Annotated in this window: 104 protein-coding genes, 1 tRNA gene and 2 pseudogenes; 47 read left to right on the forward strand and 60 right to left on the reverse strand. The window is 42.9% G+C overall.

Annotated elements, in window-relative coordinates; genetic code table 11:
• Nucleotides 1–29: 29 nt before the first annotated feature.
• The 4 genes from RHM67_RS06125 to RHM67_RS06140 form a co-directional block, all read right to left on the reverse strand.
• Nucleotides 30–728 (reverse strand): head GIN domain-containing protein, encoded by a 699-nt coding sequence (locus tag RHM67_RS06125; protein ID WP_322231216.1) that lies wholly within the window; start codon nt 726–728, stop codon nt 30–32.
• Nucleotides 729–999: 271 nt separating this feature from the next.
• Entirely contained in the window at nt 1000–2664 is a 1665-nt protein-coding gene (locus tag RHM67_RS06130) for a M1 family metallopeptidase (RefSeq protein ID WP_322231217.1), read from the reverse strand.
• 8 nt (nt 2665–2672) lie between these two features.
• On the reverse strand, nt 2673–3305 hold the full coding sequence (locus RHM67_RS06135; protein WP_322231218.1) for a M949_RS01915 family surface polysaccharide biosynthesis protein: 633 nt from the start codon (nt 3303–3305) through the stop codon (nt 2673–2675).
• A gap of 133 nt (nt 3306–3438) precedes the next feature.
• Nucleotides 3439–5304 carry a CocE/NonD family hydrolase gene (locus tag RHM67_RS06140; protein WP_322231219.1) on the reverse strand — a complete coding sequence of 622 codons (1866 nt, stop codon included), beginning with the start codon at nt 5302–5304 and terminating at the stop codon, nt 3439–3441.
• 235 nt (nt 5305–5539) lie between these two features.
• On the opposite strand from RHM67_RS06140, the gene lpdA reads away from it, so the two are divergent.
• The 3 genes from lpdA (at nt 5540) to RHM67_RS06155 (ending at nt 8098) form a co-directional block, all read left to right on the forward strand.
• Nucleotides 5540–6943 (forward strand): dihydrolipoyl dehydrogenase, encoded by a 1404-nt coding sequence (gene lpdA, locus RHM67_RS06145; RefSeq protein WP_322231220.1) that lies wholly within the window; start codon nt 5540–5542, stop codon nt 6941–6943.
• A 77-nt stretch (nt 6944–7020) separates the two neighbouring features.
• A complete protein-coding gene (locus RHM67_RS06150) occupies nt 7021–7659 on the forward strand; it encodes a TlpA family protein disulfide reductase (protein ID WP_322231221.1) in 639 nt (212 codons plus the stop codon).
• A gap of 1 nt (nt 7660) precedes the next feature.
• Nucleotides 7661–8098, forward strand: coding sequence for a sterol desaturase family protein (locus RHM67_RS06155; protein WP_322231222.1), 438 nt, complete (start codon nt 7661–7663; stop codon nt 8096–8098).
• Here the strand turns inward: RHM67_RS06155 and RHM67_RS06160 are convergent, their stop codons facing one another.
• On the reverse strand, nt 8099–8995 hold the full coding sequence (locus RHM67_RS06160) for a hypothetical protein (RefSeq protein WP_322231223.1): 897 nt from the start codon (nt 8993–8995) through the stop codon (nt 8099–8101). It abuts the gene before it with no gap.
• A gap of 99 nt (nt 8996–9094) precedes the next feature.
• Here RHM67_RS06160 and murB point away from each other — a divergent pair, with 99 nt between their 5' ends.
• Nucleotides 9095–10114, forward strand: coding sequence for a UDP-N-acetylmuramate dehydrogenase (murB, locus tag RHM67_RS06165; RefSeq protein ID WP_322231224.1), 1020 nt, complete (start codon nt 9095–9097; stop codon nt 10112–10114).
• A gap of 271 nt (nt 10115–10385) precedes the next feature.
• Nucleotides 10386–10922 carry an RNA polymerase sigma factor gene (locus RHM67_RS06170; RefSeq protein WP_322231225.1) on the forward strand — a complete coding sequence of 179 codons (537 nt, stop codon included), beginning with the start codon at nt 10386–10388 and terminating at the stop codon, nt 10920–10922.
• 183 nt (nt 10923–11105) lie between these two features.
• On the opposite strand, the gene RHM67_RS06175 is transcribed toward RHM67_RS06170, so the two are convergent.
• From RHM67_RS06175 to RHM67_RS06190, 4 genes are read right to left on the reverse strand one after another with little or no spacing between them, the layout of a single operon-like run.
• Complete coding sequence (locus RHM67_RS06175; protein ID WP_322231226.1) at nt 11106–11342, reverse strand: cytochrome b5 domain-containing protein; 237 nt, start codon at nt 11340–11342, stop codon at nt 11106–11108.
• Nucleotides 11342–12025 (reverse strand): lycopene cyclase domain-containing protein, encoded by a 684-nt coding sequence (locus RHM67_RS06180; RefSeq protein ID WP_322231227.1) that lies wholly within the window; start codon nt 12023–12025, stop codon nt 11342–11344. Before RHM67_RS06180 ends, RHM67_RS06175 begins: the two co-directional genes overlap by 1 nt.
• Complete coding sequence (locus RHM67_RS06185; RefSeq protein WP_322231228.1) at nt 12026–12595, reverse strand: hypothetical protein; 570 nt, start codon at nt 12593–12595, stop codon at nt 12026–12028. It abuts the gene before it with no gap.
• A gap of 27 nt (nt 12596–12622) precedes the next feature.
• Nucleotides 12623–13456 (reverse strand): phytoene/squalene synthase family protein, encoded by an 834-nt coding sequence (locus RHM67_RS06190; protein ID WP_322231229.1) that lies wholly within the window; start codon nt 13454–13456, stop codon nt 12623–12625.
• A 187-nt stretch (nt 13457–13643) separates the two neighbouring features.
• Between RHM67_RS06190 and RHM67_RS06195 the strand changes: the two genes are divergently transcribed.
• Nucleotides 13644–15128, forward strand: a complete 1485-nt coding sequence (locus RHM67_RS06195) for a phytoene desaturase family protein (RefSeq protein ID WP_322231230.1) — start codon at nt 13644–13646, stop codon at nt 15126–15128.
• A gap of 176 nt (nt 15129–15304) precedes the next feature.
• On the opposite strand, the gene ilvA is transcribed toward RHM67_RS06195, so the two are convergent.
• From ilvA to ilvD, 11 genes are all read right to left on the reverse strand, one after another.
• Nucleotides 15305–16555, reverse strand: a complete 1251-nt coding sequence (gene ilvA, locus RHM67_RS06200) for a threonine ammonia-lyase IlvA (protein WP_322231231.1) — start codon at nt 16553–16555, stop codon at nt 15305–15307.
• A 3-nt stretch (nt 16556–16558) separates the two neighbouring features.
• The gene (locus tag RHM67_RS06205; protein WP_322231232.1) at nt 16559–17725 is read right to left on the reverse strand and encodes a 2-isopropylmalate synthase; all 1167 of its coding nucleotides are present in this window, start codon (nt 17723–17725) and stop codon (nt 16559–16561) included.
• A gap of 126 nt (nt 17726–17851) precedes the next feature.
• Complete coding sequence (locus RHM67_RS06210) at nt 17852–18610, reverse strand: methyltransferase domain-containing protein (RefSeq protein WP_322231233.1); 759 nt, start codon at nt 18608–18610, stop codon at nt 17852–17854.
• 93 nt (nt 18611–18703) lie between these two features.
• Entirely contained in the window at nt 18704–19780 is a 1077-nt protein-coding gene (gene leuB, locus RHM67_RS06215; protein ID WP_322231234.1) for a 3-isopropylmalate dehydrogenase, read from the reverse strand.
• A 6-nt stretch (nt 19781–19786) separates the two neighbouring features.
• Entirely contained in the window at nt 19787–20575 is a 789-nt protein-coding gene (locus RHM67_RS06220; RefSeq protein ID WP_322231235.1) for a class I SAM-dependent methyltransferase, read from the reverse strand.
• 66 nt (nt 20576–20641) lie between these two features.
• On the reverse strand, nt 20642–21232 hold the full coding sequence (gene leuD, locus RHM67_RS06225) for a 3-isopropylmalate dehydratase small subunit (RefSeq protein ID WP_322231236.1): 591 nt from the start codon (nt 21230–21232) through the stop codon (nt 20642–20644).
• Between the two features lie 105 nt (nt 21233–21337).
• Nucleotides 21338–22753, reverse strand: coding sequence for a 3-isopropylmalate dehydratase large subunit (gene leuC, locus RHM67_RS06230; protein WP_322231237.1), 1416 nt, complete (start codon nt 22751–22753; stop codon nt 21338–21340).
• A gap of 86 nt (nt 22754–22839) precedes the next feature.
• Complete coding sequence (ilvC, locus tag RHM67_RS06235) at nt 22840–23898, reverse strand: ketol-acid reductoisomerase (RefSeq protein ID WP_322231238.1); 1059 nt, start codon at nt 23896–23898, stop codon at nt 22840–22842.
• 122 nt (nt 23899–24020) lie between these two features.
• Nucleotides 24021–24626 (reverse strand): acetolactate synthase small subunit, encoded by a 606-nt coding sequence (ilvN, locus tag RHM67_RS06240; RefSeq protein WP_322231239.1) that lies wholly within the window; start codon nt 24624–24626, stop codon nt 24021–24023.
• 21 nt (nt 24627–24647) lie between these two features.
• Nucleotides 24648–26402: a biosynthetic-type acetolactate synthase large subunit gene (gene ilvB / locus RHM67_RS06245; protein ID WP_322231240.1), complete on the reverse strand. Its 1755-nt coding sequence runs from the start codon at nt 26400–26402 to the stop codon at nt 24648–24650.
• A gap of 85 nt (nt 26403–26487) precedes the next feature.
• Nucleotides 26488–28200, reverse strand: coding sequence for a dihydroxy-acid dehydratase (ilvD, locus tag RHM67_RS06250; RefSeq protein ID WP_322231241.1), 1713 nt, complete (start codon nt 28198–28200; stop codon nt 26488–26490).
• A gap of 388 nt (nt 28201–28588) precedes the next feature.
• On the opposite strand from ilvD, the gene RHM67_RS06255 reads away from it, so the two are divergent.
• Entirely contained in the window at nt 28589–29380 is a 792-nt protein-coding gene (locus RHM67_RS06255) for a Fic family protein (protein WP_322231242.1), read from the forward strand.
• Between the two features lie 84 nt (nt 29381–29464).
• Here the strand turns inward: RHM67_RS06255 and atpC are convergent, their stop codons facing one another.
• Entirely contained in the window at nt 29465–29719 is a 255-nt protein-coding gene (gene atpC / locus RHM67_RS06260) for an ATP synthase F1 subunit epsilon (protein WP_322231244.1), read from the reverse strand.
• 95 nt (nt 29720–29814) lie between these two features.
• A complete protein-coding gene (gene atpD / locus RHM67_RS06265) occupies nt 29815–31320 on the reverse strand; it encodes a F0F1 ATP synthase subunit beta (protein ID WP_322231246.1) in 1506 nt (501 codons plus the stop codon).
• A 203-nt stretch (nt 31321–31523) separates the two neighbouring features.
• On the opposite strand from atpD, the gene RHM67_RS06270 reads away from it, so the two are divergent.
• Complete coding sequence (locus tag RHM67_RS06270) at nt 31524–32747, forward strand: OmpP1/FadL family transporter (RefSeq protein WP_322231248.1); 1224 nt, start codon at nt 31524–31526, stop codon at nt 32745–32747.
• 12 nt (nt 32748–32759) lie between these two features.
• A complete protein-coding gene (locus RHM67_RS06275) occupies nt 32760–34094 on the forward strand; it encodes a G-D-S-L family lipolytic protein (protein ID WP_322231250.1) in 1335 nt (444 codons plus the stop codon).
• A 48-nt stretch (nt 34095–34142) separates the two neighbouring features.
• On the opposite strand, the gene RHM67_RS06280 is transcribed toward RHM67_RS06275, so the two are convergent.
• On the reverse strand, nt 34143–35135 hold the full coding sequence (locus RHM67_RS06280; protein WP_322231252.1) for an NAD(P)H-quinone oxidoreductase: 993 nt from the start codon (nt 35133–35135) through the stop codon (nt 34143–34145).
• 43 nt (nt 35136–35178) lie between these two features.
• Nucleotides 35179–37596 carry an ABC transporter permease gene (locus tag RHM67_RS06285; RefSeq protein WP_322231253.1) on the reverse strand — a complete coding sequence of 806 codons (2418 nt, stop codon included), beginning with the start codon at nt 37594–37596 and terminating at the stop codon, nt 35179–35181.
• A gap of 216 nt (nt 37597–37812) precedes the next feature.
• Here RHM67_RS06285 and RHM67_RS06290 point away from each other — a divergent pair, with 216 nt between their 5' ends.
• The 4 genes from RHM67_RS06290 (at nt 37813) to obgE (ending at nt 40213) form a co-directional block, all read left to right on the forward strand.
• A complete protein-coding gene (locus tag RHM67_RS06290) occupies nt 37813–38274 on the forward strand; it encodes a redoxin domain-containing protein (protein ID WP_322231254.1) in 462 nt (153 codons plus the stop codon).
• A 100-nt stretch (nt 38275–38374) separates the two neighbouring features.
• A tRNA-Arg gene (locus tag RHM67_RS06295) sits at nt 38375–38448 on the forward strand.
• A 62-nt stretch (nt 38449–38510) separates the two neighbouring features.
• Nucleotides 38511–39083 carry an adenylate kinase gene (locus RHM67_RS06300; protein WP_322231255.1) on the forward strand — a complete coding sequence of 191 codons (573 nt, stop codon included), beginning with the start codon at nt 38511–38513 and terminating at the stop codon, nt 39081–39083.
• A 113-nt stretch (nt 39084–39196) separates the two neighbouring features.
• Nucleotides 39197–40213, forward strand: a complete 1017-nt coding sequence (gene obgE, locus RHM67_RS06305; RefSeq protein WP_322231256.1) for a GTPase ObgE — start codon at nt 39197–39199, stop codon at nt 40211–40213.
• Here obgE and RHM67_RS06310 read toward each other — a convergent pair.
• The 32 genes and pseudogenes from RHM67_RS06310 to RHM67_RS06465 form a co-directional block, all read right to left on the reverse strand.
• Nucleotides 40197–41777, reverse strand: coding sequence for a hypothetical protein (locus tag RHM67_RS06310; RefSeq protein ID WP_322231257.1), 1581 nt, complete (start codon nt 41775–41777; stop codon nt 40197–40199). The two genes, obgE and RHM67_RS06310, sit on opposite strands and share 17 nt — an antisense overlap.
• Nucleotides 41778–41785: 8 nt before the next feature.
• Entirely contained in the window at nt 41786–42337 is a 552-nt protein-coding gene (locus RHM67_RS06315) for a WcaF family extracellular polysaccharide biosynthesis acetyltransferase (RefSeq protein ID WP_322231259.1), read from the reverse strand.
• Nucleotides 42324–42890: an exosortase Y gene (gene xrtY, locus RHM67_RS06320; protein WP_322231260.1), complete on the reverse strand. Its 567-nt coding sequence runs from the start codon at nt 42888–42890 to the stop codon at nt 42324–42326. Before xrtY ends, RHM67_RS06315 begins: the two co-directional genes overlap by 14 nt.
• Complete coding sequence (locus tag RHM67_RS06325) at nt 42880–43746, reverse strand: glycosyltransferase family 2 protein (RefSeq protein ID WP_322231261.1); 867 nt, start codon at nt 43744–43746, stop codon at nt 42880–42882. Before RHM67_RS06325 ends, xrtY begins: the two co-directional genes overlap by 11 nt.
• Nucleotides 43743–44363 carry a class I SAM-dependent methyltransferase gene (locus RHM67_RS06330; RefSeq protein WP_322231262.1) on the reverse strand — a complete coding sequence of 207 codons (621 nt, stop codon included), beginning with the start codon at nt 44361–44363 and terminating at the stop codon, nt 43743–43745. Before RHM67_RS06330 ends, RHM67_RS06325 begins: the two co-directional genes overlap by 4 nt.
• A complete protein-coding gene (locus tag RHM67_RS06335; RefSeq protein WP_322231263.1) occupies nt 44350–45495 on the reverse strand; it encodes an XrtY-associated glycosyltransferase XYAG1 in 1146 nt (381 codons plus the stop codon). Before RHM67_RS06335 ends, RHM67_RS06330 begins: the two co-directional genes overlap by 14 nt.
• A complete protein-coding gene (locus RHM67_RS06340) occupies nt 45492–46892 on the reverse strand; it encodes an exosortase Y-associated Wzy-like protein (protein ID WP_322231264.1) in 1401 nt (466 codons plus the stop codon). Before RHM67_RS06340 ends, RHM67_RS06335 begins: the two co-directional genes overlap by 4 nt.
• The gene (locus RHM67_RS06345) at nt 46892–47740 is read right to left on the reverse strand and encodes an FkbM family methyltransferase (RefSeq protein WP_322231265.1); all 849 of its coding nucleotides are present in this window, start codon (nt 47738–47740) and stop codon (nt 46892–46894) included. The genes RHM67_RS06340 and RHM67_RS06345 overlap by 1 nt, the downstream gene beginning before the upstream one ends.
• On the reverse strand, nt 47727–48878 hold the full coding sequence (locus RHM67_RS06350; RefSeq protein WP_322231266.1) for a glycosyltransferase family 4 protein: 1152 nt from the start codon (nt 48876–48878) through the stop codon (nt 47727–47729). The genes RHM67_RS06345 and RHM67_RS06350 overlap by 14 nt, the downstream gene beginning before the upstream one ends.
• Nucleotides 48875–50146, reverse strand: a complete 1272-nt coding sequence (locus RHM67_RS06355; RefSeq protein ID WP_322231267.1) for a hypothetical protein — start codon at nt 50144–50146, stop codon at nt 48875–48877. Before RHM67_RS06355 ends, RHM67_RS06350 begins: the two co-directional genes overlap by 4 nt.
• Nucleotides 50143–51360, reverse strand: coding sequence for a glycosyltransferase (locus RHM67_RS06360; protein ID WP_322231268.1), 1218 nt, complete (start codon nt 51358–51360; stop codon nt 50143–50145). Before RHM67_RS06360 ends, RHM67_RS06355 begins: the two co-directional genes overlap by 4 nt.
• A gap of 1 nt (nt 51361) precedes the next feature.
• Nucleotides 51362–52081 (reverse strand): class I SAM-dependent methyltransferase, encoded by a 720-nt coding sequence (locus RHM67_RS06365; protein WP_322231269.1) that lies wholly within the window; start codon nt 52079–52081, stop codon nt 51362–51364.
• A 5-nt stretch (nt 52082–52086) separates the two neighbouring features.
• Entirely contained in the window at nt 52087–53109 is a 1023-nt protein-coding gene (locus RHM67_RS06370; protein ID WP_322231270.1) for a glycosyltransferase family 4 protein, read from the reverse strand.
• Nucleotides 53106–54089 carry a glycosyltransferase family 1 protein gene (locus RHM67_RS06375; protein WP_322231271.1) on the reverse strand — a complete coding sequence of 328 codons (984 nt, stop codon included), beginning with the start codon at nt 54087–54089 and terminating at the stop codon, nt 53106–53108. The genes RHM67_RS06370 and RHM67_RS06375 overlap by 4 nt, the downstream gene beginning before the upstream one ends.
• Nucleotides 54089–55315: an acyltransferase gene (locus RHM67_RS06380; protein ID WP_322231272.1), complete on the reverse strand. Its 1227-nt coding sequence runs from the start codon at nt 55313–55315 to the stop codon at nt 54089–54091. The genes RHM67_RS06375 and RHM67_RS06380 overlap by 1 nt, the downstream gene beginning before the upstream one ends.
• Nucleotides 55297–56445, reverse strand: coding sequence for a glycosyltransferase (locus RHM67_RS06385; RefSeq protein WP_322231273.1), 1149 nt, complete (start codon nt 56443–56445; stop codon nt 55297–55299). Before RHM67_RS06385 ends, RHM67_RS06380 begins: the two co-directional genes overlap by 19 nt.
• Entirely contained in the window at nt 56442–57143 is a 702-nt protein-coding gene (locus RHM67_RS06390) for a hypothetical protein (protein WP_322231274.1), read from the reverse strand. The genes RHM67_RS06385 and RHM67_RS06390 overlap by 4 nt, the downstream gene beginning before the upstream one ends.
• Before the next feature lie 13 nt (nt 57144–57156).
• Complete coding sequence (locus RHM67_RS06395; RefSeq protein ID WP_322231275.1) at nt 57157–58143, reverse strand: glycosyltransferase family 2 protein; 987 nt, start codon at nt 58141–58143, stop codon at nt 57157–57159.
• Nucleotides 58144–58150: 7 nt separating this feature from the next.
• On the reverse strand, nt 58151–59161 hold the full coding sequence (locus RHM67_RS06400; protein ID WP_322231276.1) for a glycosyltransferase family 10 domain-containing protein: 1011 nt from the start codon (nt 59159–59161) through the stop codon (nt 58151–58153).
• Nucleotides 59162–60058, reverse strand: coding sequence for a glycosyltransferase (locus RHM67_RS06405; RefSeq protein ID WP_322231277.1), 897 nt, complete (start codon nt 60056–60058; stop codon nt 59162–59164).
• A gap of 8 nt (nt 60059–60066) precedes the next feature.
• Nucleotides 60067–60216: pseudogene (locus RHM67_RS20590) on the reverse strand (DapH/DapD/GlmU-related protein); the annotation flags it as partial.
• 284 nt (nt 60217–60500) lie between these two features.
• Nucleotides 60501–61442: a hypothetical protein gene (locus RHM67_RS06415; RefSeq protein WP_322231279.1), complete on the reverse strand. Its 942-nt coding sequence runs from the start codon at nt 61440–61442 to the stop codon at nt 60501–60503.
• A 19-nt stretch (nt 61443–61461) separates the two neighbouring features.
• A complete protein-coding gene (locus tag RHM67_RS06420) occupies nt 61462–62169 on the reverse strand; it encodes a hypothetical protein (RefSeq protein ID WP_322231280.1) in 708 nt (235 codons plus the stop codon).
• Nucleotides 62166–62909, reverse strand: a complete 744-nt coding sequence (locus RHM67_RS06425; RefSeq protein ID WP_322231281.1) for a hypothetical protein — start codon at nt 62907–62909, stop codon at nt 62166–62168. Before RHM67_RS06425 ends, RHM67_RS06420 begins: the two co-directional genes overlap by 4 nt.
• Complete coding sequence (locus RHM67_RS06430; RefSeq protein ID WP_322231282.1) at nt 62909–63568, reverse strand: class I SAM-dependent methyltransferase; 660 nt, start codon at nt 63566–63568, stop codon at nt 62909–62911. The genes RHM67_RS06425 and RHM67_RS06430 overlap by 1 nt, the downstream gene beginning before the upstream one ends.
• A gap of 5 nt (nt 63569–63573) precedes the next feature.
• Complete coding sequence (locus RHM67_RS06435) at nt 63574–64821, reverse strand: ABC transporter ATP-binding protein (RefSeq protein ID WP_322231283.1); 1248 nt, start codon at nt 64819–64821, stop codon at nt 63574–63576.
• Nucleotides 64821–65681 (reverse strand): ABC transporter permease, encoded by an 861-nt coding sequence (locus RHM67_RS06440; protein ID WP_322231284.1) that lies wholly within the window; start codon nt 65679–65681, stop codon nt 64821–64823. Before RHM67_RS06440 ends, RHM67_RS06435 begins: the two co-directional genes overlap by 1 nt.
• A complete protein-coding gene (locus RHM67_RS06445) occupies nt 65674–66795 on the reverse strand; it encodes a glycosyltransferase family 4 protein (protein WP_322231285.1) in 1122 nt (373 codons plus the stop codon). The genes RHM67_RS06440 and RHM67_RS06445 overlap by 8 nt, the downstream gene beginning before the upstream one ends.
• On the reverse strand, nt 66788–68569 hold the full coding sequence (gene asnB, locus RHM67_RS06450; RefSeq protein WP_322231286.1) for an asparagine synthase (glutamine-hydrolyzing): 1782 nt from the start codon (nt 68567–68569) through the stop codon (nt 66788–66790). Before asnB ends, RHM67_RS06445 begins: the two co-directional genes overlap by 8 nt.
• Before the next feature lie 128 nt (nt 68570–68697).
• Nucleotides 68698–69213 (reverse strand): UpxY family transcription antiterminator, encoded by a 516-nt coding sequence (locus RHM67_RS06455; RefSeq protein WP_322231287.1) that lies wholly within the window; start codon nt 69211–69213, stop codon nt 68698–68700.
• A gap of 15 nt (nt 69214–69228) precedes the next feature.
• Nucleotides 69229–71649: a GumC family protein gene (locus tag RHM67_RS06460; protein WP_322231288.1), complete on the reverse strand. Its 2421-nt coding sequence runs from the start codon at nt 71647–71649 to the stop codon at nt 69229–69231.
• Entirely contained in the window at nt 71649–72422 is a 774-nt protein-coding gene (locus tag RHM67_RS06465; protein ID WP_322231289.1) for a polysaccharide biosynthesis/export family protein, read from the reverse strand. The genes RHM67_RS06460 and RHM67_RS06465 overlap by 1 nt, the downstream gene beginning before the upstream one ends.
• Before the next feature lie 90 nt (nt 72423–72512).
• On the opposite strand from RHM67_RS06465, the gene RHM67_RS06470 reads away from it, so the two are divergent.
• The 5 genes from RHM67_RS06470 to RHM67_RS06490 all read left to right on the forward strand — a co-directional run bounded on the left by RHM67_RS06470 (nt 72513) and on the right by RHM67_RS06490 (nt 77196).
• A complete protein-coding gene (locus RHM67_RS06470; RefSeq protein ID WP_322231290.1) occupies nt 72513–73259 on the forward strand; it encodes a glycosyltransferase family 2 protein in 747 nt (248 codons plus the stop codon).
• Between the two features lie 56 nt (nt 73260–73315).
• Complete coding sequence (locus tag RHM67_RS06475) at nt 73316–74422, forward strand: MraY family glycosyltransferase (RefSeq protein WP_322231291.1); 1107 nt, start codon at nt 73316–73318, stop codon at nt 74420–74422.
• A gap of 54 nt (nt 74423–74476) precedes the next feature.
• Nucleotides 74477–75475 (forward strand): type I glyceraldehyde-3-phosphate dehydrogenase, encoded by a 999-nt coding sequence (gap, locus tag RHM67_RS06480; RefSeq protein WP_322231292.1) that lies wholly within the window; start codon nt 74477–74479, stop codon nt 75473–75475.
• On the forward strand, nt 75472–75906 hold the full coding sequence (locus tag RHM67_RS06485) for a GNAT family N-acetyltransferase (RefSeq protein WP_322231293.1): 435 nt from the start codon (nt 75472–75474) through the stop codon (nt 75904–75906). Before gap ends, RHM67_RS06485 begins: the two co-directional genes overlap by 4 nt.
• 96 nt (nt 75907–76002) lie before the next feature.
• Nucleotides 76003–77196: a phosphoglycerate kinase gene (locus RHM67_RS06490; protein WP_322231294.1), complete on the forward strand. Its 1194-nt coding sequence runs from the start codon at nt 76003–76005 to the stop codon at nt 77194–77196.
• 58 nt (nt 77197–77254) lie between these two features.
• On the opposite strand, the gene RHM67_RS06495 is transcribed toward RHM67_RS06490, so the two are convergent.
• Nucleotides 77255–78205, reverse strand: coding sequence for an endo-beta-N-acetylglucosaminidase H (locus RHM67_RS06495; protein ID WP_322231295.1), 951 nt, complete (start codon nt 78203–78205; stop codon nt 77255–77257).
• A gap of 229 nt (nt 78206–78434) precedes the next feature.
• On the opposite strand from RHM67_RS06495, the gene RHM67_RS06500 reads away from it, so the two are divergent.
• From RHM67_RS06500 to RHM67_RS06520, 5 genes are all read left to right on the forward strand, one after another.
• Nucleotides 78435–80291 (forward strand): CocE/NonD family hydrolase, encoded by a 1857-nt coding sequence (locus RHM67_RS06500; RefSeq protein ID WP_322231296.1) that lies wholly within the window; start codon nt 78435–78437, stop codon nt 80289–80291.
• 103 nt (nt 80292–80394) lie between these two features.
• The gene (locus RHM67_RS06505; RefSeq protein ID WP_322231297.1) at nt 80395–80811 is read left to right on the forward strand and encodes a VOC family protein; all 417 of its coding nucleotides are present in this window, start codon (nt 80395–80397) and stop codon (nt 80809–80811) included.
• A gap of 64 nt (nt 80812–80875) precedes the next feature.
• Nucleotides 80876–81298 carry a hypothetical protein gene (locus RHM67_RS06510; protein WP_322231298.1) on the forward strand — a complete coding sequence of 141 codons (423 nt, stop codon included), beginning with the start codon at nt 80876–80878 and terminating at the stop codon, nt 81296–81298.
• 99 nt (nt 81299–81397) lie between these two features.
• The gene (locus RHM67_RS06515) at nt 81398–82525 is read left to right on the forward strand and encodes a glycoside hydrolase family 32 protein (RefSeq protein WP_322231299.1); all 1128 of its coding nucleotides are present in this window, start codon (nt 81398–81400) and stop codon (nt 82523–82525) included.
• On the forward strand, nt 82513–82917 hold the full coding sequence (locus tag RHM67_RS06520; RefSeq protein WP_322231300.1) for a GH32 C-terminal domain-containing protein: 405 nt from the start codon (nt 82513–82515) through the stop codon (nt 82915–82917). Before RHM67_RS06515 ends, RHM67_RS06520 begins: the two co-directional genes overlap by 13 nt.
• Before the next feature lie 278 nt (nt 82918–83195).
• Here RHM67_RS06520 and purU read toward each other — a convergent pair whose 3' ends face one another.
• Nucleotides 83196–84020 carry a formyltetrahydrofolate deformylase gene (purU, locus tag RHM67_RS06525; RefSeq protein WP_322231301.1) on the reverse strand — a complete coding sequence of 275 codons (825 nt, stop codon included), beginning with the start codon at nt 84018–84020 and terminating at the stop codon, nt 83196–83198.
• A gap of 158 nt (nt 84021–84178) precedes the next feature.
• On the opposite strand from purU, the gene mraZ reads away from it, so the two are divergent.
• The 16 genes and pseudogenes from mraZ to RHM67_RS06605 all read left to right on the forward strand — a co-directional run bounded on the left by mraZ (nt 84179) and on the right by RHM67_RS06605 (nt 102469).
• Entirely contained in the window at nt 84179–84643 is a 465-nt protein-coding gene (gene mraZ / locus RHM67_RS06530) for a division/cell wall cluster transcriptional repressor MraZ (RefSeq protein WP_322231302.1), read from the forward strand.
• Complete coding sequence (gene rsmH / locus RHM67_RS06535) at nt 84636–85538, forward strand: 16S rRNA (cytosine(1402)-N(4))-methyltransferase RsmH (protein WP_322231303.1); 903 nt, start codon at nt 84636–84638, stop codon at nt 85536–85538. The genes mraZ and rsmH overlap by 8 nt, the downstream gene beginning before the upstream one ends.
• Complete coding sequence (locus RHM67_RS06540; protein WP_322231304.1) at nt 85535–85948, forward strand: FtsL-like putative cell division protein; 414 nt, start codon at nt 85535–85537, stop codon at nt 85946–85948. Before rsmH ends, RHM67_RS06540 begins: the two co-directional genes overlap by 4 nt.
• A complete protein-coding gene (locus RHM67_RS06545; protein WP_322231305.1) occupies nt 85945–88035 on the forward strand; it encodes a penicillin-binding protein in 2091 nt (696 codons plus the stop codon). The genes RHM67_RS06540 and RHM67_RS06545 overlap by 4 nt, the downstream gene beginning before the upstream one ends.
• The gene (locus tag RHM67_RS06550; protein ID WP_322231306.1) at nt 88032–89492 is read left to right on the forward strand and encodes a UDP-N-acetylmuramoyl-L-alanyl-D-glutamate--2,6-diaminopimelate ligase; all 1461 of its coding nucleotides are present in this window, start codon (nt 88032–88034) and stop codon (nt 89490–89492) included. Before RHM67_RS06545 ends, RHM67_RS06550 begins: the two co-directional genes overlap by 4 nt.
• A gap of 11 nt (nt 89493–89503) precedes the next feature.
• Nucleotides 89504–90745: a phospho-N-acetylmuramoyl-pentapeptide-transferase gene (gene mraY, locus RHM67_RS06555; protein WP_322231307.1), complete on the forward strand. Its 1242-nt coding sequence runs from the start codon at nt 89504–89506 to the stop codon at nt 90743–90745.
• 44 nt (nt 90746–90789) lie between these two features.
• The gene (murD, locus tag RHM67_RS06560) at nt 90790–92148 is read left to right on the forward strand and encodes a UDP-N-acetylmuramoyl-L-alanine--D-glutamate ligase (protein ID WP_322231308.1); all 1359 of its coding nucleotides are present in this window, start codon (nt 90790–90792) and stop codon (nt 92146–92148) included.
• A gap of 94 nt (nt 92149–92242) precedes the next feature.
• Nucleotides 92243–92539: pseudogene (locus RHM67_RS06565) on the forward strand (four helix bundle protein); the annotation flags it as partial.
• A 59-nt stretch (nt 92540–92598) separates the two neighbouring features.
• Nucleotides 92599–93744: an FtsW/RodA/SpoVE family cell cycle protein gene (locus tag RHM67_RS06570; protein ID WP_322231309.1), complete on the forward strand. Its 1146-nt coding sequence runs from the start codon at nt 92599–92601 to the stop codon at nt 93742–93744.
• An 82-nt stretch (nt 93745–93826) separates the two neighbouring features.
• Nucleotides 93827–94936, forward strand: coding sequence for an undecaprenyldiphospho-muramoylpentapeptide beta-N-acetylglucosaminyltransferase (murG, locus tag RHM67_RS06575; protein WP_322231310.1), 1110 nt, complete (start codon nt 93827–93829; stop codon nt 94934–94936).
• Nucleotides 94937–95135: 199 nt separating this feature from the next.
• The gene (gene murC, locus RHM67_RS06580; RefSeq protein WP_322231311.1) at nt 95136–96491 is read left to right on the forward strand and encodes a UDP-N-acetylmuramate--L-alanine ligase; all 1356 of its coding nucleotides are present in this window, start codon (nt 95136–95138) and stop codon (nt 96489–96491) included.
• The gene (locus RHM67_RS06585) at nt 96484–97407 is read left to right on the forward strand and encodes a cell division protein FtsQ (protein WP_322231312.1); all 924 of its coding nucleotides are present in this window, start codon (nt 96484–96486) and stop codon (nt 97405–97407) included. The genes murC and RHM67_RS06585 overlap by 8 nt, the downstream gene beginning before the upstream one ends.
• Before the next feature lie 4 nt (nt 97408–97411).
• Nucleotides 97412–98761: a cell division protein FtsA gene (ftsA, locus tag RHM67_RS06590; protein WP_322231313.1), complete on the forward strand. Its 1350-nt coding sequence runs from the start codon at nt 97412–97414 to the stop codon at nt 98759–98761.
• A 219-nt stretch (nt 98762–98980) separates the two neighbouring features.
• Nucleotides 98981–100582, forward strand: a complete 1602-nt coding sequence (gene ftsZ, locus RHM67_RS06595) for a cell division protein FtsZ (protein WP_322231314.1) — start codon at nt 98981–98983, stop codon at nt 100580–100582.
• 118 nt (nt 100583–100700) lie between these two features.
• Nucleotides 100701–101936 (forward strand): pyridoxal phosphate-dependent aminotransferase family protein, encoded by a 1236-nt coding sequence (locus tag RHM67_RS06600; protein WP_322231315.1) that lies wholly within the window; start codon nt 100701–100703, stop codon nt 101934–101936.
• 356 nt (nt 101937–102292) lie between these two features.
• Nucleotides 102293–102469, forward strand: a complete 177-nt coding sequence (locus RHM67_RS06605) for a histone H1 (RefSeq protein WP_067190612.1) — start codon at nt 102293–102295, stop codon at nt 102467–102469.
• Nucleotides 102470–102668: 199 nt separating this feature from the next.
• Here the strand turns inward: RHM67_RS06605 and dapA are convergent, their stop codons facing one another.
• On the reverse strand, nt 102669–103547 hold the full coding sequence (gene dapA / locus RHM67_RS06610; RefSeq protein WP_322231316.1) for a 4-hydroxy-tetrahydrodipicolinate synthase: 879 nt from the start codon (nt 103545–103547) through the stop codon (nt 102669–102671).
• 269 nt (nt 103548–103816) lie between these two features.
• Between dapA and RHM67_RS06615 the strand changes: the two genes are divergently transcribed.
• The 6 genes from RHM67_RS06615 (at nt 103817) to RHM67_RS06640 (ending at nt 109603) form a co-directional block, all read left to right on the forward strand.
• Nucleotides 103817–105460 (forward strand): DUF6377 domain-containing protein, encoded by a 1644-nt coding sequence (locus RHM67_RS06615; RefSeq protein ID WP_322231317.1) that lies wholly within the window; start codon nt 103817–103819, stop codon nt 105458–105460.
• A gap of 354 nt (nt 105461–105814) precedes the next feature.
• A complete protein-coding gene (locus tag RHM67_RS06620; RefSeq protein ID WP_322231318.1) occupies nt 105815–106696 on the forward strand; it encodes a sugar phosphate isomerase/epimerase in 882 nt (293 codons plus the stop codon).
• Nucleotides 106697–106894: 198 nt separating this feature from the next.
• Nucleotides 106895–107632, forward strand: coding sequence for a DUF1080 domain-containing protein (locus RHM67_RS06625; protein WP_322231319.1), 738 nt, complete (start codon nt 106895–106897; stop codon nt 107630–107632).
• Between the two features lie 17 nt (nt 107633–107649).
• The gene (locus RHM67_RS06630) at nt 107650–108174 is read left to right on the forward strand and encodes a plastocyanin/azurin family copper-binding protein (RefSeq protein WP_322231320.1); all 525 of its coding nucleotides are present in this window, start codon (nt 107650–107652) and stop codon (nt 108172–108174) included.
• Between the two features lie 86 nt (nt 108175–108260).
• Nucleotides 108261–108881, forward strand: a complete 621-nt coding sequence (locus RHM67_RS06635) for a PQQ-binding-like beta-propeller repeat protein (RefSeq protein WP_322231321.1) — start codon at nt 108261–108263, stop codon at nt 108879–108881.
• A complete protein-coding gene (locus tag RHM67_RS06640) occupies nt 108878–109603 on the forward strand; it encodes a PQQ-binding-like beta-propeller repeat protein (RefSeq protein WP_416182873.1) in 726 nt (241 codons plus the stop codon). The genes RHM67_RS06635 and RHM67_RS06640 overlap by 4 nt, the downstream gene beginning before the upstream one ends.
• A gap of 421 nt (nt 109604–110024) precedes the next feature.
• Here the strand turns inward: RHM67_RS06640 and RHM67_RS06645 are convergent, their stop codons facing one another.
• A complete protein-coding gene (locus RHM67_RS06645) occupies nt 110025–110879 on the reverse strand; it encodes an endo alpha-1,4 polygalactosaminidase (RefSeq protein WP_322231322.1) in 855 nt (284 codons plus the stop codon).
• A 596-nt stretch (nt 110880–111475) separates the two neighbouring features.
• Here RHM67_RS06645 and RHM67_RS06650 point away from each other — a divergent pair.
• Together RHM67_RS06650 and RHM67_RS06655 are read left to right on the forward strand one after the other, a co-directional pair.
• Nucleotides 111476–114103 (forward strand): amino acid adenylation domain-containing protein, encoded by a 2628-nt coding sequence (locus tag RHM67_RS06650; protein WP_322231323.1) that lies wholly within the window; start codon nt 111476–111478, stop codon nt 114101–114103.
• Between the two features lie 274 nt (nt 114104–114377).
• A complete protein-coding gene (locus RHM67_RS06655; protein WP_322231324.1) occupies nt 114378–115223 on the forward strand; it encodes an oxidoreductase in 846 nt (281 codons plus the stop codon).
• Nucleotides 115224–115343: the final 120 nt, after the last annotated feature.

The following is a 115343-nucleotide window of genomic DNA, read 5'->3' on the forward strand; positions in this document are numbered from 1 at the left end:
CTTTTTTCCGTCTCGTTTTCGCCGGAGGATTACATCCTGCTAACGCTGCCGCTACCTGCTTTAGAACTGGAGATATTTTTGGCAGAACCGGTGTAATGTACATCGCCCGAGCCCACAACCGAAGCATCAATTTTGTCGTTTGCGTTCACCCTTGCATCGCCGCTGCCGGCAACTTTTACCTGGGTGTTGGTGGTCACTAAATTTTGGCCGGTGAAATCACCAGAACCAACTACGCTAACGGTAGAGTTATCTGCACGGCCTGATAAAGTGATATCGCCCGAACCGCCAATGCTGCTTTCCAGGTTCTTCACATCAACCTTGCCGCTAATATCGCCAGAGCCGGTTAGTTTGATCTTTAATGATGATGCCCTTAAGCCATCTTTAAATACCACATCGCCGGAGCCTGCAAGGCTAACCGCGCTGATATCTTTAATAGATACATAAACGATCATCTTTTTGTTGCCGCTGTCCCAGTTCCAGTTGGTGCCTTCTTTGGTGTGGATAACCAACACACCGCCTTTTACTTCGGTGATGATCTTATCAATGATGTTCGCCGGGGCATCAACCTTTACAGATTCTGACGAACCCTGGGTGATGAATACATCGTACGAACCTGCTACAGCGACTGATGTAAAGCCGGTAAGGTGGCGGTCTTGTGTATCTGCTTTTGCTAAGCCTGCTGTTACTACCAATGCGGTAGCTACTAAAAGTGTTTTTAATGTTCTCATTTTTGGGGTGATTTAGTGTTTGTTTAACTATTAGACGCAACCTTGGTTGGGTTAGTTGCATGAAATAGAAAAAAAAATAATAACCACGCGTCATTGCTGTAAGCGTAGCGTGGCAATCTTCGATAGACCAGTCTGCGTCTCTGTAAGTAGGGGATTGCCACATCGCTATTGCTCGCAATAACGTGTTGTAAAATGACAAAGGCCTTTCCATTGGAAAGGCCTTTGTCAAGAATAGATGCTTCACTATCGTTCAGCATGACAAAAGGAAGAATTAATCCACCAACACCCCTATATAATAATTAAAGGTATCCACCTCGATATTATCTTTAGTTGCACCTTCAATATTAACTGGGGTAAACCTCATTTTTGGGGTGATGTACTGGTACTCACCGCCCTTGATCTTTACACGTACCGGCATGGCAAAGCCGGTTACATCGGCTATCCAGCGGCTGTATAGTTTACCGTTGATGGTAGCAAACTCCAGCGTTGGCAGATTCTTGTATTTTAGATACTGGTCAAATACCGGCGTTAGGTTTTTACCGCTTTGCTCGTTAATGTAGTTAACGATCTGATCGTTGGTAACGGTTTGGTGGTAAAAAGTTTTGTTTAACCCACGCAGGATGCCGCGCCATTTCTCATCATCATTAATTACCGTGCGGATCATATTAAGGAAGTTGGCACCTTTAGGGTACATATCGCCCGAGCCTTCTTTGTTCACATTGTAAGGGCCGATGATAGGGCCATCGTTTTGGATCCCTGTGCGTAAGCCATGAACATATTCCTGCGCGGCCTGTTTGCCCCAGTTTTCCTCCACAAAAAGCGATTCGCTATAGGTGGTAAAGCCTTCGTGGATCCACATATCGGCAAGGTCTTTTGAGGTAATGTTATTGGCGAACCATTCGTGCCCACTCTCGTGCACCACAATGTAATCCCATTTTAAGCCCCAGCCGGTGCCCGACATATCGCGGCCAAGGTAACCGTTGCGGAATTTGTTACCATAAGCCGTACCGCTCTGGTGCTCCATCCCCAGGTGATGGGTTTCTACCAGTTTGTAACCATCCTCGTAAAAAGGGTAGGGGCCAAACCAGTGTTCAAAAGCTTTTAACATTGGTTTAGCGTTTGCGCCCCAGTGTTTCTTAGCTTTTTCGAGGTCGTAACTTAGGGGCCAAAAATCCATGGTGAGTTTGCCTTTTTCGCCTATGTAGGTATCACTGTAATGCACATAATCGCCAATGTTGGCTTCTATGTTATAGTTGTTGATAGGGTTAGCCACAAACCAGTCGAAACGGGTATAACCATCCTTTAAGTCGGTAACCTTGCGCAGGCGGCCGTTGCTCACATCCTTTAATCCTTTGGGTACGCTGATGCTAATGAGCACGCTATCTACCTCATCAGCCTGGTGGTCTTTTGTAGGCCACCAAACGCTGGCACCCATACCCTGGCAGGCGGTAGATACCCACTTGTGCCCAAGCGAATCTACATTATATTCTACGCCACCATCCCATGGGGCATTTTTGGCAATGGTTGGGTTGCCCGAGTAGTAAACGGTAAATTGGTCCTTACTACCACTTTTTATTGTTTGCGGGAAAGTGACAAATACCGCGTTAAACTCGCGGGTGTAGGGTACTTCTTTGCCTTTGTAAACCACTTTCTCGATCTTCAGGTTAGCAAATAGGTCGAATTGTAGCTTGGTAAAATCCTGCGTAGCGGTGTATTTAAAAAGCACGTTACCGCTAATGGCTTTATTGTCGATATCAAACTTCACATCCAGGTGATAGTAGTTGATATCGTAACAGGTACGCAGCGGCGTAAGCATCCCGCGCAAAGTATCTGCACGGGTAAAAGTTTCTTTATGTGTGCCGAGCTGGGCGTGAGCAGTACCTGAAATTAAGCCAGATAAAATTAAGCCTGCATAAATTGCTTTTTTTATTTTCATTTTTAATGTTATTGATCCCAATTTTCTAACAGGTTTTTGTTCCATAAATTTTTTGCGTATAACTTGAATGCTGTAGGTGCAGTAATAAAAGCGGAATCAAAAGTATATTTCCCTCCTATGTAATCTTTTTCAGAAACCTTAACTTTGTTTTCACCGCGCATGGCATATTTCTTATTGCCCTCATGCATAATTATTTTCATATCACTTGGACCTACATCTCCATGGCATACTGTGCGATACATGAGCCAAACCTCTGCTTTGCCATTATTGTCAAGATCTGTAACAGCGAAGGTTTTACGAATAAAATTGGCTCGTATATCAACAGGACAGTCTTTTATAAAGTCATAAACCGACCACGTAAGTTTATAACTGCCCGTTTGCACTAAATAGTGATAGGCATATAGTGCTGCGTCTCTATAACCATCGCCATCGCTATCGCTATTTTTAGATGGTGTTTTACCTGTTTCTGTAGTGATAACCAAATGCTCGCCGTCCGCATCAGTATATTTTACAACATCAATAATATGTCCTTTATAAGTAATTGACTTAGGTATTTCTCCATTACCAAGCTTAATGACTTTTACTTGAGCATGCGCGGTAAAGCCCGTTAAGATCAAAAGTGCCAGAAGGCATAATTTCATTTTTATTTCTTTTTCAATTTTAAATATCTCATTGCGAGCGGTAGCGTGGCAACCTCATAGGACAAGAGGATATGCTGAGATTGCCACGTCACTACGTTCCTCGCAATGACATGGTGTAAAAACCTCTAATCTCTTACTTCAACACCTCCACATCAATAAAGCTGTCGTTAAATACGGTATGGGTTGCTTTCTGGTAATCGCTTGCTTCGGCTTTGTATGGGTTCTCTACAAATTTTTGCGGGTTACGCGCATACAGCGGGAACGATGTGCTTTGTACCTGTATCATAATGCGATGGCCTTTTTTAAAGGTGTGCAGCACATCATTCAGGTGGAAGTTTACATCTGTTTTTTGGTTGGCTACCATCGGTACAGCTTTCTCGAAACCATTGCGGAAACGTGCCGGCATAATTTGCGAACGCACCATTTGCTGGTAGTTGCTCAAAATAATGTTCTTGTTAGGCATGTATGGGTTGTTCGGCTCGTCGGCAGGGTAAACATCAACCAGTTTCACTATCCAGTCGGCATCGGTACCGGTGGTAGCTACTTTAAGGTTAGCCATCATCTCGCCACCCAGGGTAACGTCATCCGTTAAAACATCCGTCTGGAAAACCAATACATCTGTACGGCGGCCTGCAAAACGTTGATCCTCGCTCATGTAATTAAACGGGGTAAAGCCCATGGTGGTGGTGTTATCCTCAGTATATGGTACCGGTTTCATCGGGTCGCTAACAAAGGTGGTGCTACCAGTTGCACCCGGCGCTGCATCTGCCAGTTTACCATCGCTGTTCAGGTAAAACTTAACGTGGGTAGCCTCGGTAGCGGGCCATTTATCAAACTTGTGCCACTCGTTTTTACCGGTGTTGAACATATAAGCCTCCGGCAAGCCAGAGTTTTTGTCGCCCTTGCCTTTCAGGAAGTGGTTAAAGAATTTTTGCTCGATATTGGTTTGGTAGAACGTTGCAATGCTATCGCCAAAGTAAATGTTGCTGTGCATGGTGTGCCCCGTCTCTCGCGACCACCTGCCGTGCCCAAACGGACCCATTACAATGGTGTTATAAGCGCTCGGGTCTTTCTTCTCGATGGTTTTGTAAATAGCCAGCGGGCCTGTCAGATCCTCGGCATCAAACCAGCCGCCAACCAGCATTACCGCGGGTTTTACTTTGTTGAAGTGTTTCAGCAAACCACGTTTTTGCCAAAACTCGTCATAGCTTGGGTGGTTAACCGTTTCCTGCCAAAAAAAGTTGTCTTTGTAATATTTGTCGGCATTTTTAAGTGGGCCAAGGTCCAGCAAAAACTGGTAGCCATCTTTAGTACCGGGGTTAAACATGGTGTTTTGGTACCATGCTTTGGTAGTGGTATCTGTTTTTTGCACGCCAAATACCGGGAAAGTGAAAAAGTAGCTTTCGATGAACGCGCCGTTATGGTGGAAATCGTCAAAAAAGAAATCGGAGATTGGTGCCTGCGGCGATGATGCCTTTAGTGCCGGGTGGTTACTTAAAATACCTGCTGCGGTGTAAAAGCCCGGATAGCTAATACCCCATTGCCCAACTCTGCCGTTGTTGCCGACCGAGTTTTTGATCAGCCAGTCGATGGTATCGTAAGTGTCTGAGCCTTCGTCAACATCAGTTTTGCTTTTTTTATTGTCGATAACCGGGGTCATGTTGGTCCATGTGCCTTCGCTTTTGTAGCGGCCGCGCACATCCTGGTACACAAAAATGTAACCTTCCTGCATCATGTATTTTGAGGGGCCTACCTGTCCGGGATATTTTGTTTCGCCGTAAGGCGCGATGCTGTAACAGGTACGCTGCATCATAATGGGATATTTTTTATCCTTTGAGGCATCGTTTGGCGTATAAATGGAGGTGAAAAGTTTTACGCCATCGCGCATGGTGATGTAAACATCCTTTTTGGTAAAATTTTCTTTAACGTAGTTGCTTTGGGCAAACACGCCGCTGCAGGTTGCAGCAATAAACAAGATTAATGCGGAGAGTTTTTTCATGTTCGGGTCAGTATTAATTGATGAGCCTAATTTAGTAAGTAAATGGGTAATATACTAACGAATGATAAAGGTGTTACAAAGCCCCCTCTAAATCTCCCCCGTAAGGGGAGATTTCAAAGCCCTCCCTGCCGGGGAGGGTTGGGTGGGGCTTATGTCAATCCCCTCACATTTTAATCAATTACCTATTTATAAGCCTGCAAACATTCCTTAACTTCGGCCACCAAAATACACTACTATGCAATATGATGTAATCGTTATAGGTTCTGGTCCGGGTGGTTATGTGGCGGCAATACGCTGCGCCCAGCTTGGGATGAAAACCGCAATTATCGAAAAATATAACACCCTTGGCGGTACCTGCTTAAACGTAGGTTGTATCCCGTCTAAGGCCTTGCTTGATTCGTCCGAACATTACTATAACGCTGCCCACACTTTCACTGCACACGGTATTAAATTAGATAACCTGGGTATTGATTTTGGCCAGATGATAAAACGCAAACAGGAAGTTGTTGATGCCAACACCAGCGGTATCACTTACCTGATGAAGAAGAATAAAATTGAAGTGCACGTTGGTGTAGGTTCATTTAAAGATAAAAACACCATTATTGTTACCGCTGCCGATGGTAAAGCTACCGAACTAACCACTGAAAAAGTGATTATTGCTACCGGTTCTAAACCGGCAAGTCTGCCTTTTCTGAAGATAGATAAGAAACGCATTATTACCTCTACCGAGGCTTTAACTTTGACCGAAATACCTAAACACCTGATATTGATCGGTGGTGGGGTGATTGGTTTAGAGCTGGGTTCGGTTTACGCGCGTTTGGGTGCAAAGGTGTCTGTAATTGAATTTATGGATGGTATTATCCCAACCATGGATAAAGGCTTAGGCCGCGAGTTGCAGAAGGTGTTGAAGAAAATAGGCATGGAGTTTTACCTGGGCCACAAGGTTACAGGCGCTATTGCCAAAGGCAAAGAGGTTACCGTTACGTTTGATAACCCTAAAGGCGAGAAACAAGAACTTAAAGGCGATTACTGTATGGTAGCCGTTGGTCGCGTTGCTTATACCGATGGTTTAGGCCTGGATAAAATAGGCATTACCGTTGAAGAGCGTGGCCGCAAAATTACGGTTGACGAGCACCTGGAAACCAGCGTTAAGGGCGTTTACGCCATTGGCGATGTGGTTAAAGGCGCCATGCTTGCCCACAAGGCAGAGGATGAAGGCACCTTTGTTGCCGAACTGATAGCCGGACAAAAACCACACATTAATTATAACCTCATCCCGGGTGTTGTTTACACGTGGCCTGAGGTTGCCGCTGTTGGTTATACCGAAGAGCAATTGAAAGAAGCCGGTACAAAATACAAAGTAGGGTCGTTCCCGTTCAAAGCCAGCGGCCGTGCCCGTGCAAGCGGCGACCTGGATGGTTTTGTAAAGGTTTTGGCCGATGCTACTACCGATGAGATACTGGGTGTACACATGATAGGCCCCCGTGTTGCGGATATGATAGCCGAGGCAGTAATTGCCATGGAGTTTCGCGCCTCTGCAGAGGACGTAACCCGCGCCAGCCACGCCCACCCAACCTACACCGAAGCCATGCGCGAAGCATGCTTAGCGGCAACGGAGAACAGGGCAATACATATTTAAGTATTCAGAGATTTTAAGAAAAAAAGCGGCCCAATTCAGGCCGGTTTTTTGTTATCTTTAAATATAATGCAAGCTGTATGAAAAAGTCCCTTTCGTTGATCTTATTGTTTTTATTACTTGATTTTTTTGCAGTAAACGCTCAGGTTTCCGGGCCGAAGAAGTCACCTATAACTGCTATCCCGGATCTCGAATTACTGGATATTAACGGAAAGCTCGTAAAAATTAAAGAGTTGACCAAGGGTAAGGTTCTTTTTATTGATAATTGGTTCATCCCTTGTCCGCCATGTTTCATTGAAATGAAAATGCTGCATAACCTGCATGCCAAATATGCCGGTAACAAGCACTTTTGCTTTATCACCATCAGCCGTACGGATAGGGAGATCGTAAAGAAATTTATAGCAAAAGACCGCTCGTTAAAAAAGTACGTTGATCAATACCAATTTTTAAGTACACTTGATTCTTTTAAGCTGCCGGTATATTTTCTGCCGGGTTGCGACGCTAAGGTTGAGATAGCCGGCAAAATGGTTCATGGCTTACAACCCAGTAACCCTACCAAATGCGCCGACAATATTTTGGGGTTTGACGGCTATCCTGCTGTTTTTATTTTTGACAAACAGGGCAAACTTATATTTAACAAAGTTGGTTATGATGGTAAAGATGAAGCCAACATGGCCGAAATAGAAAACATAATAAAGCCTGCATTGGCAGCTAACTAAAATGATATTTGTACATATAGGTATAGTGATAGGAACAATAGCTACGATGGAGGCTGCATCCTGGGCTATGCATAAATTCCTGTTCCACGGGCCCCTGTGGTTTATTCATAAAACGCACCACCAGCAGCGCCACGGCTTGTTCGAACTGAATGATCTGTTCAGTATTGGGTTTGCTGCCCTGGCTTTATGGCTGATGTGGGTGGGGCATACCACTTTAGATTATCGCTTTTGGATCGGTACCGGTATTAGTACTTACGGCACCATCTACTTCATCTTCCACGATTGGTTTATCCATAACCGTTTCAAGGCTTTCAAAAGCAGCAACTGGTATCTTTCTGCCATTCGCAGGGCGCATAAAATTCACCATAAATCAACAGAGAAAAATCCTTCGGAAGAGTTTGGGTTATTGGTAGTGGGGAAGAAGTGGTTTAGGAGGTAATTATTTTTTTAATTCGGCTATCTTTTCTGTTGCCATTTTTTTATTTTCTTCGTCGCCATACTTAACTACAAGCAAATAGTATTTTATGGCGTTGGGTTTATCGCCAAGTAAACTATAAGAATAAGCGATATTATTTAATACGATGTAGTCCTGCGGTTTAATCGTTTCGGCTTTTAGCAATGGTATCAACGCGTTCTTAAAATCTTTATTAACGATGTAATATATCGATAGGTTTGACAAACTTTCCACATGGTCGGGATGGTATTTTAATACGGTTTGGGCAATGCTCTTTATATTGTCCATGTATTGGTTGCCTTCGTTAAACATTTGTACAACGTATTGCTGTACAGTAGCCAGCATAAACTCTTTTGGGTCTTCCAATGGTTTGCCGTCCGTCCATGCCCATTTTAAGTTGATGGTTTCACCATAATTTATGGCATCAATAATTTCACGCGTAAAAAGCTGGTAATTTTTAATCCTGCCGAGCACGTAAACTTTCCCGAACCGCATGTCAAGCCTGTTTGGATACTTGCTTATACCAGTGTCTATATAATTAAAGCCTTTTTTTATAAAAGTTTCATTGTAACTATCGGTACTCCCTAAATAGCCTACGGTTTTATTATTTTTATCTTTCAGTTCAAAGCTTTCATCACTTCCTTTCGACTTAGTAAGGCTCAATGCCGGTTTTAGGCCTTCCTGTGCATAAAAATTGTATGCATATACATAAAATTCGGGGTCATTAGGTGCGGCCTTGCGCCATTGCTTAAGTAAGTTAAGCGTGGAATCGGGGTTTCCTTTCGGGAATATTTCTTTAAATCTGGTTTTAAAATCCTGTGCCGACGCTGAGTTTATAAAGCAGGCAGATACAAAAGTTATAAGTAATAATTTAGGTTTCATTTGGTGTCTATTGCAGGTGAATATAGTGAATTGCTTTTGTAAAACTATCGCATGCCAATAAAAATTCCGAAATTCGCCACAATTCCAAAATCATTATTCATGCTGCAAATACAGGAGAACGTATCGCTTAAAAAATTCAACACTTTTGGTATTGATGCCAACGCCCGTTACTTTGCAGAGATAAGCCACGAAGATGAACTGGTTGAACTTTTTGCCGACCCGCAATGGGCACAGATAGACCGGCTGGTGCTTGGCGGCGGCAGCAATATGCTGCTGGTGAATAATTTTGAAGGCCTGGTTATTCGCCTTAACATCCGCGGGATAGAGCATCGCATCAGTCACGATGATGTATTTGTAGAGGCCGGTGCCGGCGAGGTGTGGAATGACCTGGTTAACTTCTGTGTAGACCGCAACTACGCAGGTATGGAAAACCTGAGCCTGATACCGGGCTCGGTTGGTGCATCGCCCATACAAAATATTGGTGCTTATGGGGTAGAACTGAAAGATGTATTTGAAAGTTGCCGCGCGTTCGAGATCGCTACCGGAACTTTTCGTGTTTTCACTAAAGAGGATTGTAAATTTGGCTACCGCGAGAGTGTTTTTAAAACAGAACTTGCCGGGCAGTATATTATAGTGGGGGTAAAGTTCCATTTATCGCTTAAGCCAAACATCAACTTAAAGTATGGGGTTATAGAGCAGGAACTGGCCAACCGCGGCATCAGTAACCCAACAATTGAAGACGTATCTAAAGTAGTATCTCACATCCGGGTATCCAAACTGCCCGATCCATCAACAATTGGTAACGCGGGGAGCTTCTTTAAAAACCCTGTGATCGCTGCAGCGCAATTTGAAACGCTAAACAAAAACTTCCCCGCGGTTGTTAATTACCCAACAACTGATGGACAAATAAAGATTGCCGCAGGTTGGCTTATAGAACAATGCGGCTGGAAGGGTAAAACCGTTGGCAATACAGGTACATGGAAGAACCAGGCGCTGGTTTTAGTGAACCACGGCGGCGCAACGGGTGAAGAAGTATACAGCCTATCGTCGCAAATCATAGACAGTGTGTACACTAAATTTGGCGTTACGCTACAACGCGAGGTTAATATTATCGATTAATTAAATTAATTAGAATTTAATTTCGCACTCCACTCATCTATAGCAAGTTAAAAAAATATTTGTTTTAACTATTTGCTAATAATAAGCTAATAAGACAATTCTGTGATAAAATGCTGTAAATATCTTGTTTATAGCTATTTATGTTAAAATATTCATTTTTTGAGCAAATTCCTTGCTGTTATTCTGCTAAAACAGGCACATCTGTAATTTCATACGCTTTTCATAAACTGGTATCATGTTTGCCTACTACTCAATACAAAACATTAACAGAATGACAAAGATTGAGTTTAACACCCTGGTATTACGTCAAGCAACTTCATTAAGGTCTTATGCCTTACATTTTACACATGATGCTGACGATGCAAACGACCTTGTTCAGGATACAATGTTGAAAGCTATAACTTATTATAACAAGTTTAAAGAAGGAACAAATTTAAAAGGCTGGTTATATACCATCATGAAAAATACCTTCATTAATAACTATCGCCGTTTTGTTAAAATGAGCACATTTGTTACAAAAAGCGACGAGATATCTTCTACGAACCTGGTATTCAGCTCAACAAAAAACCAAGGTGAGGCTAAATTTGTAATGGACGATATTAAACGCGCTTTAGACCGTTTACCATCAGATTACTACGTGCCATTCACTATGTATTTTGAAGGCCACAAATACCACGAAATAGCAGATCATTTAACAATCCCAATCGGTACTGTTAAAACCCGCATCCACGTAGCCCGGAAGCTGCTTAAAAAGAATTTGAAAGCATATGATAATAATGTTGCAAAACCGATCTATGCCGAAAACTAAAATATAATAAACTCAATATATATACAGAAACCTGCCCTTGGGCAGGTTTTTTTGTTGGGGTAAGTTTCTAACTTTCACCAGCGCGTAATTGCGTACGAAGCAATCTCTTTGCTATACAGAGCCGCTCTGCCTATGTAGAGATTGCTTCGTACCCTTACAGCAATGACGGATATTTAAAAGTTTTTAAGCCAACTTCCCAATAGCCGTAAACTTTTCAAAAACGGTTTCGGTATGCGGTGCGTCAGCGAGTTCTTCGGTGAGGTCCTGCCCGGCCCAGTGCTCGTAGTGTTTGCCGTTGCGCCATAGTCGGCTTTCGGTAACATCATAAATGATGCCTTTGTAAGCCACCCAAATCTGCGGCTTATCCTGCCCGTTACGCAGGGCGAGTTGTGATTTGGTATATAAAGGCAGGTCGGCCATTATGCAGCAAGCTTTTTACGGTTCTTAAAATACTCAAAAAAGCCAACGTTCATCAGCAGCAAGGCCATGCTGTAAAAATGATCTTCGAAAGGGATGGTCCCCACACGGAAGCCAAGGTTTTGGTTGTCGTTATAAAGCACCACAGGGATAGATGTCAGCAACCCATTCACTAAATAAAACGGAATAAGCGATACCAGGAAAGCCATGTAAAACCTACCCAGCCAATTGGCCTTAAAAACAAATAGCAAAAGCAATAGTATAATGGCAAGCAGGCTAAAGGTAACTGCGGTATACAGTTTGTTAAAATTATCCAACAGTATAAATGCCGACGCTAACGCCAATAAGCCGGAGATGCTGCGCGATACATCACTGCTCAGTTGCCATTTAACATAATGGTTTAAGCAAGCATAAATAAAGATACAGGCAAAGGGGACGGTTAAAAAGAACAGGATTTCCTCAAGTGGCAGGCCAAAGAATTTGATGCCTATTATGTATTTATCATTAAACGACCATACGCCGTGAATGGTAAACAGCACATCCCAAAACAAAAATAACAAACCTGTAATAGCCATTCCCGGCCAAATGAACTTCCAGCTTTTAGCAAAGGCCACGCGCTTATCAAACGATAATACAACCGGGAAAAAGATGGTGGCTATGTTGATAAGCAGGTAGGTGTATTTCACTTATAAGGCGGCTAAATGCTGTGAAAGGTTGCTGTTTTCTGCAGGAGTGCAGCGTTTAGAATCTATTAAAAAAGTAATGATGGTTTTTACCAAAGCCGCATCTGCCGATGAATAATGCTTGCGGTCTATCTGTTTGATGATCTCGGTACGGTCGGCAACCAGGTTTTTGGTATAGCCTAAAAAGCCCGGCACATTATGCTCAACCGAAAATCGCATAAAGCGGATCTCTATATTTGCCGGGTCGCGGATTACGGCGCCTTTAAATGACTTTTCGGCGTCGTTGAGGTACTTCACCTTGTAATAGGGGTTCCAGGTATGCTTAGCTTTTAAAGCTTCCAGTGTGCCCAAATAGCCGGTTATAAGGCCTGTACGATTTTTAATCGATCCGAGGTTGCGATATAACGAATCGGTTGTTTTACTGCTGTTGATGGCCGTTACTAATAGTTTACGTATAACATGGAGGTTGGGCTCAACAATATTATCGGGCATAGCGCTGGCATTGCCCCGGTTTAGTGGTACAAATAACAGCAACAAGGCCGGCAATAACAGGTATCTAAATCTTACAAGCATCAGAATTTTATAACGGTACGGGTTGTATTAAATTATATTGAGTTTTTGATGCAGCTTTGCCTTTAAGTACAGGCTTAGCTTTTGCGTATCAGAAACTCTGATCCTTTTTTGCATAATAGTTAGGGCCGTAGTAGCCTTTATTTTTTTAAACAGCTGCAGGTAGTAAATATAAGCCACGTAAACGCCCAGCCTGCTGCCGCTTGGTAATAACTTTATCCCTTCCAACGCATCATCAAAATCCTGCTTAATGTCGGTTTCAATGAGTTGTTTATCCGATTCGGTAAAGTTGGTGAAATCTATCTCGGGGAAATACGTGCGGCCACGGTCCTCATAGTCTGACTTGATATCCCTCAAAAAGTTTATTTTCTGAAATGCAGAACCCAGGCTACGTGCTTTTGGGACCAACTTATCGTAAAGCGCAGCATCGTGCTCGCAAAAGATGCGCAGGCACATTAGTCCAACTACTTCGGCAGAGCCATAGATGTAAGTTTTATAACCGTCATCATCATAAGCCGTTTTATCCAGGTCCATTTTCATGGAGGTAAGGAAAGCGTTGATCAGGTCTTTTTCGATACTATATTTATTAACCACCTGCTGAAAAGACTGCAGTACAGGATTGGTGCTGATGCCGCGGTCGATAGCCTTAAAAGTTTCTTCCTTAAACTCATCTATCAACTGGCGCTGATCGTGGTCGTAAAAGGTATCAACGATCTCATCCGCGTAGCGCACAAAGCCATAAATAGCATAAACAGGGTATCTAAAACGCTTGTCGAACGCATTGATACCGGTACTAAAAGAAGTACTGTATTTGGTGGTTATCAGCTTGCTGCATTCAAAGCATGTTTCGTCGAACAGGTTCATCACCCAAAAGTACAAAATGAAACCTGTATTGTTTCAAAGCCTCACCTAATTTGCGCAGCATTCATGAATACCATAATTATAATTAAATAATGCATAGTTCTGTACAAAGTAGAAGACTTTAAAAAATTTCACTCCCGCTACCTTGAAGAAGGGCAGGGTGAAGCTTTTTTGCTTAATTTGGCTGCTGATGGATAAGAATAAGCAAATTATCGTGATCGGGGCAGGTTTTGCCGGGCTGGCTTCGGCCTGTGTGCTGGCAAAAGAGGGTTACAAGGTCACCGTTTTAGAAAAGAATGACCAGCCTGGCGGCCGCGCGCGCGTTTGGGAGAAGGACGGTTTTAAGTTTGACATGGGCCCAAGCTGGTACTGGATGCCCGATGTATTCGAGAATTTCTTCTCCATCTTCGGTAAAAAGCCGTCAGATTTTTACGACCTGAAACGCCTTGACCCCGGCTACCGTGTTTATTATGGTAAAGATGATGTGCTGGATGTGCCTGCCAATATGGGCAAACTGGAAAATCTGTTCGATGAGATAGAACCCGGCAGTAGCGCAGGCCTGCGCAAGTTTTTAGAACAGGCTGCTTATAAATATAAAGTAGGCATGGGCGAGTATGTATTCCGTCCCTCGCATTCCATTACGGAGTTCATCGATTTTAACCTTATACGTAAAAGCTTTAGCATGCAGCTGCTCACTAATATGAGCAGCCACGTGCGCCAGTATTTTAAAAACCCCAAGCTGATAAAGCTGCTGGAGTTCCCGGTGCTATTTTTAGGAGCTACCCCGCAAGATACCCCCGCCATGTACAGCATGATGAACCATGCCGACCTTGCCCTTGGTACGTGGTACCCCATGGGTGGCATGAACGAAATTGTTAAAGCGATGGTAAGCGTTGCCGAAAGCTATGGAGTAGACATCAAACTAAATACCGAGGTAACCAAAATTGACGTTGCGGATGGACAGGCAAAAACCATCCAAACCAACAATGGAAGCTATACAGCAGACTTTGTAATTGCCGGTGCCGATTATGAACATATTGATCAGCATGTTTTAGAAGCTCCGGACAGAAACTATTCCGAAAAATATTGGGATAAGCGCACGATGTCGCCTTCGAGCCTGTTGTTCTACATCGGTACTAACAAAAAGGTACAGGGCATCCAACACCATAGCTTATTTTTTGATGAGGATTTTGAATTACATGCCAAAGAGATCTATAAAGACCCACAATGGCCAAGCAAACCGCTGTTTTATGTATGCTGTACATCCAAAACCGACCCGGATGCAGCCCCCGAAGGAGGGGAAAACCTATTTTTCCTTATGCCGATTGCCCCCGGACTGGACGACGACGACGCCACCCGTGAAAAATATTTTGATGTGATGATAGATCGTTTTGAAAACATTACCGGCCAAAGCATCCGCGATAGCATTGTATTGAAGCGCAGCTACGCACTTAAAGATTTTAAAGCCGACTATCATTCTTTTAAAGGCAATGCCTATGGCTTGGCTAATACGCTTGCCCAAACCGCGTTTTTTAAACCCAGCATGCGGGCCAGGCATATCAAAAATTTATTGTTTACTGGTCAGCTAACCGTGCCAGGTCCTGGCGTACCTCCTGCTTTGATATCAGGGCAAATAGCGGCGTTGGAGGCGATGAAGATTTTGGAAGGGAAGTAATTCTAAAAAACCATGTCATTGCGAGGAACGTAGTGACGTGGCAATCTCAGCATATCCTCTTGTCCTATGAGATTACCGCGCTATCGCTCGCAATGACATATTGGTAATGAAATAGGTCACTAAGAAACACTTAGTGACCTCTGTAAAATTCTCTGTGTCCTCTGTGGTTAAATCTCTTACACCAAATACTCAAACAAAGTTTTATCCCTGTTCAGTTCTATTACTTCAAAACGATGCTCGGCCATACGCTCTAAAAGGGCAGGGTAATCCTCTGCATTTTTTAGTTCGATACCTACCAGGGCAGGGCCGTTCTCTTTGGAGTTTTTCTTGATGAATTCGAAACGGGTAATATCGTCGCCGGGGGCAAGCACATTATTTACGAACAGCTTAAGTGCGCCCGGGCGTTGTGGGAAACGTACGATGAAGTAATGCTTCAAGCCCTCATATAGCAGCGATTTCTCTTTGATCTCCTGCATGCGGTCGATATCGTTATTACCACCGCTTATTACACAAACCACCGTTTTACCTTTGATCTTATCTTTTACAGCGTCCAGCGCAGTAACTGAAAGTGCGCCTGCCGGCTCAACCACAATGGCATCCTCGTTGTATAATTTAAGTATTGTAGTACAAACCTTTCCTTCCGGAACGGTAAGCATATCGTCCAATATCTCGCGGCAAATAGCGAAAGTTTTATCGCCAACACGTTTTACGGCGGCACCATCCACAAAACGGTCAATGTCCGTTAGTGCAGTGTTTTCGCCATTTGTTATCGACGTAAGCATCGATGGTGCGCCTTCCGGCTCAACACCAATAAGGATAATATTAGGAAGCTGTTGCCTTAGGTAAGTACCCATACCAGCTGCAAGTCCGCCGCCGCCAATTGGCATAATAGCAACATCGAATTGTGGCAGATCTTGTAAGATCTCAACACCCACAGTTCCCTGACCTTCAATTGTGCGGTAATCATCAAACGGGGGGATAAACTCCACGTCGTGCTCTTTGGTGTAGATCAAAGCTTCGCGCAGGCAATCGTCAAAGGTATCGCCCGTTAAAACCAGTTCCACATTACCATTGCCAAACATTTCCGTCTGTTTAACTTTTTGTTTCGGGGTGATCTCGGGCATATAAATAATGCCTTTAATGCCCTTCTTTTTGCAGGAGTATGCCACACCTTGCGCATGGTTACCCGCGCTGGCGCATACCACGCCTTTATCTATTTGTTCCTGGCTTAGTTGTGCTATCAGGTTGTAGGCCCCGCGTAATTTGTAGGAGCGTACTATCTGCAGGTCTTCGCGTTTTAAATATATTTTGCATTCGTATTTTGCCGACAGGCCCTCGTTATACTCCAATGGAGTATGTTTTACCACGCCTTTGAGGCGCTGGTAGGCCGCTTCAAAATCCAAATGTATTTCTGTTGCTGTATCCATCACTTAGTTCTTTACCAACTTGTAAGCCATAAGGCCTTGCAAGTCGTCATCATTTATATCCAGCTTAGCATCAGCAAGCGTTAAAAAAGTTTTGTAAACCTCGTACAGTTCATCTTTATCCAATTTGTGGCCCAATCTCTCCAAATGGAATTTAAGCGCATGGCGACCGCTACGGGCAGTCAGCACAATGCTTGCACTTGGGAAACCAACATCTTCCGGGCGAATAATTTCATAGTTCTCGCGGTTTTTCAGGAAACCATCCTGGTGGATGCCCGAGCTATGCGCAAATGCGTTGCTGCCTACAATAGCCTTGTTTGGTTGTACCGGCATACGCATCTGGCTGCTGATCATGCGGCTCATTTCAAAAAAGTTTCTGCTGTTTACGTTAGTATGCAAACCAAGAATTGCATGCGTTTTCAATATCATCACCACTTCTTCGATAGAGGTGTTACCCGCGCGTTCGCCGATACCGTTGATAGTGCCTTCTATTTGGCGGGCACCGTTCTGTAAGCCGGCGATAGAGTTGGCGGTAGCCAAGCCAAGGTCGTTATGGCAATGTACCGAGATAATGGCCTGGTCGATGTTTTTAACGTGCTCCTTTAGATATTTGATCTTGGCACCGTATTGGTCTGGCAAACAGTAGCCATTAGTATCCGGGATGTTCACCACAGTAGCACCGGCAGCAATAACGGCTTCAATCATCTGCGCTAAAAAAGCAGAATCGGCACGGCCGGCGTCTTCTGCGTAGAACTCGATATCCTCAACAGATTTTTTGGCGTATTTAACAGCTTCGACAGCACGCGCTAAAATCTCTTCGCGGGTGCTGTTAAATTTATGTTTTATATGCTGATCTGATGCGCCGATACCTGTATGGATCCTTGGGCGTTTAGCGTACTTTAATGATTCTACCGCTACGTCGATATCCGTTTTGTTAGCACGGGTAAGCGCGCAAACAACCGGCTCTTTAACGGCCTTGGAGATCTCGACAACGCTCATGAAATCGCCCGGACTTGAAACCGGGAAACCTGCTTCTATAACATCCACGCCCAGTACTTCCAGCTCGCGGGCTATATCGATCTTTTCAGTGGTTGTTAACTGGCAGCCCGGTACCTGCTCGCCATCGCGAAGTGTGGTATCAAAAACATAAACGCGGTTAGGGTCGTGTAACATATTCTTTAGATTTGAGATGTTAGATTTGAGATTTGAGACTCTTATCTGCCATCGGGTTATATTCTTTTATTTTTTTATTTTGATTTGGTCTGCTGATGTGAAATCTCATGTCTCACATCTCAATACTCATATCTCTTTTACAGCTGTAAAGCTTAATCTCTTATAATCCGAGAACCATTGCCCGTTATCGTTGTAATGGGGTTCAAGTTCGTCGGTAATTTCGCTTAGTATTTGTGGTAATTTGTCTTCAGGCACTTCTGCAAAAAATGATGAACCAAACATGGTTAGCCATTTTGCTACGCCTTGCTGCCCATCCTGTAGTTGTGTTTTACGGTCGAAGTGTGCCGTAAATGTTACCCTAAAGCCTGCTGCTTCCAGCTTTGTTGCATATTCTGCGGTTGACGGGAAATACCATGGGTTACCGTTTTGCGGCACCTGGTAACCGTGCTTGTTTAGTGCCAGAGTGGTTGCTGCAACCATTTGCTGTACGTTGCCTTTGCCACCCATTTCGGCAACAAAGCGGCCACCGGATTTTAGTGCATTGTAAACCGATTTGATAGCGCCATCCGCATCTTTTATCCAGTGCAGTGCGGCGTTAGAAAACACGGCGTCAAACTTATCATCGAAATAAAAGTCAGCACCATCGGCAACAAAAAAATCGGCGTTATGATAGGTGGCACGTGCTTTTGCTATCATTTCCGGCGAGGCATCTATGCCGGTTGCCACTGCACCCATTTTTTGAATTTCGCTGGTTAAATAGCCTGTGCCGCAACCCAAATCGAGGATACGTTCTCCCGGTTTTGCGTTAAGTAATTCCAGCACATTCTCGCCGTATTGAAATACGAAGGAGTGTTTATCGTCATATAATTCAGCGTTCCATTTCATTTTGTAGCCACCTCTAAACCTCCCCCGGTAGAGGAGGCTTTTTATTTTATTTTTTTATTAAGCCCTCCTACCGGGGAGGGTTTGGGTGGGACCCTACAAGTATTCCAACACCTTTTGCCCCATGGCCTTTGTGCCTAATATTTTGCTTTTGTGGGTGTTGGCATCAGCTATGTCGCCGGTGCGGTAACCGTCTTTCAAAGTTTTATCGATGGTATCTGTTATCTTTTTGGCTTCATCTTTCAGGCCGAAGCTGATCTCTAACATTAAGGCTACCGAAAGGATAGAAGCCAGCGGGTTGGCTTTGTCCTGCCCGGCAATATCATGTGCCGAACCGTGGATAGGCTCGAAGAAACCTGTACCATCACCAATCGAAGCTGATGCCAGCATCCCCATAGAACCTGCTATTTGCGAAGCCTCATCAGTTAGGATATCACCAAAAAGGTTGGCGGTTAATACCACATCAAACTTTTTAGGGTTTTTAACCAATTGCATGGCGGCATTATCAATGAACATATGCTCGGTTTCTACATCCGGGTATTGTTTAGCAATCTCCTGTACTACCTCGCGCCACAGGCGTGATGACTCCAACACGTTAGCCTTATCTACGGAGCATAACCTTTTGCCACGTACGCGGGCAGCTTCAAATGCTTTGGTAGCGATGCGCTCCACCTCGTAACGGTGGTAGATCATTAAATCTGAAGCTGTGTTACGGTCTTCACTGCGTTTCTTCTCACCGAAATAAACGTCACCTGTTAGCTCACGGAAGAACAGTATATCCGTTCCCTTCAGGATCTCGGGCTTTAAGCTTGATGCATCCAGCAGCTCATCAAAAAGCATGATGGGGCGAAGGTTGGCATACAAGCCAAGCTCCTTGCGGATCTTCAATAATCCCTGCTCAGGCCTAACTTTGGCCGATGGGTCATTATCATATTTGATGTGGCCGATTGCGCCAAATAAAATGGCGTCACTGGCTTTTGCTTTTGCAAGTGTTTCATCGGGCAATGGCTCGCCTGTTGCCTCGATACCGGCGTGGCCCATCAGGGCTTCGTCGAAGGTGAACTCGTGGCCAAAATCGGCACCAATTTTTTCTAATACGGCTTTACCCCAAGTGGTAACCTCAGGGCCGATACCATCACCAGGTATTACTAATATGTGTTTTTTAACTCCCATTGTTATTTATACGTTAGTCCCGCGCACTTCTTTTAGTTTCATCACCATCAGTTGCGCGTCGCTTTCAATCCATTTGTTGTAATCTTCGATGGCCTTCAAGCGGTCATCATCTGTTATGTAACCTTCCTCAACCATCTGGGTCGATTTTGCTACCGACGACCAGATCCCAATCTTCGACAGGAAATTTGGCTCGTCTTTTTTGTAATATTCATTCGCATCCAAAACCTCAACGCTGCTTAAACCGGCTTCGGTAAAGTAACCGGGCAGGTCTTCGGCAATGTGGTTATTCATACCCGCATCGCCGCGCCATCTTAAAAAGGTAGCGTAAAACTGGCGCATACTTGCGGGTGGTTCGGGCTGCCATTCTAAAGCTTCGTGGTTATAATCCAATACGGATAATATGCCACCAGGCTTTAACATGCTTTTTAATTTCGCCACAGCTTCCTGCGGATTGTTCAGCCATTGCAGTACCCTTGCGGCTACGATCAGGTCGAACTTTTCTTTTGGCTCAAACGTGAACAGGTCGGCATTTATTAACTCCAGGTTCTCTACATCAGCATAAGTTTCTTTACCGCTTTCGATAAAGTATGCCGTGTTATCAATCCCCGTTACATGCCCTGCAGAACCAACCATTTGAGCAATGCCCTTAGAGATAGCCCCGGTTCCGCAACCGATATCCAGCACGCGCCAGCCTTGCTTAAGCAGGGGCGGTAACGTGGCATAATCGGCTTCAAGACTGCGCTCGTCAAATAATTTCGCAGTGCCTTTGCCTTCTCGTTTTATCTCTTTGTTCATAGTTCACTGGTTCATTTGTTCAATAGTTATTGGTATTTGCAACCTTGACCTTTTGCCTTTGAGCTTTTACCCTCTTCCTTCAAACTCTACAACCAATTCCTTTTTGCTCAGAATGTAGTCGATATCATCATAGCCATTGGTCATGCAGGCTTTTTTGTAAGGGTTAACCTCAAAGCTTTCCTGCTCACCTGTTGCTACTATTTTAATGAACTGGTCTACCAGGTCAATTTCAATCACCGTATGCGGGTCAGCATCAACAACCTCAAAAATCCTCTTCAGGAAATCGTCGCTCACTTGTACCGGCAACAAGCCATTGTTTAGCGCGTTGCCTTTAAAAATATCAGCGAAGAAACTGCTTACCACGGCATCAAAACCATAATCGGCAATAGCCCAGGCGGCATGCTCACGGCTACTACCGCAACCAAAGTTTTTACCTGCTACCAGGATCTTGCCGCTGTATTTTGGCTCGTTTAATACGAAACCGTATTTCGGGTTGTCGTCGTTATCAAAACGCCAGTCGCGGAACAGGTTATTGCCAAAGCCCTCGCGGGTAGTGGCCTTTAAAAAACGAGCGGGAATGATCTGGTCCGTATCGATATTCTCGATTGGCAGAGGCACCACGCTGGTTTGGATATGTTTAAATATTTTGGTACTCATTGTATTTTCTTTTATGTTATTGCGAGCGATAGCGTGGCAATCTCAGAGGACAATCGGATATGCTGTTATTGCCGTGTCACTACGTTCCTGGCAATAACATGGTAATTAAACCAATTCCTCTTCTTTCAAAAACTCCCTAATATCTGTAATCACTCCCGTAATTGCACTTGCCGCCGCGGTAAGCGGGCTTGCCAGGAAGGTACGTGAGTTTGGCCCTTGCCTGCCCTCGAAGTTCCTGTTTGAAGTAGATACACAGTATTTGCCTGCCGGGATCTTATCCTCATTCATGCCTAAACAGGCGCTGCAACCCGGTTCGCGTAGCGGGAAACCTGCCGCGTCGAAGATCTTATCCAGTCCTTCGCGGATGGCTTGTTCCTGTACTTGTTTAGAACCGGGAACTACCCAAACAGTAACATTATCTGCCTTGTGCTTGCCTTTTACAAACTGTGCAACCTCGCGTAAGTCTTCAATACGGCTGTTGGTACAGCTGCCAATGAATACGTAATCGATAGGTTTGCCTAATAGTTGCTGATCGTCATGCAGGCCCATATAGTCAAGGGCTTTTTTGTATGAGCCTTGTTCCTTTTGCTCAAATGAAGCGGTTTCGGGAACGTGCTGTGTAACGCCAATGCCCATACCGGGGTTTGTCCCGTAGGTGATCATTGGCTCAATATCTTCGGCTTTAAAGCTTAGTACGCTGTCAAAATCTGCATCTTCATCAGAGTACAGGGTTTGCCAGTAAGCTACTGCCTTGTCCCACTCTTCGCCTTTGGGGGCAAATTCGCGGCCTTTAACGTAATTGATAGTAGTTTCGTCGGGCGCTATCAATCCGCAACGCGCACCCATTTCGATGCTCATGTTACAGATGGTCATGCGGCCTTCCATGCTTAAACTGCGGATAGTATCGCCTGCGTATTCGACAGCGTAACCTGTACCGCCGGCGGCAGAGATCTGCGCGATGATGTACAGGATGATATCCTTAGCGCCAACCCCTTTTTGCAGCTTGCCGCTTACTTCTATCTTCATCCTTTTTGGGCGAGATTGCAATAAACATTGCGTAGCCATTACCTGCTCTACCTGCGATGTACCTATGCCGAACGCTATGGCACCAAAGGCGCCATGTGTTGAAGTATGGCTATCGCCGCAAACATAAGTGCCACCCGGACGAGTGATGCCCAGCTCGGGGCCTATAACGTGCACGATGCCCTGGAATGGATGCCCCAAACCGTAAAGCTCGATGCCGAACTCCGCGCAGTTTTTGGTGAGCATATCAACCTGGTATCGGGAAAGTTCTTCTTTAATGGGTAAGTGCTGGTCCCAGGTTGGGACGTTGTGATCGGCCGTGGCAACGGTTTGTTGTGGCCTGAAAACTGGTAACCCTCTTACGCGCAAACCATCAAAAGCCTGCGGGCTGGTTACCTCGTGAATGAAGTGCGTATCGATGTATAAAATATCGGGAAAGCCCTCGTTGCTACTGACGACGTGTGCATCCCAAATCTTGTCGAATAATGTTTGTCCCATTGTAATATTCTATTAGTAAAAGTAGCAGTGGCCGTTGCCGTTGCAGTTTAAATACTGCCACTTAAACTGCCACTGCTACTATGATATTATGCTTCTACAGCCTGGTTCTCGGGGCGTAAACTGCGTACAGTTTTGCCTGCCTGCCATAATTCGCTATCACGTAATTCTTTCAATTCCGCGTCTAATTTTTCGCGGTAATCATCTTTACTATTGCTGTCGATTGATTTTTGTGATTCAACACCGGTTGCAACGCTTTTGTACAGATTTTCGAACACCGGTTTAGTGGCATCACGGAATTTCTTCCACCAGTCTAAAGCACCACGTTGTGCGGTGGTTGAACAATTCGCATACATCCAGTCCATGCCGTTTTCTGCAACTAATGGCATTAACGATTGGGTCAGCTCTTCAACAGTTTCGTTAAACGACTCTGAAGGTGAGTGGCCGTTAGCACGTAAAACTTCGTACTGCGCGGCAAAAATACCCTGGATACAACCCATTAGCGTACCACGTTCGCCGGTTAAATCGCTGTAAACTTCTTTACGGAAATCTGTTTCGAACAGGTAACCGCTACCTACCGCAATGCCTAAAGCAATAACACGCTCAAAAGCTTTGCCTGTAGCATCCTGGAAAATAGCGTAGCTTGAATTTAAGCCACGGCCCTGCAAAAACATACGGCGTAATGATGTACCTGAACCTTTAGGGGCAACCAAAAAAACATCCACATCAGCAGGAGGGATGATACCGGTTTGCTCGTTAAAAGTGATACCAAAACCGTGAGAGAAGTAAAGTGCTTTACCCGGGGTTAAGTGTTTTTTAACGGTTGGCCATAAAGCTATCTGTGCAGCATCGCTCAATAAATAGCAAATAATGGTTCCTCTTTTAAGGGCTTCTTCAATTTCAAAAAGGGTTTCGCCAGGTACAAAGCCGTCGTTCACAGCTTTATCCCATGTTTTTGTGCCTTTACGCTGGCCAACAATTACGTTAATGCCATTATCTTTTTGGTTGAGCGCCTGGCCCGGACCTTGAACGCCATAGCCAATTACTGCTACAACTTCATCTTTTAATACGTCCTGAGCTTTTGCTAAAGGGAACTCTTCGCGGGTTACTACATTTTCTTCACTACCGCCGAAATTTAGTTTTGCCATTGTTTTGGTTTTTTGATTTTTTGCGATTTCACCGATTTAGATGATTTCGCAGATTTGCTCTTTTATTGTGATTTATAATTTACTATTTATTCCAACTCCCCCTTCAGGGGGCTGGGGGGTATCTACATCGTAAACACTTTTTGCCCCTTGTTAAGATATTCGTTCTCGATAACATCTTCACCCGGTTCAAGCCTCTCAAATTCGCGGAGCTTGCTGTTAAAGCCTTCGCTGTTTTTGATGATGGCAACGCGTGCGCTGCGTACAAATTCAATTAACCCGTAAGGCTGAAGGATGCTGATCAGGTTGTCAGTCTCTTCGCGATGGCCGGTTGTTTCAAACACGGTGTAGTCCTTACGCAATACTACTACACGGGCACCATTCTCGCGCAGCAAACGCTCAACGCTTACCTTCTCGGCAATAACATCGGTAGATACCTTGTACAGGGCCAGTTCCTGCCAGATCACATCCGCATTTGTATGATAGTATACTTTAAGTACTTCTACCTGTTTTTCAATTTGGCGGGTTAGCTTGCGCACCACTTCCTCAGATTCGGTTATTACGATGTTAAAACGGTGGATGCTCTCGATCTCGGAAGGAGAGGTGTTTAAACTATCGATATTGATCTTACGACGCGTGAATATGATGGCAATACGGTTTAATAAACCTATCTGGTTTTCCGTATAAACCGTTATGTTAAATTCCTGCTTTTCGTTATCCTGATTTTCCATGTTGTTTCGTTGTTGGGGGTATTACTTTAACCTGATCTCGCTTACACTGCAACCTTGCGGTACCATCGGGAATACGTTGTTCTCTTTGGTAACCATTACTTCTAAAAGGAAAGAGCCAGGGTTGTTCAGCATTTCGTTTAGTGCTGACGGCAGGTCCTTGCGATCATCGATTACTTTGCCGGGGATGCGGTATGCTGCTGCCAACGCTACAAAATCCGGGCTTTGTATATCCACGAACGAGTAACGGCGCGAATTGAACAGTTCCTGCCACTGACGAACCATCCCCAGGAAACGATTGTTCAGGATAATGATCTTTACATCGATACCGCTTTGCATAATGGTACCCAATTCCTGGCAGGTCATCTGGAAACCGCCGTCGCCAATAATGGCAACTACGGTACGGTCTTGCGCGCCAAACTTAGCGCCAATGGCTGCAGGCAGGGCAAAGCCCATGGTGCCTAAGCCACCGCTGGTAACGTTACTACGAGTGTTATTAAACTGCGCATAACGGCAGGCTACCATTTGGTGCTGACCCACGTCGGTCACTATAATTGCCTCACCTTTGGTGATCTCATTTAATTGTTTGATCACCTCGCCCATGGTCATTTCGTCCGTAGTGGGGTTAAGTTCTTTATAAATCACCTGCTCAACTTCCTGGCGGGTGTAATCGTTAAATTTGGCAAGCCATTCCGTATGCTCTTTTTTCTCAACCAATGCGCTAAGCATCGGGATGGTTTCTTTACAATCGCCCCAAACAGGTACGGTAGATTTTACGTTCTTGTCGATCTCGGCAGGGTCTATATCCAAATGGATCACCTTTGCCTGCCTGGCATATTTGTCAAGGCGGCCGGTTACACGGTCATCAAAGCGCATGCCTATAGCGATCAATACATCGCACTCGTTAGTTAGAACATTTGGCCCGTAGTTGCCGTGCATACCCAGCATACCAACGTTTTGCGGATGGTCTGTAGGTATGGCCCCTGCACCAAGGATGGTCCATGCTGCCGGGATGCCACTCTTTTCTACAAAAGTTTTAAACTCCTGCTCGGCACTGCCTAATATTACGCCTTGTCCCCATAATATGAATGGTTTTTTAGCGGAGTTGATCAGCTCGGCTGCTTCCTGGATATACTGAGGGCGAACGATTGGTTTTGGCCTGTAGCTACGGATATGGTTACATTTAACATAGCCTTCGTAATCAAATTTCTGGATCTGCGCGTTTTTAGTTATATCAATCAAAACCGGGCCTGGGCGACCGCTTTTGGCTATGTAAAATGCCTTGGCAAGCACCTCGGGGATCTCGGTAGCATCGGTTACCTGGTAGTTCCATTTGGTAACCGGGGTAGTGATGTTTATTACATCCGTTTCCTGGAAGGCATCGGTACCCAAAAGGTGCGCGAAAACCTGGCCGGTGATACAAACCAATGGTGTGCTATCTATCTGCGCATCGGCTAAACCGGTAACTAGGTTGGTAGCACCGGGGCCGCTGGTTGCGAAAACAACGCCCACTTTGCCCGATGAACGCGCATAACCCTGGCCGGCATGTATGCCGCCCTGCTCGTGGCGCACCAGGATGTGGTTCAGCTTTTCGCTATAATCGTACAATGCATCATAAATAGGCATAATAGCACCGCCGGGGTAACCAAAAATGGTATCCACACCTTCCACGATCAGGGCTTCTAATAATGCTTCCGATCCTGATAGTTGTACTACTGGCGATTTCACCGATTGCTCTGCGATCCCTCCGATTTGTTGTGTGATTGTTTGTGTTTCCATTATTCTGTGATTACACCGATGATTTTTATTACACCGATTTTATTCTATTCTATCAACTCTTTAATTCTAAAAATGCCGGTTCAGACTATGGCATTTCATCTGTTACGCAACCTTCGGCAGCATTGCTTACGGTTTTGGCGTATCGGTATAAAAGCCCTCTGCTTACTTTTAAAGCCGGTTGTTTCCAGGCGGCTTTGCGGGCGGCAAATTCTTCGTCGCTTATCATTACATTAATGGTGCGGTTTATAGCATCAATAAAGATCCTGTCTTCATCTTTTACAAATGCTATACCACCACCGTCATAAGCTTCCGGCGTGATGTGGCCTACCACGAAACCGTGTGTGCCACCACTAAAACGGCCATCCGTAATTAACGCTACCGAACTTCCCAAACCTGCACCAAATATGGCTGAGGTTGGTTTAAGCATCTCGGGCATACCCGGCGCGCCTTTAGGGCCAACGTTACGGATAACCACCACATCGCCTTTTTTAACAAAGCCGCTTTGGATCCCGTGGATCAACTCAAACTCGCCATCGAACACGCGGGCGGGGCCTTCAAAGCTGGTACCTTCTTTACCGGTGATCTTGGCTACGCTGCCACCTTCAGCAAGGTTTCCGTATAAGATATGTAAGTGACCGGTTGCTTTAATAGGTGTTTCGGCCGGGAGTATAATTTTTTGTGTCTCGAAGTTTATTTCGGGAACGGTTTCTAAATTTTCTGCAATAGTTTTACCGGTTACGGTAAGGCAGCTGCCATCCAACCAACCTTGTGCAAGGCAATATTTCATTACCGCAGGTACACCGCCAATGTTGTGCAGGTCTTCCATCATATATTTACCGCTTGGCTTCATATCGGCCAGTACCGGGATGCGGTTACTTACGGTTTGGAAATCATCCTGCGTAACTCTTAAACCAACGCTTTTAGCCATTGCAATTAAGTGCAATACCGCGTTGGTAGAACCACCAAGAACCATGATGATCACTATCGCGTTCTCGAAAGCAGCGCGCGTCATGATATCTGATGGTTTGATATCTTTCTCTAATAAGATCTTTATGGCTTTACCCGCTGCTAAACACTCTGCTTTTTTATCATCGCTTAAAGCAGGGTTGCTTGAGGAGTAAGGCAAGCTCATACCCAAAGCCTCGATAGCGGCAGCCATCGTATTAGCGGTGTAGATACCACCACAGGCACCTGCACTCGGACAGGCGTTTTTAATCACACCTATAAAATCTTCAGGAGTAATTTGTCCTGCTATTTTTTTACCTAAAGCTTCAAAAGCTGATACAATATTAAGGTCTTCGCCTTTCCAATGGCCGGGTTTAATTGTACCACCATATACCATAATAGAGGGGCGGTTTAAACGGCCCATTGCCATGATAGAGCCCGGCATGTTTTTATCACAACCCGGCAGGGTTATTAAACCATCGTAATATTGCGCACCGGTTACTGCTTCAATCGAATCGGCGATAATATCGCGGCTCATTAAGGAGTAGCGCATACCTTCGGTACCGTTGCTCATGCCATCGCTTACGCCAATGGTGTGGAAGATCAGGCCTACCATGTCCTCGTCCCAAATGCCTTGTTTAACCAATTTGGCAAGATCATTAAGGTGCATGTTACAGGTATTACCATCATAACCCATGCTGGCAACGCCAACCTGTGCTTTTTGCATATCATCATCGGTAAGGCCAATACCATATAGCATGGCTTTTGCCGCAGGCTGGGTTTCATCCTGGGTAAAGGTTTTACTGTACTTATTTATCTCTACAGCGGTTGTAGTATTTGATGATGAACTCATTTTATAAGCGTTTTTATCTCTTGTGCCCGCCAAAGCCGGCGTTAGCGATTAATGTTGTATTGTGTATTCGTAAGTTAGATATAGCCTTATGGAATAGCAAGGCATTAAAAATTTATTTGAAATAAGTATTAAATATTGATTATTTTATATAATCAATATTTAATTTGTTTATTTTATTTAAATATAGAATTATATTTTTATTAATTTATACCAAAGTTTAAAACGGTATTTGGTATGTTTTTTATGCATGCATAGTAAGTTGCCGAAATTCGGCGTGAAATGGGGCGGGTGCATGAAAAACTTGCTTGCAAAGTCGTTACCGTTTAACTTATCAGAAAAGGCCTAATGAGAAATTTTATTTAACATTGTATCGCGCTTAATAAAAAGTATGGACGAGTTGAAATTTGAGATATTACCGTTTGCCTCATTGCAGGACTATATAGTGCAATTGGATGGCCGTATATCTGAAACTTTCGAAAAATTGAGCGAGAGCGAACTATCTGTTTCAACCTTTAGCTTTTACACATCAGTATCGGCTGTTTTTTCTTCTAAGATAGAAGGTGAAGATATCGACCTCGATTCGTATATAAAACACAAATTATCGGGCGCTAAATTCTTGCCGGATCATACTCAAAAGATAGATGACCTTTATGCTACCTACCAATTCGCGCAAACGCATGAATTAAATAAAAAGCACGTTAAGCAAGCGCATAAACTACTTACCGAACATATCTTACATAAAAGGCAACGCGGTAAAACAAGAACAGACAAAATGTTTGTGATCACCAACGATGGTAAAATAGAATACGTGGCTTGCGATTGGAGCCAGGTTAAGGCCGAAATGAAAAAGCTTTTTAACGATATTCAATTATTGATAGAAACTGAACTCAATATTAAAGAAGCTTTTTTCTTTGCTTCGCTTATCCATTTGGTATTTGTTAAGATTCACCCGTTTAATGATGGTAATGGCCGCACCGCCCGTTTGTTAGAAAAATGGCTCCTGGCACAAAAGCTTGGTGATAAGGCATGGTACCTGCAATCAGAAAAACACTATTATCAAAACCATAGCACTTACTATAATAATATAAGAGCGTTAGGATTGGAGTATGATACCCTCGATTATTCAAAGGCGCTCCCTTTCCTGAATATGCTGCCGCAATCTTTAATTGGTAATAATTAATAAAAGTTTCAAAGAACGGAAAAACTTGCAAAAAAAAAGTCCGGCCAATACTGACCGGACTTTCCATATATCAGTATACAAAGTCTATTTGTTAATAATACCCTCCGCTAATACAGTAACCTTATTGTTTAAGGCTTCTACCACACCACCCTGGATAAAAAACACTTCTTCTTTAGTACCTGCGGCACCGCGGATGGTTAATTTACCATCGTTTAAAGTAGAAATAATAGGGGCGTGGTTATTCAAGATCTCTAAAAACCCTAATGTACCGGGTAAGGTAACCGAGGTAGCCTCGCCTTCGTAGATCTTTTTATCAGGAGTAAGAATTTCTAATGTCATGAGCCCCTCTCTAACTCTCCCCGGAAGGGAGAGGATTTTAATTAAATTATTATTATGCCTTTTCCTCCTCCCCTGTGGGGAGGTCGGGTGGGGCTTTAGTTATTAGTTTCTGTTAATAATTTTTTACCTTTTTCAATAGCATCTTCAATACTGCCTACAAGGTTAAATGCTGCTTCAGGATACTCATCAACTTCACCATCCATGATCATGTTGAAACCTTTGATGGTGTCTTTAATATCAACCAATACACCTTTTAAACCGGTGAACTGCTCGGCAACAAAGAATGGTTGTGACAAGAAACGCTGAACACGGCGTGCGCGTGATACAACTAATTTATCTTCCTCAGAAAGTTCATCCATACCTAAGATGGCGATGATATCCTGAAGCTCTTTGTAACGTTGTAAAGTTTCTTTAACGCGTTGAGCGGTATTGTAATGCTCATCACCTAAGATAGCTGCGCTAAGGATACGTGAGGTAGAATCCAATGGATCCACCGCAGGGTAAATACCAAGCTCGGCAATTTTACGTGAAAGTACCGTTGTTGCATCTAAGTGGGCAAATGTTGTTGCCGGTGCAGGGTCAGTTAAATCATCTGCAGGTACATAAACGGCCTGTACAGATGTAATTGAACCACGTTTTGTTGAAGTGATACGCTCTTGCATGGTACCCATCTCGGTAGCCAGTGTTGGCTGGTAACCTACCGCCGATGGCATACGGCCTAATAGTGCCGATACCTCAGAACCTGCTTGTGTAAAGCGGAAGATGTTATCAATAAAGAATAGGATATCACGGCCTTTACCTTCTTCATCACCATCGCGGAAGTACTCTGCAAGGGTCAATCCAGAAAGTGCCACACGTGCACGTGCACCGGGAGGCTCGTTCATTTGTCCGAAAACGAATGTCGCTTTTGATTCTTTCAAAGCTTCAGGGTCTATCTTAGAAAGATCCCATCCGCCTTCTTCCATTGAATGCATAAATGCATCACCGTATTTTATAATACCCGATTCAAGCATCTCGCGCAATAAGTCGTTACCTTCACGGGTACGCTCACCTACACCTGCAAATACAGATAAACCTGCATAAGCTTTCGCGATGTTATTGATGAGTTCTTGTATTAATACTGTTTTACCAACACCGGCACCACCAAACAAACCAATTTTACCACCTTTTACATAAGGCTCTAAAAGGTCAATTACTTTAATACCTGTAAACAATGCCTCAGTTTCGGTAGATAGATCTTCGAAACGCGGAGGAGTTGCGTGGATTGGGCGGCCATTGGTTTTGTCAAGGTTAGGAATGCCATCAATTGCATCACCTACTACGTTAAATACACGGCCTTTGATTTGCTCACCAACCGGCATTTTAATAGCAGTAGCGGTATCTAAAACCTTCATGCCGCGCAGCAAACCGTCGGTCGAGTCCATGGCGATTGCGCGCACACGGTCTTCACCTAAATGTTGCTGAACTTCTAAAATAATTTTTTGTCCGTTGTCTTTTGTGATCTCAAGCGCATCATAGATCTTAGGAAGATGTGCATCATCAGCGAAACTTACGTCAACTACCGGACCGATGATCCTTGATATTTTTCCAATGTTTGGCATATATAACCTGGTGTTTTAAATAATTTATAATGAAACAGATGCCTTCTATACAAAACGGTACTATTTCAGAGGTGCAAAGTTAAGGTTTATTGCCAAATATTTAAATAGTTATGTGAAGAAATTTCTGTGAAATTTTTAAGCGACAATTTTGTAGTTTTGTTTACCAAATTTAAAACCGGCTTTACAGCCTCTTAACGTATTAAATGAAAAAAATTCTACTACTCTTAATGTGGTTATCGCCTGGTATTATCTATGCCCAGGGTTTTATGGTTAACCTAAACGGACAAAAGCAAATAGGCATGGGCCACACAGGTACCGGCTTGCTGCAGGATGGGGCTTCGGTTGTTTTTAACCCCGGTGCAATGGCCATGTTATCTGAAAACTACCTGCAGGCGGGTATAAGCCCGCTCTTTTTTAAGTCGGGTTTCCAGGGTGCGGATGCATCGGGTACAGCATTTACAAAAGAAAAAGTTGCTACCCCTTTTAATGCCTACGCTGTTTGGGGGCCTAAGGCGGCCCGATGGAAAGTAGGCCTTGGTGTTTACACACCGTTTGGCGGTTTAATCGACTGGGGCAGCAACTGGCAGGGTAAATACGTGCTGGAAAGCCTGGATCTAAAAGCGATATTCTTCCAGCCAACGGTTAGCTACAAACTAACTGATTACTTAAGTATTGGTGCAGGTTTTGTCTACAACCACGCTTCGGTTGACTTACAACGCGCTATCCCGGTGAGTGGCCCTGATGGCAATCCCGGCCAGGCGCGTTTAACAGGCGGCGGCCGCGGTTACGGGTGGAATGCCGGTATCTTTATTAAACCAAGCAGCAAATTTACTATCGGTTTAGATTACCGCTCGCAGGTTAACACTAATATTAAAAAGGGTGATGCCTTTTTTAGTGTGGCAAACTCGCTGCAGGCAAACTTCCCTCAGCCAAACACATTTATGGCAGGTATCCCCTTGCCGGCAAATGCTTCAATCGGTTTTGGTTATACCCCGGATGCGAAATGGACCGTTGCCTTCGACGCGAATTTTGTGGGATGGCATTCATACAAAGCCCTGGCGTTTGATTATGCATCAAACACATCCACTTTGCAGGATACCTATTCGCCACGAAACTATAAAGATGCATTCAGCTTAAGGGGTGGTGCGCAATACAAAACAAGCCATAAGGTTGCCGTACGCCTTGGTGGTGGTTACGCCAGCACTGCGGTAAAGGATGGTTATGTAACCCCGGAAGTGCCGGATGCTAACCGCTATTACTTAACAGCAGGATTGGGTTACAAGCTTACCCACAAGCTCGATCTGGATTTTTCTTTCGAGTACGAGCACTTGTTCTCCCGTTTCCAAACCAATATCGAATCTAACTTATCGGGTACATTCAAAAGCAATGTTTACATCCCGGGTGTTTCACTTTCTTACCACTGGTAATATCATCAAAAAATGAAAACGTTAAATAAATATATATACATTGCTGCAACGCTTGCACTATTTGCAGGTTGCAAACCATCTTTCGAGAGCCCCAAGAAAAGCGAAGGAACTGCCGATTTTACCCGCTACATCTCAGTAGGTAACTCGTTAACCGCAGGTTTTGCCGATAACGGGTTATACCTGGAAGGCCAGCAAAACTCCTACCCAAGCATCATTGCCAAACAAATGGCTTTAGTTGGTGGCGGTACATTTACCCAGCCATTGTTTACCGAAGCACAGGCAAATGGCTCCACCTATTTGAAACTGACCGGCTTTAATCCTAATGGCACGCCTATTACTACTACTGTTACTGAAAATAATGCGGTACGTGGTAAAGTAACCATCCCCGGTTTTGGTGATGTTATTCTATTAACCAAATACAGCGGAGACCTTAACAATTACGGTGTGCCGGGTATTAAATTACAACAGATAACTTACGCGCCTTATGGCAATTTAAACCCATATTTTGAGCGTTTGCTGCCGGGCAACCCACCAACAAATAATACTACTTACCTTGATTTTGTTACCGCTAAAGATTTCACCTTTTTTACCGACTGGTTGGGTAATAACGATGCCTTAGGTTATGCTACCAGTGGTGGCGCAGGCGATGTATTGACTGATAAAACGCAATTTGCGCAGCTGTATACTTTATCCATAACAAAACTAACCGAAAAGGGTGCTAAAGGTGCTGTTGCAACTATTCCGGACGTAACATCGGTACCATATTTTACTACGGTTACAGTTGGTGCTATTTTAGGCGCTGTGCAAAAGGCTAATCCACAGGCCCAGGCACTTTATGTAAATGCACGTGCTACTGCAGATATTACTAATACAACTTATGCGCCACGTGCCGCGACTGCCTCAGATCTAATCGTATTAACTTTCCCTACAGCAAAAATAGGCGCTATGGTTGCTTCACCTGTAGGTATGGTGCCTTACGGACTAACACCTTACGCGCCTATCGAAAATCAATATGTGTTGGATAATAACGAAGTGACCATAGTAAAAGATTACGTTACCGACTACAACAAAACTATTAAAGCAGTAGCCGCTACAAAAGGCTTAGCTGTATTTGATGCTTATTCTTACCTTAATGGTGTTAAAGTAAATGGTTTGTTAATTGATGGTGTGAGTGCAAACTCAAGCTATATTAGTGGTGGTATCTTCTCGCTGGATGGAGTTCACCTAACGCCACGCGGTTATGCTATTGTAGCTAACCAGTTCATTAAAGCGATCAACTCAAACTACGGCTCAACAATACCGGCCGTAAATATTTCAAACTACCGCGGGGTTAAGTTCCCGAATTGATATTAGTTGATGGTTCATAGTTCATGGTGCTTTGCTATGAACCATCAACTATAAGCTCTCTTCAAACCTCAAAACTATCTTCCCCATATGCTCGCTGCTTTCCATTAGCTCGTGGGCTTTGGCCGCTTCATCAGCAGTAAATGCTTTATAGACTACAGGTTTTATTTTTCCCGATGCCAACAACGGCCAGATGTATTCTTCAAGTTTTTGGGCTATGGCCGCTTTAAACCCCACATCGCGAGAGCGTAACATAGAACCTGTTATGTTGATGCGTTTGCGCATTACTTCGCTTAGGTCAACCTCTACTGTTTTACCCTTCATGGTATTGATGAGCACCAACCGGCCTTCTGTAGCAAGGCTTTTAATGTTGAGGGAAGTGTAAGCACCGCCTATCATATCCAGTATCACATCTACACCTTTGCCGTCGGTGAGACCTGCTATCGCATCACTGAAGTTCTCTTTATTATAGTTAATGGCCTTTGCCGCACCAACGTCTTCGCAAAACTTACACTTTTCATCGCTACCCGCGGTAACGTAAACTTTGCTGCCCAGGGCAGTTGCCATCTGGATGGCCGCTACACCAATGCCGCTGCTGCCGCCATGTACAAGCAAGCTTTCGCCCGGTTGCAATTTAGCCCTGTCGAACACATTGCTCCATACGGTAAAGAAGGTTTCCGGGAGGGCTGCCGCTTCGGCGAATGAAAGGTTATCGGGTATGGGAAGGCATTGGCCTTCAGGTGCATTACAATATTCGGCATAGCCTCCGCCAATTACCAAGGCGCAAACCTTATCACCAACCTTCCAGCGGGTAACGTCACTACCCACTTCGGCTACAACACCTGCTATTTCCAATCCGGGAATGTCAACAGGTGCACCCGCAGGCGGCGGATAGTTGCCTTTACGCTGCGCAACATCCGGCCGGTTAATGCCTGCTGCCATCACTTTGATGAGTGCCTCGGTTGAGGCATAGGCAGGAGTAGGCCTTTCTTCAATTTGCAAAACTTCGGGCCCGCCGGGTTGGGTTATTATGATGGCTTTCATATTAGCAATAATAGCTTATATGGCAGATATGTTTGATTGAATGCTACTCGCTTTTTAAACTCTCTGCCGGATTGGCTATTGCCGCCTTGAACGATTGAGTACTGATGGTTGCAAAGGCAATTATAATAGCCCCTGCGCCGGATATGGCGACTACCCACCATTGCATATTTTGGCGATAGGCAAAGCCCTCCAGCCATTTATGCATCACCAGCCAGGCAATTGGCGCGGCTATCAGAAAAGATATTACAACCAGCTTGATAAAATCTTTACTAAGCATCCTCACAATGGCCGATACACTTGCGCCCAGTACCTTGCGGATGCCTATTTCTTTATTACGCTGCTCCGCAGCGTAAGCGGCAAGGCTGAACAGGCCAAGGCTGGCAATAACAACTGCAAGGGTAGTAAATATCAGAAAGAGCGTGCCTGTACGCTGCTCGGTGCGGTAGGCGGCGTTAAAATCTTCGCCCATAAACGAGTATTCGAAATGCTGATTGGGCGATAACTGGTTCCACTTATGCTCTATTTTGGCGATATATGGTTTTACATCCGTACCCTCCAGTTTAATGCTTAGCGCACCATTATTGTTGGATAGCATCATTACAACCGGGGTAATATTATCCCGCAGGGATTTAAAGTTGAAATCTTTCACCACGCCAAGCACATGGTACTCCTTAATGCTGTGATCGGGCGCCCCGTCGGGGATGTAATAGATTTTTTTATCAAGCACACCTCCGGTAAAACCAAGCATCCGCGCGGCAGTTTCGTTAATGATAACGCCCAAAGAATCGGTTAGGTTACCTTTTTCAAAGTTGCGGCCATGGGATAGTTTCATGCCCATGGTGGCCAGGTAATCCTCATCAACAGGCCAGATTTCGGTAAACAGCGCGTTCGTTGAATTGGGCACCCTGCTCGTAAAAACAGAGTTTGGCTGGCGCAGGCTCCCGGTAGGCAAAAAACCGCTTAGTGATGCGCTGCTTACGCCCGCAATTTCTTTCACCTGCTCTTTTAAAGTTTGGGCATTAGCAAGCCCAACTGTATTTTTTACAACAAGCACGTGGCTGCGGTCAAACCCAAGATCTTTTTGCTGGATGTAGTTAAGCTGATTATAAATTACAATTGTGCCAATTATGAGGAATATAGAAACGGAGAACTGTAGCACTACCAAAAAGTTGCGAAAACCGCCGCCCTTAAACCCGGTAGAAAGCCTGCCTTTCAACACAGCTATAGGTTGGAAAGCAGACAAGTAAAACGCCGGGTATGCACCCGCTAAAACGCCAACTACCAAAATAATAGTAAGCAGCGCCGGGAAAAGCCAGCTAATGGTTTGCAGGGAAATACTCAGCTCTTTACCGGCAATTTGGTTAAACAATGGCAGCAGTGCCCATGCAGCAAGCACCGCAATTATGGTTGCAGCAAGCGTAACCAATATTGATTCGGCCAGGAACTGCACAATTAAATACTTACGCGGCGAGCCCAGCACTTTGCGCACACCAACCTCGCGCGCACGATTGGCCGAGCGAGCGGTAGAAAGGTTCATGAAATTGATACAGGCTATCAGTAATATAAATAAAGCAATGGCCGAGAAAATGTAGATATAAGTTACGCTACTGTTAGCCCCTAATTCATACTGGCGGTTAGATAGCAGGTGGATGTCTGTTAGCGGCGTTAAATTTACACGCACATAATTGCCATTTTTGGCAAACGCTGTAGCATTAAAGCCGGGTTGCTGCTCAAAATGTTTTTGAAACATGCCATCCAGTTTTTTGCTTAGCAAGGCTTCGTTTGTGCCGGGCTTTACTAAAAGATATGTGCTGTAAATAAAGCTATTCCACACGTTGCCGCGGCTGCCTTCTAACGTAGCCATCGACAGTAGGTAATCAAAATTAAAGTGTGATTGCTGCGGCATGTTTTCTATCACGCCCGTCACTTTGTAATTGACATTGCCATTTACCATGGTCAAAAATTTGCCTGCTACATCGGTACTATTAAAGTATTTTAGCGCAGCTTGGCGAGTTATTACTATCGAGTTTGGCTCTTTTAACGCCGTTTTAACATTGCCGCTAAGCATAGGGAGGGTAAACACATCAAACAGGGTCGAATCGGCATATGCCACTTTGGTTTCGCTGATGTGTTCTTCACCCTTTTTAAAGCGGATCTCTGTAGCTATTAACAGCCGGATAGCCTTTTCAACCTCGGGTATATTGTTAGCGGCTTCAATAGCAAGGGGAGGTGGGGCAATGGCATATGAACTGGCATTGCCACCAAATTTAATATCGGTATTAACCCGGTAAATACGACTAGCCTTGCTGTTGTACTTGTCATAACTCACCTCATCAACCACATAAAATATAATGAGCAGGCAGGTAGCCAGGCCAAGTGCCAGGCCAAAAATGTTTATCAGAGTAACATTGCGGTTTTTAAAGAGGCTTTTGGCTGCTATTTTAATGTGGCTTTTTAACATGACAAGTGGTTTAATAGATGATTTGATACAGACCTAGTTATCAGGCGTTTTATCTGCTGCTAAAGTACACAGATGAGTAACACCCAATTGTTAAATAAAGTTAAACTAAATATTTAGTTTTTTAAAATAGCAATAGCCAATTGTTTTAAATAACATAGCCGTGATAATAGGTACGTAGATTATTATTTTATTTGCAGCACAAAAACGCAAAACAATATGTCGATAATCGTAGGCCAGGCCGCACCGCAGTTCAAATTAACCTCGTCAGATCTTAAAGAAGTTTCATTAGCCGATTTTAAGGGCAAAAAAGTGGTGATCCATTTCTTCCCGTTGGCATTTACAGGTGTTTGCACCACGCAGCTTTGCACCATGCGCGATAGCTTTGGTTATTACGATGGTTTAAACGCCCAAATTTTAGGCATCTCTGTCGACTCGCCATTCACGCTGGCAAAGTTTAAAGAAGAAAATTCTTACCAATTCCCGCTACTTTCTGATTTTAACAAAGAAGTTTCTGCAGCATACGGCGCTTTGTATGCCGAGTTTGCATTTGGCATGAAAGGCGTAGCGCAACGTGCTGCTTTTGTGATAGATGAGGAGCAAAATGTGATCTATGCCGAGGTGTTAGAGAACGCCGGCGACCTGCCAAATTTTGAGGCGATTGCCGAAAAAGTAAAGTAATTGATAAAAAAGTTTGCAATGGATGTAGAAAATCCTATTTTTGCAGTCCGTAAAAAACGGGGCGGTTGCCGGTTTAGTCGGTAACAGTTTATATCTAAATGCATTTGTAGCTCAATTGGATAGAGCATCTCACTACGGATGAGAAGGTTTGGGGTTCGAATCCCTACAAGTGCACACTAAAATTAAGCCTTTCCGTTTTGAATAACTGAAAGGCTTTTAACTTTAATCACAAAGGGATGCTTAACTTAGTACTGTTTGGTCCGCCCGGAGCAGGGAAGGGTACCCAATCACAAAATCTTATCGAGAAATTTGGCTTAATTCACCTTTCAACCGGTGATTTGTTACGCGGCGAAATTTCGCAAGGTACCGAGCTTGGCCTTGAAGCAAAAAAACTGATGGACGAGGGCATGCTTGTTCCGGATAGTGTTGTGATTGGTATGATCAGCAATAAGCTTGATGCTAATAAAGATGCAAAAGGCTTTATTTTTGATGGTTTCCCCCGCACGGTTGCACAGGCCGAAGCTTTGGACAATTTACTTGAATCAAAAGATTCAGCAATCTCCGGCATGATAGCCCTGGAAGTTACCGACGGCGAATTGGAGCAACGTTTATTGAAACGTGGCGAAACCTCGGGCAGGCCGGATGATGCCAACCCCGAAGTGATCCGCAAGCGTATTAAAGAATATAATGACAAGACTGCACCGGTTGCAGGTTTCTATAAAAAACAGGATAAATATAAAAGCATCAATGGTATTGGCTCTATAGATGAGATATTCTCTTCTATAAATTCGGTTATCTACGCTTATTAATCATATAGTCCGAAAGTCGGCAAGGCAGTAAAGTCCGGAAGTTGGTAAAGCAGTTTGCTTACCGTCTTTCGGACTTTCCGTCTAAAAAACTTTCCGACTCAAAATATAAAACTATGTCTCAAGGCTCAAATTTTGTTGATTACGTAAAAATATGCTGCCGTTCGGGACATGGTGGCCCGGGTTCATCGCACTTACACCGCGATATTTTAACCTCAAAAGGTGGCCCAGATGGTGGCGATGGCGGCCGCGGCGGGCACGTTATTGTAAAAGGTAACGCCCAGTTATGGACGCTGCTTCACCTAAAATTCCGCAAGCACGTTATTGCCGGAGACGGCGATTCTGGTGGTAGCTCGTTACGATCTGGTAAAACCGGCCGCGATGAAATCTTAGAAGTTCCTTTAGGTACTATAGCCAAAAACGCCGAAACAGGTGAGGTGCTTTTTGAAATAAGCGCCGATGGCGAAACCAGGATTTTATCAAAAGGTGGCCGTGGTGGCCAGGGTAACTGGCACTTTAAAACGGCTACCCAGCAAACCCCACGCTACTCACAACCCGGCGAGGATGGCGAAGAAGACTGGAACATCCTTGAACTAAAATTATTGGCCGATGTTGGTTTAGTAGGTTTCCCAAACGCTGGTAAATCAACCTTGCTTTCGGTAGTATCTGCTGCTAAGCCAGAGATTGCCGATTACGCCTTTACAACACTAGTGCCTAATTTGGGTATAGTTGGCTACCGCGATAATAGATCGTTTGTTATGGCCGATATTCCGGGTATTATAGAGGGTGCATCACAGGGCAAAGGGCTTGGCATCCGTTTCCTGCGCCATATCGAGCGTAACTCGGTGTTGTTGTTTATGGTACCTGCCGATACCAACCGCACTATTAAAGAAGAATACGACATCCTGTTAAGAGAACTTAACGAATACAACCCCGAACTGATGCATAAGCCGAGGGTATTAGCCATAACCAAATCTGATATGCTTGACGCTGAATTACAGGAAGAGATGGAGAAGGAAGTGCCTAAAGATATCCCTTACGTATTCATATCCTCGGTTGCCCAACGGAATATTACTGAATTGAAGGATCTGCTTTGGAAAGAAATTAACAAAGACGCTATCGCGCCTCAGTAGCGAAGTAAAGTATATAGCTGTCACTCATTTCTTTAAGTGAAAAGCCTTTGTACCCCGGGAAAGATTTTAGGATAACAGATGCCCTTATACCCACATAGTATGAGGGCATTATGATATATAGCGGGCCTGCGTGGCCTTTGTGGATATACTGGTCAAAGTAGATATTGATATCGGAATTTAGTGCGCCAAGTGTAATTATCCTATTGTGCTGAATCTCCAGACCGAGATCGGGGCTAAAGAAAACAAAGGTAGCATCTGTATGCTTATCGTCTAAAAGTTTAACGTAATTAAGGCTTTCCTGATCTATAAATTGCTGGCCAACGCCCGATGTTCCGTACGCTGTATAGTGATGCAAACCATGCGATCCGGTGTAATAAAACGCGACCGAAAAACAGCAAATAACCGCCACAAAAACGCCTAAAAACGCCCTATAAACCATCTTGTACTGACTGAATAAGTACAGCACCCCAGGTGTGATCAATAAGCCTATAATTCTAAAGTGTCTTGCCTCGTAAGAAATATCTAACCGGCGCAAAAATGCTGAGCCAAAGAATAACAAGGACACACCATAAAATATAATGATGATGTGGCGATAGTTTTTATCGGGCACCTTGGTGATAATCTTACATACTAATACAATGCTCAATATGGCCAGCAGGATCAGCACGGCAGTAGCCCAGCCCGCAGATAGTACGGCTTCATCATTATGATAAATAAAACCGTTCACCAGGTCGTCGGCAGAAAAGCCTGCGAGGATTGGCGAGGCGATGGGGAAGGAAAATGCCTTCCAGCTGAGATCGATACCGTTTGACCCGGACGCGGGGTTTTGGCCTTTTGAAAGATATAGCCAGTAGATAACAACAACCGATATTAAGGCCGGGATACCTATCCAAAAACCTTTAAAGAGCCATGCTTTTGCGCTACGGTTCCCGGCAGATAGCTGGACCCACAGGAATAGTAACCCCGCGAAATAGATCCAGATGAATGATGATTTGCAGATAAAACCTATCCAGCCGGAGAACAGTACAAAAAGGATCAGCTTCCAATCGGGTTTATTGAATATGAGGGATCCGTACAGGAACCATCCCGCGAAAGCGAACAACAAAGTTTCGCCGCCGATGTAAAAGATGTATGGGGTTAAAAATGCCTGCTGGCAAACGATCACCAGTAAACTTAAGGCGCTGATGAAGCGGCTAAAACCTGCTTTCTTAAAGAATTTGTAGAACCCTATTAAGCCAATTAACTGGCAAAACATGGTGGTTAAAGCTGCAGCATGACCGGTATTTACCCCAAACAAAGTTTTAAAAAAGTACGGGACAAGATACTGCCCCGGCGACCACCAAGAGATAAACTCGCTGGTGTTTAAAGCGATATTTACCTGACTTGGTTTGGTAAGCACATTAAACGGCCCGCCCAACTCCATCGATCGTAAAACCTGGAAACCCCAGCTTGCATCGGGGAAGATTGCTGCCGGTGTAATGATAACCAATACGCCAAGTACAGCAACAATTATAAATACTGTTAGCAGGATAATACGATGTGCAGGTAGGTTTTTATAAGGCATAATAGGTTTTATTCGATAGAACGACTGCGCACTTTAATGGCAGGGTTACCCTGATAAATGGTGTAATTTTCAAGATCTTTTGTAGCTACAGAGCCACTCGTTAGTACAGCGTGGCTTGCTACGGTAATACCCTGGTTAACAATTGCCCCGCAACCTATCCAAACGCCATCGGCTAAAATAATAGGCTTAACTGTAAGATTAAACGTGTTTTTTTTATAGTTATGGCTGCCCGTTTGCAAAACAGCGCCCTGCGATATACAAACGTTGTTACCAATAATAACCGTGGTTAAGCTATCAATCCAAACGGCTTCGCCTACCCAGCTGTGGTTGCCAATTTTAAGGTGCCATGGATATTTGATATTTACGCAGGGCTTAATGATCACCCCCTTACCAACACTCGCGCCAAATAAGCGCAATAGAGCAACTTTAACGCCGCTTACAGGCAACCAGCCCGATCTGAAAAACAAATCGTTCACATAATACCACAATAGCCTTTTAAAGGAGCTACCGCCCGGGTGGTAAGGGTGGTTATTATATACCGATAAGTTAGTTTGCTGCATTTAAAGTAGTGGCTTTGTCTTGATAGCGGGTATAAAAATATAAGCTGATAGCGATGAGTATGTAAACAACGATGTTAAATATTGTATGATGGTCAGAAAGGTAAACGTTGGTATTGTGTTTCCAATACAGGCCAAGTAAAACAAACCGCGATATATTCAATAATTGTATGGTAACCAAGCCCATTGCACAAAAAGACAATTTAGATTTAAAACTGCCGGGATAAGAAACCACAAATGAGCTAAAAAAGCACATTACCCCAAAGCCAAGGCAATCAAACCCTATATGTAATATATTATGGCCAACTATAAGCAGTTGGTTAATGTTTGTGCGCGTTTGGTAACCAAGTATATTTAAGACCCTGGCGCTGCTTTCTATCAATATATACCTTAAGTCGCTTATAAAGTTAAGGTGTTTATCAAAAAAGGAGATGTACGTACCACCGGGAGTGGTGATGCTGAGATAAACTATGTAAAACCCGTAAAACAGGCCAAACAAGCATAAAAACTTTAATACAAAAACCAACACCGGGTTTAGTTTCGGTTTATTTCCCATCAGTGTTTTGTTGTTTTAAAAGTTCGTCAATTTTTATATCGACAACAAGCCGGAACCAAAAGGCCTGCATAAAATGAAAAATTAAGCCTGTGCGGCCGTCTAATATACCCAGTTTAAATATAACGCGATAAATGAAATACAGTATGGGCCTTACATAGCGTGGCAGTTTCCACCATTTGCGTTTAAGCCATGCGGTGCGTTCATCCGGCGAACCCCAAAACCTTGGCGTAACGGTTTGTAGCCTTAGGTTCAACATCCGCTCTGTTTCTTCGGTGGCAAGCAAATCGCTGTATGTGTTATGCTTGGCTATCCAAAAGCTTATTTTATTTTCTTTTAGGTTCTCTTCTAACAGGTGGCCATCCTTCCAGATCATGGTGTTACCGGGCACCACAAGGCGATGATCCATATTTTCACTGGTATCTGAAAAGCCTACACCAAACCTTATCATTTTTAGCAAATAGAACGGGTAATAACCACCATACTTTATCCACCGGCCTTTAAAAAAGTTTTTGCGGTTAAAGTAAATGCCGTTGATATTCTGGTAAGCCTCATTTTTAAAGTTTTGCAACAGCGTAAATAATTCGGGCGTTACAACCTGGTCGGCATCAAGGCAAATTACCCACGGGGTTTTTACGTCAAAGTTTTTTAAGGCGAAGTCCCACTGTTTTGGGTGGTTCTCAAACTTATTATGTAAAACGGTCGCATTTGCATCAGCTGCAATTTTAAGTGTACCATCTGTACTGCCCGAGTCTAAAATGTACGTTGCCGCGTTTAACCCCGCTACCGAGGCAAGCAACCTGGGCAAATGAATTTCCTCGTTATAGGTGAGTATTATAAAAGAAAACTGCGTGTTCAATTCAACCGGGCTTTAATCAACATAGATTTCCAAAGATAAGGGATCCTGCCGCAACCTTTAAAATTGGTTACTGTAAATCTGTTAGCTGTTAACACTTTGCTCAGCGTCGCCCTCGACCACATTTTTATATGGCCGCCAAGCCACAGCGGGCTAATATGGCTATCCCATTTATTAAAAACACTTAATACCAGGTTTTTTAAATAGCCGTGGTAGGGGGTAGAGAGTATAATCTCGCCATCTTTAGCCAATGCCTGCCTGCAAAATTCAATAAAGCCTTCCGGGTCGTATAGGTGTTCAATAACCTCGGTAGATATAATGGTATCAAAACTTAAGCCCTGTAATTGTATTGGCAGTTTCCCTGTCGATAAATCCTGAACAAAAAACCTGTCGGTATTTTTTTGTTTGGCTATCTCGATGCCTCTCTCTGAGGCATCGGTACCATAAGCGTTATAACCCAAGGTTATAAGGTGATTTACCAGGAACCCATTACCACAGCCCAGGTCTAAAATACACAGGTTTTTATTTATATTCAGCATATTTAGCAGCGGCTGCAAAACGTAATCAAAGTTGTAGGTTATGGCACTGCTGTGGTACCCATAATCTTTATAATCGCTCATGTGCTAAAATATCTTTATAAAAATTAATGTATTGCTGCTGTAACCGCGACCCCGAAAAGTCTGCCCTGATAATGGCCGGCGCTGTTTTTTGTATTTCAGTTATTTGTGTATTATAGTCGGTCATGTTATTAATAGCATCACTTACCGATGCCGCATCGGTATAGCAGGTCCAGCCCAGACTACGGTCTTTAACGTAATTGGCAAGGCCAACGTTATGGCTAATTAATACGGGGGTGCCTACGCTAAGGCTTTCTATCACTACATTGCCAAAGTTTTCATCGTGCGATGGTAATACTAACAAGTCGTGTTGGCTAAGTAATTCAAACTTATCATCGTTATAAAAGCCGGCCCAGGTTATTTTAGCGGTAATGGCCGGGTCTGTTACGGATGCTTTCAGTTTGTTGATATAAGTAATGTCACCATCGCCCGCAATGGTTAAGTGAAAAGGGATGGTTACGGTATTAAGTGCCTGTAATAAAATATCCAGTCCTTTTTTTTCTTCTATACGCGAAAAGAAAAGCAGTTTTATAGGCCCATCGGCTACTGCGGGTCTTTCAACAGGCGCAGGCGGCAACTTTACAAAGTTTGGTATGGTGGTAATACTTAAGGGTTTTACAACATCAAGTATAGATACGCTTTCTCTTGCGGCGGTTACATGGATATGGCATTTGGCCAATAATTTTTTACCTAACAGGGCATGGATAATCCTTTTTTTACCGGTGTTGTTGTTAGCGAACGAATAATTACTTAATGTGCCACGGGGCGATAAAATAACCGGTACCCCTTTAGCCAAAGCAATAGCGCAGGATAATATCGATACCAGGTTCCACCAGGCATGGATATGGATCACATCAAACTCTTTAGCCCTTTTCCACAATGCTTTTAGCAAGGCGGGCGAAAAATGGGTATGATCTTTAGTGATCCGTTTAAAATAGGTAACGGTTATGCCATCTACATTTACCGGTTTATTTACACTAACGGGCAGTTCTTCAACGCCATTTGCGGTGGTGGTAAACACCTCTGTGGGTAAACCGGCCCAGTTTAATTCCTCGCACAACATCGCTACAGACATTGTAGGGCCACCATAAATAACGGCCGGTTTGTAAGCGGCAATAATGTTTAGTGCCTTCAAACCCTTTTAAGAAAATTAGCGCCCAATAAAATTTTTTGTATGACTAGCATCGTTACATAGCTCCAAAAAACGGAGTTAATTAAAAACTCAAAACTTAAACCACGCCAAAAGATCTGGAAAAGTCCGCTAAATATTAATGCCGAGCCCAGGATATAGCCACCAAAAAGCTTTTCGGCTTTTATAGAGATAAGCTGAGCTATAGCACCATAAGCAAATAGCGTTATAAATATGCCAATAAGGCCGCCCGACAAGTAAGCATCTACCACAAACGCGGGCTTGGCAGATACGTTTGACAACCTGTTAGCTACACCGGCATCGTACACGCGCTGCATTACCAGGTCTTCTGTAACGGGTTTGCCGGGCCAAAATACGCGTGGTACAATTACAATTAAGGACTGCTCCAGTAACTTAACCCCATAGTAATCTACATTTTGCGGGGTAGATTGCGCGAAGGTGATAAACATATCTATTTCGCTTAAACGGTAAACAAAAAACGACCAGTTAGAGTCATCATTATCGTTATTCAACGTGGCATCCAGTGCTAACTGGGATGATTCTTCTGCATCAGAATCTCCCGACCATGCATTTTGGCGGAAATTGGTTACGTAGGTAGGTAACAGTATAAATGCAGCTAATAACAAGGGGATAAACGTTACCGTAATTATTTTTTTGTAGTTGGGGTATAAAAATACACCCAGTACCATTATGCTGATAATAACCGGTTCTTTAAAGCCCGAATGAAATGCCTGGTAAAGGTTAAACAGGTACAGCAACGTACAAATAATGGTATTTAACGATTTATTTAGCGGTATGGCAAAAGCCAAAGCCAGCGTACCCGCGATAAAACTAAGTGAGCTAAGTTGGAAGTAGAACTGGGTTAGCCCCGGTATACTAAGGAATGCTATAGATACCGGGAAGCTGATAATAGCTACCCTTAACAGTAAATTAGCAAGTACTTCTTTTTCTATGTAGTATTTTTTTTCCTGGGGATACTTCATGAAAACCAAGATCCCGGTAACAAATGATGCGTGTGCAAGGCTGTAATAGCGCTGGCATTGCGCTGTAAACATTAACCTTGTTTGGTCGGTTAAAATTAGGCTGGTTGCTTTTTTGAAATCGTTGTAGCCTAATACATCAAAAAAGTAAAATATTGATGTGCAGCACATAAAACCGGCAAATATTATTTGCATAATAAATAGCGGGCGCATTAATTGCTCGCTAAAGCTGCGGTCTGGGGGTAACGGTTTTACCCAACCCGATAAGGTTATGTAAAATATAAGGAATGACCCCAGCCAGGCTATAATGTAAGACAAAACGGCATCGGCCCTAAATATCGATGCTAAAAGCCAGGGTAAATAGAGAACCAGGTACCTTTCCAGCTTTTGTTTGTTAGCCATTATTTAAGCGGTATGCAAAACAGGTTTCCACTTTCAATTTTTTTAACATCAGTTATCAATTCGCAGCCAACAGATGTTATTTGGTATAGCGTATAGCCCATTGATAGTAAAAAGGCTGTACAGTCTGTTATACTTTGGCCAATTGTAGCCCAGTAATTGCTATCGTACTCAAAAATAATGCGGGGCTTATGTTGTTTTAAAGTATTTGCAAGGCCGCGTAAAACCTGGTATTCATACCCTTCAACATCTATTTTTATTAATGCCAGGTGGCTTAGGGCTTGTACCTCCGGAAGGTTATCGGCAATTTTTACATACACGGTTTGCTTATCGGTATGCACTTGTGAATCATTCAAACTAAAAGTGCCCTGGTTCCAGGCATTTTTGTTGATGCTAAATTCGGCCTCGGTTTCGGTATCCGATAAAGCAAACGGGAGCAGTGTTACATTAGCCGCCTTGTTAAGCGATACGTTTTTTTTGAATTTTTCCTGCAGGTGGTTAAGCGGCTCAAAGGCATAAACCTTACCGCCATTGCCAACACATTGCGACATGCGAATGCTTTGCAAACCAATATTGCCGCCAATATCTAAAGCGTTCTCGCCTGGTTTTAACGATATCCTGATCAGTTTATTTATCTCGTCTTCGTAAGTTCCGGTGCTTAAAATGGTCCATTCTATATAATTATCGGCAGTTGTATATATGGCAATATCCTCGGTATTTAACCATACAATCCCATCCTTAATTTGGGTTTTAAGTTGATTTGACGGACTAAAAAAATGAGCCAGCCGTTCTTTACCGGGCAAATTCCAATTACGGATAAAATTCAGCTTTATGCGGTCAGTTCGTTTCATTCAATAGTTTATTTTCAATTGCAATCGCAATTTGGGTAAAGTCCCAGTTTTTTATGATGATACCCGAGTGTTTACCAAGCTCGGTTAATCCGTTGGCAGATCCGGTTAGTTCGGTCAGGTTTTTAAGCAGGCTTTTTTCGTCGCCACTTTTAAATATCGCGCCATTATAACCGGGTTTAACCAGGTCAATAGCACAGCCAACCTTATCGGACACTAATATAGCCTTATTGCAAGCCATAGCCTCGTTAACAGCAAGCCCCCATGTTTCGCCGGGCCCGTTTGATGGCAGGCAAAATAAATTGCAGGCTTGGTAAACCACCGGCATATAAGTTTGGTTCTGAAAATCCATAAAATGGACGTTCTTGTTTTGGGCGGCTTTTAAAGGCCCTTCTAAGATACCATTCCCGGTAAATAATAAATGTACATTGGGTTTATTTAATAATAAAAAGGCTTTAAGCAGCAGCAGGGGCGCTTTTTTATTTTCAAACTTGCCTGCAAAAAGTATGAGCAGGTCATTTGTACCTATCCCCAGGTTTTGGCGGAGGTGTTTTGCTTCTAAGCTTCTATCAGCCGCAAACCGGATGTTATCAGTAGCATGGGGCGCAAAACTTAGCTGGGTTTCTTTTAAACCGAATTTTTTAAAGTATGCTTTATTGTTTGTACCCACATAAAAGGCATGGTTTACATGTTTGTAAACCCACTTAAGCAATACTGATTTTATAAGAGACCTTATTCCCCCTGTTTCATCCAATAAGGTAGAATCCCCGCGGAAAAGTACAGGTATGCGATTCTTAAAATGCCTGATAGCCTTTAGATGGCTTTGATATGCCCAGCCAAAAACTAATAGGGCATCGGGGTTGTAATTTTCGATAAGCGTTATAAGACCGGGGTTAACAATGCCTTTATAGTGATGCGATCCGGGCTGTTTGGCTGTGTTGGGTACCCAATGGTACGGGTAGCCTTCCAGCAGGGGAACATCCCATTTTATTTGTTTGCCAAAACCGGGGTCGTGCTTATCGAGGGATTGCTGCCCCCAAGTATAAAATACTTGTATATTGATGTTTCCACGTTGGCTAAGCAGCTTAAAAACGGGTGCGTAATATTGAATAGGGTGTGTGGTAATAATAGCTAATCTCATTTGCTTACCACCGCGTTAAAAAGTAGGCATTGCTGCCTTGCCATATTATTGGCCGAGTACCGTTCTACTGCGTCATTATTATAATCTTGCGCAATGGTAACTCCATTGGCAACTTCATTTATAAAGCCCGCTATCCCGTCAACATTATCAAATGTATAAACATGCTTAGCCCCATATTCGCCAAGCGTGGCAATTGCCGGGCTTTTAGGATTAAAGACTGCCAAAAGGGGCCTTTTGCTTAATAAATATGGGTAAATTTTAGATGCTGTATATGCCGGATCGTCAGATCCGGGGATAAATAGCGCATCAGCCTGTTGCAGGGTAAGCAGGGTATGATAATAACTAATGCGATCAGTAATTTCGATGACGTTACTTTCCATCCCATGCTGCTTTGCCAGCGGTAATATGGTTGGTATGCCTTGCCCTGCCGCGGCGTAACTTGTACCAATAAAGTAGAACCTTATTTTATAAGGCAAACCGGGGTTTGTATCCGCACATTGTTTAAACGCGGTAAACAAAGCGTTTACCGCTTTGTGCATATCGGTACCTCCGCGGCCAACATAAACTATATTTTTATGATTGGTGTCAAGCAGTGATGTAAAGTTTTGAGCGTTATCTGCCGCTATGGTAAGATCTGGTTGGTAAGCGCCAAAAGTAATGGTAGCCTGCGGGATGTTCTGTATTTGCGGGTACCGCTCCTTTAGCGTAGCTATATAACTTTCTGATACGCTTATTAAGCCATCCACCTGTTTCATGGCCAAAGGTTCCAGGTATTTATTTAGCCGGTACGAAAACCAGTATTTTGGTGGTTGCTGTTCTTTAGGCTTATCCCGGTAATAGTCAGAATGCCATGGGTCTTGCATATCTATCACATACTGGGTCCCGAAACGCTTTTTCCAGTAACTACCAAGGATACAAACCGGGAATTGCGTGGTGGAAAAATAAATAAGATCGAACTTTTGTTGGGCCAACAACTTGTTTACTGTTTTACGGTAATACCATAAAGAACGTAGTGCCAGGCTCCCCAAACCAAATTTAGCCGTAAAGTTTTTACTTAATGCGCTAACACGATGGACCTTAATAGTGCCGGGCACACTTTGCAGCAGTAATTGATCCGTCGCCATATCGGTGTATTGTTCATCAACACAAACTACTTCTGCATCCCAGCCAAAATTTGCAAAATAGGGCAGGCTCATCCTAACCCTTTGCATATCCGCAGCGTTTACCGGCGGGAAGTAAGGTGATATGATGAGTACTTTACGGTTCAAGATATTTGTAATGTTTTTTGCACGGTTTGTAAGAAGGGTATACTTTCCTGTTCCCAGTTAAACTTTTCCTGCGCTAATTTAAACGAGGCTTGCTTTGCATCTGCAAGGGCATTGTTAGTTTCGGAATAATGCCTTAGTGCAGCAGCCAAAGAATGGATATGATTGTTTTGGTACACCAGTCCTATTGCAGGATATTGGGTTAGTAACGCCTGTTGTGCGGTGGTATCGCTGGCTATTACAGCAAGCCCGGCCTGCATGTAGGTGAATATTTTGTTGGTTAGGCAAATATCCCTGTTATATGGTGTGTTGTTTTCGGCGGCTATACCTATATCAAACTGCATGGCAAATTCTATAAGCTTATTTGGGTTAACCGGTTGATGGAAATAAACAGGGAACCCGCCCGTATCAAAGCTTTCTTTAAAGGCATCGTCCGCCTGGCCTAATAAATGAAGTTCGAACGGGTTGTTTTCTAAAAGTTTTAAAGCGCGGATGATGTTGCATAAGCCCCGCCCGTTGCCTATGGTTTGAGAAAACCAAAAGAGTTTTATCAAACCATTTTTGTTTTGATGCAGATGATTAACCGTACTGCTTTTTGGAAATACATTTAATATGGTAACAGGGTTCGTATTTGGATAAAGCTTGCGGTACTCATCGGCAATAAGCGGACTGCTTGCCGTTAAATAATCTGTTAACGGCAGATATTTATCATCAATATATTTGGAGAGAACATACTCATATGAATTGGTATCATCGGTAACCTCGTGGCGGTGAAAATCTTCGATGTCGAAACCGCATTTTACATGACGTTTTTTTGCCGCTTTCACGGCTACAGGCAGGGCAGCTTGTATATGGGCGATATACAGATCAGCCTTTATAGCAATTGCTTTTTTCAGTAATTCCGGGTAAGTTCTGCCAAGGGCTATTTCTGCAATGCCAAATTTGAGTGTGATGTGTTTAGCTATAAACCGGGCTGCCTTTACCCTTAACCGGGTAAAAAAATAGGTTGATCTTGCTTCAAACGGCGAGCCACCTGCCAATATCGGAGTCCAGTTAGTTTCTTTGAACAGTTGTTTGTCTGTTTCCCAGGCCCATTGTGTCCAAAAAGTATAGATAACGTAAACCTCATACCCCGCATTTTGTAAAGCGTTAGCTTCTTTTACTAACCGGGGGTTGGTAGAGGGCTGGCCTACTGAAATAAGGACAACTTTTTTCAAGCTATTTTAGGCAATCCACGTATAGGGAATGGTTGCTGTGGTTAAACTGGTCTTCAATTAGCTGCTCGTCTAATGACTGCCTGTACTGTTGCCTGGTAATATTTTTGAACCCGTGCTTTTTTAACAGGAACTGCATGGCTTCCCAGTCGTAAGCATATTTATGTTCACCATCCTGCCTGAAAATGTGGTTTAGGATAGCAATTTTTGTATCAAAACCATTTGGAAGGTTATTGATGTCGTAACCAAGGGCTTTCCATGATTCTTCATCGTTATGGTAGTAGGCGTTAATAAATTTCTCGACATCGGGTACGGCTATTCTTAAAACTGCTCCGGGTTTCATTACTCTTTTACATTCCTCTAAAAAAAAGGGTGCTTCAAATGATTTATCTATGTGCTCAAAAAAATGTTCTACCCTTATCCTTTCAACAGAATCATCTTTAAATGGCAGATGCTTACGGCTATCATAAGTAAAAGAAACATTTTTCAGGGCCATCAGGTCTACATTTACCCATCCATCGTGCCCAAAAGGGCCACAGCCAACATTTAAGCTTATGTTGGAGGTATTGATGATCTTTTTTACTGCCGCTTTTTTAAAGGGGTTAAGGCGATAATTTAGCCTGTTCCTGAAAGCGCGAAATTCGCCCCTTAGTATTGAAAATACCTCCGGAGATACGGGGGCATTTTTAACGATAAGAGATCCGATCTTTTGTTTAAAAGTCATATATATTACGTTGTTTTTAGCGATAGGTATTGGCTTGCTATGATACTAACGTCAAACCGTTGTATCGCAGCCCGCCTGCAGGCAGATCGGTCAATAAGCTGTATGCCATCTATTTTTTTGATCATTTCATCAGCATTGTTAACCCTAAAGCCGTTAACCCCATCCTTAATAACCTCTGGCACCGATCCCCGGTTAAATGCGATCACAGGCGTGCCGCATGCCATGGCCTCTATCATCACAATGCCAAATGGTTCATCCCACTCAATCGGGAACAATAAGGCTTTTGCCTGCCCTAAATAATGGTTTTTTTCTTTGTCATTTAATGCCCCCAAATAAACTACGCGGTCGTTATCAATATGCGGCTCGATCTCGGTTTTAAAATACTGATAGTTATCTTCGGTATGTGAAATGTTACCGGCTATCAGTAGTTTATTACCGGTTGCATTTGCCGCTTTAATAGCGGTATGCACGCCCTTGATTTTATCAAGCCGGCCCAAAAACATTAACGGGGCATCTATGGCTACGTTTTTGTTTAGCTGGTATTGGTTAAAATCTATCGCATTATAAACGGTATGCCATTGGCCTGCCACATTACCTGTTGCCACACAGTAGTTACTGCAGGCTGTAAAAACCAGGTTTTTATTGGGTAAAGCATTTATGATGCGTATACCACGCCTGCTAACCGGCCGGCCATAGGTCATTAGTTTCTTTACGGGTTTGTTAAGTATAGGCAGGTAATATATAAGCCGCCCAAAGTTGTGTACGAGGTCAAAACCTTGATGGTTTTGGATAAGGTATTTCCAAACAAACAAAACCTCTTTGTATTGCTGCGTTTTTGACCTGTTAAGGTCATTTATACCGAACGTTACAACTTTGCCGCTGCAATTTGAATCGGGCCCGGCAAGCAGGGTTACTTCGTGGCCTAATTTATTGTATTCATCGGCGAAAAGATATACCAGGCGTTCGTGGCCCCCATATAATTTGGGAGGCACCGGGATACCGGGATCCATGATGAGCAGGATCTTCATGAATAAACGCTATTTATTATATCCAGCATTTTTTGCGCGCTTTTTTTTAATGTGAGATTTTCTAAAATATATTCGCGGGGTTTAAAGCCATTGGTGGTTAGCGTGTGCCAAAATTGATCGATGGATGCTTCAAAACCTTCCATGTTTTTAAATTCCATACCACATCTCGTATCAAAAAATGGAATGGATGATGCCGGCACCGGTTCTGTTTCGCCCCACGCGAAGCGATTGGGATCTAACCATTGGCCCTTGTTCCAGGCAAATACGGGTACATTGGTAGCCATTGCTTCGCAGCAGGCAAAGCCCTGGCTTTCGTGCTCGCAAAGGAATATCATGGCTTTGCTTTGTTGCAATAGATCAAAGTATTCCGCCTCTTTATAATCGCCGTAGGTTATTTCTGCGTATGATAACCCAAGTTTATTTAGTTTTTCTAAGATAGGTGCCTTTAATTGTTTGCGGGTTTCATCTTTATCCCACATGATCTTATCGTACACCAGTATATCATATTTTTTTGTTGTGTTTGCGCTGGGGGCCCATTTACCTGTATTGATACCGGCAGGCCATATTTCGCAATTAGCAGTTCCATAATAGGGTATATAAACGTTATTTGCCCATACGGAATGCTGCAAATATTTGGCTACAGGGTAATCGGTAAACAAGCCCGCCCATTCTGAGGGGTGGGTCATTAAACCGATACCCGCTATAACCGGATTAGGCTGATGGTAACCCTGCAGTGCATACCTACCATTTCCCAAAACCACAGCGGGCTCACCCGGCTGTATTTTTTTGAATGGCAGGTTTATGTCGTAATCAACGCTAAGCTCATCAAACCCTTTACAAAGGTTTATAAATACTTTTTCAATACCAGAGACCTTGTTCCCTTTGATCAATTTACGCAGCGCGGGTATTATATACCTGTCGCCGGGGAAAAAGCGGTCTGTAGCGGGTTGTGAACGGAAATAGAGGTGGATCCTGTTCATTATCGGGTCAAAGTTTTCCTGATGGCCGGTTGTAGGTATAGTTCTAAAAGTATCGACAATGAAAAAGTAATACTTATCCAAAGCAGGTATTTAACCACTATTTCGGCAGTTGGGTTACTTATGGAAATCAATTTTTTAATAAGCAAAGCTACCGGTACGTGCAGCAGGTATAAGGCATATGATATTTTCCCTACGCCGGTAAGTTTATCAGAAATAAAAGCCGATGCTTTTCTCTCAAAGTAAAATGCCAGGGATAAGATCCAATAAATTAAACACATCATCCAGCGTACATCTTCAAAAATGCGGTTGGTAGCTATTAAAAATATAAAAACAAATGTGGGCAGGGTGAAACATACTATCTTATTAAACCTTAAAAAGGCGTTATCGCGATTGGTTAAAATACTCATTACCATCAGACAAAAAGGGATATCAAACAACCAGTTCAATCCCGAATATGTGTACACACCAAGTGTATGTAATATCATTTGACCAATGCCCAAATGATGCTGGCATAAATGCAGGAATAACAAACTTAATATAGGTACGGGTTGTATAGGTATATCGTTATCGCCCTTTATAAGGTTCCAGCCAATAAACAGGCCTAATATCCAAAAGTAATAACCATTTACATAACCCGCTAAAAACGAAGGAGGCGCAATGGTAACAAGAAGAGTAAGAACCAGCATAAAAAGTAGCAGCCTCCAAACTTTTGGCTTCAGATAAATTATGAGGATGAATAACAGGTAATATAAAACCTCGCTGTTTAAAGTCCAGGTTACATAATTAATAAATATGGGGACTTTGAAACCAAAGTAAGGGGTATCGTTTTGAAGGAAGAAAATATTGCCAAATAATACATATACGGTAATCCCGCCTGCAATAATTACACATAGTGCTATTGATATCAGGTATATGGGGTAAAGCCTTACCATTCGGTTTTTGATGTAAGGCCAAATGCTAAAATTGGTATTACTGTTAGTGATACCAATTACATAGCCCGAAATACAGAAGAACATAATTACCGATAAAAAGCCTGCACCAAAATAGTTGAAATACAGCGGCCATGTAAAATTTTTAAATAGCATATCGGTATGCCCTGTACCATGCTCCATCATAACTAAAAGTGCGCATAGTCCGCGATATTGTTCAATGGCCGGATTGTATTTGTTTTTAAGCCCCGGAGATTTAACCGGTTGATTTAAGAAGCTTATAAATTTAGCGTACACAATATTTCTTTTAAAGAAGCGGGTATGCTATGGTTATTTAGAGCCCGTTTTTGCCCGTTTGTTTTTAGGTTTTTGCGTTTAATGACATCATTTTTCAATAATGCTGTTTTCTGCAGAAAATCCTCGGGCGTTGTATAGGTTTCTATTTCGTTATTAATATCGTACAGTTGTTCTATACCTTCTGTCCACTCAGTTAAATAACAAGCGCCAAGCATAGGGGCTTCAATATCACGCAGCCGCGAGTAGGTGTCGGGCTTAGCCAGGGGAAAAAGGTAAGAAGGATACCTGTTAACCCCAACGGTTATCATGCTGCCGGAGGTTAGCCGGTTATATTCTTCTGCAGGCGGTACACCATGTATTTTCGACTGTAGAGCAATGCTTATTTGCCCGGTATAACTTCGCCGTTTCAATTTTTCGGTATATCCGTTAATGCCGTATTGGTTTAATTGCTGAAATTGAAACCATATTTTTTTGTGAAGCCCATAAGGCTTTAACTCCTGTTGAATATCAGCAGACGGTGTCCACCCGCTGCCATAAATAGCTAAATCGACAATTGGGTCTTGTTTAACTACGCTTTCAAACATCAAATGACGCTGGATATCCTTTGAGCCTATAAAAGTTATTTGCGAATTTACCTCGGGTTGCAAAATACGGTATTGTGGCGCCACCCACATCGGCATGGGCAGGTTAATGTAAGGATAACCCGCTTTTTTATATTGTTGAATGGCCTTGTATTCGGGAACCCAGTTCAAATCAAAAGCGGCAAATTCTTTTGGAAGGGTAGTAAAATCGCGGATGTGATCGCAAAAGAAATTTATGCATGGTATGCCGGTTTTCCGGATCTGCTCAATTGCCGAAGTATCTATCTGGTCGGGATACAGGTAACTTAAAAAAAGGTCGGCAGGGTTAGCTTTTAAAAAATCAATGGTTTTTTGCCATGCATCCTGTTTCCAGTTGAGTTGCGCCTGTTTGGTTTTGGAAACCCTGCCCAGGGCCCAATCTACATCCGGGCATTCTATCCATTCATATCCGGCTTCTTCAATACCGTTTTTAATGTAATATTCCCAAAAGCTGTATGCGGGTATTGGATGTTTGGTTTTCGATTGGAAAAAGGACAGAAAGATTTTCATTCTGTTATCTTTTCTACATTCTCCGCCCCGGCAATTAATCCCTCAATGCCAATTTTATCTATAAATGTAACATCATAATCACCTTTTCTTAAAACGCGCTCGGCTGCAAACTCAATAGAGATACTAAAGTGCGGGGTGTTTTTATCTTTTTTACGAAATAGCACCCTAATCAAACTTCCTAACCCAACTATCCTTTCCGAATAAACAAAATGTTCATAAAGGCAGTCTGTTAAAAAACGGTGCAGCGTATCGGCATCTTTTACCCAATACCCCCTTGTAGATATGCTGTTATTATTGCGGGAGTGATGATATTTTTTTACGGCAAGATCCGCAAAATCTGGTTTTTTAAAGTCCTGAGTAGGGTAGTAGCGGCCGCTTATTTTGAAAACAGGTTGATTAGCCGGCAGGTACTCAATTAAATATAATAACAGTAATAACTCGTTTATGCCTTTGTTTTTAAACTGGTACTGTAATAAATGGTGTACCTCAACCTCCGGGAAACCGGTTAATAGTTTTTGAATCTGTTCCTTATCTAAAAGCGGCGAATTATCAATGAGGAATATTTTGGTAAAACCGCATTCGCGCAGGCGTAGCAAAGTAAATTTAGTTTGTTCAACCCTTTGCTCATAAGTATAAAAACTTTTTGATTGTTGTGGCCCGGTTAATGGTTTTATGGTTGATGAAACGATGGCTATCATTACAATTGAATTGTTAACTTAATATTTTGACGTAGTAGTATTGCAGGGTTTTTGAGAACCTCCAACCAAATACACCCGATAAAAAATTGATAACCCTGCCACCCAACACCGGCTTAAATTTATAAGCGGGGTAGTGTTTCAACTCCGATATTACCTGTTTATATAAAGCAGGTTGCTCTATATAAAATAATACGGCAAGTTGCATTAACTGCCTGTATATGGCTCTTTGGATAGCCGGGTTATTAATCCGGGCTTGTAAGTAATCTCTCTTTAGCAAAACTGCTTTAAGGGCGCTTTTAAATAGCTTCTCTTTATTTTGCCTGTAGGCAAATACCTTATCGGCATCGGTATATTTTCGGTAGTAGCAAAATTCGGGTGTTTTTATTATGCCCTTTGAATTTAATATCACCCTACAAAAGTATTCGCCATCATCATCTATGGTTAATTCTTCATTCCAGGGGCCTGCGCTATCTATAATTTCTTTTGAAATAAGCCAGGCATGTATGGCAATCATAGATCCTGTTTCGCGATAGCCGCCTAAAAGGTCGGTTATAAAATGAACCGGGTCATCATCATCATATAAAAAAGATTCTTCGTAAGGTGATGGTGCGTTAGCTTCAGTCAAATCATTATCCTTAAAATGTATGATACTGCAAACCGGAATGCGGCCCTCGTTATGCGCTAACGCCGCAAGCTGCACTGCTATTTTATCCGGGCTGAGCAGGTCATCTCCATCAAGGTACTGAATATAATTCCCTTTTGCTTCCTGTAAGCCTTTGTTACGCGCTGCGCCGGCGCCCTTGTTGGGCTGACTAAAGATCTTTACATTTTTAGATTCAAAACCTTTAGCAATGGCTAACGAGTTATCCGTTGAGCCGTCATCTACCACAATAATTTCCTTGTTGGCCCAGGTTTGGTTTAATGCAGATTGTATTGCATCTGCAAGGTATTTGGCCGAGTTATACGCCGGTATTATAATAGAAACTAAAGGTTGTTGCATTTAACGCTTAAATACGGCTATTAAATATTTTGATCCAATGGTTTTTAAGGGAAGCATTAACCGGAGGTTGGTTATTTATAAACCAGGGCTGTTGTAAGGTGCAAATGTACTTATCATCGTCGTTATCCAGCTCAATTATGCGGTCGATCAGTGGGGTAAAGTCCAATTTTTGAAACTGATAATGCATTTTCAATTCCCGGCCTATCGTTTTTAACTTCCGCCGAATGCGGTACTGTGGGCCTTTGTGGTAGGACGGAAGTATATCTTTAAAATTGGGCTGGCTTTTTTGCTGCAACCAGTTTACAAAGGCAGAGTTGTTGGTTTTTACAAAATCTGCCGTGTTGATAAAGCTGGCGGTATTAAATATGTCGCCAATATTAGGGTCGCCACAGTAAATCGGTAAACTATTTGCCTGCATGGCATCATAAAGTTTTTCTGTTTGGTAACCCGGATAAACGTAGTTTTCGAATGCGATAGTGAATTTATAACTGCTTAAAAACTGCCTTTTACGCTGCCAGATGTCGCCACTGTAAAGGCTATCGATACTTGCCATATTATTCATAGATCTGCCGGGGGCATCTACCTTTTTGTATTTAGATAGCTGCCTGAAAAATTCTTCGCGATAGGGCACTTTGTGAGAGTACAAGAAATTGCAGAAATTCTTTTTCTCTTTTAATATACCTTCTACATCAATGTTTGCCGGTTTTACCAGAACCTGTGGGTTTAAACCATGCCACTGGATCCTTTTGTAACGCGGGCTGTTTACTATCTCTTCGCGCGGTACGCCGAAAGCCCATTCGCAGGCCTCCATATCGGGCTGTATGTTTTCGCAATAATATCCAATTCTTGTATAATTGCCCACCGGTGGGATGTTATTGCCGTAGGGCCCAAATAATATAAAATCGGGTGTTTCGCTTTCTTCAAATATAAAATCATCGTTAAGCTCATTCAGGATATCATGCAAAGCGATTTGCTTGTCTACACCGTTCTGAAATTTTATCCTGATGGTTTTAGGCATTTATGTTATAAAGTGGAATGTCCCTGCATTATTATACTCATCAAGTGTTTGATAGTATGAAGCGTAAATTTTTTGCAGGTCGGCATCACCAGGCAAAGCGGATATTTGAACAGGTGCCTGCCTTGTTTTTAAACGATGCCAGGTATTGCCAAGCCAAACTTTTATGCGCGAGAAACGGCTAATGCCTGCCTGGTCGCCCGCGTACTCATATTTAGCTTTGCCTATTTTGCCCTCGTTTTTTAGGAGATGCAAACTTGCACCTGATGTTACATTACCGGGTGTGGCTACCGAAAGCGAATTATAACCGGTGTAATACGCAATTTTAGCTTTTAGATAAGTGACGCGTAAAGCATATTCCCAATCCATCATTTTAAATTGGGTATCGTAAAGGCCTAAATAACTTAGGGATGCCTTACGTTGCAGTAAAGAGATATCGCTAAACGTAAAAGATCTTACTTTACCTGCCTTCCAATCCCGGTAGTTTTCCAACCTGCCAGTAATACTTATTTGATCAGGGTGGGTCAAATGGCTTTGCAGATGATTAGAAATACACAGATCAACATCCGCGTTGGCCATCATAAAATCCCGGCACTTGCGTATCGCGTTAATATGATGTACATCGTCATCAATCAGTTTTTTGATGATAGTACCTTTTGCCATTAGCAGGGCTTTATTCCAACCGTGTGCCTGGTTCTTGTCCGGTTCGCTTATGTACTGGTGAATTTTATTAGCGTTGAAAAGACCCTGGAGGTAATCTTGCGTACCATCGATACTATTCCCATCAACTACCACTATCTCTTCGTCAGCATTTAGTACGGGTAATAAGTTACCAAGCAAAACTTTTAAAAAGGGCAACCTGTTTTTGGTAGAAATGATGTAAGATAAAGTGATGCTCAATTTATTGATCTGATAATTTTTGCAGGCACCCCTACCACAACTACATTGGCTGGTACATCCTTCGTAACTACAGCACCCGCGCCAATCACAGCATTATCGCCAATTATTATACCCGGTAAAATAACAGCATGGCTGCCTATCCATACATTATTGCCAATGGTAACAGGCTTTTCTATAACGGTGTTCCTGTAAAGTTTTGCTGCAGTATCATGGGTAACGGTGGTGATAGACACATGCGATGCGATAAGGCAATCATCCCCAATTGTTATACCGCCATGCCCCCACATATGTACAAAAGCATTTATAGACACATTTTTACCGATCGAAATATATTCCGGCCCCTCAAACCTCACAGGCGACTGTATAGATGTGCCCTCGCCGCAATACTTTAGCGTTGCCTTAAACTTTTTAAGCTTAATGGCATCGGCCTTTCGTTGCAGTTTTAGAAACTGGTTTTTAATTTTTTTAACAAGCCAATTAGCCAATGGTACGTTCTGTATGAGGAATGAATAAATATATTTACAAATGTTGTTGCTAACGATACGGGAAGACCCATTAGACTTAATTTTAGCAGAAGGCTTTGCGACCTGTACGGATACGCGTTTAAATTACTACTGCCAAAATGCAGCACAAGTGGCGAATATTGCGCAGGGTACCAGGCCCGGTGATGGGGCGAAGGATATGCCGGGTTACGCATTACTCTTGCGCCTGTTAAAACGTTGATCGTTTTAGGTCTTAGGTCGGTGTGCATATCAGTCATCACGCGGCCATCATCGGGTATGGGTTGCTGATGATTAAACAGCATAGCTATAGATAAAAGCCCCTCCTCGTTTACGCTATTATTGTTTCTATGAAAGCCGTAAGCGTCGTAATCTTTTGCTATTTCGCGGGCTTTATCATAAATAGCGGTTGTTAAAAGTGATCTTTTGAAGTAAAGTATTCCACCGTTAAAACGGATCAGCTTATCAAGACCAAAATGTTTTTTTATGGTTTCGGCCTGCTCTGCACCGCACCAGCTTTCAGCAGGTACAATATTACCTGCTACGGTTACATCCTGGCCTTTGGCGGCGTCAAAAACTTCGTGCAAGTCGCCAAAGCAAATACAATCCGAATCAATAAAAAGGGTATGTGTGGTTTGCAGGTATTGGTCGATATGCATTTTTATTTCTATCCCCAATGGTATATGTGCTGCCTTTGCAGGGATAATGAAGATGTTTTTTTGAAACCTGGCAGGGATAGCAAAATCAAGATTTGATACAATGAAAACCTTAATATCATTGTGTATTACTACAGATTGAGCGCAATTAAGCGCAAACAGGGCATAGGTTAGCTTATTGGTAGCAAACGTTATAACCGAGTAATCGTCTGTAAACTTTCTTGGCATTATGGTTTAGCGTGGCAGCTTATTTAATTGCTTCAACATATAGGCTTTCGGGTTCGCGGGCAGGCTGGTCTATTTGTAGTTTGGGGTCATTAGATTGCATGTAACTCATTTTATGAGTAAGGCTAAACCCGGCTTTAAGTAAACTAAGTTTTAGTGTTTCATAATCCCAGGCGTATTTATGGTCGCCGCCCTGCCTAAAAACTTCGTTTACCAATTGCATTTTGGTTTCAAACTGTATCCCCATCGTTTCATCATACAAGTTATGGGTAAGGGGGCGTGTTTTTTTTAGTTCGTCCCAGCTATCTGTACAGTAACCGCGCAAATACTTTTCGGCATCGGGCACTACAATACGCAATACACCGCCTTTTTGGAGCGAACGGTAGCAGCTTGCCAAAAAGTAAGGCACTTCGGTGAAATAATCCAGGTGTTCAAAAAAATGCTCGGTATATAAACCTTTGGCAGAACTGTCGGCAAAAGGGAGGTTCTTTCTACAATCAAACCCGTAAGTTACATTTTCGTAAATGCTAAAATCGATATTTACCCAACCGGTTGCCAAACCAACAGCACCACAACCAATATTGCCATATAGATCTGTTTGGATACTTAATGCTTTTACAACATTTCCTTCATTCCTTTTTATTTTTAACGCGTATAACTTTTGCCCTATTGCCAGGTTAGTTTTAGGGATAGCCGGGAATAATTTATATAACTTGGTTTTTAAGCTCATAAGCCGATCAGTAATTTAAGTTTAAACAGGGCAGATTGTATTTTATATTTTAACCACTTATGGTGTTGCCATTTGTAACTATAATAAAAGCGCGGAAGCTGTGTTAATTTTTGATACTCTTTACTGTCTGTTGCCTTAAGCGATTCGCTGCCGATATGGGTAACAACAGATGAGGGCACCAGGTAATTTTTAACGCCGTACTTGGCAAGTGTGTTACAGTAATCGGCATCGCTATACCAAAAAGTGAATTTCTCGTCCAGTGGGCCAATAATATCAAATAGTTCTCTTTTTACCATAAAACACCAACCTATAAAAGTCCCAAAGTAGCCTTCTATGGCGGGCCCGTTCGGGTCAAAACCTGCGCTTTTGTGGTATGCGGGGCAATAGGGCGTTGCACTTAGTATTGTAGGGTTAACCTCCATTGCTTTTAATATCCCGGTGGCCCAGCTTTTATGAAAAATGAGGTCGTTATTGCACAGGCAGATGTATGGGTTAACCGTATGGTTTATGCCAATGTTTAGGTATTTGTTAAAGCCAAATTCTTGTGTAGGATATATGGTTGTAGTGTTTTCAAATTGGTAGGGCTGTATTGCTTTGTTTGACTCTATTACCAGCACTGTAAACTCTACCTCGTTTGGGTCTTCAGATTCAAATAAGGTTTTAACCGTTTGTATAGTTAATGCCTTCAGTTTTTCGTCTTTGGCATAGCTAAGTATAATAATATCAACCTTTAAAGGCATTATGCTGATAGTTTAGCCACTATTACAAATTGCGGATAGTTCATATCCTGTTGCGTGTTAAACAGCATAAAGTTTAATAATTTATAATATCTAAAGTTGCTTTCGTTAATACCCTGTATATTAGTAACACTATAGCCGCTTTGTTCAAACAAGCGTATCATGCTTTTTTTTGTAAAGAAACGTAGGTGTGTCCTATCCATAACGCCTGCATCTTCGTATTTAAAATCCTTATATCTAAGTAGGGACAGGACAACAGGGTACCAGCGTATGTTAGGTATCGATGCTATAATTACACCGTTGGGGTTTAGCAATTTTTTGCAGGCCAGTAGTGCTTTATCCGGGTCTTGCAGGTGTTCTAAAACATCATTAAAGAAGATAGTATCAAATTTTTTAGTGGCTAGCTGTGGCATATTATCTGTAAACAGATCATTGATCACTACATCGATATTCTTTTGTGCTGCACCGGCCGATTCTGTATCCGGCTCCACACCCCATACTTCACAATCAAAGGTTTCTTTTAATAAAGCGCCAAAGCCACCGGTGGCGCAACCTACATCAAGGGCACTTTTTATTCCCTGCGGCACAAACGGAAGTATTTCGGTACGCCGGTGCAAATAATACATTTTGTCTTTGTGGCTGTACTGGTCGTTATAATCCATTTTTGTTATTTGATAGTAAAGTTGTAATCAATTTCTATACGGCCGCGTACGTGCAGCGGGTATGGCAGTATATCATCCGTCATTGGTTTTTGTATAATCTCAAAATGAAGCAGGCCAAAAAAATCTTTTAACAGCAAATTAGATTGCACGTGCAGCCCTATTTTATACTTGCCGGGTAGGTATGGCAGGTGAAGCAGGTTGCCGCTAATATTTATCTTGTTTTTTACCGCGCTTACCGCGAATAAGTCGTTATTGCGCAGGTCTGCAAAACTCACTTTCTGGTCATACTCGTCATATATAAATATGGCTACCGACTGGAAATTGTTGTTGGTTTTGCAGCTGAGGGTCAGGTTAAATGCCAGGTCGTTGCCGGTAGTTAATTCGCTTTTATCTATTTCAAAAAGGTCAACTGTAACGTCGGGGCTTAAAGCATGGTCCGTTATTTTTGATTTGAAGATCTCGTCGGCCACAACAGAGTATTTGGCAATGGTATCATATGTGGTGCCGCTAAAAGCTATCTCTCCATTGTTTAGCAACAGGCCGGTATTACACAGGTTGCTTACTGCTTCCATATTATGGCTTACAAAAAGCACCGTGCGGCCTTCGCCTTTGCTTACATCGCCCATTTTGCCAAGGCATTTCTTTTGAAACTCGGCATCGCCTACGGCAAGCACTTCGTCTACAATCAATATCTCCGACTCGAGGTGTGCTGCCACTGCAAACGCCAGGCGTACATACATGCCCGATGAATATCGTTTTACGGGTGTATCTATATAGCGCTCCACGCCCGAAAAATCTACTATCTCATCAAATTTACGTTTGATCTCGGCCTTGCGCATTCCTAATATGGCGCCGTTTAAGTAAATATTCTCGCGGCCGGTCAATTCCGGGTGGAAGCCTGTACCCACTTCAAGCAGGCTGGCTATACGGCCTTTTACTTTTATGGTGCCGGTGGTTGGCGATGTTACCCGGCTCAGTATTTTTAACAGGGTGCTTTTGCCGGCCCCGTTACGGCCAATTATGCCCACGGCGTCGCCCTGTTCTATTTCAAAGTTGAGGTTTTTAAGGCTCCAAACCACGTCGCTTTTGCCTTTAGAGGTGCGGTCGTTAATTTCGCCTATTTTAAGAAAAGGATCTTCTTTGCCCCTAAGCCTGGCCCAATACCGTTCCAGGTCGCGGGATATGGTGCCGGTGCCAAAATCGCCCAACTGGTAGGCTTTTGAAAGGGTGTCTACTTTTATTGCTTTAGCCATTATACCGTGTCAACAAATGTTTTTTCAACCTTGTTAAAAATAACTATCCCTGTAAACAAAATAACTATGGTTACTGCCGAACTGTACAATAACAGGTCCCAGCTAAAAGCGCCTTTGCCTAAAAAACCGTAGCGGCAGGTTTCTATCACTGCGGTTAGCGGGTTGAATTTTATAAGCCAGGAATAGGCCGGGTATTTTTTAATTACTTCCGATAAGGGATATATCACCGTGGTGGTATACATCAGTAACGGCACCCCGAATGATACTACAAAAGCCAAATCGCGGTATTTTGTGGTTGCGGCAGATATGATCATACCAAGGCCAAGGCCAAGTGCTGCTATCATTAGTATTAAGAATGGAAATAAGGCGATGTAAATATTTGGCGCGATGTGGTAGCCTGATAGCATGTAATAAAGCAGTAATACAACAAACAGGATTAGCTGAACGCCGAACCTGATGAGATTTGAGAACACGATACTAAGGGGCATTATTAAACGCGGGAAATACACTTTGCCTAACATGGCCGAGTTATCCTTAAAAACAGTCGAGGTTTTGGTTAAGCACTCTGCAAAGTAGTTCCAGATGATGGTGCCTGCAAGGTAAAACACAGGGCCGGGTATGTCATCGGTTTTGATGCCTGCAAGGTTGCTGAAAATAAGGTTGTATACTATTATGGTTATAACAGGCTGTACAAAAAACCAAACCGGCCCAAGAACAGTTTGCTTATAAAACGAGACAAAATCGCGGCGTACCAGTAATAACAGCAAGTCTCGGTAGCTCCAAACATCTTTCAGTTTGAGGTCAAATAAGCTGCTTTTGGGCTTTATTTCAAGGTCCCAGTACTCGTCGGGCTCAGTCATTTAGCAGCATTTGTTGCAGGCTATCTATATAATTTTGCTCGTTAAAATAACGCAGGCAGTTGTCTTTTAAATGCTTCCGTTTTTCTAAAGTTAGGGGTTGTGCTAAATGTTTGGTAATACAATCTTCAAGTTCTTGCTCATCATCGGTATTTATGGCTGTGCCAAGCTCGCCGTTACGTATGGCATCAATGCTGCCATCGGAATTGCCGCAAATAACCGGCAGGCCACAAGCCAGGGCTTCAATAAAAACAATGCCGAAGCCCTCTTTTTTGCTTGGCAATACAAACAGGTCGGCTGTTAAAAAATGGTCGGGTAATTCTTCTTCTTTAATAAAGCCGGTTAAAATTACCTGCTCAGTTACCCCGTTTTCTTCAATCAACTGTTTTACGCGGATGCCTTCCAGTTCATCGTAATTACCGGCCAGGATATATTTTATCCCAGGGAATTTATGTTTAAGTGCTGCCAATGCTTTTATAACAATATCATGCCCCTTATAAAGTTCAGTCGAGGCAAGCCTGGTTAGGGTGAAAATGATGGGAGCGGCGCTTGTTAAATCATAGCGTTCCATTAAGTACGAGGGTTTTTCAAAATTATCGGGCAGTTTCATAAACGGATCCAGGGCGTTGTTCAATACCACACATTTGTTTGGGTCGGTTTGATGCAGGGCCTGCATTTTAGCTTTTGTAAAGTTGCTAACGCAGATAACCTTATCGCATTGGTTTAATAAGTATTTTTTATGGGCTGACAGCGGGCGCCAAACTTCAATGCCATGTGCTATTAACCAAATTTTTGTTTTTGGGCTCCTGAGTTTAATTAACATGCCTACCAGTGCAAGGTTAATGTGGCTTAATATAACTACGTCGTCTTTTTTGGCGGCAAATACTGTTTTAATAATAAATAGAATGCGCTTTTTGCCAAAACCCTTAAAGTTTTGGGCGGGCACGTATTGTGGCATCAGGTCGCTATCCTCATCGTATAAAGAGGCGAGTTTAAAATCCCAGTTGTTTTGGTTGCAAATAGCATTTAGTGAATGCGCCATGGTACGGGTCATTTTTTGGATGCCACCTGTTGTGCTGAATGTTTGTAACGAGAAAAGCGTAATATTTTTAGACATGCCCCTGAATCTGGTATAGCGCGAAAGCCCTGGACCAATGGATCTCTCCCTTGTTAAATTTATTGATAATCTTTTTGGCTTCGGTGCCTTTATAATTGGTTTCGCTGCTTATGCCCCCATTGGCGGCCATCCATTTTTGCAGCGGGAAGGTAAACCCCATTTTGGGCCTGTTCCATACCGTATTTGGCAACAGGTTTTTAAACGCTTCTATCAGTATTTTTTTTGGTTGCTTATCATCAAACCGTATAGATGGATGGATCTGCGAAACATATTGCTGAAAATCTTCATCAAGGAATGGCACACGTACTTCGAGGCCGTGGCTCATACTCATTACATCGGTATCATGCAATAACTGGTTTTGCATGTACATGTTGGTTTCCAGCCATGCGGCGTTTAGCTTATCATACTTCCCAAGTGCGGGGATGTGCAGATGATCAAACAGAATGCCGTTCACTTCGTTTTCATCCATGCCTGTTAGCCTGGCAATATCAACGGGTGCATATAGGCCGCGTAAAAAAAGATAATCGGCTACGGTATTGTTATGTTCAAGATAGCCGAACTTTTTAATGCGGTCGTTATTAAACAACTTGCCTAAGGTGAAGGAAGCAGCAGGTAATATTTTAAGGTAGCGCAGGTATTTTATACGGTCAAATGAAGGGTACCCGCCTAATAATTCATCGGCACCAATACCGGATAACACCGTTTTTAAACCATCCTCGTGGGCATATTTACTAATAAACCACGAATTAATGCCATCGGTAGTTGGCATATCCATAGCGCTGAGTATGTGTGGCAGGTGCATTTCAAAATCATCCTGCTTTACCAGATGGGTAAAGTTATTGCCACGCAATTTATTTAGAACGGCATGCTGGTAGGCGCTCTCGTCATAAGCTTTTTCGTTAAAAAATATGGAAATTGTTTGCAGGTCGGGCTTGTCTTGGGCCGCCAAAAGGGTAAGCAAACTGGAGTCTACCCCCCCGCTTAAAAACACGCCAATAGGGGCATCGGCAATTAGCTGCCTGTTTATGGCGTTTTTAAGGTGAGTTTTTAAACCTTCGAGCGCGGTTTGTTCATCGCAAATATAATTAACCGAAGGCGTGCTGGTGTATTTTGTTATGGTATATTTACCTGTTTTCTCCCAGCGTAAATAGTGCCCTTTAGGGATACTTAAAACACCTTTTAGGGTTGTAAAAGGCTCTGGCATGTGGCCAAACGCCAATAGCCATACCGGCCAGCGATTATCTTCGGCAGTAGCAATACCTGCCGCCTTAAAAGCTTTGATCTCTGATGCAAATGCAATTTGCCCGTCTGCAATATTGTAATACAAAGGTTTAATGCCGGTGGTGTCGCGTACCAGGTAGGTAGCCTGATTTGTGGTATCATAAAGGGCAAAGGCAAACATGCCCCTCAGTTTACCAAACGAGGTTATGCCCCAGTATAAATAAGCCTGTATAATAACCTCGGTATCCGTATTGGTTTTAAAAACAGCCCCTAAAGCCTGTAATTCGGCCCGTAATGCTATATAATTATAAATTTCGCCGTTAAAGCTTATCCAGGCTTTAGCGGCAACATCCGCCATTGGCTGGTGCCCGTTTGCGCTAAGGTCAATAATAGAAAGCCGGCGATGCCCAAAAACAAGCCTGTTATCATCGCTGCGGTAAATACCGGCATCATCAGGCCCGCCGTGCTGCAATGTATTACACATAACAGTTACAATTCTTTCTGCCTCTTCTCCGTTTAACCGGTTAGTTACCAGCCCTGCTATCCTGCACATTGTATACTAATAGATATAGCTTCGCCCCGTAAGTCACAATGTTGTATTGTAACTTATTATTTATCAGCAATTTAAAACATTGCCGTTATGTATTATTACGGGCCTTAACTTACAATTATTAATCGTAGCTAAAGCCTGTTAATTAAAGATGCTGCAACGTTTACGATTATTGAGCAGCCCAGGTTATTTAACCGTAACAATAGCTGCTTTTGTGACCGGTAAGCTATTATTTCGCCAGTGATACCTTTTAATGGGCCCGCTTTTATTGTTATTTTTTCTCCCGGCTGTAAATCCTCTTCGGTTACCTCTAATTCAAGGGAACTTGTAAGTAATAATTTAAGGTCGTTTATTTGCCTGTCGGGCATGGCGGCTACTTTTCCCGAAAAATATATAAAGCGGGCGATGCCTTTGGTCATTAAAACCGCGGCCTGTTCATGGTGTGCAATACGCACAAATATATACGATTTTAAAAGCGGTTCTTCCACCCATTTTTTCCTGTCGCTCCATTGTTTTAGCTTGCGGTTAAGGGGCAGGTAAGCTTCAACCCCTTTTTCTGTTAAGGCAGCGTAAGCCTTTTTTTCTGTGCGGGGGTGGGTGTAAACGGGATACCATTTAAGGTCACTACTACTTGCCGTTAAAGCCATATTGTAAAAGAACACTTATTTTTTAAACCAGCGGCTAAAATTCCACCACTTCTTTTTATCATCCTCTATATAATAGCCCGAACTTTCGTAACCGCTGTAATCAGAATAGTAATAATACTTGCCGTAATTTTCACCTGTAAAACGGGTGGTGTAATAACGCGAATGTAAAAGGTCTTCGGCAAAAGCATTTAATACTATTACCGTGTTATCCAGATTATACTCCTTCGCTATGCGCTGTGGTATTGTAGCGGCATAATATTTTGATTTGCCCGACCTTATCACAAATATGTTAATATCACTTGCCCGTATAAGCGGTATAGCATCAGATACCAGCCCAATTGGCGCGGTATCTATCATGATAATATCATAGCGTGTTTTAAGGTCTTTTATCAGCTCGTCCATTCGTGCGCTGTGCAGCAGTTCTGATGGGTTGGGAGGCACGGGGCCGGAGGTGATCAGGTCGAGATTTTCCTGCGCGGTTTTTATGATAATATCGTTAAGATTAGACTGCCTTGAAAGATAGGTGCTAAGGCCAACATCATTTGGTACCCTAAATGTTTTATGCAGTTTAGAGCGGCGTAAGTCAGCACCTATCAGTACAACCTTTTTATCTATCAGGGATAGCGTACTGGATAAGTTAATCGCAACAAACGATTTCCCCTCGCCTGCAACCTCTGATGTGATACAGATAACTTTGTTGTGTTTTTCGGCCGCTAGGAAGTTGAGGTTAGTACGTACCGACCTAACCGATTCTGCAAATATGGTTTTGGGCTTGCTTATGGCCAGTATCTGCGAGTTGTCTTCGTCAATTTTCTCGGGGAACTCTCTTATAACACCTAAGATAGGGATAGATGTGAGGCTCTCTACCGTTTCTTTATCGTAGATGTAAGGGTTTAGCATCCTTAATAAAACAATTAAGCCAAGGCCGGTGAGCACACCAAAAATTATTGCCGACCGATGGATGGCATGTTCATCCGGCGATACAGGGGATGCGTTAACTTCGGCTTTTTCCACAATGGTAGCGCCGGGCAAAATACCGGCACGGCTTATCTGGGCCGATAGCTTTTTCTCTTCGAGGTACGATAAAACCTTTTCGTTCACCTCATAAGGGCGGTTCAGGGCGATCAGGTCACGCTCGGCCACCGGGAAAACAGATATTTGCTTGTTCACTACCGCCAACTGCGACGTTAAATAATCATAATTGCGTTTTACACCTATATAGGTGGCATTTATGCTGTTTAAAGCGTTATTCTTTATTTGCAGTATCAACCGGTTTACATCCTGTACAGGCTGCGAGCTGTAATTGTAAGTTTTTAATAACTCGTAGCGTTGATTAAGCAAGTTATCCAGCTTTTCTATCAGCGCGGTAAGCGCGGGGTCAACGTCCTTACCTACATTGAAATTCAGGTTTACGTTATTTTTCTCTTTATCTATCTGTTCCTTTAACTGATCAATAGCTATTAACTGGAGCTTTAATATTGCCTGCTGAGATTCTATATCCTTAGCTTTCGCCAGGGCACTTTCGGCAGAGGTGCTAACCTGCATTAACTTATTTTTTTGCTTAAATTCCAGAATAGATTTTTCGGATCCCTTAACCTTGCTCGACAGGTATTCCAACTGCTCGTTAATGAAATTGATCATTTGCGTAGCCGATTGCGTTTTGCGGTTACGGTCGTAAAGCAGGTACTCCTTCATTACCGCGTTCAAAATATCGGCGGCAAATTTCGGGTTTGCATCGGTTTGCTGCAGCTGCAGTATATTGGAGTTTTTTGACAACTCGGCTGTGCGTAAACCGCCTCTTACACGGCCAAGAAGGTCTTCCGGCGTGTTGAATCTAAACAGATATACGGCGTTTGTAGCAATAGAATTCGACGCTTTTATGATGAATGTAGTTGGCCCGATAGTTACCGGGTCGTTATACCGGTAGGTATTTAAGATCTGTTTAGTACCGGCTTTATATAATAAATTGAACGTGCTTTTATTAACGGCCTTAAAGGTGATCACATTGCGTATGTAGTTTAAGCTATCAAACCGTAATGGCTGTATATCAAGCGGCTTTTCGGGATAGGTCTCGCTTGTTCTAACACGGCCTTCAATGTAAAAGCTTATGGGGTAGTTCAGATCTTTTATGGCCGCTAAAATTACTGTAGGGCTTTGTATAACCGATGTTTCGCTTTGTATTTTTGACGGGCCGCGATCCGAGGTTGTAATGGCCGTAGCAATATCAGATATTTCCGATTTTTTTTCTTCCAATTTCATGGTGCCCGACGTAGCATACGTTTTTGGGGTGTACCATAAATAAACATAAGAGCCTAACATAAAAAGCAGCAGCGACCCTGCTATCCAGTACCAGCGGCTAATCAATATTTTGCCTATTTTAAAATAGTCAACTTCTTGGTTAGGTAATTTTTTTACGATGTTGCCTATTTCTTCCATTACTGCCTGCTAAGGGTAAATATGATCAGCGCGGTATTTAACAATAGTAAGGCAGGTTGTACCCAAGTGTTAAAGCTTTGCAGGTTTTCGGAACGTATGGCGCGTTTATTTTGCGCCACGTAAATAATATCTCCGTTTTGCAGCATCGTTCTCGGGTCTGATAACGAGTTGATGTTGCTCAGGTCAATTTCTGCTACTTTACGGTCTTTATCCCTTCCGCGGATGATCTTCACGTTTTTTTCATTGGCAGCGGGTGTTAAACCACCTGCCTGCCCAAGTATTTCAACCAACGTGGTGTTGTCTTTTAATATTGGAAAATTCCCTGGCGATTTTACTTCTCCCAATAGCGTCACCTTTAAATTAACAACCTTCAATTCAATTATAGGGTCCTTTAAAAGGTTTTTACGATAAAGGTCTTCTATTAGTTTTGTAGCCTGCGTACGCGTTAGGCCTGCAACCTGTATGTGGCCAATGGCTGGTAAAGCAACAGTGCCATCTTCTTCCACCTGGAAAGTTTGGCCCTGTCCGGCGGTAGTAGTGCTTATGCCTGTACTCATGGGGGCTTCGTCTACTATATACTTCAGGTTTTGCAGGTTACGTATCTGTAATACGTCCTGTGGCTGTATTTGATAGCTTACCGTAGCCACAGGCTGCGACGTGGCGGTATCAACAACTGATGCCTTTTTTTCGAACAGTATCTGGTTTTGTTTGTACGAGCACGAGCTGCCTAACAGAACAATCCCAACAAAATAAATTAAGTATAAAGCACGCATATGGGGTAATTACTGCTTAATGTTACTAATAAATTAGGCAGCAATTTCAAAATTACATATTTTGGCACATAAATAAATTTATTTTCCGCAGTGCATGACTTTAAAATATCTGTAATAACCGTTTCCTTTAATGCTCAAAGCACAATTGAGCGGTCCATACAGTCGGTAATAAGCCAGAATTATGATAACGTTGAGTATATAATAATTGACGGCAGATCATCAGATAGCACAGTTTCAATAGCCGAAAAATATCGTGACCATATCAAAGTTTTAGTTTCGGAGCCCGATAAAGGGATCTACGACGCCATGAACAAAGGCATAGCTTTGGCCACGGGCGATGTTGTAGGCATCTTAAACGCAGATGATTTTTTTGCCAACGAGTATGTTTTAACTGTTGTTGTCGATGCTTTTAAAAATAACAATACCGCCATTGTATACGGCGACCTAAACTATATAAAACCTGACGGAAGCATTAGCCGTAAATGGGTGAGCGGCGAGTATAAAAAAGGTATTTTTAACCTTGGCTGGATGCCCCCCCATCCAACATTTTATTGCAGGCGCGAATTGTTTGGCCGCTTTGGTAATTATAGCCTCGCTTTTGGTACCGCTGCCGATTATGAATTGATGTTGAGATATATACACCGTAACCATCTGTCAACTTATTACGTAAAACAGGTATTGGTGCAAATGAGCATAGGTGGCGTAAGTAACCATAGTATTAAAAACAGGGCCCGTGCCTTATTATTTGACATGAAGGCGATGTATGAAAATAAGATATTTTACCCACCTATAACACTGATATTCAAACCATTAAGAAAATTAAAGCAATTCTTTTAATTGTGAATTTTATTGATACATTTGCGACATATAATTGCCCCTAACATTTATATATAATGCCCGAATATTTAAACACGTACTATTTCATATATTATTTATTAATGGTAACGTTTTCAGTTTTGATAACGCTGCTTTCTATCCCCTCAATTTTACACGTAGCACGCACCAGGCATTTATATGATGATGTTGGTCATTTCCGCAAACAGCATGACCACGGCATCCCACGTTTAGGCGGCGTAGCTATATTTGTAAGCTTTACCATCACCTTGCTTTTATTCAGCATAATTGATAAAACTATACCGGTTAGTTATTTGCTTACCGCCAGTATCGTATTGTTTATAATGGGCTTAAAGGATGATCTGTCCGGAGTAAACTCGAGTACCAAGTTTTTAATACAATTTATAGTAGCTACCATCCTGGTTATTTTAGGCGATATCCGTTTTACCAGTATGTATGGCGTTTTTGGTATTAATAATATCTCGTATGTTACCAGCGCAATATTATCTACCCTGTTTATCATCCTTATTATCAACGCTTTTAATTTAATTGATGGTATAGATGGATTGGCCGCCACTACATGTATTATAGTAAACGGCGCTTTTTCTATCCTTTTTATCTCTATGAAACATTACGAACTGGCAGCAGTATCGTTAACCATAGTAGGGGCGGTGTTTGGTTTTTTACGTTTTAATTTAACCCCCGCAAAAATATTTATGGGCGATGCAGGCTCGTTGCTTATCGGCCTCATATCAGCTATTATGGCTGTTAAATTTATCGAGCTTAATAAAATAAACGCAGCAGTTGCTACACCTACTATCATATCGGCACCTGCGTTAACCTTCGCTATATTAATGGGGCCAATATTTGATACGCTTAGGGTATTTACGTTACGCGTTATACAAGGTAAGTCGCCGTTCACGGCTGACCGTAACCACATTCATCATCGTATCTTAAGGCTTGGCTACACCCACCTGCAAACCACTTTTATATTATCGGGCATAAACATCCTGCTTATTATTATGGTGCTGGCATTTGCCGATCTGGGAAACTTTACGCTTATTTTACTTATTCTTTCGGCATCTATACTTTTTAACTGGGCTATCACATTCTTCCTGCGTTCAAAAGAGCGCGAGAGTTTATCAATGCGTAACCTGTTCGTATAGCATTTAGCAGCCTGTTTTATTTTGTTAGTTTTGCATCCTTAATTTTTATGTAAAATGAGGATCGCTATAAACGGTTTTGGCCGTATAGGCCGTATATTTCTAAGAACAATTCTGCTAAAGCCCGGTATCGAAGTAGTCGCTATAAACGACCAGGCCGATACCGCCACGCTTGCCCATCTTTTTAAATATGATTCTGTACACCGTGGGTTTAAAGGAACTGTCACTAATGATGACAATAACCTTTACATTAACGGCAATACCATAAAGGTATACCAGCAGGCCGACCCGGCTTTGCTGCCCTGGAAAGAACTAAATATGGATCTGGTGATAGAATCGACGGGTAAGTTCATCACTGAAGCAGGTGCTTCAAAACACCTTACAGCAGGAGCCAAGCAGGTTATAATATCTGCCCCCGCGGGCGATAAAAGTATCCCAACGGTTGTATTGGCCGTGAATGATGGTACGGTAGACCTGCGCTCGCCTATATTATCAAACGCATCGTGTACAACTAATAACGTGGCTGCCATGGTGAAAATACTGGACGATAACTGGCATATTAAAGACGGCTACATCACCACCGTACACTCTATGACGGGTGACCAAAACCTGCATGATGCCCCGCATAAAGATTTGCGCAGGGCAAGGGCGGCATCGGCATCTATTATCCCAACAACAACGGGTGCTGCAAAAGCTATCACCAATATCTTCCCGCATCTCGAAGGTCGCTTAGGTGGCGCGGGTATCCGGGTGCCGGTGCTTAACGGATCATTAACCGATTTTACCTGCAGCCTGGAGATAATGCCAACCGTGGCCGAAATAAACGCGGCGTTTAAAGCTGCTGCCGATGGCCCCATGAAAAATGTATTGGAATATACTGAAGATCCAATTGTATCTACAGATATTTTAGATAACCCGCACAGCTGCATTTTTGATGCGCAGCTAACATCGATAGTAGGGGGGCTTGTAAAAGTGGTGGGTTGGTACGATAACGAGATGGGATACAGCAGCCGCTTAGCCGACCTTGTTGAAGAAATTAGCCAGTTACCCGCATGATAAAGTTTATTACTGTCGGCGATGTGCTGCCATTGCGTAACGAGGTTTTACGCGAAGGTAAACTTACTTTAAACGAATGCCGTTTCCCTAATGATGATGCTGAAGGCGCTTTTCATTTAGGCTATTATAAGGATGAGGAACTGGCCTGCATTGCATCGTTCCACCCAATGGGGTATGAAGGTTTCGAGGGCAAGGCCTACCAGTTACGCGGTATGGCCACGGCCGAAAAGTATAGGGGCAAAGGTTTTGGCAATATGCTGGTGAACTTTGCTATTACCTACCTGCGCGGGCAAAAAGTAAATTACATTTGGTGCAATGCCCGCAAAAAAGCTGTCCCGTTTTATTTGGGCGTTGGTTTCGAGATTATATCGCCTGAGTTTGAGGTGCCCGGCATTGGCCCGCATCATGTAATGTATGTTAAGATACAATGAAGTTTTACGCAAAAGCAAACACCTTTTTAACTTTTGCGTTGGTGATTAGAATAAAATTGCCCATTTTGGCCCCGTTTGTAAATTATATAACATCATATGAAGACAGTAGATCAGATCAGTTTTAACGGTAAACGTGCGCTTATCCGTGTAGATTTTAATGTCCCTTTGGATAAGGACTATAATATTACCGATGATAACCGTATGACCGCGGCTTTGCCTACCATTAAAAAGATCCTTAAAGATGGCGGTGCCGTTATCCTGATGTCGCACTTAGGTCGCCCTAAAAATGGCCCAACCGATGAGTTTAGCTTAAAACACATAGTACCACACCTGGCCGATCTTTTAGGTCAGCAGGTTCAATTTGCCGATGACTGCATTGGCGAAGAAGCTGTAAAAAAGTCTAAAGAACTTGAAAAAGGCGAAGTGCTTTTATTAGAGAACCTGCGCTTTTATAAAGAAGAGGAGAAAGGCGACAAAGATTTTGCCGAAAAGCTTTCAAAACTGGGTGATGTATACGTGAACGATGCCTTTGGTACTGCTCACCGTGCACACGCTTCAACATCTATTATCGCGCAGTTTTTCCCGGATGCAAAAGTATTTGGTTACCTGATGGCCGCCGAGTTGAACAATGCCGAGAAGATCCTGAACGGCGCAGCAAAACCTTTTACCGCTATTATGGGTGGTTCAAAGGTGTCTGACAAGATAGAATTAATAGAAAAATTGTTAGATAAAGTTGATAACCTCATCATTGGTGGCGGTATGGCCTACACATTTGCCAAGGCAGATGGCGGTACAATTGGTACATCGTTGGTTGAGGCTGATAAGCTTGCCCTTGCCCTTAGCCTGGTTAAAAAAGCGAAAGAAAAAGGCGTAAACCTGCTTTTACCGGTTGATAATGTTATTGCGGATAAATTTGGTAACGATGCCAACACCGATATTGCCAAAACCGGCGAGATCCCTGACAATTGGATGGGTTTAGACATTGGCCCCGAAACAATTAAAATATTCAGCAAGGTAGTTGAAGAATCAAAAACTATTCTTTGGAACGGCCCAATGGGTGTGTTCGAGATGGAGAAGTTTTTAGTAGGTACCAAAGCCATTGCCGAAGCAGTAGCCAAAGCGACCGATAACGGAGCATTCTCGCTTATTGGTGGTGGTGATTCCGCAGCAGCTGTAGCCAAGTTTGACATGACCAAAGACGTTAGCTACGTATCTACAGGTGGCGGCGCTTTGCTTGAATATATGGAAGGTAAAGAGTTACCGGGTGTTAAAGCCATTAACGAAGACTAATATACACTACTTAATATGAAAAGGGCCGGCTTAATTAAGTCGGCCCTTTTCGTTTTTATTATGGCGTGTAAACGGTCGCTTGTCCGTAAAGTGCGTTTGAAATACCCGACAGGTAAGTATGCACATCAGTATTGGGCAAATTATAATACAGGTAGATACCGTAGCTGTTGTTTACAGTTTGGGTGGCTAAAGAAGAGGCAGTTGATGCACTGGTAGCTTGTATGTCAATAGCCGCGGGGCCTAAGTTGCTTTTGGCAAGGCCCGGCACGTTGGGTACCGAGTAACTGCCATAAACGGCATTCCAGCTGTAATTTACTTTTGAACCAACGGTAACACCATTATAACTTAATCTTGATGCTGCGGGGCCGTAATAGTAAAACGAAATGATTTTATTAGGCATTAACTGGCGCAACGCGGTAACAAGGTATACAAACGAGCTGGAGTTGGGCTGGCCGGTTCCATTGTTGCCGTAGTCGGCATATTCATCATCAAAATCAATTCCATCGAGGCCGTAAGTAGTAACAGCATTACTAAGCTGCTGAGCAAATTCCTGCGCCGCCGCCTGATTAGGGAAATTGCAAATACCCGCTCCCTGGTGATTACCTAAAACAGATAAAAGCACTTTAATGCCCTTAGCCTGGAGGCTTTGTATATACGTAGCTTTATTATTTAAAACATTGGTAACCTGTGTGTTGAAAAATAATTGCGCCTTTTGTGTTGAGGTGTTATAGTTAATGTTTGCAGCAAAAATAATTGCGATATCAAATAGCTGCTGCCCTGTAGCAAGCTTGTATTTGCCCACATTACGAATATCGTTGTTATTTACCTCAACATAACATACTCCTTTGGGGCCGCTTACCCCAATGGCATCGGTGCTTTTTCGTGTCGCGATAGTAGCTGTTTCGTCGGTTGTTGTCTGCGGCACAGCATCTTTTTTACAGGATGACGCGATCACCAAAAACAGGCCAACAAAAATTTTGGTCAATGGTAGTTTAATTGTTGCTTTCATAATCGTTATTATTTGGTTTATAAATTTAACTGGTTACACAATGCTAAGAACAGTTACAGACCGGGCGGCTTCACTGTTAGGGTAATAGTTGAACGTCTGTTAGTTATCAGTTGTTTTATAAAACTTATCCCTAATATGGTAGAAGAGTTTAATTAGGTAACGCTAATGCCTATATCTGGTATAATGATTTTGTTTTATTTCTTACATTTATACCTTATTTAACCACAAAATGAAGAAAACTTTATTATTAGCTTTCTGCTTTATACTCTCGGCTTTCAGCTCTTTCGCGCAAAGCGATGCCGCTTATATCAAAGAGAACTATACCAAGTTTGAATACCAGGTCCCGATGCGCGACGGCAAAAAGCTGTTCACGTCGGTATATGTACCAAAACATCAGACTAAGAAATATCCCATTATGATGGACCGCACCTGCTACAGTGTCGCTCCGTATGGGGTTGATAAATATAAAGGCGGCCTTGGCCCCTCAAGCCAGTTTACGCACGATGGATACATATTTGTTTACCAGGATGTGCGCGGCCGCTGGATGAGCGAAGGCATCTACGAAGAAATGACGCCCGAGTTGGAAGTCCACAAAACTAATAAAGATGTTGATGAAGGAACCGATACTTATGATACCATCGACTGGCTGATCAAAAACCTGCCAAATAACAATGGCAAGGTAGGGGTATGGGGTATCTCTTATCCCGGCTTTTATACTACTACAGCTTTGCTAAGCCGTCATCCGGCATTAGTCGCCGCATCACCGCAGGCACCAATTGCCGATCTGTACCGCGATGATACATTCCATAACGGCGCTTTTATGCTGGTGGCAAACTTTGGTTTCTACCCCGGCTTTACCAACAGGCAGGATGATAAACCAACCCAACGCCGTGCAAAAGGCTTTAACCCGGGTACCGAGGATGGCTACAAATTCTTTTTGGATATGGGCAGCATGCGCAACTCTAACGTAAAGTACTATAAAGATACCATCCGCCTGTGGAACGAAATGATGGATCACCCTGATTACGACCAGCACTGGAAAGATCGTAACGTATTAACCCACCTGCATGATATCAAGACGGCGGTACTGGTTACCGGAGGATGGTATGATGCAGAGGACTTATATGGCGCCATCAACACCTATAAAGTATTAGCTAAAAAGAACCCTACCACACCTGTTTACTTCGCTATGGGCCCGTGGGTGCATGGCGGCTGGGCACGCGGCAACGGCGACCATTTAGGCGATGCAGACTTTGGCGGCCCTACAGGTCCGTTTTACAGGGAGAAGATAGAGTTCGCATTCTTTAGCCATTACCTTAAAGGTACCGACCTGGATATTGCAAAGGTTAACACTTTTGAGACCGGCATAAACCAATGGAAAACTTACAAAGCATGGCCGCCGGTCGAAGCACAGGAGAAAAACCTATACTTGTTACCGGGTGGCAAGCTATCTTTTACCGCCCCGGTTTCACCAAAAAACGACTTTAAAGAGTTCGTATCCGACCCTATGAACCCGGTGCCGTTTATTGATGGTATAGACTTCGATATGAAACGGGAGTACATGACCGCCGACCAACGCTTCGCCGAAAAACGCCCGGACGTACTTACCTACAAAACCGAAGTGCTGGATAAAGACATTACCATTGCAGGCAACATTTGGGCAAACCTAAAAGTGAGCACCACCGGTACCGATGCCGACTGGATAGTGAAAGTTTTAGATGTTTACCCCGATACCGCGAGCGCTAATAAATTTACAGGTAAGGATGTGAAAATGGCAGGTTACGAGCAAATGGTACGCAGCGAGGCCATGCGTGGCAAATACCGCAACAGCTTTAGCAAACCAGAGCCATTTGTACCCGGCAAAGTAACCCCTGTAAACTTCGAGTTACAGGATGTGCTGCATACCTTTAAAAAAGGCCACCGCATAATGGTACAGATCCAAAGCACCTGGTTCCCGCTGATAGACAGGAACACCCAGCAGTTCCAGGATATTATGAAAGCCAAAGATACCGATTTTAAAAAGGCCACCCACAAAGTATATAGCTCAAAATTAAATCCGAGTTATTTGAAAGTGAGGGTGTTGTAAGTAATTCTGTTAAGACGCGAAGTGTCGCGTCTCTAAGCATCAAATATATTATTGTAGAGGCGCGATACTTCGCGCCTCTTTTCACGTTATATAAATAACCCCCATGCAATCCCCCATCAATATCACCGCCATCCAACACATCGGCATCCCGGTAACGGATGTAACAGCCTCGCAGACGTTCTACGAACGCCTTGGTTTTGCCAATGTAATGCAGGCAGGTTTTACAGATGGCGGCAAGCCCGGCACCTGTATAATGATGCAGCGCGACCAGATGGTGATAGAACTTTACCAGCTCCCCGAGCCGGGCTTATCAGAGATCCGCACACGCGGTAACGGGCATATCGACCATGTGGCATTTAACGTGCCGGATATTGATGAAGCTTTTGCTACCGTTAAACAAGCGGGCTTCAACATCATAGAACCTGAGCCGGTATTCCTGCAATTTTGGGCTAAGGGATGCAAGTATTTTAATATTACCGGACCGGATGGCGAACGGTTAGAATTTAACCAGATCCTTTAATCTTATCTACCCATGCTGTAGCATTCGATAGGCACTATACGTAATACATACAAACAAACCTATTATGTATAAGAAACTATTTTTAGTATTAATGCTGGCTGTAAGCCTGTCGGCATGTAAGAAAAGCGAGAACAAATCGGCCTGTGGTACACAAATCTGTACAGCAGTATTTGCAGTCGTTAACTTTTCATTTACCGATGCCGCGGGGAAACCAACGGAAATTAAAGATGTAACATTAATAAATGTGCGTACGGGTAAAGCTGTGCCGGCTACATCTTATGCGGCTACCGTAAATATGGTACCAGGGGCCATAATTGTGGCTACCGATGAAACCAAAAGCGCGTTCTCTACCGAGGGCGACGATATCCGTATAACGGCTACAAGTGTGGCAACCGGCAAAACCAAACAGGTTACCATTAAAGTATCCGGCGGGTGCAATTGCCATGTTGCCAAAGTATCGGGCGTTGATACTATAAAATTCGACTAACAATTTCATACTATCCTTGTTACAATTCAGTTTATAGTACTTAGCTTTAGCACACCAATACACATGCTTTAGCATACCCCAAACTGAATTGTAACATACATGGATATTAAAAGAATTTTACTTACCGGCTGCTTTATTTTAGTGGCAACAGCATCGCAAGCACAAAAAGTAACCCCAAAACTATACCACGAACAATACCGTTTACAGGCACACTTTTCACCTAAAGAAAAATGGACTAACGACCCTAACGGGATGGTATATTATAAAGGTACTTACCACCTCTTCTTCCAGTATTACCCCAAGGGCACTGTTTGGGGGCCAATGCACTGGGGCCATGCAGTTAGTAAGGATATGATCCATTGGAAACAACTGCCAATCGCTTTGTATCCCGATAAACTGGGTTACATCTTTAGCGGCAGTGTGGTGGTTGATGAAAATAACACCTCCGGCCTTGGCACAAATGATAAGCCCGCCATGGTAGCCATATTTACCCACCACGACCCAAAAGGGGAGAAGGCGGGTTCATCTGTCTACCAAAATCAAAGCTTGGCTTACAGCCTTGATGAAGGCACCACCTGGACAAAGTACACCGGCAACCCGGTGCTTAAAAACCCGGGTATAAAGGACTTTCGCGACCCTAAAGTGTTCTGGTATGCAAAGGATAAAAAATGGGTGATGAGCCTGGCTACTAAAGACAGGATAACCTTCTATTCGTCGCCAAACCTTAAGGACTGGACAAAAGAAAGTGATTTTGGCCAGATGCTGGGCGCGCACGGCGGCGTTTGGGAGTGCCCGGATCTGTTCCCGCTGAAACTGAACGGTAAAGAATACTGGGTGTTATTGGTAAGCATCAACCCCGGTGGCCCAAATAAAGGCTCGGCTACGCAATACTTTGTAGGCCATTTTGATGGTAAAACCTTTACGCCAAGCAGTAACCAAACCAAGTGGATAGATTACGGGCCCGATGATTACGCTGGTGTAACCTTTGGCAATACCGGCAGCCGCAAGGTGTTTTTAGGCTGGATGGGAAACTGGCTTTATGCTAACCAGGTGCCAACCGTAAAATGGCGCAATGCCATGACCATACCACGTGAGCTATCTTTAAAACTAACTGCGGGTGATATTTTCCTAACCTCAAACCCTGTTGAGGAATTGGACAAGATCGTAAACAAAACCATTAAGGTTGATGCATTGCTTTTGGCTAAAAAAACAATGTGTTTTCGGTAATCAAGCAAACGCCATCGCAATATGTCCTAAAGTTTAATACTAAAGCGGTAAAGGATTATTCGGTGATACTTTCTAATGCCACCGGCGAAAAATTAGTGGTAGGCTACGATGCTAAAAACAGCCGTTATTATATTGACCGTACAAAAGCCGGGCAAAGCACTTTTAGTAAACAATTTGCAACCGTTACCTATTCGCCCAGGATCTCGCTATCGCCTACATCAAATTTCGAATTGTTGGTTGATGCATCATCCTTAGAGTTGTTTGCCGACGGCGGATTAAGCAATATGACGGGCGTAGTCTTCCCTAAAAAGCCATACACCCGTTTAAGTATTGTAAACAATGGCATGGAAATAGAAAAGCTGCAAATACAGCCGTTAAAATCTATTTGGTAGTATCGCTGTCCCGCTTATTATTACACAATACATCTTAAATATATAAAACATTGATTATTAATATTTTATATATTTAAGTTTTGTAAAAGAATAGGTGACTTAAAAACTCATCTAATTCATTGTCAAATAGTTAATTAATTTTTAGGGTGTCCCACTTATTTCTGAATGGGACGGAATGGGACACCTTGTTTTTTAGGATTTATTTGACAATTAACCACTCTAAAAGCGCCTTACATTAGTACTGCTGGCTCACGCGTTTCGCGTGTGCCAAATTGCAACTACTCCAACACCACCGTTTTATTCTTAAACACAAACACCCGGTCATCAAACACCAGTTTAAGCGCTTTGGCTAACACGGCGGTTTCTATCTCCTTGCCGGCCTTTACCATATCGGGTACGGTAAGGGAGTGATTGGCGGGAATAATTTGCTGCGCGATGATGGGGCCTTCGTCCAGTTCGTCGGTTACGTAATGGGCAGTGGCGCCAATTAGTTTTACGCCGCGTTCGTAAGCCTGGCGGTAGGGGCTGGCACCCGCGAAAGCCGGTAAAAAAGAGTGATGGATATTGATGATCTGCATAGGGAACTGGCTCACGAAATTGTGCGATAAAATGCGCATGAATTTGGCCAGAACCAGGTAATCAAATTCGTAATTTTTGGTGATGCCGATAACAGCATTTTCAAAGGCGTTTTTGTCTGTCCCGGCTTCCACGTAGTAAAAAGGGATGTCGAACCTGTTGCAAATGTCCTGCAACGTCTCATGGTTGCCAATTACGCATTGCACGCTGGCGCCCAGTGTTTTAAAATAATTGCGTACCAAAATATCGGCAAGGCAATGATATTCTTTAGTCACCAGTACAATTACTTTTTTCTCCGGAACGGGGTTTATTTTGATGAGGGAGTTGTCCGGTAAAATATCCTTTAAACTTTCCTCAAGTCCTTCATAACCAACGGTTTTATCAACCTCCAGGCGCATAAAAAACAGGTTGGCGTTATTGTCTACATGCTCGTGCATGCTAACAATGTTATACTCTTTTTGGGCAAGCAGGCCCGATATGGCTGCCACCAGGCCTAAGCGGTCGGTGCATTGGATTACAATGATCATGTTTTACTGCATAAAATACAGTCTCAAAGCTATAATTATTAAGAAGATAACATAGCCGAAAAGGCATCAAAAATGTTGAAAACTTTTGGTGGTATAAAGTGGTATAAAGTGGTAAAAGTAATCTACTTTTACGTTACATATGTTGTTGACCGTATAGAATGTCCTATTTAACCGGAGAATTTAATTGTAAACTGGATGCCAAAGGGCGGATGATGATCCCTGCGGACCTTAAGAAACAGCTTCCAGAAGCTGAGAAAGAGGGTCTTGTGATCAATCGTGGCCTTGAGAACAATCTTGTTATTTACACTAAACGGGAATGGAACATTAAGCTTGGTGAACTGAGCAAACTTAACGAATACGATAGAAAAGCCATCCAATTTGTAAGGTATTTTATGGCCGGTGCAACAAATTTGCTGCCGGACGGCACCGGGAGGATCAACCTGCCGAAGAATTTATTGGATTACGCGGGCATTACCAACGAGGTTGTGCTAACCTGCATGCTTAATAAAGTAGAGATTTGGGACAAAAAAGCACACGAGAAAATGATAAGTGAAGAGCCTGAAAATTTCGCGGCATTGGCCGAAGAAGTAATGGCTAATAAAGGAAAGGGTCGCGATGAGTAATTACCATACCCCTGTTATGCTGGCCGAGTGCATAGACGCGCTAAATATTAAACCGAACGGTACTTACGTAGATGTAACCTTTGGTGGTGGCGGGCACTCGCGCGAGATCATGAAACACCTGGGCGAAGGGGGCCGTTTGTTTGCTTTTGACCAGGATGCGGATGCGCAGCAAAATTTGATAGATGACGAGAGGTTTACCTTCATTGATCAGAACTTTAGGTACCTGAAAAATTTTACCCGCCTGCATGACGCTATCCCGGTTGACGGGATCCTGGCAGATCTGGGCGTATCATCATACCAGTTTGACCAGGCCGAGCGTGGTTTTTCTATCCGTTTTGATGCGGAACTGGATATGCGCATGAACCAGGCATCAGACCTGAGCGCGAAAGAAGTGGTGAACAATTATAGCGAGGCAGATCTGCACCGCATTTTTGGTATGTACGGCGAAGTGCAAAACGCGAAATCGCTTGCTAAAACCATTGTAACCGCAAGGCTAAACGGCCCGATAGTAACGATAGCCGATCTGAAGAACGCGATAAGCAACATCACCCCGAGGGGGAAAGAAAATAAATACCTGGCGCAGGTTTTCCAGGCGCTAAGGATAGAGGTTAACCAGGAGCTGGAAGCCCTGAAAGATTTCCTGATGCAATCGGCAGATGTGCTGGCAACAGGGGGCAGGCTGGTGGTAATGTCTTACCACTCGCTGGAAGACAGGCTGGTGAAGAATTTCATCGCCAAAGGCAAATTTAGCGGCGAGGTAGAGAAGGATTTTTACGGAAATAACAACCGCCCGTTTGACGGGGTTAGCAGAGGTGCTATTGTAGCCACCGACGAAGAGATAGTATTAAATAACAGGGCACGCAGTGCAAAATTAAGGATAGCTGTAAAAAAATGACGAATCGTTTACGTACAGAAATTCAGGAAGAAGAATTAGAGGATCAGGAAGTGATCGTGGAAGAAAAGCCTGTAAAAAAGGACCTTCCAGATAACTTTTTCACCCAATTCTTAAGAAATGGGGTCATCACTACAGATCAGGCTACCAGTGCTTTGCCCTTTATTTTCTTCGTGGCCTTTTTGGGTATGCTATACATCGGTAACAGGCACCTGTCAGAAAACAACATCCGCGATATTGATAAAATAAGCAAAGAGGTCAAAGAACTTAGCTGGGAATATAAAAGCACCAAAGCCGACCTTGCCTTTAAAAGTACATTAACAGAGGTTGCCAAACGCGCCGATACTTTGGGCATCAAAGAATCGACCGAACCGCCACAAAAAATAACTGTAAAGGAGGACGTACAGGAATGAGTATCAGAACCAACATACTGGTTAGGGTTTACCTTGCATTTGGGTTGATCCTGCTGTTTGCGGGGGCTGTGGTATTTCAGCTTTGCCGTGTGCAGTTTGTGCAGGGTAAAAAATGGCAGGCCATGTCAAAGGCGCAGTCTACCCGGTACAAAAACATCGAGGCAACAAGGGGTAATATCTTCGCTAACGATGGCAGCCTGCTGGCCACATCGGTACCCGAGTATGAATTGCACATGGATATGCTTGCCGGTGGTATCGAAAATGACAAGATCTTTAACGAGAAGATAGATTCATTGTCGATGAAACTATCGAGCTATTTTGGCGATAAATCGGCCCGTGAATACACGAGGATATTCCGCGATGCACGTAAGGATAGCTCGCGTTACCAGCTGGTTAGGCGTAAGGTTACTTACCATGAGTTGAAGGACATCCGTAAGTTCCCGATCTTCAATTTGGGTAAATACAAGGGTGGATTGATCGTGGTTTCGCAGAACAGGCGCATTTTCCCGTTCCGCTTTCTGGCGGAGCGTACCATTGGCTATAAAAACGCGAACGTGAAAAATGGCGTTGGCCTTGAAGGTGCTTACGCTGATTACATTAACGGCGAAAGCGGTAAACGCCTGGAACGCCGCATGGCAGGTGGTGTTTGGATGCCTATTAATGATGATGACGAGGTTGCGCCAAAAGAGGGCGCGGATATTATATCTACCATTGATGTAAACATGCAGGACTATGTGCAAAGCGCGCTGGAAAAGCAATTGATCATCACCAAAGCCGACCACGGTACCGCCATTTTGATGGAAGTAGCCACGGGCGAGGTAAGGGCTGTTGCCAACTATACCCGCATGCCCGATAATAGCTTTAAAGAGAAATTTAATTACGCCATTGCAGGTAACCAGGACCCGGGTTCTACCTTCAAACTGGCATCATATATGGCGCTGCTTGAGGATCATAAGGTAGATACTGGCACAATGGTTAATACCGGTGAATATCCTATTCCGGGGCATACAATCACAGATTCGCATGGTAGCATTGGCCGTGTATCTGTGAAAAAAGCTTTCGAGAAGTCATCAAATGCTGCTGTTGCTTACCTGGTGAATACCAACTATAAAAATGATCAGTCGAAATTTACCGACCACCTGTACGATTGGCACCTGAACGAGAAAATGGGCTTGCAGATCCCGGGCGAAGCACAACCTGTTGTTAAAAACCCCAATAACCGCAGCTGGAACAAAAATATGACCCTGCCGCAAATGGCTTACGGGTATGAGATGCAGCTTACGCCATTAAAAATGTTAAGCCTTTATAATGCCGTTGCAAATAATGGCAAAATGGTAAGCCCGGTTTTTGTAAAAGAGATCAGGAGATTAGGCAACACGGTAGAGCGATTCCAAACCAAGGTATTAAATAACAAGATCTGTTCTGACGTTACCCTGAAAAAAATCCAGGAAATGCTGGAAGGTGTTGTGATTGAAGGCAGCGGCCGCCAATACGTTTATAACCCGTTATATAAAATAGCCGGTAAAACAGGTACTGCGCAGGTTGCCGATGCTAACAAAGGTTACAAGGCCAAAAAGCAATACCAGTCGTCGTTTTGCGGGTACTTCCCGGCAGATCATCCAAAATATTCGCTGATAGTGGTAGTTAATGATCCTAAGAATGGCTACTACGCGGCATCTGTTGCGGGCCCCGCTTTCAGGGAAATTGCAGATAAAATTTACGCCGGCGATATGGACCTTAACCAGTCGCCCGCGCATTTAATTGGCAATACCACGCTGCCTAAATTTAAACAAGGAAACCTAAAGGCATTGAAAAAGGTGTACGACAAGTTGGGTGTAAAACCATTGTATGCATCGGCTACGCCAAGCGGTATAGATACCAGCAGCGGCATAGCATCAGAAGATAATAAATATAAAACAGGCACGGTGCCAAACGTTACCGGCATGGGTTTAAGCGATGCGCTTTACGCCCTGGGTAACGCAGGTTATAAGGTGGCGGTAAAAGGCAGCGGGGCGGTTAGCACACAATCGGTAACCGGTGGCAGTATCATACCTAAAGGTTCAAAAATAACGATAGAACTGCAATGAGATATTTAAGCGACATAATTGAGGGTGTAGCATTTACCGAATTACAGGGTAGTGCCGATGTAGAGATCTCTGCCATCGTATTTGATTCGCGCCAGGTAACGCCGGGTTGCATGTTCGTGGCCGTTAAAGGCACTGCTGTGGATGGGCACGATTATATCGACCAGGCTATTAAAGATGGCGCTATAGTTGTTATTTGCGAAGAATTGCCTGCACATACCGCAACCGAGGTTGATTTTTTAATGGTGGCTAATTCATCTAAAGCACTGGCAACTATCGCGGCGAATTTTTACGAGAACCCATCATCAAACTTAAAACTGGTTGGTGTTACCGGTACTAACGGTAAAACAACAATCGCTACGCTTTTATACAAGCTGTTTATTGATATGGGCTACAAATGTGGCCTGCTATCAACGGTAGAAAACCAGGTGAACGGCCGCATCATTCCATCAACCCATACCACGCCCGATCCGGTAGCATTGAATAAGCTACTGAGTGATATGGTGGACCAAGGCTGCGACTATTGTTTTATGGAAGTAAGCTCGCACGCTATCTCGCAACACCGTATTGATGGATTGACTTTCTCCGGAGGCATTTTTTCGAACCTGACGCACGACCATTTAGACTATCATAAAACGTTCGATTTATACCTGAAGGCCAAGAAGACATTTTTTGATAACCTGCCAAAAAGCGCTTTCGCTTTAACCAATGGCGATGATAAGAATGGTAACGTGATGCTGCAAAATACATCGGCACACAAAAAAACATATGGCCTAAAAAGCATGGCCGACTACAAGGCCCGCATTATTGAGAACCAGTTTGGCGGCCTGCTTCTAAATATTGATGGCGACGAAGTTTGGTTTAAACTGGTAGGCACATTCAACGCATATAACTTGCTGGCGGTTTACTCTGCCGCTATGCTATTAGAACAAGATAGATCAAAAGTGTTAGTAAGCCTGAGCAAACTAACCGGCGCCGAGGGCAGGTTTGAATACATCGTAGCGCCAAATAAAGTAATTGGTATTGTTGACTACGCCCACACGCCTGATGCGGTGCAGAATGTGTTAAGCACCATTCACGACATCCGCAAAGGGAGCGAAAAAGTGATAACGGTAATAGGCTGCGGTGGCGACAGGGATAAAACCAAACGCCCCATCATGGCAAAGGTTGCCAGCGAGTGGAGCGACAAAGTGATCCTGACATCAGATAACCCGCGCACCGAAGACCCTGCCCAGATCATAAAAGATATGGAAGCAGGGATAGACCCTGCCTTTAAACGCCACACGGTAAGCATTGCCGACAGGCGCGAGGCGATAAAAACTGCCTGCATGTTTGCACAGCCGGGAGATATTATACTGCTTGCCGGTAAAGGCCACGAAAAGTACCAGGAAATAAATGGCGTTAAAAACCATTTTGACGATATGGAAGAATTGCAGGAACAATTTAAGGAATTGAAGTAAAAACAAGGCCGATGTTATATTATTTATTCAGTTACTTAAGTAAAAATTATACTATCCCCGGGATAGGTGTATTTCAGTACATCACGTTCCGGATGGCTATGGCGGTAATTGTATCGTTACTGATAACAACGGTTTATGGCCGAAGGTTGATTGATTACCTGCGTTTTAAACAGGTAGGCGAAACAGTACGAAACCTGGGCTTAGAAGGCCAGATGCAAAAATCGGGTACGCCTACAATGGGTGGTATCATCATTATTTTGGGTATCGTTATCCCGACTTTGTTGTTTGCCAAGCTGGATAATATCTACATCGTGATGATGCTGGTAACTACCGTTTGGTTGGGTGCAATAGGTTTTTTGGACGATTATATTAAGGTATTTAAAAAGAACAAGGAAGGCCTTGCGGGTAAGTTTAAAATAACAGGCCAGGTTGGTTTAGCGCTTATTATAGGGTGGACGATGTATTTCCACACCAACATCACCATAAGGCAGGAGGTTAAGTTACCGGTTCAGCATGATGTACCGGTAGATTTTCACATGCGTGGCGATAAACCCGTGTATACACAGGACATAAAATCGACCAAAACCACCATGCCGTTCTACAAGAACAACGAGTTTGATTACGCCAAAGTACTTAAGTTTTTAGGAACAGGATACGAGCAATACGCGCTTTTGGTATTCATGCTGTTTGTGATCGTTATCATCACCGCGGTATCAAACGGCGCGAATATTACAGATGGTATTGATGGACTGGCAACAGGTACATCAGCAATTATTGGACTGACATTGGCTATACTGGCCTACGTATCCGGTAACACGTTTTTTGCCGATTATCTAAATATTATGTACATCCCCAACTCGGGTGAGCTGGTGGTTTTTGCCGGCGCGTTTGTAGGTGCTTGTGTGGGTTTCCTTTGGTATAACTCGTACCCCGCGCAAGTGTTTATGGGTGATACTGGCAGTTTAGCTATTGGCGGTATCATCGCGGTGTTTGCCATTATCATCCGCAAGGAATTATTGGTACCGGTATTATGCGGTGTGTTTTTGGTAGAGAACCTATCGGTTATTATGCAGGTGGGCTGGTTTAAATATACAAAAAAGCGTTTTGGCGAAGGCCGTAGGATCTTCCTGATGGCGCCGCTGCACCACCACTATCAAAAGAAAGGTTTCCATGAATCCAAGATCGTAACCCGGTTCTGGATCATCTGTATCTTCCTGGCGATAATAACGGTGATAACGCTGAAGTTGAGGTAGATAATCAAGCCGATAAGAATCAAGATACAAAACAAAGAAGAATAGTGACTGAAAACAAAAACATATCACCCCAAAGGCTTGCCATACTTGGTGCCGGCGAAAGCGGCGTTGGGGCGGCATACCTTGCCCAACAGCAGGGGTATGATGTTTTTGTGTCTGATTTTGGGACTATTGCAGATCATTACAAACAGCAGCTGCAAGACTGGAACATAAAGTTTGAAGAGAACGGCCATACCGAGGCGGAGATCTTATCTGCCGCCGAGGTAGTAAAAAGCCCTGGAATACCGGATAAGGCACCGATAGTGAAGAAGCTGGTTGAAAATAATATCCCGGTAATATCCGAGATAGAGTTTGCCGGCCGCTATACCGATGCTAAAATGATATGCATAACAGGGTCTAACGGTAAAACAACCACCGCCAGCCTTACTTATCATATCCTAAAAAATGGCGGCTTAAATGTAGGCCTTGCGGGCAACATCGGTAAAAGTTTTGCTTACCAGGTGGCTACCGAAAAGTATAATTACTACGTGCTGGAGATAAGCAGCTTTATGCTGGATAGCATGTATAAGTTCAGGGCGGATATTGCGGTGTTGTTGAACATCACGCCGGATCACCTGGACCGTTACGAATACAAACTGGAAAATTACGCCGCATCCAAATTCAGGATAACGCAGAACCAGGGCACTGATGACTGTTTTATTTACTGCGCGGATGATGCAGAAACAAAAAAAGTGCTGGAAGGCAAACTGATATCGGCAAAGCAGCTGCCTTTCTCGATAGAAAAAAAGATTGAAACGGGAGCATATCTCGACGACGATAACCTAATTATAAACGTACATCAAGCACATTTTCAAATGTCAATAAACGAACTGGCCCTGCAGGGTAAGCACAACATCTACAACTCAATGGCATCTGGTATTGTTGCCAAAGTGCTTGAGCTGCGCAATGAAACGATGCGGGAGAGCATGGGTAACTTCAGGAACATTGAACACAGATTGGAGTCGATCGGTAAAATATCGGGCATCAGTTTCATCAATGATTCTAAGGCGACCAACGTAAACTCTACGTGGTACGCGCTGGAAAGCATGACCAGTGATGTGGTTTTGATATTGGGTGGCGTAGACAAAGGCAACGATTACAGCATGCTTAAATCGTTAGTTAAACAAAAAGTAAAAGCCATTGTATGCCTGGGTAGGGATAACAAGCGTATCCACGATGCATTTGAAGATGATGTGGAAGTGATCGTAAACACCATGTCGGCAGCAGAGGCAGCACAGGTAGCATACCATCTGGCAACCAAGGGCGATACCGTATTACTATCACCCGCCTGCGCAAGTTTTGATTTGTTCAAAAATTACGAGGATAGGGGTAAGCAGTTTAAAGACGCGGTGAAAGAACTATAAAAATGTGCAGATGTGCGAATATGCAGATGTGCGGATGAAAAGAAAATAAATGAATGAAAAGCCAAATTTAATTGTTTAGTTAACCTTCAATTTTTCTTTGAAGATAATAGCCTTTACAGAAGTGCTTGAATCGCAGAAAAAGTTTAATCTGGCAAATCAGCTATTTAGAAGCGATACATCAATAGGAGCAAATGTAAGAGAAGCACAAGGCGCTGAAAGTAAAGTGGATTTTAGACATAAATGTAAGATAGCATACAAGGAAGCACAGGAAACAGAATATTGGCTAATGCTTTGTAAGCATGCGGAGAATTATCCATTTGAAGAAGAACTGGTCGACTATATAAAATCGATAATAAAAGTAATAGGTAAGATAATTTCATCAACACATTAAAAAAATATCTGCACATCTGCACATCTGCATATCTGCATATCTGCACATACATTAATCAAATGAATCAGATACTCAGTAACGTAAAAGGGGACCGCTGGATATGGCTAATAGTCATACTGCTTTCTGTGCTATCCATACTGGCTGTGTATAGCTCAACAGGTACAATTGCTTATAAACATAACAAGGGTGCAGAATCATACCTGATGAAGCATATGTTTATGATCATAGGCGGTATTGCGCTGATGTATTTTTCGCATTTGTTAGATTACCGTTATTACGCCGGGATTTCAAAAATATTGATGGTAGTTACCATCCCGTTATTGGTTTATACACTGGTATTCGGTAGCCATGTGAACGATGCAAGCCGTTGGATAGCTATACCGGGCACAGGCCTTACTTTCCAGACTTCCGATTTGGCTAAACTGGCTTTGATAACTTATTTGGCTCGCACATTATCGCGCAAGCAGGAAAATATTAAGGACGTTAAAAACTCCTTTGTGCCTATCATGGGGTCGGTTTGTGTGGTTTTTATATTGATCGCTTTGGCTAACCTTTCAACAGCTTTGATGCTGTTTGGGGTAAGCATTTTGTTGTTAATTATAGGCCGTATCAGTATCAAACAGATCTCGATAGTATGCCTTGCAGGCGCATTGTTGTTAACGGGGGTAGTGTTTTTAGGCCCTCGCCGTACAACCTATATTTCGCGTATCCACGCGTTTATGCACCCCGAGACAGCCAACCCCGATAAATCGTTCCAGTCCGATCACTCTAAGATAGCTATTGCTACAGGTGGCATATTTGGTAAAGGCCCGGGTAATAGCACCGAAAGGAATTACCTGCCTCACCCATATTCGGATTTTATTTATTCAACCATTGTTGAAGAATATGGTTTAATAGGTGGGTTTATGCTGGTGGGGATCTACCTGTTCCTGCTGTATCGATGTATAAAAATTGTAACCAAAGCGCCAAAAGCCTTTGGGGCGTTGCTGGCGGCAGGGTTAAGCTTTAGTTTAACCATACAGGCATTCGCAAATATGGCGGTAGCCGTAGGCTTAGGCCCGGTAACCGGGGTGCCGTTGCCGTTAGTAAGTATGGGTGGCACATCCATATTATTCACCAGCGTGGCCTTTGGTATCATCCTATCGGTAAGCAGGGATATCGACGAGCCGAAGAAGGTTGTAGTTGGGGAGATAAGTTTAGCTTAGAAAAGAAGCAAGAAGTTCAGAGTCAAGACATAAGAAATAAAGTAATATTTCATCTAATCGGTGAAATCAAAAAATAAAATCGGTGAAATCAAGTAAAAGAATAATCATAAGCGGCGGCGGTACTGGGGGGCATATCTTCCCGGCTATTGCTATTGCCAATGCTTTGAAAAAGCTTGACCCAGATACGGAGATACTATTTGTTGGCGCCAGCGGCCGTATGGAAATGGAAAAGGTTCCTGCTGCAGGTTATAAAATTATTGGCCTGGATATCCAGGGCATCCAGCGCAAATCGCTTTGGAAAAATGTGATGTTCCCCATTAAGCTGTTAAGGAGTGTGCGCAGGGCTATCCAGATCATTAAAGATTTTCAGCCCGATGCTGCAATAGGTGTGGGCGGTTATGCATCCGGTCCGTTGTTGTACGCGGCGTCGTTAAGGGGGATTCCAACGCTGATACAGGAGCAAAATTCATACGCTGGTATTACCAACAAATGGTTGGGTGCAAAGGCAAAAAAGATATGTGTGGCATTTGACGGGATGGAGAAATTCTTCCCATTCGATAAGATCATAAAAACCGGAAATCCTATCCGTAAGGAGGCTGTAAATATTGCCGGTAAGCACATGCAGGCGCTGGAGCTTTACAAGCTGTCATCGTTCAAAAAAACAATATTGATAACAGGGGGCAGCCTTGGCGCGCGTACATTGAATAATAGCATATTGGCAGGCATCGATAAAATAATCGCTGCCGATGTGCAGGTGATCTGGCAAACGGGTAAGTTCTATTATAAAACCATAACAGAGCAATTAGGGGCGGATAAGCACCCGGATATTTGCGTGGTGGAGTTCCTGAACCGTATGGACCTGGCCTATGCCGCTGCAGATGTAATTATATCAAGGGCAGGCGCGGGTACCATAGCCGAGCTTTGCGTGATCAAAAAGCCGGTGATACTGGTGCCGTCGCCAAACGTGGCCGAAGACCACCAGACCAAGAACGCGCTGGCATTGGTAGAAGAAAATGCCGCCGTATTTGTGGCCGACCGCGATGCCGAAGCAAAATTGATAGATAAAGTGCTTGCACTTTTAAATGATAAAGAACTGCAAAAAAAATTAAGCAATAATATTGGTAAACTGGCATTGCCCGAGGCTGATGAAGTTATTGCGAAAGAGGTTATCCAAATAACAAACAACAATTAAGTAAAGACCCATGCCTTTGGGCAGGGGTCTTTTAAGTGATTGGTTAATTGGTGCCCCGATAGCTATCGGGAAAGAGAGTAGTTAAAGATTGAGTAGAGAGAATTATTAAGAATAACAAATAGATAAAACAAACAGCGTTGAAAGATAAAGTGTGCAGTGAAAACCACTCACCACTTAACCCACTCAACCACTCACCAACATGGAACTAAACAACATAAAAAGAGTTTACCTGGTAGGCATAGGCGGCATAGGCATGAGCGGCCTTGCGCGCTATTTCCACCATTTAGGCTGTGTTGTTTGCGGGTACGATAAAACCCACACCCCATTAACAGATGACCTGCATAACGAAGGCATTTGCGTGGTTTTTGAGGACAGGGCTGACCTTATCCCCATGAGTTTCCAGAATGTTGACGAGGAGACGCTCATTATTTATACGCCCGCTATTCCAAAAGATTCGGAGATCCTGAATTATTTTAAACGCAAAGGGTTCGATCTGCAGAAGCGCTCGCAGGTATTGGGGATCATCAGCAAAAGCATGTACACGATTGCAGTTGCAGGTACGCATGGCAAAACCACTACATCGTGTATGATAGCGCACATCCTGAAGGATTCGGGTAAAGATTGCTCTGCCTTTTTGGGCGGGATATCATCCAACTATCAAACCAATGTGCTGTATGGCGCTAACAATATCGTAGTGGTAGAGGCCGATGAGTACGACCGTTCGTTCTTGACCCTGCGCCCGGATATTGCTATTATCACCTCCATGGATGCCGACCATCTGGACATCTACGGCGATCATTCGCAATTGGAGGATTCGTTCAAGCTGTTCGCATCGCAGGTAAAACAAGGCGGCACATTAATTTATCACAAAGGGCTGCCTTTAGGTGACGGTCTAACCTACGCCATGAATGAGGATGCGCAGGCAATGGCAACTAATGTGCGGATAGAAGAGGGGAACTTCTACTTTGATTTTAACGATGGTAAAACCAGCATCCCCAATATAAAAATGGGCATTGCAGGCTTACATAATATAGAGAACGCTACGGCTGCTATCGAGGCCGCCCTGCATGTGGAAGTTTCTGCGGATGCGATACATGAAGCTTTAGGCTCTTTCAAAGGTGTTAAACGCAGGTTCGAATACATTGTAAAGAACGACAGGCAAATATATATTGATGATTACGCGCACCACCCCGAAGAATTACGGGCGGCCATAACATCGGTAAAACGTTTGTACCCTGATAAGAAATTGACGGTAATTTTTCAACCGCACCTGTTTACCCGCACCCGCGACTTTGTCGATGGCTTTGCCGAGGTACTGGATATGGCCGACGAACTATTGCTATTGGATATATACCCGGCGCGCGAGCTGCCTATTGAGGGTGTAGACAGCGACATGATCCTGAACAGGATGAAATTGTTAAATAAACGCAAATGTGGAAAACAAGAAAGCGTTGATATAGTGGCGTTTGAAAAACCTGAGTTACTTTTAACTGTGGGCGCAGGCGATATCGACACGTTAGTTTTACCCTTAAAACAAGTACTGGAGAATGTTTAAGAAACGCATATGGAAACCGCTGCTTATTGGTTTTGGCTGGCTTGTTAGCCTGGCCGGCCTGGTGGTGCTTATGAGTTTCATCGAAGTAAAAAAAGCCGAATTGGTTTGCAAAAAGGTAAATGTGTACATCCCCGGCAACCAATATTTTTTAGATAGGCAAGAGGTTGACAACATCCTGCAAACCACCAGCCATTCGCTGATAGGCCGCAGGTTAGAGAACATAGATATCCATGCCCTCGAAAATAAATTGAAGCATAACCCCTTTGTAGAATATGCTAAGGTTTATGTAGATATGGATGGCGTAATACAGGTAGAGGTTAGCCAGCGCCAGCCCATCCTGCGTATGATGAACCGTTTCGACCAGGATTTTTATATCGACCAGCACGGGTTAAAAATGCCGCTGTCGCAAAACTTTACCGCGAGGGTATTGGCGGTTAATGGCTACATAGATGAGCTGTTTGCCAATAAGGTAGATTCATTACGTACGCCGCTGGCAAAAGAGATCTATAAAACGGCTGATTTTATCCGTAAAGATTCGCTTTGGGATGCGCAGATAGCACAAATATACATCAACCAGGATCACGAGATTGAATTGGTGCCACGCGTAGGTAACCAGCGTATATTGCTGGGCAATGCCGATTCGTTGGCCACTAAGTTTGCCAACTTAAAAGTATTTTATAAGCAGGCTTTACCTTTGGTTGGTTGGGATGCTTATAAACTGATCAACATAAAATTCTATAACCAAGTGATAGGGGTAAGGAACGAAACACTGATAGATTCGCTTAAACACCGCAAGCAGTTTATGGCCGATTCGGTAAAGAAAGCGACTATCAATGCGTTTAAGGATTCAACAGGAACGGGCGATAATACCCCGGTATTACAAGACAATAAAGAGAAGACATCTATTAAAAACTAATTATATGGACAAAAGTTCAACACAAGACAAGAGTTCGCCAATTGTAGTAGGCCTTGATATAGGAACCACTAAAATTTGCGCGATAGTTGGCCGCAGAAGCAAAAACGGCAAAATAGAGGTATTAGGTATTGGCAAGGCCGAGTCGGCAGGGGTAACGCGCGGTATGGTGTCAAACATCGATAAAACCGTTCAGGGCATCACCGCGGCGGTTGATATCGCGGGCACGCAGTCAAACGTCGAGATCAGGATAGTGAACGTAGGTATTGCCGGCCAGCATATAAAAAGTTTGCAGCATAGAGGTTTAATTACCCGAAAGGATTTGAGCTCCGAAATAAGCCGCAAAGATATTGACAAGCTGGTTGAGGACATGTACAACCTGGTAATGCCCCCGGGCGAGGAAATCATCCACGTATTACCGCAGGAGTTTACGGTAGATAACGAGCCGGGCGTAAAAGACCCTATAGGCATGGCAGGTGTGCGTTTGGAAGCTAACTTCCACATCATATCCGGCCAGGTAACAGCCATCAAAAATATTGTTAAGTGTGTTAACAAAGCCCAGTTGGAAAGCCAGGAATTGATACTGGAGCCTTTAGCATCGTCAGAATCTGTGTTGAGCGACGAGGAAAAAGAAGCCGGCGTTGTTTTGGTAGATATAGGTGGTGGTACAACAGATGTGGCTATTTTCCACGAGGGTATTATCCGCCATACCGCGGTTATTCCGTTTGGTGGTAATAGCGTAACAGAGGATATCCGCGAGGGTTGCTCGGTAATGCGCAACATTGCAGAGCAGTTGAAAGTAAGGTTCGGTTCGGCATTAGCTGAAGAAAATAAAGAGAACGAAATTGTTTGTGTACCAGGCTTGCGTGGCCGCGAACCAAAAGAGATCTCGGTTAAAAACCTTGCCTTTGTTATCCAGGCCCGTATGGAAGAGATTGTAGAACATGTTTACTACGAGATCAAATCATCAGGCTACGAAAAGAAGCTGATCGCAGGTATCGTTGTAACCGGTGGTGGTGCGCAGTTAAAACACCTAACCCAACTTATTGAATACGTAACCGGTTTGGATTGCCGCGTAGGTTACCCAAACGAGCATTTGGCTAAGAACGAGTTTTTACCGAAAAATATTTATGAAGACCTGCAAAGCCCAACCTTCGCTACAGGTATAGGCCTGTTGATTAAAGGGATCCAGAAAATGGAATACAACGGCATTAAAGAGGTGCCTGCGGCAGCAGCCGTAAAAGCCGAAAAAACAAAATATACCGACGACAGGAAGTTTGGCTTATTAGGAAAGATCCTGGAATCGGGCAAAAAATTTATTAAGGACGATATAAAAGACGAAGACTTTTTAAAATAGGGAGGAGCCCCACCCAAAGCCTCCCCGGAAGGGAGGGCTTTAGGCCAATTTTTTAAAGTCTCTCCTACCGGGGGAGATTTAGAGATGGGCTATTTATTCACATCCATAAACTTTTCCACATTGTGCACATTTGTGGATAAACCTTGTGGAAAAAGTCATAATATTACAATAAGAAAATCTATCTATTCACCAGAATATACATAGCTGAAAATAAGGATTATGCAGTTTGAGATGTTAAAGGAAAAGTCGTCTATCATCAAGGTAATTGGTGTTGGCGGCGGCGGCGGTAACGCAGTAAACCATATGTACAGGCAAGGGATCACCGGTGTTGATTTCATTATTTGTAATACCGATGCCCAGGCGCTTGAGCTAAGCCCTATCCCCAACAAAGTACAGTTAGGTGCAAGCCTTACCGAAGGTATGGGTGCAGGGTCTATACCCGAAGTGGGTAAAAACTCCGCCATCGAAAACATTGACGACATTAAGCAAATGCTTGGTTCTAACACCAAAATGCTGTTTATTACAGCAGGTATGGGTGGTGGTACCGGTACAGGTGCAAGCCCTATCATTGCCAAAGCAGCACGCGAAATGGATATCCTTACTGTAGGTATCATCACTACGCCATTCTCATTTGAGGGCAAACGCCGTAAAATGCAGGCCGATGCCGGTATGGAAGAGTTGAAGAAATATGTAGATTCATTCTTGGTGATCTCCAACGACAGGCTTCGCCAGATCTTTGGTAACTTAACCATGAGTTCGGCATTTGGCCAGGCCGATGATATCTTAACAACTGCCGCTAAGGGCATTGCCGAGATCATCACATTGCCGGGTTATATAAACGTCGACTTTAAGGATGTGCGCACCGTAATGAAAGACAGTGGCGTATCTATCATGGGTAGCTGCACTGCCGAAGGCGAGAACCGCGCGTTAAAAGCGGTGGAAGGTGCTTTGTCATCGCCATTGTTAAAAGACAACGAAATTGAAGGTGCGCGTTACATCTTATTAAATATCAGCTCGGGCCTTAAAGAGGTTACTATGGATGAAGTGAGTGTTATTACCGACTACATCCAGGAAGAAGCCGGCTTAGCTGCAGATTTGATCTGGGGTAACTGTGTGGACGAAAATCTTGGCGAAAAATTATCTGTTACCATCATCGCGACAGGTTTCCAAACTAAAGATGAGCGAGAGAAAGAAAACAGCAACAAAAAAGTAGTATCGATGCTGGTTCCCGAAAGTGAGCCATTGGTAAAACCGGTGAATGAGTTTATCACTCCGGTTAAAGCTGATGCTGAGATGGATGCCAGCTCATATATGAAGCTTAAAGACGAGCCAAAACAAACCGGGTTATTTGACCTGTTTGCCCGTGCCGAAGAGCAGGATGCTGCCGATAACGGGATCATCAGATATGACCTTAACGAAGAAACACCCGCAGCCGCCGAAGAGAACGAACCATCTGAGTTCACTTTTAAAGTAACTGAAACGGTGATGAACTTTGAGCCTGCTGTTGCCAAGGTACAAGCCCCCGAGCCTGAACCGGAGGTTGTTAATGCCGACGAGAACAAAACAGACGAATCAATAGAAGAGCAACTGCGTAAATCCCGAGAGCGTATTATGCGTTTAAAAGACCTGAGCATGAAGTTGCGTAACGGTAACATTCAGGAACTGGAGAACATCCCGGCTTACAAACGTAAAGAAATTGCCCTGCAACAAACCCCTGCGTCTGACGAAAGCCAGGTGTCGAGGTTCTCATTATTACCAGACAGTGATGGCAAAACCGAGATCAGGAATAACAATTCTTTCCTGCACGATAATGTTGACTAATTGATCTAAACCCAAATATGAAGCCCCTCGCAACAATGCAGGGGCTTTTTTGTTGTAGGTATAGCAAGCATGAAATTTTATATTTGCAGCAGATTTACACCAAGAAACATTTAAGAATTTGGACCTGTTTAAAAAGATAAATACAAACATGGGCGGCCCCATCGGGCAGCACCAAAAGTGGTCGCATGGCTACTTCTCCTTCCCTCGTTTAGAAGGGGAGATCGATCCTCATATGATATTCAACGGCAAAAAACATTTGGTTTGGAGCCTCAATAACTATCTTGGCTTAGCAAACCATCCCGAAGTGCGCAAGGCAGATGCGCAAGCCGCTGCCGATTATGGCATGGCTTACCCAATGGGCGCCAGGATGATGTCTGGCAACACCAAACACCACGAAGAACTGGAAGATAGTCTTGCCGAATTTGTTGGCAAACAAGCCGCTTTCCTACTTAATTATGGCTACCAGGGAATGGTGTCTATTATAGACGCCCTTGTGGACCGTAAAGATGTGATCGTTTACGATGCCGAATCGCACGCTTGTATTATAGATGGTGTACGCCTGCACATGGGCAAGCGCTTTGTGTATCAGCATAACGATATTGATAGCTTTGAAAAGCAATTACAGCACGCCCAGCGCATAGTAGAGAAAACTGGCGGCGGGATACTGGTGATCACCGAAGGCGTTTTTGGTATGTCGGGCGCGCAGGGTAAATTGAAAGAGATCATCGCGCTGAAAGAAAAATATACGTTCCGTTTATTGGTTGATGATGCGCATGGCTTTGGTACCATGGGCTTTAAAGGATCGGGCACACACGAGGCGCAGAATTGCGTGGACGGGGTAGACCTTTACTTCGGCACCTTCGCCAAATCAATGGCCGGCATAGGCGCGTTTATTGCTGCCGATACGGAGATCATCAATTACCTGCGTTATAACATGCGCTCGCAAACATTTGCCAAGGCTTTACCTATGCCAATGGTAATTGGCTTAAAAAAGCGCTTCGAACTGTTAAGATCAAACCCGCAACTGCGCGAAAACTTATGGACGATTGCCCGCGCATTGCAAAGCGGCCTGGTAGCACAAGGATTTGATATAGGAGTTACTGATAGTATGGTTACCCCGGTTTTTTTGAAAGGCGACCTGAATGAAGCAACCAGCCTAACCATGGAACTGCGCGAGAAGCACGGCATCTTCTGCTCTATTGTAGTTTATCCGGTTATCCCTAAAGGCTTAATTATGCTAAGGCTGATACCAACCGCTTTGCATACCATTGAAGACGTAGAGCAAACGCTGGATGCCTTTAACGCGGTATCAACCAAACTGATGGAAGGCCACTACAAAATGGCTGCGGCATAAACTTATTTGTACCAACATTATTAAAAAGCGTTGCAAATATTTGTAGCGCTTTTTTGTTTTAGTTGAAATGGTTGATTAGTACGGTTTTAATAATAAACATGTGGATTTGTTAAGCGTTAAATAAAAAAAATGCCGCTTATGCAATAAATCCGTAACGATATGATTGTTGGGTTGAAAATTGAGAATTTAAGAGTAGAAAATCCTATGTAGATTTTAACCCATTTTGGCGCATAATGTGGAAAAAAACTACTTTAAAGGCACTATTTTTATATGGCTAAAGTTTTTTTTTATTAAAAAACACTTTAGATTAGCTTTAATTAAAACAATAAACCTCAAAAATTAAAGGAGTAGTCACAATGAAAAAATTTACTGAAGTAAAAGAACTGGTTGCGTCGCTGGAAGCTGATGCCGACAAATTTTATAACAAAGGTAACAGCGCTGCTGGTACCCGTGTGCGTAAAGGCATGCAAGACCTAAAAAACTTAGCGCAGGCTATCCGTCTTGAAGTTCAGGAGTCGAAAAACAAAGCGTAATTATAGTCGAAAGGTTATTTTACCCTCCAATAAAAAATCCGGGTAGCTAAGGCTATCCGGATTTTTTATGTTTATACAATTCTCTCCGCGCGTTATTACGAGGAGCGATTGCGACGTGGCAGTCTTCGATAGACTTGTCGTTGACCTTTCTATAGAAGATCGCCACGCCACGCTCGCAATGAAGGGATTATTTTTTTATCTACTTCACCAACCCCAACTGCTCTTTTATCTTTTCCTCCGTATCGGCACTTACATTAACCAAGGGCAAACGCAAAGTATCGTCGCAAACGCCTAAGGCCTTCAATGCCGATTTTACACCTGCAGGGCTGCCTTCGGCAAACATCAGGCGGGTAAACTCTATCATACTATAATGCGATGCATGTGCGCCTTTAAAATCGCCTGTAAGGCATTTCCTGATCATATCGCTAAATTGCCTTGGCAATGCGTTACCCACTACAGATATCACACCAACACCACCCATGGCAACCATTTGAAGGCTGATAGGGTCATCGCCCGAGATCACCAAAAAATCCTCCGGTTTATCACGGAACAACTGGTTCAGTAATTCAAAATTACCGGATGCTTCTTTAATGCCGATAATGTTCTTAAAATCAGTAGCCAGCCTAACCGTAGTTTGGGCACTAACTGATGAACCCGTACGGCTTGGTACGTTGTATAATATTATAGGGAGCGGCGTAGCCTCGGCAATTGCTTTGTAATGCTGGTAAATACCCTCCTGTGTTGGTTTATTATAGTGCGGGCTGGCCGATAGTATGGTATCGTAGCCTGTGGTATCAAAAGCTTTAATTTCTGCAACGGTTTCCAGGGTGTTGTTACCTGCAATACCTGCAACTAACAACACACGTTTATTAACGGCCCTGGCGGTAAAGGCGAAGACCTGCTTCTTCTCTTCCTTACTCAATGTGGCGCTTTCGCCGGTTGTACCAAGTGACACCAGGTATTCTACCCCGCCGTCAATCAGGTGGTCTATCAGCTTTTGTAAAGCATCATAGTCTACCTGTCCATCTACCTGAAAAGGAGTGACCATCGCAACTCCTGTCCCGTGAAATTTATTCATGTGCTTGAATTGTTATAAGGCCGCTAAGATAGTAAATTAGTGATTAGAGGTTGGAGTGGATATTCAGAAAGGCTTGACCGGGCGATTCTGTGGGATGTAGAGCACCGATTTGTGTAATCACTTTAGAAAATCGCTATTAATAATCAATGAATTGATATGATCAAAGTGTCACGGAATTAACTGTTTGCTATTTCGGAAGGAGGTGGTCAATGGCTCCGGAATCTTCAGGTACTTTGCTATCTTAGCAAACCGTCATATGGATTCCTATAATGAAAATTGCTTTCTTTTTGCTTTTTCTTCTCTTTATAACTACTTCATTCCAGGCTGAAAGAGATATTTACCCGAACGTTACCGAACTGAATAATGCTATAATAAGTAAAAATGATTATACAAAACAAAAGGAGGAAAACATTACGGCAATTAAAAGAGTTAGGAAAGCCGGGCTGCCACTCCTTGTGGAATATCGTCTAAATACGACTATTTATGAAGAATACAGAAAATTTAAAATTGATTCTGCTATTTTTTACGCTTACAGAAACCTGCAAATTGCGTATGCTCTTAATGACAAAGAGTTGAAGGATGTTGCAAAAATTGAACTGTCTAACTTATACTCTTCATCTGGAAAATACCGAGAATCTGAAACCCTACTGCGATCCTTAAACAGCAGGCATCTTTCAAGGGATGGGTGCGCTATTTATTACGAGGCATATAGTCGGTTTTTTGAACATTACATTACTAACAGTTATAGCCAAGTGTATATTCAACAGGTAGAAACTTATCGTGATTCTTTGTTATCCGTGCTTGATACTTCATCAATGAAGTTTAAACTTAATATGGCAGAAAAGAACATATTTCAGAGAAAGATCGCAATCGCTCAAAGTGATCTTCTTAAAATATTTAATGTACTTAAAAGAGAGCATCCCGATTATGGCACTGTTTCTTACTTATTGGGAAATACTTATGAGTTACAACACAATTCTATCAAAAAGAAAAAGTATTATATTATATCAGCCATTGCAGACCTTAAAAATTCGATAAAAGACAATGCCGCCATGCAAACGCTGGCTATCATTTACTTTAAGGAAGGGGATATTGATAATGCTTACCGCTGTACAAGATCAGCTATTGAGGACGCGATTTTTTGTAAGGTAAAGTTCCGTACTTTACAGATGTCGGAGTTGTATACGATCATCAACACCAGCTATCAGATTAAAGAAGCGAAAGCAAAAAAACAACTTCAGCTTTACCTTATAATGATCAGTATCCTTTCGTTGTTTCTTATCCTTACCGTACTTTATGTTTACAAACAAATAAAAAAAGTATCGAAGATAAAGGAAGAATTGCACCTAACAAGCGAAAAACTGGTAAGATCAAACAAGGATATAGTAAAAGCGAACGATAGTCTGAATGAAAGAAATGCACTTTTATTAGAATCAAACCACATAAAGGAAAAATACATCGCTCATTTTTTTGACCTATGTTCTACTTACGTTAACAAACTTGAAAATTATCGTAAAACGCTAAACAAAAAAGCCACCGATAAACAATTGGATGAATTATTTAAGATGCTAAGGTCGACCACTGTTGCAGATAATGAGTTAGAACAATTATACATTATTTTTGACCGTATCTTCCTAAACTTATACCCAACATTCATTCAGGAGTTTAACGCCTTATTAATCCGGGAAGAACGGGTTATTGTGAAACAGGGTGAACTATTAAATACGGAGTTGCGCATTTTCGCTTTGATCCGTTTGGGTATTACTGATAGCGTAAAAATTGCTGGCTTTCTACGTTATTCATTGAGTACAATCTACAATTACCGCACCAGCGCACGAAATAGAGCTGCTGTAGCCCGTGATGATTTTGAAGAAATGGTACTAAAAATTGGCTTTATATCTCCGCAGGAATAATTTAAAATACTACTTTTTAAGTTATCTTTTTTTTTATAGTAGCTTTAATATTAGATAGTTATAAAATTATTTAACTACTTTTTTTTTGAGGGTATGATGGGCAGGCAACAATTATTATAAGTTTGTTAAACCAATTTTTTAAGCAACTATCCCCAAGCTTACAGAAACTTCAAACAAAATATTTAATGAGAAGGTACTATCCACCATTTTACGTGTCCCTGTTCCGTACTACGGCGTTATTACATAATAGAGGATCATTTATACCCCATTTGATGAAAGATTGCCTGGTATCACACTGATCTAAGCAAATAGCACTGAGGCAAAGCCAATTAACAATTAGTTACCAATAAATATATGACAACCAGAAGATCATTTCTCAAATCCACAGCGATGGTATCTACAGGACTTTTAATAGCTCCAGAATTATTTGCATGTGCAAAAACGCAATATATCGGGCTACAACTTTTTACTGTACGTGAGTTAATGGCCAAAGACCCGGTCAATACGTTATCAAAAGTTGCAAAAATTGGATTTAATTCTATTGAAGGGGCTACCTATACCGGGACAGAAAAATTTTACGGAATGACCCCGGCAATATTTAAAAAAACCTTGAATGATAACGGGTTGAACATGTTTAGCGCGCATTACATGCTTGGCGAATCCACACTTCAAATTAAAGGAACCATATTCAACGACTGGCAAAAGGCGGTTGATGATGCCGCAGCTGTCGGATTGAAATATATGGTTTGTGCTTTCCTTTTTGATACAGAGCGCGGCAATCTCGACCATTATAAACAAACTGCTGATAAATTGAACAAGGCAGGTGAGTTGTGCAAGAAGGCTGGAATCCAGTTATGCTATCATAATCACGCTTTTGAATTTGATGCCCAGGATAACCAATACCCTTACGACTTATTGCTAAACAATACGGATGCTGATCTTGTGAAAATGGAAATGGACCTTTATTGGATTTATAAAGCAAAGCAAGACCCCGTGGTTTGGTTCAATAAATATCCCGGCCGTTTCCCATTATGGCATATAAAGGATATGGACAAAACGCCTAAAGCATTTTACACAGAAGTTGGCAATGGGGTTATCCCTTTTAAGGAAGTATTTAAACACGCTAAAACAGCGGGGTTAAAATACTTTTATAACGAACAGGATGAAACCCCAGGAGATCCATTGGTAAGTATAGCTCAAAGCTATATATACATCAAAGAAAATTTGGTTTTATAAATTTTGAATTAGGGAGAAACAATTGTTTGCGCTACATGCGATTATAGGGGAGCTTGTGTGATCTTAACTCTTGCTTCCGGGCACTCACACCTTATATCAATGGTTTCTTTAGTTGTTGATAATCCTCCTTATATGATATAAAACTAAATAACCTAATATAAAAGCACTTTTCAGATAAAAACCTTTTTAAGTTATAAAATGAAACACAAACAAATTAGTTATCAAATTATTACAACGCTTTTAAGTGTTGTAATATTAAATGCATGTTCTTCAAATAAGGAACAGCACAACATACTTTCAAACCAGGAAAAAAGTAGAGGCTGGGCCTTGCTTTTTGATGGCAAAACACTAAACGGATGGCATATTTTTAATAAAGGGAACACCCGTTCGGCGTGGTCAGTTGATAGTGGTCAGTTGATTTGCAACCCACATACAAAAAATGTAAAACACGGCGACTTGGTGACTGACAATGAATATGAAAACTATGAATTACAATTTGATTGGAAAATCTCTAAAGCGGGTAACAGCGGTTTATTTATAAATGTCCAGGAGCGTCCGGAATTAGGGGCCACTTTTGCTACAGGCCCTGAATATCAATTGCTTGATGACAAAAATATCGATGCTGATTACCTCAAAGATTTTTCACATAAGGCCGCGGCTATTTTTGGGGTTCTCCCCAATATTAGTAAAAGTGTTCCAAATCCTGGTGAGTGGAACCACTCACGCATTGTCCAAAAGTATGGTAAAATAACCTTTTGGCTAAATGGAGTGCAGACCATAACCACCGACTTTAAAAGTGATGCCTGGAAAAAAACAGTTGCTGCAAGTTCGATGAGCAAGTATCCGGATTTTGCTATTATTAGTAAAGGGCATATTGCAGTTCAGGATTGGACGAGTGGTGTGGCATTCCGAGATATTAAAATTAAAGTTTTATAAATTTATCTATGATAAATATGAAAAAAAACTATCTGTATCTTTTTGTAGTTTTAGTTTTGACAGCCTGCGGCCAAGGGGCCGAAAATCAGTCTAATAAGCAAGATACAACAGCCCAGACACAAGAAATTGACCCCAGGTCGATTTCAGGAATTGATAAAATACCAGTAATGGATAGCATTAACTTACAGGCCAATGACGACATGCGCTTTGACAAAGAGCTATTTAAGATAAAAAGGAATCGGAAAATCGTACTACGTTTGAAAAATATAGGATCACTAAAGGGGATGCCGATGTCACATAACGTGGTTATTTTACAGAAAGGTACGGACATTACAACATTTGCCGACGAAGCACGAAACGCAAAAAAAGAGGGCTATATTCCATCAAAATTCAGCTCATCAATTATTGTACATACCAAACAAGTTAGTGCAGGAAAAACAGATGAAATTAAATTTACTATTGCAATGCCTGGTGTTTATAATTATCTCTGTAGCTTTCCCGGACATTGGGGATCAATGCAAGGACAAATAGTTGTTGAATAGTATTATTTTGAACTTCAGGAATATTTGGAAGCACCATTTATGATTTAAGCACCATATCCTATTAAATTATCACTATCATTAAACACATGTTTAAGTATCTTTTTATAATCGTTTTAATAGGGCTACAAAATGTCTGTGCTCAGAGCCATACCAATGTGGCTTATGGCAAATTCCAGACTTCGGGAACAGATTCGGATTATCATCATTCAAATAATTATACCGGATTAGGTGATATTAAATGGAAGTTTAAAACGCGTGGAAAAGTATTTTCTTCTCCTGCCATCTGTAACGGTGTTGCATATGTTGGCAGTGAAGACCATTGCTTATATGCCATTGTTGTGAAAACGGGTAAACTTTTATGGAGATTTACTACTAGTGGTGCGGTTAGCTCATCGCCTACAGTGTACAATAATTTGGTATACTTTGGCAGCTATGACAGCTATTATTACGCACTGAACGCAACCAACGGTAAATTGGTTTGGAAGTTTAAAACAGATGGTGAACGAAAAGTAGGCGCAAAAGGCCTGTGGGGCATGTCACCCAAGGATAAATATATGGAAGATCAGTATGATTTTTTTCTTTCCTCACCCGTAATTTATCTTAGTTCTAAAGGTCTCACTGTTTATTTTGGCAGCAGTGACGGCAACTTATATGCTTTAGACGGCATCAATGGAAAAAAAGGTGGGCATTTAAGACCAACGGCATAATCCATGCAAGTCCTGCAGTATATCAAGGTAAGGTTTACATAGGAAGTTGGGATAGCTTTCTGTATGCTTTGGATGCAGCCACTGGTAAATTTGAATGGAAATTTGAGACCGGTAAACAGCCAATTTACCATCTATTGGAAGGTATACAATCATCCCCCGTCTGCACAGACGGCATGGTTTACTTTGGCTCTCGAGATGGCTTTTTTTACGCTCTGAATGCTGGTGATGGGAAACAAGTATGGAAATACAATGCAGATAACTCCTGGGTACTGGCTACCGCCACCATAAACAGCGGTGTAGTTTACATAGGCACTTCTGATACCTTTCTTTTCTTGGCATTTGACGCCAAAACGGGCAAGGAAAAACTTCGTTACAAGTGTAATGGATATGTTTATTCTTCGCCAGTCGTTTCTGGTAATATTGCATATTTCGGCGATTTCTCAGGGAATTTGTTGGCTGTCGATATAAAAACCGGGGAGCTCACTGGTAAGTTTTCTACAAATGGGCGCGTAAAAAATGCTACCCATGTACTTAATCTTAAGGGCGATCTTGATTTTAATTTCCTGGCTAAGGGGATGGATAATTCGTTGTATACTACCAGTGTAATAGTGATGAATAAGATTTACACGTTGGCGCCAATTGTATCTTCTCCAGTGGTAAATAACAGTATTATCTATTTCGGAAGTACGGATGGCTATTTATATGCTATTAATTTAAAATAATCAAACAAACATTCTTATGATAGGCCAACACAGTTTATCAGATGCTATTTTAGTTTAGGCTGTCTTAATTCGCTGAGGCTAATGCTTGCGGTTCCTTATGCCAAGAGCAGATCATCCTGCTATGACGGTTTTTAAGATTTCAACGACCGACTTAAGGCCAGTCGTTGAAATGCAGGTAATGGTTATTTTCTGCCCGTCAAAAAACCTTTTAGTCCTACTTCGTACCTCAATAAATCTAAAGATTTTTGATTCTCAATCTATTTAGCCTAAGGTACTATATTCAAACTTTTTAATGGAGGTTTGCCTGTTTCACTGCAAAACAACTGGCGGTTCGCGCCCAGTTCGAGGACCGAAAACGATTTACGAAGGTAGAGCGACTTTTTATTGCCTTAAACACCGCCGCATTAAGGAGCAAGTTGAATTAATTACACCGATCTACCCATTGCGACAGGTCACGTTTTTTTAATATTGCCGTGTACTTCAGCTGCCTGGCAGCCAGGCAAACGTTAGCTTGAAATTTGGATTGCGACATCAGGTCGGTATATTCAACGGCGAACACTGGCTTATTTAATTTAATGTAATCAGAAAGCTGATTTTGCCAACCTTGCGCGAAAGCATCTTCTGTCAATGCCCAATCAAATTTGGCCGCAAAATCTACTGTTAATTCTTTTATATTTTTTTGCCCGATTGATAAGCCGTTGCTATGTGCAAGTGTAATAAGGTAGTCTGCATATTTCTTTGTATCAGCCAGCTGAATGTTAAAACCGGGATCATTGTCGTAGCCGTCCATGTTGTCTGGTTCAACACCGTCGAACCCCTTTTTTATTATCATATTGAACCTCGAGTTTAACCACGGTTTAAGCTTGTCTATTTGGCGGATATCCAGCCATTTTTCTTGTGGCCACTCCGGATATTGCTTTCCAATAACCTCCGGGGGAAGCAATGAAGCATCATTCCGGTAATTTTCAAGCGTTCCTACGGACAGATAGGCAATTACTTTTTTCCCTTTGGCTTGTAACGCCGCCACGGTTTCTGCACTGGTATTAAATGCATCAACATCCACCACATCGGCTGAAAAATTTGAGGTACTGTTGATAGCGTCAAGTTGCCAGTCAAAACTAGCCCCTGCTACAGGTTGCCACCACGAAGTTTTGCCTCCGGCAGGTTTCAGGCTATCAATACTGTTTATAGGCGGGTCAGCATCATTGTTCTTTTTGCATGCAACAAAGAAGACAAGAGATACACCTAATATTAAAATTGATTTTTGATAAGTCATTGGGCGAATTGTACGGTTGAAAGCTTAAATACGAAAAAACATTTTATTTATTGTAATAGAAAAGTTACAATTTAGAAATTAGGTTGTGTAAATGGAGATCGGTGCGGAACCCAATTGGTAGTCTTTTGCTTCTTTATATAGAAGAGTAAGCTGATATAATTCCGGACGCGTTATTTCAGATTCTCCTAAACTATGAATAGAGCTATCAAGTCATCATTGTTGCTGCAGAAGGTTAAATATTACTTTTAGGTCTTATCCGGCCCCCTCAATTTACAATAATTGAAACAGGTGAGTGTGCTGTGGCGAAATTATTTAAAGAGCCGGAGCTGAATACTGTTAAAACAGTTATATTTATCAACCGGGATAACCGGATAATATCTTGTTATTATATTAAAATAAACCAGCTATGGGGTAGTAAAATCAATGTGTTGCAAGTTTTGCCAACTATGCGCATTTGGACAGGCGGGTGCGCCATTATGCTTCATGATTTCGGTAATTTTCATTTCGACTTAGCAAACTAAAAGTTTAACTTTTCGTACAAATGTATTTTTAAAAGCCGTTTGATAATTTAACTCAAAATTCCTTTTCCTTACACAATGACATCCCTAAACAATACTACAGTAAACTACCCAAAAGAAGTTTCATTGTTTGATTTGATCAATGAAAGTACGAAAACCTATCCTAATAATATAGCGATAACATTTCATGACCGCTCGTTAACTTATTCCCAGGTTAACCAAACCGCCAATCGCATTGCCAAAATACTAATGAATAAGCAAGTTAAGAAAGGTGATGTGGTAGGGCTTGCGCTTGACCGTTGCCCGGAAATGATCATTGCACTTATCGCCATCCTGAAAACGGGTGCGGCTTATCTGCCGCTCGACCCGGAATACCCTAAAGACCGTATTGAATTTATGCTGGAAGATTCCGGGGCAAAAAAACTGATCACCTCATTAAAGTATAAGGGTCATTTTGCGTCACACACCGAAGAGATTTTAATTGAAGATGCACTATTGGTATCGGCTGATTACCCGCCCATACAGCCGGATGTTGCGGTAACAGGCGATGATCTTGCTTATATACTATACACATCGGGCTCTACAGGCAAACCAAAGGGGGTGCAGATTGCGCATCATAGTATGGTGAACTTAATGCTGAGCCTGCAAAAGGCGCCTGGCATCAGCCCGGCAGACAAGGTTATGGCAACAGCTACCGTGTGTTTTGATATTGCCGGGTTAGATATTTATCTGCCGCTTAGTGTTGGTGCCGAAATAGTATTAATAGATTCTATTATGGCTAAAGATGGCCGGGCGCTACTTGATGTAGTGAGAGAGAAAAAAGTGACCATGTTTCAGGCTACGCCATACACCTGGCGCATGATGCTTGAAATGGGCTGGGAAGAAAAACTTCCGCTAAAGATATTATGCGGGGGCGAAGCGTTAACTAAAGACCTGGCCGCCAAATTATTGCCCCGTAGTTATCAATTATGGAATATGTACGGGCCAACCGAAACAACCATATGGTCTACCCTTAAACTAATAACAAACGATAGCGAAATTACCATAGGCAAGCCGGTGGCAAATACATCGGTTTATATACTGAGCGAAACCCTCGGTATTGTACCCGACGGAGAAATTGGCGAAATTGTTATAGGCGGTGATGGTGTTGCAGTGGGCTATTTAAACAGGCCGGAATTAAATACAGAGAAATTTGTAAGTAACCCTTTTAGCGGCATTCAGGGCGATAAAATGTACCGCACCGGCGATTTAGGTAAGATAATCTCCGATGGCGAAATACAATGCCTTGGGCGTATAGACCACCAGGTGAAAATTAGGGGGTACCGCATTGAGTTGGAAGAAATTGAACACGCGCTGGGCAAACAACCCTGTGTTAAACAAGCGGTTGTAATTGCAAGGGAAGACCTCCCCGGCGACCCGCGTTTGGCTGCCTATATCGTGTTAGCAGCCGAGGGCGGGGAAACGCTTGATTTTAAATCGCTTACAGAACAGTGGCAGCGCGAATTGTTAGCCGCTTTGCCAGAATACATGGTGCCCGACGATTTTGTAGAGATGGAAACCATGCCAAGTACGCCAAACGGTAAAATTGACCGTAAAGCACTGCCCAAGCCGGATTATAGGCATATAAACCGTACGGAAGCCTACTTTGCGCCCCGTACAACGAATGAAAAACTGGTAGTGGATATATGGGAAGAGTTAATGGGGCTAACCAAGATCAGCATATTTGATAATTTTTTTGAACTCGGCGGGCGGTCGTTGGTGGCCGTAAGGATAATGGCCCGCCTGGAGCAGGAAACGGGTAAACGCCTGCCCTTAGCTACTTTGTTTGAACATGCCACGGTAGAGAAGCTCGCTGCCCGGCTTGAGATTAATGCTGCAGCCATCACATGGGATTCGTTGGTACCTATTAAGCCCAAGGGCAGTAAAATGCCACTTTATATAGTTCACGGTGCAGGGCTTAATGTTTTGCTTTTTAATGCACTGGCAAGCCACATGGATACCGAACAACCTATTTTTGGTTTACAGGCAAAAGGGATTAATGGTATAGACGAACCGCTGGATGTAATGGAAGACATTGCCCGCAACTATGTAAACGAAATAATAAACCGCGATGCGGCTGGCCCTTATGCGTTAGCAGGCTATTCGCTTGGAGGCATAATTGCTTACGAAATGGCCCGGCAGCTAATTGACATGGGTAAAGATGTAAAGATGCTTGCCATGTTTGATGCTTCAACCGATTATACAAAAAAGGACCCAGAATTGCACAGGAAAGTAGTAGGAACTTTATGGCATGTATTAAAACAAGTGGCTTATACTGCAGTATTGTTTGTAGGCGACCCCAAAAGGACTATTGAATATAAAAGCGGCGAAATAAAAAAACGGGCGCTTAAGGTTTACAATAAGCTGTTCAAAACAGCACCGGCCATAAAAACTAATTTCGCTATTTATGGCAATGAGATAGATGAGAAAAGCGATAGCGCATTGCGCAATTACAAGTTGATGCCAATTAATGTTGGCATTGAGTTATTCCGTGCAAAAAAGAAAACATTTTACATGGAAGATTTTAAATATTTAGGCTGGAAGCCATACGCATTAAAAGGAATTAATGTGCATGATATCCCCGGCGAGCACAATTCGATATTTGCACCTCCAAACGACAAGGAATTTGCTGAAGTATTGCAAAAGTGCTTAAATAACGCCCGTTAATAAATTGCACATTTTTTAGGCTTTTATAAGGCTATATATCAAACAACAAGAACCAGCTTGGCTTTAATGACCGTGTTAACTGGAAATGTAATTAGGAACAGAAACTCACTTGCTTCGCTTTATAGACAAACAAAATTATCTTACCGCTTTGGCCGGGGATGATTATAGCTTAAATAACAAACAATACGCTATCGCGATTTGTCTTGATCATTCGCTTACTGAAACTAATTTTTAAGCAGATATGGTCATCAACAATAACTCAATAAATGTAAACATGAAAAACGATAATAAAAAGAGTATTACTTGGTTAATAACCGGCTGCTCTACCGGATTGGGACGTAGTATAGCACAAGAAGTATTGAAAAGCGGATATAGCGCCGTTATCACCTCGCGCAATGTTAAACACATTCAGGATATCGCAGACGCTTACCCCAATACGGCTTTAGCGCTTTCTTTAGATGTTTCGGATAGAGGCCAAATTGACGATGTTATAAAACGGGCGGAAGCTAAATTTACCAGCATAGATGTATTGATCAATAATGCAGGCTATGGCTTTCGTGGGGCTGTCGAGGAAGCAAGCGAGGAAGAGATGCGAAAAATATTTGACACAAACTTCTTTGGCACAGTCAGCATGATTCAGGCTGTATTACCTGGAATGAGAAAAAATAGATCGGGTACGATCATGAATTTGTCATCTATCGGCGGCCGTTTTGGCCCGGTTGGTTCAGGGTATTATTCCGCGACCAAATTTGCCATTGAAGGTCTATCGGATGCGCTTCGCAAAGAAGTCGACTCGTTAGGTATCAGAATTGTCGTAGTTGAGCCTGGTGCTTTCAGAACAGACTTTGGCGGCCGGTCTTTAAATACTTCCAAAAAGATCATTGCTGATTATGAGCCTACAGTTGGACCAAGGCGTACAGAACCAAGCAACGGGAAACAACCAGGAGAACCTAAAAAAGCCGCTCAGGTACTGATTAAAACTTTTGAAGAAGCTAATGTACCTTTCCGTTTGCTGTTGGGAACAGACGCCATTAAGATCATTCGCGATGAGTTGGATGCGCAGTATAAAGAACTGGAAGCCTGGGAAAAGGTGAGCATTACCACAAATTTCGAAGATTAATTGGAGATTTCGTATCCATTGACCATGCGATTCCGTGCGCCTCAGAGCATCGATTTGTTTAAGCAGGTAGAAAAAATGAAATTAATAATCAAGGATTTAATATGGTCAAAGTGTTCCGGA

This window comes from Mucilaginibacter sp. 5C4 (assembly GCF_034345625.1).
In the GTDB taxonomy this organism is placed as follows: Bacteria; Bacteroidota; Bacteroidia; order Sphingobacteriales; family Sphingobacteriaceae; genus Mucilaginibacter; species Mucilaginibacter aurantiaciroseus.

Excerpts from the sequence above, each read along its gene's own strand:
- RHM67_RS06125 (WP_322231216.1), bottom strand. The coding sequence starts at position 728 with ATGAGAACATTAAAAACACTTTTAGTAGCTACCGCATTGGTAGTAACA.
- RHM67_RS06130 (WP_322231217.1), bottom strand. The coding sequence starts at position 2,664 with ATGAAAATAAAAAAAGCAATTTATGCAGGCTTAATTTTATCTGGCTTA.
- RHM67_RS06135 (WP_322231218.1), bottom strand. The coding sequence starts at position 3,305 with ATGAAATTATGCCTTCTGGCACTTTTGATCTTAACGGGCTTTACCGCG.
- RHM67_RS06140 (WP_322231219.1), bottom strand. The coding sequence starts at position 5,304 with ATGAAAAAACTCTCCGCATTAATCTTGTTTATTGCTGCAACCTGCAGC.
- lpdA (WP_322231220.1), top strand. The coding sequence starts at position 5,540 with ATGCAATATGATGTAATCGTTATAGGTTCTGGTCCGGGTGGTTATGTG.
- RHM67_RS06150 (WP_322231221.1), top strand. The coding sequence starts at position 7,021 with ATGAAAAAGTCCCTTTCGTTGATCTTATTGTTTTTATTACTTGATTTT.
- RHM67_RS06155 (WP_322231222.1), top strand. The coding sequence starts at position 7,661 with ATGATATTTGTACATATAGGTATAGTGATAGGAACAATAGCTACGATG.
- RHM67_RS06160 (WP_322231223.1), bottom strand. The coding sequence starts at position 8,995 with ATGAAACCTAAATTATTACTTATAACTTTTGTATCTGCCTGCTTTATA.
- murB (WP_322231224.1), top strand. The coding sequence starts at position 9,095 with ATGCTGCAAATACAGGAGAACGTATCGCTTAAAAAATTCAACACTTTT.
- RHM67_RS06170 (WP_322231225.1), top strand. The coding sequence starts at position 10,386 with ATGACAAAGATTGAGTTTAACACCCTGGTATTACGTCAAGCAACTTCA.
- RHM67_RS06175 (WP_322231226.1), bottom strand. The coding sequence starts at position 11,342 with ATGGCCGACCTGCCTTTATATACCAAATCACAACTCGCCCTGCGTAAC.
- RHM67_RS06185 (WP_322231228.1), bottom strand. The coding sequence starts at position 12,595 with ATGCTTGTAAGATTTAGATACCTGTTATTGCCGGCCTTGTTGCTGTTA.
- RHM67_RS06190 (WP_322231229.1), bottom strand. The coding sequence starts at position 13,456 with ATGAACCTGTTCGACGAAACATGCTTTGAATGCAGCAAGCTGATAACC.
- RHM67_RS06195 (WP_322231230.1), top strand. The coding sequence starts at position 13,644 with ATGGATAAGAATAAGCAAATTATCGTGATCGGGGCAGGTTTTGCCGGG.
- ilvA (WP_322231231.1), bottom strand. The coding sequence starts at position 16,555 with ATGGATACAGCAACAGAAATACATTTGGATTTTGAAGCGGCCTACCAG.
- RHM67_RS06205 (WP_322231232.1), bottom strand. The coding sequence starts at position 17,725 with ATGTTACACGACCCTAACCGCGTTTATGTTTTTGATACCACACTTCGC.
- RHM67_RS06210 (WP_322231233.1), bottom strand. The coding sequence starts at position 18,610 with ATGAAATGGAACGCTGAATTATATGACGATAAACACTCCTTCGTATTT.
- leuB (WP_322231234.1), bottom strand. The coding sequence starts at position 19,780 with ATGGGAGTTAAAAAACACATATTAGTAATACCTGGTGATGGTATCGGC.
- RHM67_RS06220 (WP_322231235.1), bottom strand. The coding sequence starts at position 20,575 with ATGAACAAAGAGATAAAACGAGAAGGCAAAGGCACTGCGAAATTATTT.
- leuD (WP_322231236.1), bottom strand. The coding sequence starts at position 21,232 with ATGAGTACCAAAATATTTAAACATATCCAAACCAGCGTGGTGCCTCTG.
- leuC (WP_322231237.1), bottom strand. The coding sequence starts at position 22,753 with ATGGGACAAACATTATTCGACAAGATTTGGGATGCACACGTCGTCAGT.
- ilvC (WP_322231238.1), bottom strand. The coding sequence starts at position 23,898 with ATGGCAAAACTAAATTTCGGCGGTAGTGAAGAAAATGTAGTAACCCGC.
- ilvN (WP_322231239.1), bottom strand. The coding sequence starts at position 24,626 with ATGGAAAATCAGGATAACGAAAAGCAGGAATTTAACATAACGGTTTAT.
- ilvB (WP_322231240.1), bottom strand. The coding sequence starts at position 26,402 with ATGGAAACACAAACAATCACACAACAAATCGGAGGGATCGCAGAGCAA.
- ilvD (WP_322231241.1), bottom strand. The coding sequence starts at position 28,200 with ATGAGTTCATCATCAAATACTACAACCGCTGTAGAGATAAATAAGTAC.
- RHM67_RS06255 (WP_322231242.1), top strand. The coding sequence starts at position 28,589 with ATGGACGAGTTGAAATTTGAGATATTACCGTTTGCCTCATTGCAGGAC.
- atpC (WP_322231244.1), bottom strand. The coding sequence starts at position 29,719 with ATGACATTAGAAATTCTTACTCCTGATAAAAAGATCTACGAAGGCGAG.
- atpD (WP_322231246.1), bottom strand. The coding sequence starts at position 31,320 with ATGCCAAACATTGGAAAAATATCAAGGATCATCGGTCCGGTAGTTGAC.
- RHM67_RS06270 (WP_322231248.1), top strand. The coding sequence starts at position 31,524 with ATGAAAAAAATTCTACTACTCTTAATGTGGTTATCGCCTGGTATTATC.
- RHM67_RS06275 (WP_322231250.1), top strand. The coding sequence starts at position 32,760 with ATGAAAACGTTAAATAAATATATATACATTGCTGCAACGCTTGCACTA.
- RHM67_RS06280 (WP_322231252.1), bottom strand. The coding sequence starts at position 35,135 with ATGAAAGCCATCATAATAACCCAACCCGGCGGGCCCGAAGTTTTGCAA.
- RHM67_RS06285 (WP_322231253.1), bottom strand. The coding sequence starts at position 37,596 with ATGTTAAAAAGCCACATTAAAATAGCAGCCAAAAGCCTCTTTAAAAAC.
- RHM67_RS06290 (WP_322231254.1), top strand. The coding sequence starts at position 37,813 with ATGTCGATAATCGTAGGCCAGGCCGCACCGCAGTTCAAATTAACCTCG.
- RHM67_RS06300 (WP_322231255.1), top strand. The coding sequence starts at position 38,511 with ATGCTTAACTTAGTACTGTTTGGTCCGCCCGGAGCAGGGAAGGGTACC.
- obgE (WP_322231256.1), top strand. The coding sequence starts at position 39,197 with ATGTCTCAAGGCTCAAATTTTGTTGATTACGTAAAAATATGCTGCCGT.
- RHM67_RS06310 (WP_322231257.1), bottom strand. The coding sequence starts at position 41,777 with ATGCCTTATAAAAACCTACCTGCACATCGTATTATCCTGCTAACAGTA.
- RHM67_RS06315 (WP_322231259.1), bottom strand. The coding sequence starts at position 42,337 with ATGCAGCAAACTAACTTATCGGTATATAATAACCACCCTTACCACCCG.
- xrtY (WP_322231260.1), bottom strand. The coding sequence starts at position 42,890 with ATGGGAAATAAACCGAAACTAAACCCGGTGTTGGTTTTTGTATTAAAG.
- RHM67_RS06330 (WP_322231262.1), bottom strand. The coding sequence starts at position 44,363 with ATGAGCGATTATAAAGATTATGGGTACCACAGCAGTGCCATAACCTAC.
- RHM67_RS06340 (WP_322231264.1), bottom strand. The coding sequence starts at position 46,892 with ATGGCTAACAAACAAAAGCTGGAAAGGTACCTGGTTCTCTATTTACCC.
- RHM67_RS06345 (WP_322231265.1), bottom strand. The coding sequence starts at position 47,740 with ATGAAACGAACTGACCGCATAAAGCTGAATTTTATCCGTAATTGGAAT.
- RHM67_RS06350 (WP_322231266.1), bottom strand. The coding sequence starts at position 48,878 with ATGAGATTAGCTATTATTACCACACACCCTATTCAATATTACGCACCC.
- RHM67_RS06365 (WP_322231269.1), bottom strand. The coding sequence starts at position 52,081 with ATGACTTTTAAACAAAAGATCGGATCTCTTATCGTTAAAAATGCCCCC.
- RHM67_RS06370 (WP_322231270.1), bottom strand. The coding sequence starts at position 53,109 with ATGAAGATCCTGCTCATCATGGATCCCGGTATCCCGGTGCCTCCCAAA.
- RHM67_RS06375 (WP_322231271.1), bottom strand. The coding sequence starts at position 54,089 with ATGAACAGGATCCACCTCTATTTCCGTTCACAACCCGCTACAGACCGC.
- RHM67_RS06385 (WP_322231273.1), bottom strand. The coding sequence starts at position 56,445 with ATGAAAATCTTTCTGTCCTTTTTCCAATCGAAAACCAAACATCCAATA.
- RHM67_RS06390 (WP_322231274.1), bottom strand. The coding sequence starts at position 57,143 with ATGATAGCCATCGTTTCATCAACCATAAAACCATTAACCGGGCCACAA.
- RHM67_RS06395 (WP_322231275.1), bottom strand. The coding sequence starts at position 58,143 with ATGCAACAACCTTTAGTTTCTATTATAATACCGGCGTATAACTCGGCC.
- RHM67_RS06400 (WP_322231276.1), bottom strand. The coding sequence starts at position 59,161 with ATGCCTAAAACCATCAGGATAAAATTTCAGAACGGTGTAGACAAGCAA.
- RHM67_RS06415 (WP_322231279.1), bottom strand. The coding sequence starts at position 61,442 with ATGCCAAGAAAGTTTACAGACGATTACTCGGTTATAACGTTTGCTACC.
- RHM67_RS06420 (WP_322231280.1), bottom strand. The coding sequence starts at position 62,169 with ATGAGCTTAAAAACCAAGTTATATAAATTATTCCCGGCTATCCCTAAA.
- RHM67_RS06425 (WP_322231281.1), bottom strand. The coding sequence starts at position 62,909 with ATGCCTTTAAAGGTTGATATTATTATACTTAGCTATGCCAAAGACGAA.
- RHM67_RS06430 (WP_322231282.1), bottom strand. The coding sequence starts at position 63,568 with ATGGATTATAACGACCAGTACAGCCACAAAGACAAAATGTATTATTTG.
- RHM67_RS06435 (WP_322231283.1), bottom strand. The coding sequence starts at position 64,821 with ATGGCTAAAGCAATAAAAGTAGACACCCTTTCAAAAGCCTACCAGTTG.
- RHM67_RS06440 (WP_322231284.1), bottom strand. The coding sequence starts at position 65,681 with ATGACTGAGCCCGACGAGTACTGGGACCTTGAAATAAAGCCCAAAAGC.
- RHM67_RS06445 (WP_322231285.1), bottom strand. The coding sequence starts at position 66,795 with ATGTCTAAAAATATTACGCTTTTCTCGTTACAAACATTCAGCACAACA.
- asnB (WP_322231286.1), bottom strand. The coding sequence starts at position 68,569 with ATGTGCAGGATAGCAGGGCTGGTAACTAACCGGTTAAACGGAGAAGAG.
- RHM67_RS06455 (WP_322231287.1), bottom strand. The coding sequence starts at position 69,213 with ATGGCTTTAACGGCAAGTAGTAGTGACCTTAAATGGTATCCCGTTTAC.
- RHM67_RS06460 (WP_322231288.1), bottom strand. The coding sequence starts at position 71,649 with ATGGAAGAAATAGGCAACATCGTAAAAAAATTACCTAACCAAGAAGTT.
- RHM67_RS06465 (WP_322231289.1), bottom strand. The coding sequence starts at position 72,422 with ATGCGTGCTTTATACTTAATTTATTTTGTTGGGATTGTTCTGTTAGGC.
- RHM67_RS06475 (WP_322231291.1), top strand. The coding sequence starts at position 73,316 with ATGCCCGAATATTTAAACACGTACTATTTCATATATTATTTATTAATG.
- gap (WP_322231292.1), top strand. The coding sequence starts at position 74,477 with ATGAGGATCGCTATAAACGGTTTTGGCCGTATAGGCCGTATATTTCTA.
- RHM67_RS06485 (WP_322231293.1), top strand. The coding sequence starts at position 75,472 with ATGATAAAGTTTATTACTGTCGGCGATGTGCTGCCATTGCGTAACGAG.
- RHM67_RS06490 (WP_322231294.1), top strand. The coding sequence starts at position 76,003 with ATGAAGACAGTAGATCAGATCAGTTTTAACGGTAAACGTGCGCTTATC.
- RHM67_RS06495 (WP_322231295.1), bottom strand. The coding sequence starts at position 78,205 with ATGAAAGCAACAATTAAACTACCATTGACCAAAATTTTTGTTGGCCTG.
- RHM67_RS06500 (WP_322231296.1), top strand. The coding sequence starts at position 78,435 with ATGAAGAAAACTTTATTATTAGCTTTCTGCTTTATACTCTCGGCTTTC.
- RHM67_RS06505 (WP_322231297.1), top strand. The coding sequence starts at position 80,395 with ATGCAATCCCCCATCAATATCACCGCCATCCAACACATCGGCATCCCG.
- RHM67_RS06510 (WP_322231298.1), top strand. The coding sequence starts at position 80,876 with ATGTATAAGAAACTATTTTTAGTATTAATGCTGGCTGTAAGCCTGTCG.
- RHM67_RS06515 (WP_322231299.1), top strand. The coding sequence starts at position 81,398 with ATGGATATTAAAAGAATTTTACTTACCGGCTGCTTTATTTTAGTGGCA.
- purU (WP_322231301.1), bottom strand. The coding sequence starts at position 84,020 with ATGATCATTGTAATCCAATGCACCGACCGCTTAGGCCTGGTGGCAGCC.
- mraZ (WP_322231302.1), top strand. The coding sequence starts at position 84,179 with ATGTCCTATTTAACCGGAGAATTTAATTGTAAACTGGATGCCAAAGGG.
- rsmH (WP_322231303.1), top strand. The coding sequence starts at position 84,636 with ATGAGTAATTACCATACCCCTGTTATGCTGGCCGAGTGCATAGACGCG.
- RHM67_RS06540 (WP_322231304.1), top strand. The coding sequence starts at position 85,535 with ATGACGAATCGTTTACGTACAGAAATTCAGGAAGAAGAATTAGAGGAT.
- RHM67_RS06545 (WP_322231305.1), top strand. The coding sequence starts at position 85,945 with ATGAGTATCAGAACCAACATACTGGTTAGGGTTTACCTTGCATTTGGG.
- RHM67_RS06550 (WP_322231306.1), top strand. The coding sequence starts at position 88,032 with ATGAGATATTTAAGCGACATAATTGAGGGTGTAGCATTTACCGAATTA.
- mraY (WP_322231307.1), top strand. The coding sequence starts at position 89,504 with ATGTTATATTATTTATTCAGTTACTTAAGTAAAAATTATACTATCCCC.
- RHM67_RS06570 (WP_322231309.1), top strand. The coding sequence starts at position 92,599 with ATGAATCAGATACTCAGTAACGTAAAAGGGGACCGCTGGATATGGCTA.
- murC (WP_322231311.1), top strand. The coding sequence starts at position 95,136 with ATGGAACTAAACAACATAAAAAGAGTTTACCTGGTAGGCATAGGCGGC.
- RHM67_RS06585 (WP_322231312.1), top strand. The coding sequence starts at position 96,484 with ATGTTTAAGAAACGCATATGGAAACCGCTGCTTATTGGTTTTGGCTGG.
- ftsA (WP_322231313.1), top strand. The coding sequence starts at position 97,412 with ATGGACAAAAGTTCAACACAAGACAAGAGTTCGCCAATTGTAGTAGGC.
- ftsZ (WP_322231314.1), top strand. The coding sequence starts at position 98,981 with ATGCAGTTTGAGATGTTAAAGGAAAAGTCGTCTATCATCAAGGTAATT.
- RHM67_RS06605 (WP_067190612.1), top strand. The coding sequence starts at position 102,293 with ATGAAAAAATTTACTGAAGTAAAAGAACTGGTTGCGTCGCTGGAAGCT.
- dapA (WP_322231316.1), bottom strand. The coding sequence starts at position 103,547 with ATGAATAAATTTCACGGGACAGGAGTTGCGATGGTCACTCCTTTTCAG.
- RHM67_RS06615 (WP_322231317.1), top strand. The coding sequence starts at position 103,817 with ATGAAAATTGCTTTCTTTTTGCTTTTTCTTCTCTTTATAACTACTTCA.
- RHM67_RS06620 (WP_322231318.1), top strand. The coding sequence starts at position 105,815 with ATGACAACCAGAAGATCATTTCTCAAATCCACAGCGATGGTATCTACA.
- RHM67_RS06625 (WP_322231319.1), top strand. The coding sequence starts at position 106,895 with ATGAAACACAAACAAATTAGTTATCAAATTATTACAACGCTTTTAAGT.
- RHM67_RS06630 (WP_322231320.1), top strand. The coding sequence starts at position 107,650 with ATGAAAAAAAACTATCTGTATCTTTTTGTAGTTTTAGTTTTGACAGCC.
- RHM67_RS06635 (WP_322231321.1), top strand. The coding sequence starts at position 108,261 with ATGTTTAAGTATCTTTTTATAATCGTTTTAATAGGGCTACAAAATGTC.
- RHM67_RS06645 (WP_322231322.1), bottom strand. The coding sequence starts at position 110,879 with ATGACTTATCAAAAATCAATTTTAATATTAGGTGTATCTCTTGTCTTC.
- RHM67_RS06650 (WP_322231323.1), top strand. The coding sequence starts at position 111,476 with ATGACATCCCTAAACAATACTACAGTAAACTACCCAAAAGAAGTTTCA.
- RHM67_RS06655 (WP_322231324.1), top strand. The coding sequence starts at position 114,378 with ATGAAAAACGATAATAAAAAGAGTATTACTTGGTTAATAACCGGCTGC.